The sequence below is a fragment of the Gracilibacillus sp. JCM 18966 genome, from assembly GCF_055392695.1.
Genome location: NZ_AP043883.1, coordinates 4,037,004 through 4,152,346 on the forward strand (window position 1 = coordinate 4,037,004; position 115,343 = coordinate 4,152,346).

Annotated in this window: 108 protein-coding genes and 1 tRNA gene (2 of these 109 cut by a window edge); 16 read left to right on the forward strand and 93 right to left on the reverse strand. The window is 37.3% G+C overall.

The genetic code is table 11. From position 1 onward, the window contains the following. The 7 genes from ACZ5N5_RS19605 to ACZ5N5_RS19635 all read right to left on the reverse strand — a co-directional run. Positions 1 to 224, reverse strand: the beginning of a protein-coding gene (locus ACZ5N5_RS19605) for a carbohydrate ABC transporter permease (protein WP_464367866.1). 658 nt of this gene lie to the left of the window's left edge; the window shows 224 of its 882 coding nt (coding positions 1-224); its start codon is at positions 222 to 224; its stop codon lies beyond the left edge, outside the window. A 78-nt stretch (positions 225 to 302) separates the two neighbouring features. Further along, positions 303 to 1,583: an ABC transporter substrate-binding protein gene (locus tag ACZ5N5_RS19610; RefSeq protein WP_464372965.1), complete on the reverse strand. Its 1,281-nt coding sequence runs from the start codon at positions 1,581 to 1,583 to the stop codon at positions 303 to 305. Positions 1,584 to 1,814: 231 nt separating this feature from the next. Beyond that, positions 1,815 to 2,606, reverse strand: coding sequence for a mechanosensitive ion channel family protein (locus tag ACZ5N5_RS19615; RefSeq protein WP_054787235.1), 792 nt, complete (start codon positions 2,604 to 2,606; stop codon positions 1,815 to 1,817). A gap of 188 nt (positions 2,607 to 2,794) precedes the next feature. Beyond that, positions 2,795 to 3,181, reverse strand: a complete 387-nt coding sequence (locus ACZ5N5_RS19620) for a hypothetical protein (protein WP_464372966.1) — start codon at positions 3,179 to 3,181, stop codon at positions 2,795 to 2,797. Between the two features lie 4 nt (positions 3,182 to 3,185). Continuing rightward, complete coding sequence (locus tag ACZ5N5_RS19625) at positions 3,186 to 3,701, reverse strand: acyl-CoA thioesterase (RefSeq protein WP_054859792.1); 516 nt, start codon at positions 3,699 to 3,701, stop codon at positions 3,186 to 3,188. A 165-nt stretch (positions 3,702 to 3,866) separates the two neighbouring features. Continuing rightward, positions 3,867 to 4,745, reverse strand: coding sequence for a LysR family transcriptional regulator (locus tag ACZ5N5_RS19630; protein WP_109983663.1), 879 nt, complete (start codon positions 4,743 to 4,745; stop codon positions 3,867 to 3,869). A 120-nt stretch (positions 4,746 to 4,865) separates the two neighbouring features. After that, the gene (locus tag ACZ5N5_RS19635; protein WP_109983664.1) at positions 4,866 to 6,209 is read right to left on the reverse strand and encodes a GH1 family beta-glucosidase; all 1,344 of its coding nucleotides are present in this window, start codon (positions 6,207 to 6,209) and stop codon (positions 4,866 to 4,868) included. Positions 6,210 to 6,234: 25 nt separating this feature from the next. Between ACZ5N5_RS19635 and ACZ5N5_RS19640 the strand changes: the two genes are divergently transcribed. Then, entirely contained in the window at positions 6,235 to 6,459 is a 225-nt protein-coding gene (locus ACZ5N5_RS19640) for a hypothetical protein (RefSeq protein ID WP_464372967.1), read from the forward strand. A 133-nt stretch (positions 6,460 to 6,592) separates the two neighbouring features. On the opposite strand, the gene ACZ5N5_RS19645 is transcribed toward ACZ5N5_RS19640, so the two are convergent. From ACZ5N5_RS19645 to ACZ5N5_RS19705, 13 genes are all read right to left on the reverse strand, one after another. Further along, positions 6,593 to 7,186: an SGNH/GDSL hydrolase family protein gene (locus ACZ5N5_RS19645; RefSeq protein ID WP_464372968.1), complete on the reverse strand. Its 594-nt coding sequence runs from the start codon at positions 7,184 to 7,186 to the stop codon at positions 6,593 to 6,595. A gap of 69 nt (positions 7,187 to 7,255) precedes the next feature. Further along, entirely contained in the window at positions 7,256 to 8,236 is a 981-nt protein-coding gene (locus ACZ5N5_RS19650; RefSeq protein WP_464372969.1) for a glycoside hydrolase family 113, read from the reverse strand. Positions 8,237 to 8,257: 21 nt separating this feature from the next. Then, a complete protein-coding gene (locus tag ACZ5N5_RS19655; RefSeq protein WP_464372970.1) occupies positions 8,258 to 10,717 on the reverse strand; it encodes a beta-mannosidase in 2,460 nt (819 codons plus the stop codon). An 86-nt stretch (positions 10,718 to 10,803) separates the two neighbouring features. Next, complete coding sequence (locus ACZ5N5_RS19660; protein ID WP_277678724.1) at positions 10,804 to 11,733, reverse strand: glycoside hydrolase family 113; 930 nt, start codon at positions 11,731 to 11,733, stop codon at positions 10,804 to 10,806. Positions 11,734 to 11,749: 16 nt separating this feature from the next. Next, the gene (locus tag ACZ5N5_RS19665; protein ID WP_277678725.1) at positions 11,750 to 12,580 is read right to left on the reverse strand and encodes a carbohydrate ABC transporter permease; all 831 of its coding nucleotides are present in this window, start codon (positions 12,578 to 12,580) and stop codon (positions 11,750 to 11,752) included. A gap of 1 nt (position 12,581) precedes the next feature. Beyond that, entirely contained in the window at positions 12,582 to 13,454 is an 873-nt protein-coding gene (locus ACZ5N5_RS19670; protein ID WP_464367862.1) for a carbohydrate ABC transporter permease, read from the reverse strand. Positions 13,455 to 13,620: 166 nt separating this feature from the next. Beyond that, positions 13,621 to 14,967, reverse strand: a complete 1,347-nt coding sequence (locus tag ACZ5N5_RS19675; protein WP_277678727.1) for an ABC transporter substrate-binding protein — start codon at positions 14,965 to 14,967, stop codon at positions 13,621 to 13,623. Positions 14,968 to 15,133: 166 nt separating this feature from the next. Further along, a complete protein-coding gene (locus tag ACZ5N5_RS19680) occupies positions 15,134 to 15,712 on the reverse strand; it encodes a hypothetical protein (protein ID WP_054859787.1) in 579 nt (192 codons plus the stop codon). Positions 15,713 to 15,959: 247 nt separating this feature from the next. Next, entirely contained in the window at positions 15,960 to 16,970 is a 1,011-nt protein-coding gene (locus ACZ5N5_RS19685; RefSeq protein ID WP_277678744.1) for a substrate-binding domain-containing protein, read from the reverse strand. Positions 16,971 to 17,243: 273 nt separating this feature from the next. Continuing rightward, positions 17,244 to 18,419, reverse strand: a complete 1,176-nt coding sequence (locus ACZ5N5_RS19690; protein WP_464372971.1) for a glycoside hydrolase family 130 protein — start codon at positions 18,417 to 18,419, stop codon at positions 17,244 to 17,246. Continuing rightward, entirely contained in the window at positions 18,409 to 19,590 is a 1,182-nt protein-coding gene (locus tag ACZ5N5_RS19695) for an AGE family epimerase/isomerase (RefSeq protein WP_464372972.1), read from the reverse strand. Before ACZ5N5_RS19695 ends, ACZ5N5_RS19690 begins: the two co-directional genes overlap by 11 nt. Before the next feature lie 505 nt (positions 19,591 to 20,095). Next, positions 20,096 to 21,868, reverse strand: a complete 1,773-nt coding sequence (locus ACZ5N5_RS19700) for a methyl-accepting chemotaxis protein (protein WP_277678731.1) — start codon at positions 21,866 to 21,868, stop codon at positions 20,096 to 20,098. A gap of 21 nt (positions 21,869 to 21,889) precedes the next feature. Further along, positions 21,890 to 23,692: an ABC transporter ATP-binding protein gene (locus tag ACZ5N5_RS19705; protein ID WP_464372973.1), complete on the reverse strand. Its 1,803-nt coding sequence runs from the start codon at positions 23,690 to 23,692 to the stop codon at positions 21,890 to 21,892. A gap of 173 nt (positions 23,693 to 23,865) precedes the next feature. Here ACZ5N5_RS19705 and ACZ5N5_RS19710 point away from each other — a divergent pair, with 173 nt between their 5' ends. The 4 genes from ACZ5N5_RS19710 (at position 23,866) to ACZ5N5_RS19725 (ending at position 28,686) form a co-directional block, all read left to right on the forward strand. Continuing rightward, positions 23,866 to 26,091, forward strand: a complete 2,226-nt coding sequence (locus tag ACZ5N5_RS19710; protein WP_464372974.1) for an alpha-galactosidase — start codon at positions 23,866 to 23,868, stop codon at positions 26,089 to 26,091. Between the two features lie 279 nt (positions 26,092 to 26,370). Next, positions 26,371 to 26,982, forward strand: coding sequence for a TetR family transcriptional regulator C-terminal domain-containing protein (locus ACZ5N5_RS19715; RefSeq protein ID WP_054859784.1), 612 nt, complete (start codon positions 26,371 to 26,373; stop codon positions 26,980 to 26,982). Next, positions 26,975 to 27,505: a hypothetical protein gene (locus ACZ5N5_RS19720; protein ID WP_054787263.1), complete on the forward strand. Its 531-nt coding sequence runs from the start codon at positions 26,975 to 26,977 to the stop codon at positions 27,503 to 27,505. Before ACZ5N5_RS19715 ends, ACZ5N5_RS19720 begins: the two co-directional genes overlap by 8 nt. A 26-nt stretch (positions 27,506 to 27,531) precedes the next feature. Continuing rightward, the gene (locus ACZ5N5_RS19725; RefSeq protein WP_277678735.1) at positions 27,532 to 28,686 is read left to right on the forward strand and encodes a DUF418 domain-containing protein; all 1,155 of its coding nucleotides are present in this window, start codon (positions 27,532 to 27,534) and stop codon (positions 28,684 to 28,686) included. Between the two features lie 64 nt (positions 28,687 to 28,750). Here ACZ5N5_RS19725 and ACZ5N5_RS19730 read toward each other — a convergent pair whose 3' ends face one another. Beyond that, entirely contained in the window at positions 28,751 to 28,978 is a 228-nt protein-coding gene (locus ACZ5N5_RS19730) for a hypothetical protein (protein ID WP_054787227.1), read from the reverse strand. A 24-nt stretch (positions 28,979 to 29,002) separates the two neighbouring features. Then, positions 29,003 to 29,800, reverse strand: a complete 798-nt coding sequence (gene blaOXA, locus ACZ5N5_RS19735; RefSeq protein WP_464372975.1) for a class D beta-lactamase — start codon at positions 29,798 to 29,800, stop codon at positions 29,003 to 29,005. Between the two features lie 133 nt (positions 29,801 to 29,933). Here blaOXA and ACZ5N5_RS19740 point away from each other — a divergent pair, with 133 nt between their 5' ends. Continuing rightward, complete coding sequence (locus ACZ5N5_RS19740) at positions 29,934 to 31,283, forward strand: aminotransferase-like domain-containing protein (protein WP_464372976.1); 1,350 nt, start codon at positions 29,934 to 29,936, stop codon at positions 31,281 to 31,283. A 177-nt stretch (positions 31,284 to 31,460) separates the two neighbouring features. Here ACZ5N5_RS19740 and ACZ5N5_RS19745 read toward each other — a convergent pair whose 3' ends face one another. From ACZ5N5_RS19745 to ACZ5N5_RS19860, 24 genes are all read right to left on the reverse strand, one after another. Beyond that, complete coding sequence (locus ACZ5N5_RS19745; RefSeq protein WP_464372977.1) at positions 31,461 to 37,382, reverse strand: Ig-like domain-containing protein; 5,922 nt, start codon at positions 37,380 to 37,382, stop codon at positions 31,461 to 31,463. Next, on the reverse strand, positions 37,379 to 37,873 hold the full coding sequence (locus ACZ5N5_RS19750) for a hypothetical protein (protein WP_464372978.1): 495 nt from the start codon (positions 37,871 to 37,873) through the stop codon (positions 37,379 to 37,381). Before ACZ5N5_RS19750 ends, ACZ5N5_RS19745 begins: the two co-directional genes overlap by 4 nt. 10 nt (positions 37,874 to 37,883) lie before the next feature. After that, complete coding sequence (locus ACZ5N5_RS19755; RefSeq protein WP_464372979.1) at positions 37,884 to 39,824, reverse strand: protein kinase domain-containing protein; 1,941 nt, start codon at positions 39,822 to 39,824, stop codon at positions 37,884 to 37,886. Between the two features lie 14 nt (positions 39,825 to 39,838). After that, positions 39,839 to 40,600 carry a PP2C family protein-serine/threonine phosphatase gene (locus ACZ5N5_RS19760; protein WP_277678741.1) on the reverse strand — a complete coding sequence of 254 codons (762 nt, stop codon included), beginning with the start codon at positions 40,598 to 40,600 and terminating at the stop codon, positions 39,839 to 39,841. Between the two features lie 20 nt (positions 40,601 to 40,620). Beyond that, positions 40,621 to 41,436 carry a PP2C family protein-serine/threonine phosphatase gene (locus ACZ5N5_RS19765; protein ID WP_181397438.1) on the reverse strand — a complete coding sequence of 272 codons (816 nt, stop codon included), beginning with the start codon at positions 41,434 to 41,436 and terminating at the stop codon, positions 40,621 to 40,623. A gap of 5 nt (positions 41,437 to 41,441) precedes the next feature. After that, positions 41,442 to 42,962, reverse strand: a complete 1,521-nt coding sequence (locus ACZ5N5_RS19770; RefSeq protein WP_109983684.1) for a DUF6382 domain-containing protein — start codon at positions 42,960 to 42,962, stop codon at positions 41,442 to 41,444. 124 nt (positions 42,963 to 43,086) lie between these two features. Further along, positions 43,087 to 43,605 (reverse strand): hypothetical protein, encoded by a 519-nt coding sequence (locus tag ACZ5N5_RS19775; RefSeq protein ID WP_464372980.1) that lies wholly within the window; start codon positions 43,603 to 43,605, stop codon positions 43,087 to 43,089. 42 nt (positions 43,606 to 43,647) lie between these two features. Then, positions 43,648 to 44,211 (reverse strand): prepilin peptidase, encoded by a 564-nt coding sequence (locus ACZ5N5_RS19780; RefSeq protein WP_464372981.1) that lies wholly within the window; start codon positions 44,209 to 44,211, stop codon positions 43,648 to 43,650. Beyond that, positions 44,180 to 44,776 carry a TadE/TadG family type IV pilus assembly protein gene (locus ACZ5N5_RS19785; protein ID WP_054787211.1) on the reverse strand — a complete coding sequence of 199 codons (597 nt, stop codon included), beginning with the start codon at positions 44,774 to 44,776 and terminating at the stop codon, positions 44,180 to 44,182. The genes ACZ5N5_RS19780 and ACZ5N5_RS19785 overlap by 32 nt, the downstream gene beginning before the upstream one ends. A gap of 193 nt (positions 44,777 to 44,969) precedes the next feature. Beyond that, complete coding sequence (locus ACZ5N5_RS19790) at positions 44,970 to 45,611, reverse strand: DUF4352 domain-containing protein (protein ID WP_054787210.1); 642 nt, start codon at positions 45,609 to 45,611, stop codon at positions 44,970 to 44,972. A gap of 162 nt (positions 45,612 to 45,773) precedes the next feature. Continuing rightward, a complete protein-coding gene (locus ACZ5N5_RS19795; protein WP_054787209.1) occupies positions 45,774 to 46,397 on the reverse strand; it encodes a DUF4352 domain-containing protein in 624 nt (207 codons plus the stop codon). Between the two features lie 80 nt (positions 46,398 to 46,477). Continuing rightward, entirely contained in the window at positions 46,478 to 48,859 is a 2,382-nt protein-coding gene (locus tag ACZ5N5_RS19800; RefSeq protein WP_464372982.1) for a DUF5702 domain-containing protein, read from the reverse strand. A gap of 27 nt (positions 48,860 to 48,886) precedes the next feature. Then, positions 48,887 to 49,459 (reverse strand): hypothetical protein, encoded by a 573-nt coding sequence (locus ACZ5N5_RS19805; protein WP_464367853.1) that lies wholly within the window; start codon positions 49,457 to 49,459, stop codon positions 48,887 to 48,889. A gap of 88 nt (positions 49,460 to 49,547) precedes the next feature. Continuing rightward, on the reverse strand, positions 49,548 to 49,730 hold the full coding sequence (locus tag ACZ5N5_RS19810; protein WP_054787202.1) for a Flp1 family type IVb pilin: 183 nt from the start codon (positions 49,728 to 49,730) through the stop codon (positions 49,548 to 49,550). A gap of 35 nt (positions 49,731 to 49,765) precedes the next feature. Next, positions 49,766 to 50,632 (reverse strand): type II secretion system F family protein, encoded by an 867-nt coding sequence (locus tag ACZ5N5_RS19815; RefSeq protein ID WP_109983691.1) that lies wholly within the window; start codon positions 50,630 to 50,632, stop codon positions 49,766 to 49,768. A 6-nt stretch (positions 50,633 to 50,638) separates the two neighbouring features. Continuing rightward, positions 50,639 to 51,565 carry a type II secretion system F family protein gene (locus ACZ5N5_RS19820; protein ID WP_464372983.1) on the reverse strand — a complete coding sequence of 309 codons (927 nt, stop codon included), beginning with the start codon at positions 51,563 to 51,565 and terminating at the stop codon, positions 50,639 to 50,641. Between the two features lie 7 nt (positions 51,566 to 51,572). Next, the gene (locus ACZ5N5_RS19825; RefSeq protein ID WP_464372984.1) at positions 51,573 to 52,799 is read right to left on the reverse strand and encodes a CpaF family protein; all 1,227 of its coding nucleotides are present in this window, start codon (positions 52,797 to 52,799) and stop codon (positions 51,573 to 51,575) included. 1 nt (position 52,800) lies between these two features. Continuing rightward, positions 52,801 to 53,895 (reverse strand): AAA family ATPase, encoded by a 1,095-nt coding sequence (locus tag ACZ5N5_RS19830; protein WP_054787200.1) that lies wholly within the window; start codon positions 53,893 to 53,895, stop codon positions 52,801 to 52,803. Positions 53,896 to 54,505: 610 nt separating this feature from the next. Beyond that, positions 54,506 to 54,997, reverse strand: a complete 492-nt coding sequence (locus ACZ5N5_RS19835) for a PTS sugar transporter subunit IIA (RefSeq protein ID WP_464372985.1) — start codon at positions 54,995 to 54,997, stop codon at positions 54,506 to 54,508. An 87-nt stretch (positions 54,998 to 55,084) separates the two neighbouring features. After that, a complete protein-coding gene (locus ACZ5N5_RS19840) occupies positions 55,085 to 55,855 on the reverse strand; it encodes a sugar phosphate isomerase/epimerase family protein (protein WP_277679881.1) in 771 nt (256 codons plus the stop codon). A 17-nt stretch (positions 55,856 to 55,872) separates the two neighbouring features. Then, the gene (locus ACZ5N5_RS19845) at positions 55,873 to 56,913 is read right to left on the reverse strand and encodes a Gfo/Idh/MocA family protein (protein ID WP_464372986.1); all 1,041 of its coding nucleotides are present in this window, start codon (positions 56,911 to 56,913) and stop codon (positions 55,873 to 55,875) included. Positions 56,914 to 56,929: 16 nt separating this feature from the next. Then, positions 56,930 to 57,898, reverse strand: coding sequence for a sugar phosphate isomerase/epimerase family protein (locus ACZ5N5_RS19850; RefSeq protein WP_109983695.1), 969 nt, complete (start codon positions 57,896 to 57,898; stop codon positions 56,930 to 56,932). A gap of 15 nt (positions 57,899 to 57,913) precedes the next feature. Beyond that, entirely contained in the window at positions 57,914 to 58,939 is a 1,026-nt protein-coding gene (locus ACZ5N5_RS19855; protein ID WP_109983696.1) for a Gfo/Idh/MocA family protein, read from the reverse strand. Between the two features lie 18 nt (positions 58,940 to 58,957). Next, on the reverse strand, positions 58,958 to 59,683 hold the full coding sequence (locus ACZ5N5_RS19860) for a ThuA domain-containing protein (protein WP_054787198.1): 726 nt from the start codon (positions 59,681 to 59,683) through the stop codon (positions 58,958 to 58,960). Between the two features lie 122 nt (positions 59,684 to 59,805). On the opposite strand from ACZ5N5_RS19860, the gene ACZ5N5_RS19865 reads away from it, so the two are divergent. Then, on the forward strand, positions 59,806 to 60,570 hold the full coding sequence (locus tag ACZ5N5_RS19865) for an AraC family transcriptional regulator (RefSeq protein WP_109983698.1): 765 nt from the start codon (positions 59,806 to 59,808) through the stop codon (positions 60,568 to 60,570). A 4-nt stretch (positions 60,571 to 60,574) separates the two neighbouring features. On the opposite strand, the gene ACZ5N5_RS19870 is transcribed toward ACZ5N5_RS19865, so the two are convergent. The 5 genes from ACZ5N5_RS19870 to ACZ5N5_RS19890 form a co-directional block, all read right to left on the reverse strand. Continuing rightward, positions 60,575 to 61,252 carry a response regulator gene (locus ACZ5N5_RS19870; RefSeq protein WP_054859759.1) on the reverse strand — a complete coding sequence of 226 codons (678 nt, stop codon included), beginning with the start codon at positions 61,250 to 61,252 and terminating at the stop codon, positions 60,575 to 60,577. 169 nt (positions 61,253 to 61,421) lie between these two features. After that, positions 61,422 to 62,453 carry a hypothetical protein gene (locus ACZ5N5_RS19875; protein WP_464372987.1) on the reverse strand — a complete coding sequence of 344 codons (1,032 nt, stop codon included), beginning with the start codon at positions 62,451 to 62,453 and terminating at the stop codon, positions 61,422 to 61,424. After that, entirely contained in the window at positions 62,428 to 62,799 is a 372-nt protein-coding gene (locus tag ACZ5N5_RS19880; protein WP_464372988.1) for a helix-turn-helix domain-containing protein, read from the reverse strand. Before ACZ5N5_RS19880 ends, ACZ5N5_RS19875 begins: the two co-directional genes overlap by 26 nt. 78 nt (positions 62,800 to 62,877) lie before the next feature. Further along, a complete protein-coding gene (locus tag ACZ5N5_RS19885) occupies positions 62,878 to 63,993 on the reverse strand; it encodes a glycosyltransferase (RefSeq protein ID WP_109983701.1) in 1,116 nt (371 codons plus the stop codon). Positions 63,994 to 64,209: 216 nt separating this feature from the next. After that, positions 64,210 to 64,653 (reverse strand): DUF5392 family protein, encoded by a 444-nt coding sequence (locus ACZ5N5_RS19890; RefSeq protein WP_054859756.1) that lies wholly within the window; start codon positions 64,651 to 64,653, stop codon positions 64,210 to 64,212. A gap of 172 nt (positions 64,654 to 64,825) precedes the next feature. On the opposite strand from ACZ5N5_RS19890, the gene ACZ5N5_RS19895 reads away from it, so the two are divergent. After that, positions 64,826 to 65,548: a metallophosphoesterase family protein gene (locus ACZ5N5_RS19895; protein WP_464372989.1), complete on the forward strand. Its 723-nt coding sequence runs from the start codon at positions 64,826 to 64,828 to the stop codon at positions 65,546 to 65,548. 106 nt (positions 65,549 to 65,654) lie between these two features. Here the strand turns inward: ACZ5N5_RS19895 and ACZ5N5_RS19900 are convergent, their stop codons facing one another. Continuing rightward, positions 65,655 to 66,128, reverse strand: a complete 474-nt coding sequence (locus tag ACZ5N5_RS19900; RefSeq protein ID WP_054787190.1) for a tRNA (cytidine(34)-2'-O)-methyltransferase — start codon at positions 66,126 to 66,128, stop codon at positions 65,655 to 65,657. A 65-nt stretch (positions 66,129 to 66,193) separates the two neighbouring features. Continuing rightward, complete coding sequence (locus ACZ5N5_RS19905) at positions 66,194 to 67,018, reverse strand: amidase domain-containing protein (RefSeq protein ID WP_464373802.1); 825 nt, start codon at positions 67,016 to 67,018, stop codon at positions 66,194 to 66,196. 217 nt (positions 67,019 to 67,235) lie between these two features. Between ACZ5N5_RS19905 and ACZ5N5_RS19910 the strand changes: the two genes are divergently transcribed. Then, entirely contained in the window at positions 67,236 to 67,580 is a 345-nt protein-coding gene (locus tag ACZ5N5_RS19910; protein ID WP_109983705.1) for a hypothetical protein, read from the forward strand. Between the two features lie 404 nt (positions 67,581 to 67,984). Further along, a complete protein-coding gene (locus ACZ5N5_RS19915) occupies positions 67,985 to 68,128 on the forward strand; it encodes a hypothetical protein (protein ID WP_181397440.1) in 144 nt (47 codons plus the stop codon). 32 nt (positions 68,129 to 68,160) lie between these two features. On the opposite strand, the gene ACZ5N5_RS19920 is transcribed toward ACZ5N5_RS19915, so the two are convergent. From ACZ5N5_RS19920 to ACZ5N5_RS19935, 4 genes are all read right to left on the reverse strand, one after another. Further along, complete coding sequence (locus ACZ5N5_RS19920) at positions 68,161 to 68,673, reverse strand: methylated-DNA--[protein]-cysteine S-methyltransferase (protein WP_109983706.1); 513 nt, start codon at positions 68,671 to 68,673, stop codon at positions 68,161 to 68,163. Continuing rightward, entirely contained in the window at positions 68,670 to 69,824 is a 1,155-nt protein-coding gene (gene queG, locus ACZ5N5_RS19925; protein WP_464372990.1) for a tRNA epoxyqueuosine(34) reductase QueG, read from the reverse strand. Before queG ends, ACZ5N5_RS19920 begins: the two co-directional genes overlap by 4 nt. Positions 69,825 to 69,838: 14 nt before the next feature. Further along, positions 69,839 to 71,545 (reverse strand): ABC-ATPase domain-containing protein, encoded by a 1,707-nt coding sequence (locus tag ACZ5N5_RS19930; protein WP_464372991.1) that lies wholly within the window; start codon positions 71,543 to 71,545, stop codon positions 69,839 to 69,841. Positions 71,546 to 71,821: 276 nt separating this feature from the next. Further along, positions 71,822 to 71,895 (reverse strand) — tRNA-Gly (locus tag ACZ5N5_RS19935). 646 nt (positions 71,896 to 72,541) lie between these two features. Here ACZ5N5_RS19935 and ACZ5N5_RS19940 point away from each other — a divergent pair. Beyond that, on the forward strand, positions 72,542 to 72,676 hold the full coding sequence (locus tag ACZ5N5_RS19940; RefSeq protein WP_109983709.1) for a lmo0937 family membrane protein: 135 nt from the start codon (positions 72,542 to 72,544) through the stop codon (positions 72,674 to 72,676). 45 nt (positions 72,677 to 72,721) lie between these two features. Here ACZ5N5_RS19940 and zupT read toward each other — a convergent pair whose 3' ends face one another. From zupT to ACZ5N5_RS20050, 22 genes are all read right to left on the reverse strand, one after another. Next, on the reverse strand, positions 72,722 to 73,537 hold the full coding sequence (zupT, locus tag ACZ5N5_RS19945) for a zinc transporter ZupT (RefSeq protein ID WP_464372992.1): 816 nt from the start codon (positions 73,535 to 73,537) through the stop codon (positions 72,722 to 72,724). 191 nt (positions 73,538 to 73,728) lie between these two features. Further along, on the reverse strand, positions 73,729 to 75,180 hold the full coding sequence (locus tag ACZ5N5_RS19950; RefSeq protein WP_464372993.1) for a PH domain-containing protein: 1,452 nt from the start codon (positions 75,178 to 75,180) through the stop codon (positions 73,729 to 73,731). Further along, the gene (locus tag ACZ5N5_RS19955; protein WP_054787185.1) at positions 75,173 to 75,655 is read right to left on the reverse strand and encodes a PH domain-containing protein; all 483 of its coding nucleotides are present in this window, start codon (positions 75,653 to 75,655) and stop codon (positions 75,173 to 75,175) included. The genes ACZ5N5_RS19950 and ACZ5N5_RS19955 overlap by 8 nt, the downstream gene beginning before the upstream one ends. Before the next feature lie 183 nt (positions 75,656 to 75,838). Next, positions 75,839 to 76,435 (reverse strand): ABC transporter ATP-binding protein, encoded by a 597-nt coding sequence (locus tag ACZ5N5_RS19960; protein WP_054787184.1) that lies wholly within the window; start codon positions 76,433 to 76,435, stop codon positions 75,839 to 75,841. Beyond that, on the reverse strand, positions 76,428 to 77,198 hold the full coding sequence (locus ACZ5N5_RS19965) for an ATP-binding cassette domain-containing protein (RefSeq protein ID WP_109983712.1): 771 nt from the start codon (positions 77,196 to 77,198) through the stop codon (positions 76,428 to 76,430). The genes ACZ5N5_RS19960 and ACZ5N5_RS19965 overlap by 8 nt, the downstream gene beginning before the upstream one ends. Then, the gene (locus tag ACZ5N5_RS19970) at positions 77,176 to 77,985 is read right to left on the reverse strand and encodes an ABC transporter permease (RefSeq protein ID WP_277679198.1); all 810 of its coding nucleotides are present in this window, start codon (positions 77,983 to 77,985) and stop codon (positions 77,176 to 77,178) included. The genes ACZ5N5_RS19965 and ACZ5N5_RS19970 overlap by 23 nt, the downstream gene beginning before the upstream one ends. Beyond that, complete coding sequence (locus ACZ5N5_RS19975) at positions 77,982 to 78,989, reverse strand: ABC transporter permease (protein WP_109983863.1); 1,008 nt, start codon at positions 78,987 to 78,989, stop codon at positions 77,982 to 77,984. The genes ACZ5N5_RS19970 and ACZ5N5_RS19975 overlap by 4 nt, the downstream gene beginning before the upstream one ends. Then, positions 78,977 to 80,566 carry an ABC transporter substrate-binding protein gene (locus tag ACZ5N5_RS19980; RefSeq protein ID WP_464372994.1) on the reverse strand — a complete coding sequence of 530 codons (1,590 nt, stop codon included), beginning with the start codon at positions 80,564 to 80,566 and terminating at the stop codon, positions 78,977 to 78,979. Before ACZ5N5_RS19980 ends, ACZ5N5_RS19975 begins: the two co-directional genes overlap by 13 nt. A gap of 33 nt (positions 80,567 to 80,599) precedes the next feature. Further along, positions 80,600 to 81,349 (reverse strand): nickel pincer cofactor biosynthesis protein LarB, encoded by a 750-nt coding sequence (larB, locus tag ACZ5N5_RS19985; RefSeq protein WP_054787180.1) that lies wholly within the window; start codon positions 81,347 to 81,349, stop codon positions 80,600 to 80,602. Between the two features lie 17 nt (positions 81,350 to 81,366). Next, positions 81,367 to 82,833 carry a gluconokinase gene (locus ACZ5N5_RS19990; RefSeq protein WP_464367843.1) on the reverse strand — a complete coding sequence of 489 codons (1,467 nt, stop codon included), beginning with the start codon at positions 82,831 to 82,833 and terminating at the stop codon, positions 81,367 to 81,369. Positions 82,834 to 82,905: 72 nt separating this feature from the next. Then, on the reverse strand, positions 82,906 to 83,724 hold the full coding sequence (larE, locus tag ACZ5N5_RS19995) for an ATP-dependent sacrificial sulfur transferase LarE (protein ID WP_464367842.1): 819 nt from the start codon (positions 83,722 to 83,724) through the stop codon (positions 82,906 to 82,908). Positions 83,725 to 83,745: 21 nt separating this feature from the next. After that, positions 83,746 to 84,516 carry a glucose 1-dehydrogenase gene (locus ACZ5N5_RS20000; RefSeq protein WP_109983717.1) on the reverse strand — a complete coding sequence of 257 codons (771 nt, stop codon included), beginning with the start codon at positions 84,514 to 84,516 and terminating at the stop codon, positions 83,746 to 83,748. Between the two features lie 12 nt (positions 84,517 to 84,528). Beyond that, entirely contained in the window at positions 84,529 to 85,797 is a 1,269-nt protein-coding gene (locus tag ACZ5N5_RS20005) for a nickel pincer cofactor-dependent isomerase, group 22 (RefSeq protein ID WP_109983718.1), read from the reverse strand. Between the two features lie 21 nt (positions 85,798 to 85,818). Further along, positions 85,819 to 86,742, reverse strand: a complete 924-nt coding sequence (locus tag ACZ5N5_RS20010; protein ID WP_277679611.1) for an AEC family transporter — start codon at positions 86,740 to 86,742, stop codon at positions 85,819 to 85,821. A gap of 260 nt (positions 86,743 to 87,002) precedes the next feature. After that, a complete protein-coding gene (locus ACZ5N5_RS20015) occupies positions 87,003 to 88,079 on the reverse strand; it encodes a Gfo/Idh/MocA family protein (protein ID WP_464372995.1) in 1,077 nt (358 codons plus the stop codon). 64 nt (positions 88,080 to 88,143) lie between these two features. Continuing rightward, a complete protein-coding gene (locus ACZ5N5_RS20020) occupies positions 88,144 to 88,989 on the reverse strand; it encodes a sugar phosphate isomerase/epimerase family protein (RefSeq protein ID WP_464372996.1) in 846 nt (281 codons plus the stop codon). Next, complete coding sequence (locus ACZ5N5_RS20025) at positions 88,986 to 89,996, reverse strand: Gfo/Idh/MocA family protein (protein ID WP_464372997.1); 1,011 nt, start codon at positions 89,994 to 89,996, stop codon at positions 88,986 to 88,988. Before ACZ5N5_RS20025 ends, ACZ5N5_RS20020 begins: the two co-directional genes overlap by 4 nt. 8 nt (positions 89,997 to 90,004) lie before the next feature. Then, entirely contained in the window at positions 90,005 to 91,150 is a 1,146-nt protein-coding gene (locus ACZ5N5_RS20030) for a Gfo/Idh/MocA family protein (RefSeq protein WP_109983723.1), read from the reverse strand. 5 nt (positions 91,151 to 91,155) lie between these two features. Next, positions 91,156 to 92,001 carry an AraC family transcriptional regulator gene (locus ACZ5N5_RS20035; RefSeq protein ID WP_109983724.1) on the reverse strand — a complete coding sequence of 282 codons (846 nt, stop codon included), beginning with the start codon at positions 91,999 to 92,001 and terminating at the stop codon, positions 91,156 to 91,158. Positions 92,002 to 92,330: 329 nt separating this feature from the next. After that, positions 92,331 to 93,611 (reverse strand): TRAP transporter large permease, encoded by a 1,281-nt coding sequence (locus tag ACZ5N5_RS20040; protein ID WP_109983725.1) that lies wholly within the window; start codon positions 93,609 to 93,611, stop codon positions 92,331 to 92,333. Between the two features lie 5 nt (positions 93,612 to 93,616). After that, positions 93,617 to 94,117: a TRAP transporter small permease gene (locus ACZ5N5_RS20045; RefSeq protein ID WP_054859744.1), complete on the reverse strand. Its 501-nt coding sequence runs from the start codon at positions 94,115 to 94,117 to the stop codon at positions 93,617 to 93,619. Positions 94,118 to 94,145: 28 nt separating this feature from the next. After that, positions 94,146 to 95,159, reverse strand: coding sequence for a TRAP transporter substrate-binding protein (locus ACZ5N5_RS20050; RefSeq protein ID WP_464372998.1), 1,014 nt, complete (start codon positions 95,157 to 95,159; stop codon positions 94,146 to 94,148). A 323-nt stretch (positions 95,160 to 95,482) separates the two neighbouring features. Here ACZ5N5_RS20050 and ACZ5N5_RS20055 point away from each other — a divergent pair, with 323 nt between their 5' ends. Then, positions 95,483 to 96,670 (forward strand): ROK family protein, encoded by a 1,188-nt coding sequence (locus ACZ5N5_RS20055; protein WP_245902268.1) that lies wholly within the window; start codon positions 95,483 to 95,485, stop codon positions 96,668 to 96,670. Between the two features lie 67 nt (positions 96,671 to 96,737). Beyond that, complete coding sequence (locus tag ACZ5N5_RS20060) at positions 96,738 to 97,466, forward strand: GTP pyrophosphokinase (RefSeq protein WP_054787175.1); 729 nt, start codon at positions 96,738 to 96,740, stop codon at positions 97,464 to 97,466. A 173-nt stretch (positions 97,467 to 97,639) separates the two neighbouring features. Here the strand turns inward: ACZ5N5_RS20060 and ACZ5N5_RS20065 are convergent, their stop codons facing one another. The 14 genes from ACZ5N5_RS20065 to ACZ5N5_RS20130 form a co-directional block, all read right to left on the reverse strand. After that, positions 97,640 to 98,557, reverse strand: coding sequence for an aldo/keto reductase (locus ACZ5N5_RS20065; protein ID WP_054859742.1), 918 nt, complete (start codon positions 98,555 to 98,557; stop codon positions 97,640 to 97,642). A 71-nt stretch (positions 98,558 to 98,628) separates the two neighbouring features. Continuing rightward, positions 98,629 to 99,717 carry an ABC transporter ATP-binding protein gene (locus tag ACZ5N5_RS20070; protein ID WP_277678331.1) on the reverse strand — a complete coding sequence of 363 codons (1,089 nt, stop codon included), beginning with the start codon at positions 99,715 to 99,717 and terminating at the stop codon, positions 98,629 to 98,631. After that, the gene (locus ACZ5N5_RS20075) at positions 99,714 to 101,417 is read right to left on the reverse strand and encodes an ABC transporter permease (RefSeq protein ID WP_464372999.1); all 1,704 of its coding nucleotides are present in this window, start codon (positions 101,415 to 101,417) and stop codon (positions 99,714 to 99,716) included. Before ACZ5N5_RS20075 ends, ACZ5N5_RS20070 begins: the two co-directional genes overlap by 4 nt. Positions 101,418 to 101,458: 41 nt before the next feature. Then, positions 101,459 to 102,466: an extracellular solute-binding protein gene (locus ACZ5N5_RS20080; protein ID WP_054787174.1), complete on the reverse strand. Its 1,008-nt coding sequence runs from the start codon at positions 102,464 to 102,466 to the stop codon at positions 101,459 to 101,461. Positions 102,467 to 102,503: 37 nt separating this feature from the next. Continuing rightward, on the reverse strand, positions 102,504 to 103,286 hold the full coding sequence (gene surE / locus ACZ5N5_RS20085) for a 5'/3'-nucleotidase SurE (RefSeq protein ID WP_277678329.1): 783 nt from the start codon (positions 103,284 to 103,286) through the stop codon (positions 102,504 to 102,506). Further along, the gene (locus ACZ5N5_RS20090) at positions 103,264 to 104,073 is read right to left on the reverse strand and encodes a sugar phosphate isomerase/epimerase family protein (RefSeq protein ID WP_464373000.1); all 810 of its coding nucleotides are present in this window, start codon (positions 104,071 to 104,073) and stop codon (positions 103,264 to 103,266) included. The genes surE and ACZ5N5_RS20090 overlap by 23 nt, the downstream gene beginning before the upstream one ends. A gap of 3 nt (positions 104,074 to 104,076) precedes the next feature. After that, positions 104,077 to 104,886: a PHP domain-containing protein gene (locus ACZ5N5_RS20095; protein ID WP_464373001.1), complete on the reverse strand. Its 810-nt coding sequence runs from the start codon at positions 104,884 to 104,886 to the stop codon at positions 104,077 to 104,079. A gap of 292 nt (positions 104,887 to 105,178) precedes the next feature. Then, positions 105,179 to 106,045 (reverse strand): ROK family protein, encoded by an 867-nt coding sequence (locus ACZ5N5_RS20100; RefSeq protein WP_109983736.1) that lies wholly within the window; start codon positions 106,043 to 106,045, stop codon positions 105,179 to 105,181. Between the two features lie 13 nt (positions 106,046 to 106,058). After that, positions 106,059 to 107,447 (reverse strand): glycoside hydrolase family 32 protein, encoded by a 1,389-nt coding sequence (locus ACZ5N5_RS20105; RefSeq protein ID WP_054787169.1) that lies wholly within the window; start codon positions 107,445 to 107,447, stop codon positions 106,059 to 106,061. 34 nt (positions 107,448 to 107,481) lie between these two features. Then, a complete protein-coding gene (locus tag ACZ5N5_RS20110) occupies positions 107,482 to 108,864 on the reverse strand; it encodes a sucrose-specific PTS transporter subunit IIBC (RefSeq protein ID WP_464373002.1) in 1,383 nt (460 codons plus the stop codon). A 154-nt stretch (positions 108,865 to 109,018) separates the two neighbouring features. Further along, positions 109,019 to 110,008: a LacI family DNA-binding transcriptional regulator gene (locus tag ACZ5N5_RS20115; RefSeq protein WP_277678325.1), complete on the reverse strand. Its 990-nt coding sequence runs from the start codon at positions 110,006 to 110,008 to the stop codon at positions 109,019 to 109,021. Between the two features lie 135 nt (positions 110,009 to 110,143). After that, positions 110,144 to 110,791, reverse strand: a complete 648-nt coding sequence (locus ACZ5N5_RS20120) for a uridine kinase family protein (RefSeq protein WP_054859733.1) — start codon at positions 110,789 to 110,791, stop codon at positions 110,144 to 110,146. Positions 110,792 to 110,836: 45 nt separating this feature from the next. Then, complete coding sequence (locus ACZ5N5_RS20125) at positions 110,837 to 111,280, reverse strand: VOC family protein (protein ID WP_109983740.1); 444 nt, start codon at positions 111,278 to 111,280, stop codon at positions 110,837 to 110,839. A 153-nt stretch (positions 111,281 to 111,433) separates the two neighbouring features. Continuing rightward, a complete protein-coding gene (locus ACZ5N5_RS20130) occupies positions 111,434 to 111,808 on the reverse strand; it encodes a hypothetical protein (RefSeq protein ID WP_054787168.1) in 375 nt (124 codons plus the stop codon). Positions 111,809 to 111,976: 168 nt separating this feature from the next. Here ACZ5N5_RS20130 and ACZ5N5_RS20135 point away from each other — a divergent pair, with 168 nt between their 5' ends. The 3 genes from ACZ5N5_RS20135 to ACZ5N5_RS20145 all read left to right on the forward strand — a co-directional run. Then, a complete protein-coding gene (locus ACZ5N5_RS20135; RefSeq protein ID WP_109983741.1) occupies positions 111,977 to 112,273 on the forward strand; it encodes a hypothetical protein in 297 nt (98 codons plus the stop codon). An 87-nt stretch (positions 112,274 to 112,360) separates the two neighbouring features. After that, the gene (locus tag ACZ5N5_RS20140; protein WP_109983742.1) at positions 112,361 to 114,085 is read left to right on the forward strand and encodes an ABC transporter ATP-binding protein; all 1,725 of its coding nucleotides are present in this window, start codon (positions 112,361 to 112,363) and stop codon (positions 114,083 to 114,085) included. Positions 114,086 to 114,197: 112 nt separating this feature from the next. Then, positions 114,198 to 115,343, forward strand: the 5' portion of a protein-coding gene (locus ACZ5N5_RS20145; protein ID WP_464373003.1) for an extracellular solute-binding protein. Its footprint extends 339 nt past the window's final position; only the first 1,146 of its 1,485 coding nucleotides appear in the window; the start codon lies at positions 114,198 to 114,200; its stop codon lies off the right edge, out of view.

Below are 115,343 nucleotides of genomic sequence, written 5' to 3' on the forward strand. Positions count from 1 at the left end.
CCTAAAATAGTGTAATAAATCGTATTCCACAATGAGCTCCAAAATCTGTCGTTTGAGACAAGCTCGATATAATTACTTATACCAATCCAAGTATGTGGTGATAAGATATCATATTCGGTGAAGCTTAAATAAAGTGATACGAGCATTGGACCTGCTGTAAAAACTAAAAAACCAAATATCCATGGCGAAACGTATAATAAGAACTGCTTTCGTTCATTTCTCACAGCCATTCCCCCTTCTAGCATGTCAAGATCAAACTTGGTTTAGGATCTTCCTTATCCTAAACCAAGTAGAACAATGGATTAATCCTTCAATTTTTGAAGAAGTGCTTCCACTTCGGATTTCACTCCTGGCATAACCTCTTCAATTGGCTGATCTAAATCAACCATTTTACTCATCCCTTCTTGAACGATTCGATTAATCTCTCCCCATTCTGACGTCACTTGAGGAGGATAAGCTCCTTCAAGGGAAGTGAGCATCATTTCAAAGTTTTCTGGTGCCTTACCACCTAAGTCTAAATATAGATCAGATTCGGCAATTTCTTTATTTGTTGGAGTATCACCATGCTCTTGTGCTAATATTTTTTGCGCCTCTTCCCCTGTCCAGAACTTGATTACCTCCCATGCTGCATCTTTCACCTTCGAGTCCTTCGCCATGTGAAATGCATTAGAAAAGATTGGGGTGGCATCTTGAGAACCGGCTGGGGCTGTCGTCATATCCCAATCGAACTCCTTAATATTTGCTTGGCTGCTTAATATGTGCCATGGTCCATCAATCATCATCGCTATTTTGCCACTCGTCCATAGGTCAATGCCTTCAGGAATCTGTGTGGAACTTGGTGCTATGTCTTTATCCCATGTAACTTCTTTCATGAATTCAATTGCTTTCCGTGATTCAGGGGAATCTAAATGAAAGGCATCTTTTTCCTCATTCAATACTCCTCCACCAAATGATTGTAACGTTTGCGATGTACTTGCCCACCAGCCTCCAATAGGATTCATACCGAAGATACCTTCTTCTGGATTTGCTATTTTCTCACCGGCCTTCACTACATCATCCCATGTCCAATTTTCATTTGGATATTCTAAATCATGTTGATCAAATAAGTCTTTATTATAGAGCATAATGACAGACCCTACGCGTAATGGTAAGCCATACACCTTTTCATCATGTGTATATGCATCAATTGCTACAGGATAAAATTGATCTAAATCCAAACCATCCTCTTCAATGTATGGTGTGAGATCCTCTAACACACCTCTTGAGGCAAATTGATAGGATTCCTCGGCAAATTGAATGACGTCATATGGTGTTTTCGCAGACATCATAACTGTTTGCTTCTGTGAGTATTCTTCACCATCTGGAAGGTTAACTAACTCTACCTCTATTTCTGGATGGACTTTTTTAAATTCCTCGTTTATTGCTTCCATCCTTTTTTTATCAAAATCCCCTCCCCAATAACTAAATGTTACCTTTGTAGTATCACTATCTGTTTCAGAAGAGGATGGATCAGCATTACCGTTACAACCAACCGCAATAAGCATGAGAAATATAAGCATGAACAACAAATAAAGACGTTTCATCGAAGCACCCCTTTTTGGATATAATTTCGCCAAGTCTTTTATAAACTTGTAGCAATTAAATGACTATACCTCCTCCCCTCAATTGATAACGCTTACATTATTTCATAGTTATTTAGCGGTTTTTACGCTTATATTGACTTTCTTTACTATTATTTTTACAAGTCCCACTTGCTAGCTGTTTAAAAACGGAAAAAGGACTGCCATATGAATGGCAGTCCTCCGTGTCTATAGTTATTCATTTGTTACATGTACATCCATTTGTGGATATGGGATCGAGATGTTTTCTTGATCAAACCTTGTTTTTACTTGTTCCAAAATGTCGAAATGTACGTCCCAATAATCTTCTGCATTTACCCAAACCCTTACTGTATATTCCACCGCACTATCACCATGTGCAGATAGACGAATAAATGGTTCTGGATCCTGTAATATCGCTTGGTGACTATGTACCACACTCTCTAATGTTTGAATAACATGCTTCGTATCTGCTTCATATCCAACTCCGAACTTAAAATCGACCCGACGCGTACTGTTTACTGAATAATTGACAATACCTGCGTTTGATAAATTACCATTTGGAATAAAGATCACTTTATTATCTGGTGTAATCAATTCTGTATATAAGATTTGAATCGCCTTTACTGTTCCATTATATCCTGCTCCCTCAATGTAATCACCTACTCGGAATGGGCGAACGGTAAGTAATAATACACCACCGGCCAAGTTAGCTAATGAGCCTTGGAACGCTAAACCAATTGCTAAACCTGCCGCACCAATCACTGCAACAAATGAAGCAGTCGGATATCCTAAGATATTAACGACAGATATAAGCAGTAAAATTTTTAAAATTGCACTAACTAATGATTGCAGAAATGGCTTTAAACTTTCATCTAATTTAGAGCGTTCTAATTGTTTTCCTACAATCCGAACAATGAATTTAATCACAATTAGTCCGACAATAAGTGTAATAAGTGCAAATAAAATAATCCTTCCATATTCAATGACTACGTTCATCCAATCCATTCTCTCCATCTCCTTTACTATTGGATTTCTTACCATTATTATATAGAATTCGGTTGATGTCCAATCTTTTTGGCTATTTTAACTCGAAAATTGTGAAAACATTGATACTTTTGACGAAATATAGCAATTCAATAAAAAATCCCCCATCCTTTTTAAGACAAAGGAATGAGGGATTTTGTCATTATTCATTATTTCACTACAACTGGTCCTACCAAAAACTCTGGACTACTACCAATTGCTAGTCTACAAACATTTTCATAGCTAATCGCTTGATGTTTCTTTAATAACTGTTTGACAACAGAAAAACTTGGATCTTGCTTCAGTTTATTGATTTCATCCTGATAAATGGAAAGCACATAGCTTTCCTCTGGTTCAGGGGTAAAATCCTGACAATCTTCATCCAATAGAAAACAACCAAAATATTGTAGTCCGTATTGCAATTGTCTTGTTAATTTAATTGCATTGATAAGTTGTTGATATTGTACTGGATAATTTTTTTGTAAATCGTTAATGGATCCTTTAGCATCCTTCAATTCTTGAAAACTAGAAGTAACAATCATGATTTCTTCCTCCATCCTATTAGTCCCAAGGTTTATCAATTAAGAGCTTCGCCACTAATGCATTGTTTTGTTCTCTTTTTAGGTTTCTAATTTTTACACGTTCACTGCCTGTTTCATATAGGTATTTCTCTTCTTCTGTTTCTGGTATTACTTGTGGAACTTTCACTGGCTTTCTATTTTCATCTAATGCAACAAACGTTAAAAAGGCAGTTGCTGCAAAGCGCCTATTACCTGTTTCTAAATCCTCTGCAATGACTTTACAAAATATTTCCATTGAGCTTTTACCAGTATAAGTGACAAATGATTCAATACAAACTGAATCTGATTGAAAAATCGGTGCGATAAAATTCACTGAATCGGTTGAAGCAGTAACACATTCCTTAATGCGAGAATGCCTTCTTGCCGATAAAGTGGCACAGGCATCCATTTTTTTCATCAGAACTCCGCCGAATAAGGAGTTATAATTATTTAAATCATTTATAAGAACTTGATCTGTTTGGACAACACGAGTATCTTTCATTTTCTTTGATTCCATTTTACTCATCCCCTATTTTTATCCTTCTATCCTCGCTCCATTTATGATTATAACGCCAACTATTTCGATAAGTACAATGCCGATCACTTATCATCTATATAACAAAATCGTATGGAAGCGAACACAAAAAAATCTGTTATTGAATCGAAGGATTCAATAACAGATTTATACGAGCTTATTTTTGGCAAAGCTGATGAATTTTTTATTTGTTTGCGAAAGGTAAGCATCTTTTTTCCAAACGAAGGCCAAATTCCATTCCATCAACGATTCTGTAATCGGAATGGTCTTCACATCACTTGTTAAATCATTACTTGTACTCTCTGGTAATAAGGTTATCCCAACTTTGGAGGCAACCATTTCTTCGATAAAATCGAGCTGTGAGGTTTCAGAAGTAATCCTCGGCTGAAAGCCTACTTGTTTACAAGCATTTAGTATAATATTTCTTAATTCAAAATCTTGGTTAAACATAATAAATGCCTCATCCTGCAACTCTGATAAGGTAATGTTATCTTTATTAGCTAGCGGGTGAGTAGAAGGAACTACTGCTCTTAATGATTCATTGACAAAGGTAAAGAAATCGAAGGACTGATGATGATCTGTCAGCACGACGACGCCACAATCTAATTCTCCATTAATAATTTTTTCTTCAATCATTTTCGATCCGTTTTCTTCAATTTCAAAAGTAATGGCGGGGTACTCTGTATGAAAAGCACCTATTAATTTTGAAAAAAAGAAGGAGTTCACGACGGTCGGAAGTCCGATGCGGATATGACCAGTATTTAAAGTATGAAGCTCTTCTAGGTCTCTCTCCAAATCCTCTATTTTTTGAGCTATTTCTTCTGCATGATGGAGTAAAACCTCTCCAGCATCCGTTAGTAAGAGTTTTTTCCGGGTACGGACGAAGAGGGAAGTATTTAGTTCGTCTTCTAAAGATTTAATAATTCGACTCAAGGCTGGTTGAGTTATGTAAAGATTATCGGCTGCCTGTGTAAAGCTTCTAGTCTTGGTTACCTCTAAAAAATACTGCAAATGTTTAATATCCATTCTTCATCCTCCTTCGTTTATTTTAAACGAAAGGAAAGAGCTTGAAAAGGGGAAGAAAACAGGCTATCTACTGAATTTATCCCTACCATAGAAAAAAAGCCACCAAATGGTAGCTTTCCCTCACTTCTCAAACCAGTTATTTGCGATTGTTTGCTTATACCAGTAATAGCTGTCTTTTTTCGTTCGCTCTAATGTACGATAATTAACATGGACAATTCCGAATCTCATCGTATAGCCTTCAGCCCATTCAAAGTTATCCATTAAGGACCACGTAATATAACCTTTAACATTCACACCTGATGCAATCGCACGACTTAATGCCGTTAAATGCTGCTGTAAATAATGAATTCGCCCACTATCTCTCACTCGACCGTTCTCAGGCTCATCATTGTAGCAGGAGCCGTTTTCTGTAATATAAATAGGAATGTCACCATAGCTGTCTTTAATTCGCATTAACACATTATAAAAGCCTTCAGGAAAAATCGGCCAACCAATATCTGTACGATCATAATTCATTTCAACCAATTCCCAGTCTAAAAGACCTTCATTTTCCTTATAACGAGCGATATGTCCTGTGTAATAATTGATCCCTAGGAAATCAACTGGCTGATGAATATCTTCCATATCACCATCTTGTATTTCTAGCTCCACTCCTTTTTTCTTAAACCAATCAAGCATGAACTTCGGATATGTTCCTTTGAACACAGGATCCATAAACCACTCAATATACCAGCCTATTTCTCGGTTACATGCATCAATATCCTCTTGGCGAGTACTATATGGCTCAAGCCAAGTCGTATTCGGTGCAAATCCAATCTGTCCTTCAATGCCGATCTCACGGAATTTTTTCACTGTACGTCCATGTGCGACAAGTAGATGATGAGATATTTGTGTAGCAAGCTGCAAATCTTCATTTCCTGGTGCATGTACTCCGATATAATTCGAAAGAAACGAAATACACCATGGTTCATTTAAAGTAAGCCAATGTTTGATTTTGCCATCGAATTCCTTAAACATCAGCTCTGCATAATTTACGAATGCATCAATGGTTTCTCGATTATTCCAACCACCATTGTCCTGTAATGCCTGTGGTAGATCCCAGTGATATAATGTACACATTGGTTCAATACCATTTTCCAACAATTTATCAACTAAACGATGGTAATAGTCCAGTCCTTTTTGATTCACTTCCCCTGTTCCATTTGGGAAAATTCGTGGCCAAGCTACTGAAAATCGGTAAACATCAATACCTAACTCTTTCATTAATTCCACATCTTCTTCATATCGATGATAGCTATCACATGCTATGTCTCCATTGTCCCCATTTACTACTCTTCCAGGAGTCTTTGAAAATGTATCCCAAATCGAAATTCCACGTCCATCCTCATTTGTTGCACCTTCGATCTGATAGGATGCTGTCGCTGTTCCCCATTTCATACCTTTTGGAAATTGAATAATTGCCATAATGCTATTCCTCCCTATTTATATAATGAACAAATTGCTAAAACATATCTTGCATGCTTTGGCAAATGCTCAGGATCCAACCGATAATATTAGTAGACTTCCTCCACTGATTATTGAAGAGGCTTATCAGATGTTAGTATCCGCTTGCTCTCAAAATCTCTTAAGGAAACCGATTTCCTATATAGGAAGGGAAAGTGACGTTTTAACCAATGCATCTACTAGAATCTGTCTAGAAAACTACACTTTATAGCCACTAAGCCCTTAAACATTATTAATAAAATGACTTGAATAGGATACCGGTTTCATTATATCATATTCACCTTAAAAAAGGCACAATATTTTAAATCGCTTTCAAAAACTTTCTTCATCTAAAGAAATAGTTTCTAATTTTCTACCGCTTTCATCCACTGTTGAGCGACTAAAAGGTTACCTGCACTATTTAAATGCACCCCATCTGTTGTTAGTCTATAATCACTGTTTGTATGTAGATATTTCATAAAAGCTTGATGTGTAGGCACTAATATGGCGTGATATTCTTCTGCTAATCTATTCACAATATCCACATATGGTTTTAGCATCTTATTCCCTTCGGATAATAGACTTTCTTCAATAATAGTTGGTTCCATTAAGATCAGTGATGCGTTTGTATGATTCTTTACTTGTTTTAATAGATGACGATAAATAGCTTCAAACCTGTCTGGATAAATCTGTTCTAATTCTGGATGATCGAGCTGACGCCAAACATCGTTAATTCCAATGGAGATGGATACAGTATCTGGATTCAGCTCCAATATATCCTGATCCCAACGACTCTTTAAATCATTGATTCGGTTTCCACCAACTCCCCGATTCACTATCTCTATCTTACTATCAGGCTTAGTTATTTTAAAATAATCATGGATCACACGAACATATCCCTTACCTATCCCCTCTGGATCCTCGTGCCTTCCCCACTCAGTAATACTATCCCCTATCAAAATGATTCTCCCACCTAGGTTCAATCAAAGCCCCTTCTTCATCAAGATAAGATTCCCACCAGTAATAAACTACTGATGGGTTGTTATATTGTGTTTACTATACCACTTTTTCACCATATTTTCTGCCTTTTTCCCATATATATCAAAATCGAGATCTTTTTTTGCCTCCTCTTTTGGGTAAAGCTTTGCTTTCCAATCCCACCAGAAGAAGCCTGCAAACCAAGGCTTATTCCAAAATACTTGAAAGACAGATTCATAGAAATTTGCCTGCTCCTCTTCGCTAAAGGGCAGATCCTTATGTTCAAAATCCCAAGGCATTGTAGCACAACCGAATGCACTTCGACAGCCTATTTCCATAAATAAAATTGGTTTATGAAAGGTTTGATGCAGCTTTTCTAATTTAATCGCTATCTTTTTCCATTCCTGGACCATATTTCCTACAGGATCACCAGGCGTTTTCGCAACGGGGTAATAGGCACTCGTTCCGATGATATCTACTGCATCAAACCACTCCACGCCATCTTCCTTCCCGTGGTTGGCGTTATAAATAATGGGGCCATGATAAATTGCACGAATTTGTTCAATCAGCTGCCGCCAAAAAGCTGTTTGTCCTTCTGTTTGAATCATCTCACAACCAATGCAGAACATCTCACATTCTAGCTCTGTTGCTAATTCGGCGTAGTGGATTAGAAAACTCTGATACGATCGGAACCATTTTTCCCATTTATCTGTCGCTTCCTCTGGAAATCCAATTCTTGCTCTCCAGATGCCATCACGACAATTGACTACTGGCTTCAGACAAACCTTCAATCCTAGTTTTTTGGCTTGCTCGACTGCAAATTGAATATCTCTGTCTGTCATCGTATGACTATAATCAAACTGAATATCCGTTGAACAGTACGTATCCTGTAATGCAAAGAAGGATAAAGCAATCCATTCACTACCTGTTTCTTTTAATTTTTGTAAAGAGTCGATAGCTTCCTTTGTCCTATAAGCGCCACGTGAGGTGTTCCAGCCATAGGTCATTCCCTTAACAAACAATTCTTTCATATTATTACCGCCATTCTACTACTAGTCTTGTGTGATATGGTAAATACTTCGAACTTTGAGACCTTTCGTGATCTGCTCAACTGTTGCAGGCGCTGACATTGAATGTTTATCAATGGTTACCGTTTTTGGCTCATTTGCGGATAAATCGAAATAATTGTCAGAAAGAGGGCCATCCTGCTCTAATAAAAGCTCGACATATTTGGTGTAAGCACTCGCATTTACTTCCATCACGAATTGTTCTTCATTTTCGGAAACCTTTACTTCAAGCTCTGGATTCAAAAACTCAAAATGCTTTGGCTTTGTAAAAATAACAGAAGCATCACTATAATAGGTATCATCTATATATAGAATGGCTTCCAGATAGCAATCTCGCTTTCGCTCCTCTGTCAATATTTCCGAAAAATCGAGTGATTGACACGATTTGGCTGTTAATGCGTCTATTCGTTCAGTCACACTTCCTTCTTGTAAAATCTGTGATTGATGATCACGAAGTCTCCAGCTAATACGGCAATGAATTGGCTGTAATTGATCATTCGTCACATAAATTTTTACATCCTCGCCGCCCTCTTCTAATGATAATAAAATCGGATCATAGAATTTTTTGGCGAAGTAATGGAGTGCCTTCCATCTTCCGTAATAATCCATACTAGACCATGAAGCAACTGGCCAGCAGTCATTTAACTGCCAATATAAAGATCCCATACATCGTCCTAGATTTCGGCGCCAATGCTCTACTCCATATTTAATGGCTTCTGCCTGTAACAGCTGGGAAGTATAAAGCAAAGCATCAAAATCTTTCGGATAAAGGAAATTTTCTGATAGATAAAATAAAATCTTCCCATTTGCCGCATCATTTTTTTGATGCTTTTCCATTACCCTTGAAAAAATATTACGATCTTCTGCCTCTGTAAATGCTTCCACTGTTTTTATTGAAGGGAATGATTGAAAACCAAATTCAGAGCAAAAACGGAAATGGTACTTGCGATACTCGGTAAATGGCTTCTCGCCATGCCAGACTTCCCAATAGTGTACATCTCCAACATCTGGATTCTTCGGATTGTCAAAGCCTCCACCAGATGATGGTGAAGAGGACCAATAAAAGGTTTGCGGGTCATGCTCTTTCACAATATCAGGTAAGATGATTTCAAATAGCTTAATATAATCTCTGCGCCAATCCGATCGTTTTGGCCAACCCCAAAATTCCATTGCTTCTTCAACCTCATTATTGCCACACCAAATTCCAAGAGAAGCATGATGACGAATTCGTTTTATTTGATCGATCGCTTCCTCGCGAATGTTTTGTTCAAATTCCTCTGTTAGTCGATAAACACTGCATGCATACATAAAATCCTGCCAAACAATCAGTCCATACTTGTCACATAAATCATAAAAATAATCTTCTGGATAGTGTCCCCCACCCCAAACACGTATCATATTAAAGTTCGCTGCAACGCTATCCTTTATTAGCTGTTCAGTTCTTTCTTTGGAGGTTCTTGGTAACAAATTATCCTCTGGTATGTAGTTTGCTCCCTTCATAAAAATTGGATAGCCGTTGACAACAAACTCAAAGGATTTACCCCATTGATCTTCTTCATGCCTTACGGTTATGGTTCTTAGACCAATGGAGTATTTTCTTCTATCTAATTGTTCACTTTGTTTTTTAAGAATGATTTCTACTTGATATAATGGCTGTTCTCCATATCCAGCAGGCCACCATAGCTGTGGATTTTCAAGCGTAAAAGAAAGTTTCTCTTTCCTTGTAAGATTGTGGACTACTTGCTCTGACTGATTACCATCTGGAGAAGTAATTTTAGCGATTAGGGACAGATCTGGATCGACTTTTTCTTGGATTTCAGTTACTACATCTACCTGCACATACTTTTCATGGTGCTCTTGTTCAATATATACATCCTCTATTCTGTTCTCATTCCACATAACCATTTCAACATCACGCCAAATTCCAAGGTCAGGAATCTTTGGTCCCCAGTCCCATCCGAACATACTATGTGCTTTTCTTAAGTGAGGATAGCCTTCTAGAGCATGGTCTACACCTACTAATGGATCTTCTTGCTGTTTCTTCTCAATATAATGAGTAGGTGAATAGAGCATAACTTCTATTGTATTGCGTCCTTTTTTTAGAAAATGTTTCACCTCTAATCGATAAATTCGATGCATGTTTTCAGTGTGAAGGAGCTTATGACCATTTAAGAAAATGTCTGCAACAGTATCTATTCCATGAAAATAGAGAGAGATATTTTCATAGTTTAACAGGTCTTCCTTTATTTCAAAATCCTTTTCGAATACATAATCTTTTTTAGCTATTTCGATTGCTTGTTCCTCATTATCTCGATAAAAAGGATCATCAATTACTCCTTTATCTAACAATGTGTTCATCACCGATGCTGGTAAGTCGATCGAGTACGAGCTTTTCTCTTCTAATCCCTTCATTCTCCAATTCTGATTGAAATTAATCGTTTTCATGGTTCACCTCTACCTATACATTTTTTATAATATATAAAAGGAAGTCCTACCATCTAACAGACAGTGAGAACCCCATTCTAATATTCTTATATCGATTGATAGAATTCCTTGATTATTTTTTCTGCTGACTTCCCAAAAACTGCATAATCCGAGTCCTTGCTTGCTTCTGATTCTGGATAAAGAATAGCTTTCCAATCCCATAATCCAAAACCTCTTACCCAATCTCTTTTTCGTGTTTTTTCAAACATATCCTGATAAAATAATTTTTGTTCCTCTTCATTTATCGCCCCATCTAATGACCAGTCATTAGGAACTTTAGCCGAACCTTTTCTACTAGGACAGCCAGCCTCTGCAAAAAAGAACGGTTTATTATATGGTTTGATTATTTGTTCAATCCTGTCAAGCTGATGTTCCCAATCTCCTAATGGATAATAGCCACTGGAAGAAATAACATCAACGGCATCCCACCATTCTACGTTACCTTCTTGATATTTATCCGTATTATAGGTGATAAGACCTGAATACTCTCTTCGCACATCCTGAATTAATTGACGCCACTCCTCGTCTCTACGCTCTGTCTGTACCATTTCACAACCAACAATCAACATTTCTGCTTTTTTCCTTTCGGCAATCCTAGCATAATGTAATTGATAGTCTGTATAACTTCTAAACCATTCACTCCATTTAGGCTCACAAGGCACATCGATATCAAAGAAATTAATGTGCGCGCGCCAGATACCATCCGCTGGATTGACAGTCGGTTTGAGCATTACTTTTAAATCAAGTGTTCGAGCATAGTCAATCATCTCCTCTAATTCTTGATCAGTTACCATATGCTGTCCCCGGTAAATGACTTTTGTTGAAAAAGCGGTCTCTTGAGTAGCTGCTAGCGCGAAGATTACATAATTGCTAGCAGTGCGCTCCTTCATTAGCTTTAAAGATTGCCTTGCCTCTTCCTTGTTAAAATCGCCACGCTTTGCCCCCCAGCCAAACGTAAAGCCTTTTATATATTCCATTATTTTTCTCTCTCCTTTATTTAACAGAACCTGATGTTAAGCCATTATAGATGTACTTTTGCAAAGAAATAAATGCAATAAAGGTTGGGATAATAGCTAACATAATACCAGCACAAATAACTTCCCATTCCGAACCATATGGTCCTTTAAATTTAAACAAAGCTGTAGAGATCACATGCAGCTCTGACTTTGGCATATAAAGAAATGGGGTATAAAAATCGTTGTATACATTAATCCCCTTTACAATAATGACAGTCACGATTGCTGGTGTTAAAAGTGGTAAAATAATTTTCCGGTAAATCGTAAAGTAAGACGCTCCATCAAGCATTGCTGATTCATCTAACGAAACCGATATCGAATTCATAAATTGCAAGAAAATATAAATGGCAATGATATCTGTCCCAAGATACAACACAATTGCTGCCCACATTGTATTAAATAAGCCTAATCCATTTACAATTTGAAAGGTAGCTACTTGTGTCGTAACACCTGGTATTAAAGTGGCAAGTAAAAATGCGCCTAAAATTAGCTTACTTCCTTTAAATTTAAATCGATTCAGAACAAAGGCCACCATTGATCCAATTAAAGTTGTCCCAACGATTGAAACAAGTAGGATAATGACCGTGTTTTTGAACCCTGTCAGCATATTACCTTCTGTAAAAGCTCGTGTGAAATTATCAAAATTCGTCCAATCTTTTGGAGGTGTTAAGGGCCCAGTACTTGTATATTCCGTGCCTGTTTTAAATGCGGCAAATAATACAATTAATATTGGTAATATCGCTACAATTGCCCCAATAATTAAAGACCCATATTTAAAAACACTTCCTGCAACACTTTTCGCTTTCATCTTAATCCTCCTCCGAGAAGAATTTTCGTTGTACTGCGGTTACGATAACGACAATAAAGAGTAAAATAACCGCCATCGCTGAAGCTAATCCAATTTTTCCATACTTAAAGGCAGTGTCCACTGTTTGGATAACAAATGTTGCACTTCCATTTGAGCCACCAGTCATTATATAAGGAATTTCAAATGCACTTAATGCTCCACTAATTGCCAAAATTAAGTTTAAAGAAACGATTATCTTAATACTTGGTAAAATAATATACCGAAATTGGTGCCAACGGTTTGCCCCATCAATCTCAGCTGCTTCGTAGATTTCGTTCGGGATAGACGAGATCGCGCCAAGAAAAATAATGAAGTTGAATCCCATATATCTCCATACAGAAGTACCTGCTAAGGAAATATTAATAATATCTGGATTCCCGAGCCAGTGTGCTGTAAGATCTCCTAATCCGATAAATGTAAGCACCGTATCTAATCCTCCATCTGGTTGGAAGAATAATAGAAACATAAAGCCAATCGCAACACCATTTAATAGATATGGGAAAAAGATAACCCCTTTAAAGAAATTTTTCATTCGTACTTTAAAGCTCAAAATCGTTGCAAAATATAAGGCTAATCCCATTTGCGCAAAAGTAGCAACAAAATAGTATAAACTAACGGTAAATACTTGGAAGTATTCTGGATCCGTAAAAACGGTAATATAATTTTCTAGCCCAATAAAATTCTTCTCACTAAATCCATTCCAATCTGTAAAACTATACCAAAACATGTTGGCAACAGGTAAAAAAGAAAAAGTACCTAATAGGGTTAATGGTACAATGAGGAATGTTACAATAATGACCATGCGTTGTTTTTTATAATTTAATTTAGAGAACATAATAAATTGTCGCACCTCCTAGTAAAAACTAAAGGAAATTGGAAGCAATATTTCCTCATTTCATTTAATTTTCACTTTTATGTCTTTCTAGGATTTTCATTCTTCTGTCTTTAGAGAAAGCACACCATTCACCACTACTGGTGAACAGTGCGCTTGATTTATTTTCTTACTCCCCTACTATTTTTTCATACGCCTTGGACCAGTCTTCATTCCAGCTCTTCATGACATCATCGTAGGATTCATCTCTGTTACCGATTGCTGCTTCAATAAGGATTTTTTTGTTTGGCTCTAACCACAAACCAACTTCTGATTCTTTATCTATTTCGTCTAGTAATCCTTCTTTACCCTCAGGTGCTGGAGTTAACATAGAGAATTGCGCTCCTGCTTCCTCTGCTTCTTTCAGTTCATCTGGTAAAGGTACATCCTTAGAGGCACTAATTCCACCAGCTTGTTCTACAGAGTATCCAGACTCATGAATAAACCAGTCTACCCATGCGAAAGCGGCTTCTTTATTTTCACTATGCTTGTTAATGGAAATGTTTAAATCTGCACCTAATGAGAAAATTGTATTTTCTGCATCTGTCGGAAATGGCATCATGGCAATATTATCACCATTGTCTCCTGCACCCTTGATTTGCTCAATAGCCCAAGAGCCTAATACCATTGTCGCGATCTCACCATTATTCATTCTAACCTTAGATGCTTCCCAATCCGTTGTAAGTGGATCCTCTTCAATTAAGCCTTTTTCTGCTACTTCATACATGAGATTATAATGCTCGTAGTGTGGATCTCCTTTATCAAACGGAGTAGGATCTTCAAGCATTTCCACATTATAATAATCTACATTTCCTGCTGTTGTTGTTACCGCTCCTTCCCATTGTGTTAACGGCCAACCTGCAGCATAATTTGTATACAATGGTATGGCATCTGTGTTCTCTTTTACCTTTTCTAACGCAGCAATAAATTCATCTTGGGTTTTTGGTAATTCTGTAACTCCTGCTTCTTCAAATACCGCTTTGTTATAAACGACTCCAGTATAAGTCAAGGCGATTGGTATACCATATACGGTTCCATCCACTTGACGTTCCTCAACACCTAAATATTTTTCATTCATTTCCTCTAACGTACCCATAGGCTCGAAGAATTTCGGAATATCTTCAATCGGAACCTGTACTGGTAAATATTGAACATCTCCGTAATCCTCTGTATTCATACGTGGCATTATTTCTCCACCGTAATCCGTTAGTGCTTCAAAGCTTACATTTACATTTGGATACTTTTCATTAAATTTCTTCGCATAATCTTGGTAAACGGTATCCACAATGTCCGTTCTATGTGTAATAACTGTTAAATCCCCTTCAATCTCTTCAGGATCTTTTTCTTTCCATGTCTCGTATAATGGATCACCTGAGGAGTTGTCACCAGAAGCTTCCTCTTCTTTATCTGAGGAACAGCCAGCAACGATAAGTACAACTAACAGTGTCGCAAAAAACATTACTAATTTCTTACTCATGTTTTTTGACCCCTTTCCCTTTTATTTAAGTTAACGTTTAAGTTAACAATAACTTAATAATAACGTGCAAACGGTTACTAGTCAATAGTTTTTAAAAAATTATTTACTTAATCTCTTACTTTATACATTATAAAAAACCCCGGTTAATGAAACCGAGGTTTTTAGGCTATAGCTTTTTCAATTGGAACAGAAGATGAATACTGATCCCAAATAGACTTGGTCCAAATGCCAAAAAGGCGATTAAATTCCACCATGCTAAAAGCGACAGACAGAGGAAAATAAGTAAAATACCTAAGGAACGGATTGGATGCTTTATTGCTGTCACAAAAGCAAGTGCTAAAGAGTATCGGATCGTTTGCTTTTCAAATATCAAATAATAGATTGTGTAAACAATATTTAAGTTAATTAGAACAAGCAAATAAACACAAATAATCACCATTGCCAAACTAAACATATGATGTGAACGATTAATAAAAAATAACGCAATACTAACTAAAATGTTCAGAAAAACCGCAATAAAAGAAATAAGAGGTGATTGACTGTAGTTCGCATAATTCTCTTTAAATAAATCCTTTATTTCCATCTCCTTATTTGTTATCATCTGTTGACTTGCCATCCACAAGGAGGCTGTTGCTGGAATAAAGCTATAGATAATTCCACCCTTTAGCAAGTAAATCCAATAATAAAAACTAATAAGTATCCATTTATAAATAAACTGAAAAAGTCGAATAATAGAATCTCCCACAATACTCCCCTCTCTTCTCTTCTTGTTGAATATAAAAGGCGCCGATATATTTATCGATAGCGATTCGATATGTTAGAAAAAACTCGCATTCGCTCGTCCTTTAGCGGGTGCGTTAGTTTTTCTTATACTTTGGACTTCAAAATTTTCGCTTCGTCGCATTACTTCTTGCAAAAATTTTATGTTTTTCCTAACGTGGAAAAAAGACCAAGGCTTCAACCTTGGTCCATTACCGGTAAATATACATTTTTTATTTGCCTAGTCTTTGGACAGAATCTCGATAAATAATTTTACCTTTTACTGCAACTCTTCCGAATGCTGCCGTTTCATCATCCATCTTCTCGCAAATAAATTTCACCGCATTTTTCGCCATTTCATCAATATCTACTTCCACTGTTGTTAAGTTAGGTGATGTTAATGTCGCATAAATATCATTATCAAATCCGACAACCGAACAATCCTCAGGAATTTTAAAGCCATTTTTTTGTAGTCTTTCCATTAACAAATGGGCAACCTGATCACAGTTACAAACGAACGCAGTTGGTAATGCTTCTGGTAAATCGAATTCAATAAAGCTTCCACGGTCATCACGATCACTTATTACATATTCTTGTTTCAAGTGAATTTTGTGTTCTAATAACGATTTATAATAACCGAGAAAACGATCTTGAATGCTGCTTGTGGAGAACAAATTACCGACATAAGCAATTTCGCGATGCCCTGCCTGAATCAAATAGTTCGTCAATTCATAGGCACCATAAAAGTTATCGGTAATTACGGCGTCTACGTCAGCATTTTCATCATAAAAATCTAAAAACACGAGTGGCATATCAACACTCTGCATCAACTCAATATATTCCTTAGAAGGTTGACCGAGTAGAATAAAACCATCCACTCTCCTTTCATGATATATCCTTGGAAGCTTTAAACCTTCTTCATCGTCAGATGGCAAAATATGAATAATGCCATAATAGCCTCTTTCTTCTAATATTTGTGCAATCGACTGATAAACTTTTAAGTAAAAGGATTGTGTCATACCAGTAAAACGTTCCGGAATGATCACACATACGTTATAGGATTTCCCGTCCTTCATTGATTTTGCCATTGTATTATAGCGATAACCCATTTTGTCTGCTAAGGCTTTAATCTTTTCTTTTAATTCATCACTTACCCCGTCTTTATCATTTAACGCCTTTGAAACGGTAACACTGCTTACATTTAGTTTTTCTGCAATATCCTTCATTGTCACATTTGTCTTCAATTTATCCACCCCAACCTTATCATTCAAACTGAACAATCCCCTTGTAAGAATTATCTTACCATTGATCCAGCCTCATTACTTAATTATTTTACTTAATTATTACTTATTTTGGTTTGACAGTAAAGTACCTGGACTTATTTCTATATAAATTATCTCCTCAAAGCGGCAATCTTCTTTATATTTGAATTTGAAAGTAGGGGCCTGTCAAATAAAACTGTGATAAAATGAGCTGGATTTGGATAGGCATCCAGACCCAGCTGTTAGGTTACATCATTACTTGTTCAGTAGCACTTCATTTTTTAAGATTAAGTCTTTTCTCTGCTGTGCATTCTCTAAAGAACGATAAGCATCCTCCGGTGTGTTAAACGTATAGTCTATTAATCGGTCCATTGTAGTAGTCGCTACATGAATTCTCGTATCACTAGAAGCATAATAAATAAATACTTCCTCGTTCTCATTCACGATTGCACCATTACAAAAAATAACGTTGGACACATCACCCGTTCGCTCATCATCATATGGGGCTACAAAGTGTCCACCAGGAAGGGCGATCACTTCAGTAGGATTCTTTAGACTAGTAGCAAAAGTATATAAAACATAGCGCAATCCTGCGGCAGTATTACGAACACCATGAGCAATATGAATCCAGCCTTTGTCTGTTTTAATAGGGGCAGGACCCTGACCATTTTTCACTTCATAGATAGTGTGATATTTTTTGCTATGAATAATTTTTTCCTTTTCAATTACTGGGTTGGTAATATCCTTCGTCAATCCAAAAGCAATCCCACCACCAGATCCTGTTGAAATAAAACCGTCCTGTGGTCTCGTATAAAACGCATATTGTCCATCGACGTATTCAGGGTGTAAGACGACATTACGTTGCTGAGGGGAAGGTGTTTGAACATTAGGTAGCCTTTCCCATTCCTTCAAATCTTTCGTTCGAACTAAGCCTGCTTGAGCAACAGCGCTTGATGTATCAAATTCATCAGCAGACGGATCTTTACTTTCAGAGCAATAAATACCATATATCCATCCATCTTCATGCTTTACCAATCGCATATCATAAATATTGGTTTCCTCTTTATCCACATCATCCCATACTAATGGTGTATCGATGAATTGGAATTGATCTATCCCGTTATCACTAACAGCAAGGGCGAAGATAGATTTACGATCGACACCTTCTAACCTCACCACCATATAATATTTTCCCTCGAAATAAATCGCACCAGGATTAAACGTCGCATTAACGCCGAGACGTTCGATAAAAAAAGGATTCGTATCTTTATCCAAATCAAATCGCCAATGTAATGGTACATGATGACGAGTCAGAACAGGATATTTATATCGGTTATAAACCCCATTGTAAAACTCCTGATCGATTTCATTTCTACTTTCCAGTAATTTCTTTTGTTTCGCTAATAGTTCATCATATTTTTCATGAATCATTCTCCGACATCCTTTCGATAAATTCTAAACAAAATCTTCCGTTATGATAAGAGGTTTTCCATGGTTCACCGATTGCCCTTTCCGTTGGAGTACCATGTTCATCGACTGACCAATACCATTCCCCTTTTTCACGCTGATCTACGATAAATTCCTTTGTGTATCCCCATAAGCCTCTAATCAGTTTTTCGAATGTTGGATCTTTCGTATGTTGATAAGCATTCAAAAATCCAACCATCGCTTCCGCTTGAACCCACCAAATTCTTGTTTTGTCATAGGTTTTTTCTATTTGTTCATTAATGAGAGAGCCATCTTCTTGCATGGCATAATTCGCTATATTATAAGCAATGTCTAGTACCATTTGCTTGTAATCTGAATTATCCAAATGCAAAACTTTTATCGCTTCATCCATTAACCAACTTGCTTCAATATCATGACCAAATGATTTTATCGAAAGTAATGCGTTCCATTTTTTATCAAAAAATACTTTGAGAAATTTAGAATCTTGATCATAGATTTTATCGTAATGTACCTCCAACAGATTCAGAAGACGTTGCTTTAACTCTTCTGTCGGTTTTGCCTTATATAGATTGGTATACGCCTCCAAGACATGAATATGTGTGTTCATCGTAATTTCCGCGATAACCCCATTCTCGCTGAGCATTTCGTTTTGAACTGGGTTCCAATAGCGATCAAATTCTTCCATATAAGCATTATGGATAGGATCAAAGCCCTTATCTTCGATTAGTTCATAGATTTCCAATGCAAGCTTTAAAGCTTCCTCTGATTTCGTTGCACGGTAATATTCACTTAAGGCATATATTGCAAAAGACTGTGCATACACATGCTTCCTCGTATCCTTCGGTTCTCCTTTATAATCTACTAACCAATAAATCCCCTTATTGGAATAATCGTATAACTTGTCACGTAAAAAAGCATAGAGATGATCCGCAATGTGGAGATATTTTTTGTTTTTTGTTACACGATAAGCACTTGAAAATGTCCATAAAAAACGAGCAGTAGCAATACCACCTTTATCCGCTTTTCTATCAACCATTAAGGAATAATCTATTACTCCATAAAAGCCCCCATGCTCTTCATCCTTTAAATTCATCCAAAAAGGGAGAATTTTACTTTCCAAGTGTTGTTGAATTTCGGCTTTGATTTGTTGCAAGTTGCAATACCTCTCTTTCCTTTATCGATAACCTAATAATTCAATAATAGTTAACTAATAATAACTTGTCAATTTATTATTCCATAATAGTTCCTATGGACTAGCATTGTTTTCTAAAAGCAAGAGATCATAATCGTTGGGTTTTACCACTCAATAAACAGCATCAAATCACAATCATAATAGTTAATCTCACAATGAATAAGGTTGACTACTTAATAATTGAGGTAAGATTGCATTTAATGTGATTGACCTCACAATAGATAGCATGAATTCACAACTATGAATGAATTGTACTCTCATTACTTCCCTTGTGAATTGGATAGATTTATTGCGTGCTTAACAGACAAGTTTGTGATCTTCAAGTTCATTATTGTGAGTTCAACCTTCCGAATTGTGACCTCAACTACTAACTCGATCCTTCTAGATATTCTTTTACAATGTTTAACTGAACATAAAAAACACCCGAAAAGTTAGCTTCATATTCTAACTTTTCAGGTCTTGTTTTTTATACTTTAAATTTAGAAAATGCTGCTTCTAACTCATTCGCCATAGCGGCAAGCTCCTGAGAAGATGCTGATAATTGTTGCATCGCAGCATTTTGTTGCTCTGACCCTGCAGCGATTTTTTCCATACTTTCGGCAGAGGCCTCTGAGATTTTTTGCACCTTTCTAGCAGCACTACTTACATTTCCTACCTTTTCATTTGTATTGGTAATGGTATCACTCACTTGTTGATTATGCGAGATAAGGGTGTGAATCGATTGGAGCATTCTACGAAATACAGATTCAAACCTTGTAACCTTCATTACTCCTTCATCCACTGATTTTATGCTGTCACCCATTACTTCTACTGCTTTATCTGTATCCACGGTTGAGTTCGTAATTAAATGCTGGATATTTTCTGTTGCACTGGCCGTTTGTTCCGCTAGTTTTCTTACCTCTTCTGCTACTACAGCAAAGCCTTTACCATGCTCGCCAGCACGAGCAGCCTCAATAGATGCATTTAATGCTAATAAATTGGTTTGCGAGGATATCGAATGAATCATTTCTACAATACTACTAATTTTCGCAGAATGTTCACTTAAAGATTGTATAATTTCTCCTATTTTATCAACTTGACCTTTTACTTGGTTCATCTGCTTGATCGTATCTTCCACATTTGCAGCGCCATTTTCTACTTCTTCCTTCGTTTCCTCACTTAAATCCATAGCATGATCCATTGAAACTGTCAGCTCTTGCCAAGACTGTTTCATATTGTCCGTGATCATAGTCGTCTCATTCATGGATTGCAACTGATCATCAGATCCATTTGCTACATCTACCATATTTGAAGTTATTTGTGTATTTACTTGAGCTGTCTCCTCAGCATTTTTGCGTAATGTATTCGACATCTGTGTTACTGTTTCGGTTGTTTGTAACAGACGTACGATAGAACCATGAAGATGATCAGCCATACGATATAGCGTATTCTGGATGGTAGCGATCTCATCTTTCCCCTCTACTGTTATTTGCTCTGCTGTTAGATCTCCATCTCCTAACCTTGTTGCAAATATCTCTAAATCTCGAAAACGTGAAGACATTCTTTTATTCACTATATGAAGAATGACAACGGAACTCAAAACGACCAGAACAACAATTAGCATGACTAGAATCATCGTAATAGTAGACTTACTCTCCATATCCTTTTGTAAATCACTTCGATTGTTTAACATTAATTCCTTTAATGTCATCAATTCTTGAATCGTATAGTTTCTTAGTGTAGTCGCTTTATTATGTAAATCTGTCTGAACAAAAATATCGACACGTTCCCCTTTATCACGGTACTCGGCTGTCTTTGGAATGATTTCCTCAAAGAAAAGTTCATCCATTTGTTGGTTATAATCACTTACTTTCACAAAGATTTCCTTTTCTTCGTCTGTCTCTAGCTCTTTTTCTGTTGAATCGATTAATGTAAGGAACGAATCATTTTCTTTTTGATAATCTTCCACCGTAGTAGTTGGATGCTGTTCTGTTAATATATCTGAAATAATAATAGATTTTTGCTTAAAAATAGATGCCATTTCGACAATATCTATCGATGCATCACTTTTCTCATTCACTTTGTCTGCTTCCTTTAAAACACTATTAACGGAAACAATCGTAATAACAGAAGAGAGGATAAATAATGCTAAGACTAAGCTAAAGAGAATCGTATATTTTTGTGAGATTTTTTTATCCTTCCATATTGTAGTGTTCCATTTCATTTTCGGTATGCGTAACCTATTTATTAGCTTTCTCATTTGGACCCCCTAATGATTTTACTAAGAGCTGCTAGCTTCCTCAGAGGCTGTTTTCATCATAAAAAACTCCCCTTTCTTTTGCAAAAGCTGCTCATAACTCCCCGTTTCCACACATTTTCCATTTTTCATAACAACAATTCGATCCGCATCCTGAATAGTTGAGAGACGATGAGCAACAATAAAAGTTGTTTTCCCTTTCGTTAATTCCTTCATCGCCTCCTGAACTAGTTTCTCAGATACATTGTCTAATGCTGAGGTTGCTTCATCTAGGATAATCATTTGAGGATTTCGAATAAATGCACGCGCTATTGCAATTCTTTGACGTTGGCCTCCAGATAACCTGTCACCATGTTCTCCTATTTTTGTTTCTAATCCTTCTGGTAATTCCTCAATAATATCACTTAAGTTGGCCATTTTTACCGCAAGATGAACTTCTTGTTCCGATACATCCGCTAGTCCATATGTTATATTTTCTCTGATCGTACCGGAGAAGAGAATCGTGTTTTGAGGCACAACGGCAATTTTTTTACGAAACCTCCTCATATGAATCTCATCCATCGGGATACCATCAATTTTTATTATCCCAGAGGTTGGCCGATAAAAACCTGTTACTAGATTTAAAATAGTAGATTTTCCTGCTCCTGACTCTCCAACGAAAGCGATCATTTCCCCTGGTTTTACGGATAATTGAAAATCATTTAATACATGTCGTTCAGAATCCCGGTACTTAAAGTAAACGTGATCAAATTGCACATTGCCTTCTAAAGATTTTAACTTAGTTTTTCCTTGATATTCTTGTGTTTCCTTAGCAAAAAGGATTTCAGAAATGGAATGCACTGATTCAAACCCTTTCGCTAGCTGTGGATAAATATTGATAACACCGGAAATGGACATCAATATTTGTGTAAAGTAGGTTTGATAAAGTACCACATCTCCAATTGGTATTCTCCCTTGATATGCTAGATAAACGGTGAATAATAGGGATAATACCTGAAATAACTGAAAAGCAACCCAGTTACTAGCACCAAAAATCGCTTCCGTTATATCAAGTTTATAGCCTTTACCTCTGACATGTTGAAGTAATGTATCCATTTTATTTATTTCGACTTTTTCCAATCCATGCGCTCTTGTCACTGGGATCATTTCTACCGTCTCAGCTACTTGGCCAGACATTTCTTCTACCTGTTCGCGGAATTCCCTGTTTCTTTTATTTAACTTCCCTCGAAAAAAGTAAACAATGACAATCGAAATTGGGATGGCAATAAGAAAGAACGATGTGACAGTCCAGCTTCTATTGGCAGTTACAATAATGGCAACGATAACATTCATAAATGCAGGTAAGACACCGAGCATGATCTGCTTGGACATGATTTCAATCATTTCGACATCTCTTAATACCTTCGCCTGCAGCTTTCCCGAACGCAAGTCACCATGAAAAGAAATAGACAGATGCTGTAATTTGCGAATCAATGTACTTCTAAGTCCTGCCTCTACATGGCGGATTGCTTTACTCATAAAACTAATATGAAGTATTTGGCTCGGTAGATTTTGCATAATAACGACCGTTAAAATAATAATATTAATCCAAAGTGTTCTTATGTTAGAGTCCTCGGGCGCTGCGGCAAAATTAATTAAATTTGCTGTAACAATAGGTAGAATCCAAACTGGTGAATGTTTTAGCAAAAAAAATAAAAAAGAGAGAAATAACTTTTTATAGTGACCTCTATATAACGCATGTAAAGTACGAAATAACTTCCCTTTTATATCTGCTTGTTCTTCAAATCTTTTTTCAAAATCCAAGGCAATCCCATTATCCTTTGACACACTATCCCTCCTAATCACTATTATCGACATATAACCTAATCCATTAAGTAATATATTAAAACTTTTTTTATTTATTTGTCTAATATAAAATGCTATTAATTCTTTAACCTTTGACATCACGGATTTTATCTAATATATTAATAAGTAAACGTTAACCTTTAAGGGGGATTAAATTGTCAATAACTATTAATGAAAGTCATTTAGAATTTCACCTTTACAATGATCAAATTAGTTATATTTTTCGCGTATTAGAAAAAAGCCATCAGCTGGAGCATTTATATTATGGTAAGCGAATTCATCATCGAGATTCTTTTGAGCATTTAATTGAGCGTGAAATACGTCCTTCCTGTAACATGTTTGAAGGTGATCATACTTCTTCCATGGAACATATTAAACAGGAATATCCTAGCTTTGGATCTACAGATTTTCGCTTTCCCGCTCATGTGATCATGAGAGAAGATGGAAGTCATATTACTAATTTTGTCTATCAGGATTATCGTGTTATAAAGGGTAAAAAAAGTATTGATCACCTACCTGCCACTTATGTGGAACAAGAGACAGAAGCAGATACCCTAGAGATCGATTTGTTTGATAAGGTATTACAATGCCAATTAACGCTAACCTATACGATCTATCAGGATCGAAATGTGATTAGTAGACATGCTAGATTTGTAAATATCGGCAAAGAGGACTACTTCCTCGATCAAGCGATGAGCATGAGTCTCGATCTACCAGATGATCAATTCGAAATGATTCATTTACAAGGGGCGTGGGCAAGAGAAGGCCATCTCGAAAAGAAAAGATTATCCAAAGGGATTCAATCCATTTATAGTAATCGTGGTGCAAGCAGCCATGTCTTTAATCCTTTTCTAGCACTTAAGAGATTCCAGACGGATGAACAGAAAGGGGAGGTATATGGCTTTAGTCTTGTATATAGTGGGAATTTTCTGGCACAGGTAGAGGTGGATACTTATAATGTCAGCAGAGTAACAATGGGGATTAATCCTTTTCAATTCAAATGGAAGCTAGCTGCAGGTGAGAGCTTTCAGACTCCTGAATGTATTATGGTCTACTCCGATCATGGTTTAAATGGGATGAGCCAGACCTTTCATAAGCTTTATCGCGATCGTTTAGCAAGAGGATACTGGCGTGACAAGACTCGCCCTATTTTAATCAATAACTGGGAGGCTACCTATTTTGATTTCAATGAAGACAAAGTATTACAAATTGCCAAAACAGCTAAGGATTTAGGGATAGAGCTATTCGTTCTAGATGATGGCTGGTTTGGTAAGCGTGATGATGATTCAAGCTCACTTGGGGATTGGTTTGAATATGAAGAAAAATTACCGAATGGTATCGAAGGACTAGCTGAAAAAGTAGAAGAGTTAGACATGCGCTTTGGTCTTTGGTTTGAACCAGAAATGGTATGTAAGGATACTAGACTATTTGAAGAACATCCTGATTGGATTATCGCAACACCTAACAGAAGGGTGTCCCATGGTAGAAATCAATTTGTGCTTGATTTTTCTCGGTGTGAGGTAGTGGATCATCTTTTTAATTTAATGGATCAAATCATTTCGAAATCGAAAATCTCTTATATTAAGTGGGATATGAATCGCCATATAACCGAAGCATTTTCTCAGGCACTTCCTACTGATCAACAAGGGGAAGTATACCATCGTTATATTCTAGGTGTGTATGATTTATATGAAAGATTAATAGAAAAATATCCTGAAATATTATTTGAATCTTGTGCTGGTGGTGGTGCACGTTTTGACCCTGGAATGCTGTACTATGCTCCACAAACATGGACAAGTGATGATACGGATGCAGTGGAACGGTTAAAGATTCAATACGGTACTTCGATGATTTATCCTTTAAGCTCCATAGGTAGCCATGTTTCGGACATCCCTAATCATCAAGTCGGAAGAATGACCCCAATCGATACTAGAGCAGCTGTTGCCTATTTTGGTACCTTTGGCTATGAATTAGATATTACCAAGCTATCCGATCAAGAAAAAGGTCAAGTACGAGAGCAAGTTGCCTTTTTTAAAGAGAATCGAAAGCTAATAAGAAATGGGGAATTCCATCGTTTACTGAGTCCATTTGATGATAACATTACGGCTTGGATGGTAGTGAGTGAGGATAAAACAGAAGCATTGGTCGGGTACTATAAAGTTTTAGCTAAGCCAAATGAGCCGTATCAGCGCATTAAGCTAACAGGGCTTGACCCGAACCAGCTTTATCAAGTAAATAACGAAAAAAGCTATTATGGTGATGAATTGATGAATATCGGGATTATTCTTGCTGGAAATTATATTGATCGAGCAAGTGATTACTGGAGTCGCGAACATCCAGGAGATTATCAGGCTAGGTTGTTTATGTTAAAGGCTTTATAAAATGGAAGGATCTAGCTTTTTTTGGCTAGATCCTTTGTTATTCTTACCTATTTATTAAACCCTCCCCAATTTCTCTATAATGTAGTCATAAAAATATTAATTAGAGCAGTATAAAAAATCTCCTGTAAATAACAGAGCTAATCCTTCTTTGTTCCATGCTCATTCTTACTCCCCTTTTAATATATGTCATGAAAAGTAACCAACTGTTTTTATAATATATTCATATTGTAAAAGAATAATTTTTATAATATAATCATATTGTAAAAAGGAGGTTTTCTTATGCCTAAAAAAGTGGATATAGTTGAGAGAAGAAATCAGATTGCGCAAGCTACTTGGCAAGTAATATTGAAAAAAGGGATAGATAAAGCTTCGATTCAGAATATTGCAGCTGAAGCAAACATGTCGGTTGGACTTATTCAGCATAATTTTTCATCCAAAGCTCAGCTAATTCATTATGCGATGAGATTAGTATTAGATCGAATGGAACAACGTGCAATGGACCGTTCAAATGCCTTTGCTGGAACAAAAGAAGATAAGCTAAGGAGATTAATGAAATTTCTTATACCGACCAGTCATGAGGAAATGATGGAAGCAAGGGTATGGATTGCCTTTTTAGGTAATTCCTTTAACGATCCTAAACTTCTTGAATTAAAGGAAAAAATGGACCGCTATTCTCGAAAATTAATAACGGTCATTTTAGAACTTATGACAGAGCTAGGATACCTTGATCATCAGCATAATCAAGACTTGGAACTTGAATTTCTCTACGCTTTTATAGATGGTCTTGTCATTCATGCCGTTCAGGCCCCTAAACAATATACAAATGAAAAAATTGATCAATTGATTGAGCATTATTTACAAGAAAAAATGGAGAATAATGCAAATGGATAAATTTTCTCTAATCATCCCATTGCTTATTGGTATCCTAATCTTCCGTCAGTTTATTCCAAAGGAAGTCAATCGTTTTGATTTTATTGGCTTGCCAATATTAGGATTGTATAAAACCTACTCCAGTTTACCCAGTACATTAAATGCTGAAATATTAGCAGAATTAATTTGTCTACTTATATGGGCGGCCATTATCGGAATCTATCAAGCAAAGAAAACAAAGGTTGTTTACCATTATGACAAATTAAGTACTGTTGGAGGAATCCATTATATTGTTCTTTGGATTGTCATGCTTATTGGAAGAATAATTATATTATTTGCCTTTCACTTTACTGATTTCATGAGTGCAATTCAATCGGGAGGAGAGCAGTTTAAAAACGATATATTTTATTTAGTATCCCAGTCAGGTGATTGGCTAATTTGGTCTACAATTGCTGCCTCTTCTATACTATATAGCTTAACCTTGTATAAGGACCATCCAGAAATAAAGGAATTTTTCCATACACAGATAAAACAGAAAGAATAACGTATGATTAGAGAGGAGCAAGTAGAATGAGTTATCATCACCAAAAGCGAATACGTCTATTAGATATTTTTCGAGGTATTGCCATATTAGGTACGTTGGGGACAAATATTTGGATTTTTGCCTATTTAGGCGATATAAGCTATATATTTACATTTGATCATTATGAATGGTGGAGTTCTATCGATCACTTTATTCGTATCTTGTCACTTTCTCTCGTCAATGGGAAGCTTCTGGGATTATTAGCCATCATGTTTGGCATTGGTCTAGAGTTAAAGTATCAGCAGTCATTACGAAAGGGGCGTCCGTGGCCAGGTGTATATTTATGGACCTCTTTATTCTTGTTGATCGAAGGCTTTCTTCATTTTACATTTGTGATGGAATACGATATTTTGATGGCCTATGCCATTGCAGCAATAATTGTCGCATTCATTGTTAAGGCTGGTATGAAATACATCAAGAGATCCATGATCCTTATCGGAGTTATTCATTTACTGTTCATTTTACTCCTCTTTTTAGCAGGGCTTACTCAACAAATATCAGGAAATTTCTTAGGGGATATGCAGGAGACTACCTATCTATATGAAAACAAATCATGGCTAGATCAGATTCAATACAGATTATCGAACTTTCTCTCTTTGAGAGGGGAGGCAATATTTACTATTCCATTAAATGTGTTTTTGTTTTTAACTGGGGTTCTTCTCATGAGGAAAGGAGCTTTCGCCAATGATGCAAAAGGTAGATATATCCGCAGGAAAATGCTCCAGATTGGCTTATGTGTCGGTTTACCTTTAAACTTGTTGCTTTTTGTACCTGGAGGATTATTTGATTTTCCTGTTCGCTATTTATTTGCACCGATCCTTTCCATTGGGTATATGGGTCTTATCGCATTTATGGTAGAAAAAAAGGAATCGCTACATGTATGGGGAATTCTCGAAAAGGTTGGAAAAGCTTCGCTAAGCTGTTATGTAATGCAGAACATTCTCTGTTCGATTATTTTTTATGGATGGGGCTTAGGCGTAGCTCCTTTAGAAGACTCATTCATCATACTACTCATTTTATGCCTAGTGAGTGTTGTTCAAGTATTATTTGTTATTCTTTGGCTCAAATTTTATAAGCATGGACCGATGGAGGCAGGGCGCAAATTTATGACACGTCTTGTTATGCCAATTAACTCAAAGTAACCAAAGAAGAGGCACAATCTCTCCTTTTCAAAACTGTGCCTTTTCTTAACCACTCTAGTTTTTTTTATACCGTAAATCTAAATAAGGCACCAAGAAAATTGGGAACGAGATAGGATAGGACTGCGATGATCATCCCTAATAAAACCAGTAGGATTTTCTTTTTATAGATTCCGATATGTAAGATCGTAACTCCCATTACATATCCTAAAAATACATAGACTCCCATGGCTCTTAAAATGGTAAACGCTCCTATCATGACAAATAAGACAAGACTTAGTATATATCTCTTCAACTTCATCTTCCTTCTCAAAAATTTTTATTCTCGAATGATGTCCTTCTGTTTCAGAACAGCTAAAATAACATTCTTAGCCTCTGATCCAGTTCCATCAATATTTGTGGCAAACACCCATTTCTCCTTAGTTGTTGTAATAAATCCAATATACCAGCCTAAACCTAAATCGGAAAGCCTTGTTCCTGTTTTGCCGTAAAGGGTATACTCATCTTGCTCATCCTCTATCATCATTCGTTTAACCGTCTTTTGATATTTTTCTGCAAAGGGAAGCTGTTCCTTAACTAATTTTTCGATAAAATCTATTTGCTCTCTTGCCGTAATCTCCAAACTACTGTCCAGCCAAAATGTATCGATTCCTCCAGAGATATCTTGATTTCCGTAGTCTAAGAGGTTCATATAATGTTGCATTTGTTTTTTACCGATATCGCGAGCCATATCTTGATAATACCAGATAACAGAATGTTTCATCCCTGAAGCAAGGGTATGATCGCGATTCCAATTCTCAAATTCTCTAATAGTTCCATCCCAGCGCTTTACCTCATATTCATCTCGGATGGTTGAAGTTTGAAGCCCAATTAAGGCGTTCGGTACTTTAAAGGTTGATTCTGGTGTGAATCTTTCTTTGCTTCTCTCTTGATTGTAAACGAAGGTTTTACCCTTTAGATTTCTCAAAATGATAGTCCCATCTTTTCCCTTTAGTAGCTTCTCAACATCGTGCAGTTCCTTCTCTTTGTGCTCTTTTGCCTCTGCTCCCGTTTGCCCCATCGTGAATACAAGCAGAAGTGCGAGTAAGACTATAAATCCAATACGAAACTTTCTCATGTTATTCCTCCTTTAAAAATTAATTTAATGATAGAAAAAGCATTGTTGCTAACTTATACTATAATCATCACATATGAGATTAGAAACCCATATTTTTTTCATCTGTACCCATACAATCGAGGAGGATAAAGAAGTGGAAAGGAAATATAAAGAGACGATTCATGAAATCGAGAAAAGAATGGAGGAAGGACTGCTCAAGCCTGGAGATCGTCTACCTTCCATCCGTCAATTATCCAAGGAGCTACAATGCAGCGTGAATACCGTTATAAAGGCCTATGATGAGTTGGAAAAGATGCACAGGATCTATTCCGTACCGAAAAGTGGTTATTTTATGGTGGGTAGCCAGCAATCCAAAAATTCCTTCTTCTCTGAAAGAATAGACTTTTCTGCTGCCGGTCCTGACCCGAGTCAAATGCCTTATCGAGATTTTCAACATTGCATGAACCAGGCAATTGAACGGTATAAAGAGGAGATGTTTCATTATTCAGAACCACTAGGACTTGCTTCCTTGCGTAAACAGCTTTCCAAACAACTACAGTATGCTCAGGTTTTTGCACCACCGGAACGTATTTGTGTCGTATCTGGCTCTCAGCAAGCATTAGATCTTCTGCTTTCTTTTCCTTTTCCAAATGGGAAAGAAGAGATTTGTACAGAGCAACCCACTCATCCCAGCTTTATCCAATCTCTCACCAATCGTAATCTTCAAGTCAATGGGATTGAAATGACGAATAATGGAATTGATTTGAATCATTTAGAGAGGATTTTCCATGAGAAGGAAATCAAGTTATTCTACACCGTGTCGAGATTCCAAAATCCTACCGGATATTCTTACACTAATCATGAAAAGAGAAAAATCGTGGAGCTAGCACAAAAATATGATGTCTACATTATCGAGGACGATTATATGGGAGATCTTGACACATCAAGAAAAGCTGATCCGATGTATGCCTATGATCCGTCTGGGAGAGTTATTTATACAAAAAGCTTTTCCAAAGTGCTATTGCCTGGATTAAGACTCGGTGTTGCTGTGTTATCCGAGGCACTACTCGATAGCTTTGCCAATGCTAAATTTGCAGCAGATGTACATACCCCTGTCATTACTCAAGGTGCGCTAGAAATATATTTACAAAGTGGGATGTACCAAGCACACATTGAAAAACTCAGACAACAATATAAACATAAAGGCACCCTCCTAAGAGATGCTTATGAAAAATACCTTCCTAATGAGACAAGCTTTACTAGCGGAGATTCAGGTTTTTATTCAACAATTGAGCTACCAAAACGTATAAAAGGCAAACAACTTGTTGACCACCTTTTTCATAAACATGTACTCGTCCAAGATGCCACAACTATGTATCTACCAAAATATCGTCAAGAAAACCGTATTCGACTAAGTGTATCACAGGTTAAAGACAAAGATATCCCAATTGGCATAGAAAAAATTAGTCAGGCAATACGGGAATTACTTGTGAAGAGATGGTAACTAGTAATTTTTAAAGTAATGCGTGTTTTGTATGTTGTTAGAATAGTGAGTCTTTTTCAAGATATATACCTTTATCTTGGTTATCTCGCTCGACTTGAGCAACTTTGCCTAGATATTTTCTAATTATACAAAAACAAAAGATTGTAGAGCATCAATACTCTACAATCTTTTTTCTCGTTATTCCTCTGCTGCTTTTTTTCCTTTTCTAGATCGAACCAGAGCAAATAGAATTGCTAATAATAATGCAGCGACTCCTGCGATACTAACAGAAAATAGTGGTTTATTTTCATAGAATTTTGTTAATACACTTTTTTCTGTTATTTCAAAAGGTAAGCTTCGCGTTACTTCATTACCTGCTTCGTCGTATGCAGTAACTTCTACATTATATTTATTAATTTCTGAGAAATGGTATTGGACGACTTCGTTACCATCTTGTTCACTAACATCTCCATCATATGCTTCACCATTTACGGTAATGGATTTTATTTTATCTTGTGGATTATCTAATTGAATAGATAAATCAACTGCTTCTACATATTCTTTGTTTTCTTCAGCTCCATCAAATATGACCTCAGGCTCTGTTTGATCAATGATAAATTCAATTGTTAATTGCTGAATATTACCAGCTTGATCTCTTACCTCGAAGTAGAGAACATGTTTTCCTTCGGATTCAATTGGATCACCTAATTCATAAGGCTCTCCGTTTAGAGTAAGAGCAATAATATCATATGCAGTCATATCATCAATCAGCAACTCAGGAATGACGACATCATTTAGATATTTACCAGAAATTTCTTCATTAAAAACGATCTTTGGTGCTGTCTTATCGATCGTAAATACGATCGTTCTTTCGGAAACATTATCCGCTAAATCGGTGATCACTGCTTTAAGCACATAATCTCTTTCTTCCGTTAGCTGTAAACCATTTTTAAAGGCAGCTCCGTTTAATGTGACAGAAGTTCTCTTCTCATCTAAATGCTTATCTGAGTATTCAACCTGTGGTCTAATATCTTTATTGAAAAAGCCTTCAATAATACCTGTAATACTTAATTTAGGCTTCGTCGTATCAAGAGTAAAGCCTACATTTAATGTTGTTTCATTTCCGGCTTTATCCTGTGCGATCACTTCATAACCGTATTTCATTTCTTTAGAAGCTAGTGGCACATTACCAGCAATATTACCTCCATTATTCAAACGAACAGATACAATCTTATCTTCCTCGTTATCCAGTTGGAAAATAGGCTGGAACACATGATTTATATAAGATCCATCGACCAATTCCTTATTGTCTCCACCCATCATTGGTGTGATGACTGGTTTTGTTTTATCAATAGTAAAGGAGAGTGTTGCCGTATCGCCATTATTTGCTTTATCTACTGATTCCACAAAAATCTCGTAATCTCCTTCTTGAGTGAAACGATGTGCAAAGCTAGCGATGGAATTTTGGTAACGATTATTTGTAATCGCAAAACCACCTACCGGATAGTTTTGTCCATTTCTTGTTACACGAATTGTGTTCAAGTCAAAGTTCACATCTTTTATCGTTACACCTACTGGTACATCTGTATTGTAATATTCGCCATCCTCTACCCCTGTAATATCAATCACTGGTTTTTTCGTATCAATAACAAAACCTTTTTGTGCGGTTCTTGCTTTATTACCAGCATCATCTGTTGCATTCATTCTCACATGATAGGCACCATCTTGGCTGAAGCTATAACGCAACTTCGATAAGAAATTACTAGTTCGCCATGATGCTCCTCTATTTCCTTCGACTGCATTAGTGATATCTTGTCCATCCTTCGTTACTTGGAACTGAACAGTATTTCTTGCAAAATTAGTTTCTTCAATTGTAAATTCAGCGCTTCTTCCATTGTTGTAATATTGGCCATCCTTCACATTATTAATCGCAAGGGCTGGTGCAGTTTTATCGACCGTGAAATCTTTCGTTTGGGTTTCTCCTTCGTTCCCCGCCATATCGGTTGATTTAATCTGAACTCGATACGTGCCTTCACTAGTAAAGTTATACTCCCAATCCATCGTACGTCTTGAGAAGATCGGTGCTTTTCCAGTGTTATAGGCTTCCATTTTTCCGGTTGAATGATTTAATTTATAGATTTTTAGCTCTGTCTTTTTTTGACTAACATTGGCATCATCAACATCTACTTTTACTTTTTTGCTAGTGCGATAATGCTGATTATCTGTAACACCGGTAATGGAAATCTGAGGCTTCACCGTATCAATTGTAAAGATATCGACTTTAGCATCTGCTTCGTTACCAGCTTTGTCTGTTGCTGATACCTCTACTTTGTATTTTCCATCTTTTTCAAAACGGAATGCTAACTTGCTAGTTTCACCATTATTCTTCCAATTATCAAATCCATCATTATATGGGACAAAATTACCTTGTGCATTTTCTCGGTAAATTTTGATAGTTACGTCATTGTTAAAATAATTATGTTCGTTAACTGTAACTACCTCTGTTTTGTGCTCTTTATTAAATGGTGCCAAATCCGTTAGTGTAATAACAGGTTTAGTATTGTCTACTGTGAAAGAAATACTTTCTTTTGTTTCTTGTTTTGCTTTATCTTTAGCTACAACTTCGATAGTGTAGTCACCATCGTCCTTAAATAAATCTTTCTTCAAAATATATTGGTAATGTCCTTCGGGTTTTTCTTTCCACGTACCAGACTCGTTATCATTGTAAGTTTTTTTCTTACCATTGTTGTCCACTACTGTAATCGTTATTGATTTATTCTTCACATTCTTCTCTGTTAATTTAATTGGTATTAGTTTTGTGATGTCTTTATCTTTAATATCACTCCATTTTACAAATGAAGGCATCGAATGATCGATAGAAATTACTGGACTTGTTTTGTCGATTGTGAAACTTTTTTCCATAACTGCCTCATTCTTTGCTTCATCACTAGCTATTAAGGTGATAACATAATCCCCTTCGTCACTAAAGGTAATGCTATCATTAAAGTTTTCTGATCCAGTTTTGCTGAGATCGTCTAAAGTCTTACTATCCTTTGTTATATTCAAGTCATATTCAGTGATATTCGTATCATTAACAGCAAGTGTAACTTCTTTATTGACCGTGTAATGTGTTCCATTGTCAATACCATTTATCGAAACACTAGGTAATGTCTCGTCAATGGTAAAGATCTTATGAATCTTTTTAGACTTATTACCTGCTTTATCAGTCGCACTAAACGTAACCTGATAATCACCATCTTGATCGAAATTATAAATTAGACTTGATTGCTTCCCTTTGTTTCGCCATTTAGAACCATTATCACCTTCTACTTGATCGGTGAAGTCTTTTCCATCTTTTAACACTTCAAATTCTACGCTATTTTCCTGATAGTTCAATTCATCCACACTGAAGGTTACCTTTTGTGCTTTGGAATAATACTCCTGATTCTTCAGGCTATCAACCGAAACAACTGGTGGTGTTTCATCAATCGTAAAAACAACCTCTTGAGTTTTCGCTTTACGTCCAGCTAAATCAGTTGCTTCTAAAATGATCTGATAAGTTCCTTCTTCTTCAAACTTATACTTCCATTCCGCTTCTTTCTTATCAAAAACTAACTCAGTATCAATTCCTAAAGCTTCAAATTGATCAGATTCTTCACTCCATTTATTCACTTCTAGATTGGTAAGATCTTCATCAATATTGTTGTCTTTAACGCTTACTGTAACTGGCATAGAATCGCTATAATGGTGATCATCTTCGATACCACTAATCATTGAGTATGGCTGCTCAGAGTCTAATGTAAAAATAGCTTCCACTTCTTTCGCTTTGTTACCCGCTTTATCAGTTGCAGATACTCTGAGTCGATAAGTTCCATCCTCTTCGATAGGGAATTTAGCATTTGATGTTACACCAGTATTTTCCCATTCATCAAATTTATCAGACTTATAAGGGTGATATTCACCTTCACTATCTTCTCTTTCCACCGTAATCTTAACATTGTTGTCTTGATAATTATGTTCCTCTACCGTGACTTCCTGGGTGAATGCTTCGTCATTGTAACGATCTACATCTGAAAGCTTGATTACAGGTGCAGTATCATCGATTGTAAAAGTACGACTCTTTTCAGTTGAGCGGCCAGCATCATCTGTTGCCCTTACAGAAATCGTATACTTTCCTTCTTTTTCAAACAGCTTATTCTCTAATGTAAAATGCTTTGCTTTTTCTTTAGTCTCCCAATCGCTAGGTTTATCATACACCCATGACTTTTCCTTACCGTTATTATCAGCAAATTGAACTTGTACGTGATAATCATCTAAGTATGCATCCGAAACACTTATAGGGAAAATATTTGCAATCCCATGCTTTGTCACAAATGATGATTTAACATGTTGATTTTCGCCAATCTTCATATCTTGATTTGATGTATTTAAAACTACTTTTGGATCCGTTTTATCGATAATAAACTTACGATTTATTATTTCCTTCGTTCCGTTAATATGTTGAGTTTCAATATTTAAATCATATTGACCTTCACCAAATTCCTCATTAATCCAGAAGAACCAACCAACGCCTTTTAAATCATCACTATTTAAATAGATTTCTTGTTCTCCCGTTAATGGGTCTGTTTTCGTGACAGTAAAAAACTCTCCGCCCAGTTTAAAATCCCAAAAATTTATGCCAAGAAGTATATCGTTTTGATAATAGGCTTGTAAACTCCCATGGTTGGTTTTATCGGTTATGTTTACTAGATTACTACTTGTTAATAGTGTAAACGTCTTGTTTATCTTAATTTCATTTCCTGCTTTATCAACAAGCGTTCCAGATAGTGTATATTCACCTTCATCCTCTACCTTATAGGTTGCTGTAGCTTTCCCGTTTTTGTAGGATAATGGCACATCAATACTTACCTCATTGTCAAAATAAACATGCTTAACTGTAATGGTACTTGCCGCCACATCCAAGTTTGGCTCTAGTACGGTAAGTAAAACAGAAAATGGTTGTTGATAGACTTTATCATCCTCTATATCTTGACCGTCATCATTTGTAATCGTTACTTCAGGATTCGCATCGTCCACTGTTACATTAAATGTCTGTAATGCATGCTCTTTACCACCAAGCTTGTCCGTTAATTTTGCTTCGATGGTGTAACGGCCATTTTCGGTAAAGGTGTGAATAACAGTTGCTGTTTTACCACTTACTGTCATATCCTTTTCGTCAATGGTAGTACCAGCTTTTTTAATCACTAAATTAGCAGAATCAATAGCTATACCATTTTTGACAGTAAAATTAAATTCTCTTGCATGAAGAACGGAGCCACTTTTCACCGTGTCACCACTTGAAGTTTTCACACTCCACTCTGGTTCTTCCTGATGAATATGAAAGGTAAGTGTTTCTTCGGCAGAGAGACCTGCTTTATCCTTTGCATTAATGATAAGGCTATAGTCTCCATCTTCCTTAAAGCTAACCTTTGCCTTATTCCCATCCCAATTGATAGATGGTTCCACTGCTTGTCCATTATGTTTCCATGTAATGCTTTTACTAGCTATGTTTTGCTCGACAATATTGACAGATAAAGTTTTTGAAGCATGGTATACTGCTTGATCATCAATACCAGAATAATGAATCACTGGTTCAGTCGTATCCTTTTTCACAGAAAATTCAATTGGATTTTTATCTGCTGGGATCTCCCAATTGTTTGTCCCATTAATATTCAATTGAAAATCAACTTCACCATCTGTCATGGCATTTGTATCAATAGACACGTTGTATATCCCGTTAAATACTCCTGAGTCATCTTCAGCTTTTTGAACAGTTATGGCTTCTTTTTTATAACTTGACTGTACATCAAACGGTTGTTCACCCGTCTCACCATCAGCTAGCTTACTATAATAGGAGCTTAAATCTACCTTAAAAGAAATACTGTCATTTGTTACCCATTCCTTATCAAAAGAACTTTCTTCACTTAAATCCCATGTTTCACTTCCAAAGACTATTTTCATATTCAATTCACTCGAAGAAAAGACACTAGAAGTAAAGATAAATGCAGTTAAGACAGATAGTGTTAAAATAGAAAATAAAAGATACCACTTACTATTACTCTTCCTTTTGCTACTTCTCACCTTTTTCCCTCCTTATGTTCGGATGCTTGATGGACAACGACTATGTCTTCATCCATCTCAAAAAATGGATCTTTCTCTTCATCCATTAGTTCTGTTTCATTTAATAACGCTGTTTCGTTTAATAACGCTGTTTCGTTTAATAGAGTCGTTTCCTCCAACAGAGCAGTTTCTTGATCAGCATCCTCTAATAATTCCGTTTGTGTGTGGGCATGTTGCTGCTGTTGTTGAGGCTCTACCTTCATTTCTTTACTACTTCCACTTGTATGATTAAGCTTTTTTAAGCGGATGCTACTAGAGGTATGGCCCTTTCCATCACCAATTTGAAAGGTTGCGTTATCGAGTTTTCGTTTTTTTCTACTAAAACGAACTCCTATTAAATCTTCTATTACATGTCGGATATCAAGCTTGATAAATAACCAAATTGCGATAGGAAGGGTGATGAGTGCACCAATAATTCCTCCATATAGCATGATTTGATACGTTAGTTCCATATCACCCCTCCTAAATGACTGAAATGTTTTGAAGTCTACGTTTTAGCTTTTCAAGACCCTTATCATCACGAACGTTTTCAATCTTCGTTAATTGCTGATAGTATTGTTTTACCTGCTTGAAATTTCTTTTTCCTTCTGACTTTCCTTGTTCTATATCTATCAATAAATTAATAAGCTTTAAATAGGCATGATCAGATTGTGGATATTCCTTAATCGTATCTTGATATTGCGTAATAGCGAGCGAGTCCTCACCCATATCATCATAAATATTCCCAATCGTTATCATGATATCTTCTTGATCTGGCACGCCTTCCAACAAGAGCTCTTCATACGCATCCATTGCTTTTGTAAAATCCTCGCGGGCATTCGCTGTATTGCTAGACAATAAACCTCTACTATAGAAGGCTTGAGCAAGTTTACGCTCAAAGTCTTGCGCGAATCTTGTTGTAATATCTGGATTGCCTAATATTTCGACAATTGATTGCGCCTTTTCTAATATGTCAATCGCTTTTGTATTGGCATCCTCAATCTGTCCTTTGTAGGAGAGATAAATATTGGCGAGCACATTATAATTTTCGATTTTTCTCGTATTATTAGCTTGGGAGTCATTATATTGTTCAAAGCTTTCCAATTCTTCGGCAAACACTCCATAATCAATATTGAGCTGCCCCATTGTTTTTGCTAATATCTCATAATACTTAGCATCTGGTAATTCTTCCTGATCAATTTTTGTAAAATATTGCTCCGCTTTCTTGTAATCTCTTAAATTATCAAAATATGTCATTCCGACCTGAAACAATACTTCATCATTTTTATCGATACCGCCATAGCCTTCTTCGATATAGCTTTCAATGTTCGCAAGTCCTGTCTCCGTATTATCACTATTAACATAAAAATTTAATAATCGAACATAGGCATCAGCCCTATTCTTATCTAAATCTATTGCATCTTTTAGTAGAGATTTAGCCTCTTCGTCTTCTTCGTTAATAATAGCTGTGTTCGCTTTATCTATTAAACTAATGTAATCCTGATACTGTTCTGTCTTCATGCCAGAGTAGCCAAAAACGGCAGTTCCTGTAAAAACAAAAAACAAAACAGCAGGTGCTAGAAAATAAGAGAGTCTTTTTACTAAAAGCTTTTTATAGCCTTGGGTAAGCTTGTCTATATTCATTAAGTCGGCATATAATTGCTCTACTTGCTGATATCTTTCTTCTGGCTCCACCTGAGTACATCGCTGTATAATGTATTCCAATCCTTCTGGCAGGGTGGAATCCCATGTTCGGATTGGTCTGATTTCAAAAGGAGGCTCGCTTAAACTCTTACCAGTCACTAAATGATAGAGGGTAACACCTAAACTGTAGATATCGGTGCGGTTATCTGTTTGCTTACCAGCAATTTGCTCGGGAGCAGCATATGCTTTTGTTCCCAAATTCGTCGTATCTGTGGAACTTTCTGACTTATACTCTCTGGCGATCCCGAAATCGATCAGTTTCACCTTTCCATCCGGGGTAAGCATAATATTGTCTGGCTTCATATCACGATAAATGATCGGATTGGGTTTTCGGTTATGTAAATAGGCTAATACATCACTTAATTGCTTCGCCCACTCCACCACTTCCTCGGCAGATACGCGATGTTCCCGCTCTATCTTTTCTTTTAAGGACTCGCCTTCGATGTAATCCATCACAACATAAATACCGTTTTTGGTCTCAATAATGTCATATATTCGCGGTAAGGCTGGATGCTCTAACTTTTTTAACATATTGGCCTCAATGACAAGACTGTTGATTAAAATTTCATGATTGCTGTTACTTCTCTTTCGGATATCCTTGACTACTAACGATTTCTTCAATCGACTATCCATTGCCAAATAGACGATACTCATTCCACCACGGCCAATTTCCTTTAATATCTCGTAACGTCCATCCACGATTGAGCCTATCTGTAACAAATTTCTCCCTCCTTTCACACAATTTTGACAAGAACTGCTGTTATATCATCTGTTTCTTCCCGATCTCTCAAATTTTGCACAAGAGACATGATGGCAGACTCCATATTTTCCTTCGAAAACGTAGAATAAGTAGTTATTCTATCCTTTATCTCTCGTTCTGTTAGTTTTTGATAGAAACCATCTGTACAGAGTAGCAGAAGCTCGCCACCTGTCAGCAGGCCACTCGTTTTAATAACTTCTATTGTTGATTGAATACCTATACACTGAAGTAGTACATGCTTCTTCGGATGTGACTTTGCCTCTTCCAAGGTAATCATGCCTCGTTCCACTTCTCGTGCAACTAACGTTTGATCCTTTGTAAGCTGATAAATATCATCACTTAATAAATAGGCCCTACTGTCACCAACTTGAAAGGTATAATAGCTTTGATTAATAATGAAAATTGCCGTTAACGTGGAGCCCATTTTTAGCTGGTGCTGTTCGCCATATTGTATTAACTGCTGATTGAGGTGTTCAATTTTATTCGTTAGGTGAAGCGGAATGTCCTCCTGATCGGATTGCAGTAAAATGGGAAGGGTTTGTTCGAACCAGTTCGCTAATCCCTCGACTAGCATTTTACTTGCTATTTCCCCTTCACTAAGTCCGCCCATACCATCACAAACGACAAATAAACCAACCTGACCATTTTTTGTTCTTGCTGTTTTTATCATTAAGGCATCTTGATTTGCCTGTTTCGCTAAACCTTGTTCCGTTTTGTATGCTGTAATAAAAGGCACCAATTCGCCATCCTTTCCTTTTAATATTTTGGCGTTACAATGGATACCGTGATATTATCTGTAGCCCCTCTTTGATCCGCATCCTTAACCAGACAATCAGCAAATGACTGAAAGGTTTGATCAGATCCTTGCAAAGCCCTAAAGCCTTCTAATAATGCCTGTTTCGGATAAATATTATAAAAGCCATCACTACATAAAAAGAATGTATCCTGTTTGGAAAAACTTCCTTCCGTCATAAAAGGAGAAAAATCCTCTGTTATTCCCAAACATTGGAGTAATAGGTTTTTCTTAGGATGCTTTTCTGCTTCTTCTTCTGTTAAGAGATTCTTTTTAACCTGATCCATTACCCAAGAATGATCCTCTGTTAATTGGACTAATTGATAGTTTTCTTCCTGCTCTTGCTCAGGGTTTTCTGAGATTTGATAAATTCTGCTATCCCCAATATGGGTGATAAAGTATTGATTCTTATACAAGAACAGGATAGATGCGGTTGTTCCCATTTTGTTGCCTAGCTTCTCACCTTCAGAAATAAGCGTCGCATTCGCTTTCTGCAACAATTTGTCTATTTCGCTTGCTATTTTCGTAAAAGGATAAGGCAATGCTAGCATTGGAGGTACTTTTTTTCGAAACCATTTATCAATCATTGTCACAATGGTTTCACTAGCGACATCACCCGCGTCATATCCGCCCATACCATCTGCTACAACGGTAACTAGCATTTCATTTCCTTTACGATCCCTAATGGTGTTGATATAGACATTATCTTCATTTGATTGTCGGACTGAACCTGTATGTGTGGAGATACCATAAAACCAATTTTGTTTCCTTTTTCTCATAAGCATTATCCTTTGTGGAAGGTGTACGAGATTTTTGCAAGTTTAATTGTATCTCCATCATTTAAGGAATAAGGTTTATAGGCTACTAGTTTCTCCCCATTTAACTTTGTTCCATTTTTCGATCCAAGGTCCTTTACTGCAAATGAAGTACCATCTGTGTTGATTTCAATATGTGTTCTGGAAACGCCAACCGTATCTTCAAAATAGCTCACGGAGGATTGATTTCTACCGATGATAAATGAATCTCCTGTGATGTTAATTCTTTCCGTTTGCCCATTACGAGAGATCTCCAAATAGGCTAAAGTGCTTACTTGCTCATCTTGATCTTCTAGCATTGCTGTTGCCTCTGGTTGTGACAATAGCGTAGTTTCTTGATGTAAATTTTGAAAATAATTTTCACTATTTACCGCTCTTGCCATTGGCTGTTCCATCGGCTTCGGTGCTTCTAGTTCCTGTTCGTCGATTTTTCTTGGACTAAAACCTTGCTTACGTTTTGATTGTTTGGGCTTTGTATCCATTTCTTCTTCTATATCTTCAGCTTCATTACTCCCTTTTCCATATACCGCCAAGAAATAATATCCAGCTGCAACTACCGCAATGGATAAACCAGAACAAATATATAGCATTCCCTCACTAGGTATACTTGTATAAAGCTTCCATATAATAGCGAAAGCAAGGAATCCAAGACAGAGAATAACAATGAGACTTGGTCCTTCTTTCTCTTCCTGTTGATTTTTTACTGGTTTCTTTTCCTTTTGTTTGGCTGCCGCTTTTTTCACCGGCGTTTTCTTGGTTGGTTTTTTCTGAATAGGCTCTTCTTTCGGTTCAGGTTTTTTCTCTATTTTCTCTTGGCGAGGTGTTTGTGGAGAAGAATATTGAATTTTCTTTATTTCACTTGGTTGAGCTGCGACAGGTGTCGGAGCTGGTGTTACTAGTTGTTTACTGTTTTTTCTCAATATATTCAATTTATTCAAGAGATCCTTTAATTGGAAATCGGATCCATTAAAATAGCTCGTAAGTTGTTGAACCCCATCCCCAGACAATGATTTCACATATCCGACCAATTGGAAAAATAATTCTCTAAATTCTGCATGTAAATCAGGCTTCTGATCTAGTTGCTTTAAAGGAATATAGGCTAAGTAAACTTCTTTTACATCATTCTCCACAAAAATAAAGCTATCTTTTAATACAAAATGCTGTTCGTTGAGCATAAACTCTTTACTGGCTTCTATAGTGGAGCCAATTCGATAAAGCAACTCATATAGTTCACTCATCGTTAACGATCTTTCTCTTACATATTGGGAGAGCATTTTTTTCGAGGAAATATCATAATAAAACTTCACATTAAAGTCTATCTCCTGCACCTCAAGTGGCAACACATGATCTATCGTATTAGAACTCATCATGTTCACTTGAATTTTGGCTAGCTCATCACTTTGTATCGAAGGATCTTCTCGATGGATTGTCATAAAATGGCCATTTTGTTGTTCAAAGTCACATGTTAAGCCATATATCGTTTCATTCATTTATTATCTCCTCTCTCTTACTTGTAGAAAGTTTCTTTTTCTCTTGCCTATTAATTTGCCTCGTCAGGGGTGAATTCCCACGTTACGGAAGTAGCCAAATTGTCTAATGCACCGTAGTTAAGGACTAACCGATAAAATTCTGATTCACTTGTATATCAAATACGAATTCTCCTTCAGCTGTGTCTCCAGGAGCAATCTCATCAGGTAATTGTTTTACAGAATCGAAAAATTCATTGCCTTGCAAAAGGTCTTGGTCATCAAAAAGATCGGCCCAATAAACATCTTCACCTCTTAAAGGTTCCTCTCCTACGTTTTTGACACTAAAATCAACGACTATAAAAACATCATTCATTAATTTTTCTCCATGAAAATCCTCTAGTAACTTAAAGGAATGTAAGGGCATCTCATAATCGCCAAAATTACTTTCTACTTTTCCCGTCTCCCCTATTTTGAGAATATCTTCATTACTAGTAGATAAGGAATCCTCTTGATCAGTTGAAGATGTACTTGAATCTTCGTTATTCTTTTTTTCTGATGATACTTCTTTTGTATTATCTACATTGGCCCCCTCGTCATCCGAACTACACCCTACTAATAATCCTGCTACTATGATTGCTGTAATAATCCACTTTAACTTTGACATTCAAATTCCTCCATTTCTAGTTTAGCCAATTTGTATACTTTTTTAAAAATAATACATTGTCAACAATATCCCTGGTACAACAGCATACATAAAGGGATATTGTTTAATTTTCAGCTCTAGAAAAGCTTCCATGGAAAGCTTTGGTTCCTTCTTAAATGTTGTTAACACCCATCGATAAATATAGAAAATAAACTTCTTTATTACTCTAAACTTGAATAAAATGATAATAATTAGACTTATTAGCCCGGCAAAAATGATAGAATAAAGAATTCCATATAAAGAAAATTCCATTCCCATAATTGCTCCAACACCAGCAAATAGTTTGACATCACCTGCGGCTAATGCCTTAAAGAGGTATAATAATAATAAGACTAAGACGCTTACCACTAAGCCAAGTAATGAGAAAAGCAAACCACCAATTAATCCTGTAATAACATGATAAGCCAACCCGACAATTACCCCTGAAACGGTTAACCAATTAGGAATTTTATTGAAGCGAACATCCATAATGAAAGCAATCAAAATATAAAGAATTAATAGATAAAACTGTAATGACATATAGATAATTTCCTTTCTATGATCCGATCCATGCTTTTTCTTTCGCATGTTTTTCTATAATGAATGTTTTCTCAATAAAGGGAATTGGTAAATCTAACTCATATTGAGTGGTTAATTCGACATATTTGTCTCCACCACTCGCAAACACATTTGGTAGCTTTGCTGTAGTAACCTTGACATTATCTGCTTCTACAATGTTCATCTCATCCTCGGTCTGGAGATAGTGCTTAACAATCGGATTAAGTACAGCTGCACTTGCTGAATCGAGAGTTTGTCCTACTTTTTCTTTGATGCTATTATAGGTGCCTTCGCCAAGACTATCTTTTACGGACTGCTCAATCAAATCTAAGTTCTCTGAAACACCAGCTTCAAGTTCCCTATATATTTCATTTCCTTGTGCCAGTGTATGCACCTCATCTACTAGAACCTGTGCAGGATACAATTGTGTAGCGATTTGTTTTGCTGTTTCCGATGTTGCTCGATTAATTGCAATGTCTACTAAAGCGAATTTGATCATATAAATAAGAAATACTAAGAAAAGGATAAAGAATGGCATCACAATTGCTGCTTCCAATGTTATACTTCCATCCTCTTTTCGTAAAAATCGCTTCATTCTGTCACCTCCCGGCTGAGTATAGGATATCCTTATACTAATAAGCTTGATTAAATCATGATAAAATAAAGGTTTCTATATTAGACTTCCTTTTATTTTTACGTTAAGTCACTAGTGATAAGAGGAAGTCATTTAACGTGAAAATAAAAGGATCAGAGTGATGATAAATCGTTAGTCATCACTCCCTCCAATATTACTCAGCGCTCGATTGTTCATCTTTAAAGAGTAGGAAATAGTCATCAAAGAAATGAACTCTATAGTAATCAGATTCGTTTACATCATAAACAATATCTCCTGTACTTATTCCACCTTCTTTTGGTGTTAATTCTAACTCTAGTTCTTCCCTTTCGTTTTGGACGGAATCACCTTCACTATCCTCAAGGTGTGATTGTATAAACATTGCTTCATAATTATATTCATCTATTAAATTTTCAATAGTAATATTGACTAATAGGAATCTATCGTTTTCTGGTTTAACTCCATTTAGTTCTTCTACAAATTCAAATGAATTCACAGTTAGTTTTACGTGATCATGTGTTATATCATTTCTTTCAAATTCTGTAGTATCGCCTACTCCTAAATCATCGGGATAACGCTCCAATACGCCATCTTTTGACTCTTGAGAAAACTCTTCATCACTCTCTTCTTTTTCCGAATTTTCTTCCATATCACCTGTATTCTCGTTTTCCTCTGGCTCTTCATTCACTTCTTCAACAGGCTCATTATTTTCTTGCTCATTCTCATTAGCTGTTTGTTCTGTTCCTTCATCAGAGTTGCATCCAACTAATACTACAGCTATTAGTAAAGCTATCATGATTAATCTTAAGTTCTTCATCTTCACTTCTCTCCTTCTCTATTAATTTTAAAAAGGTGTAAAAGATACTATCTTTTATTTTCAGTTTTAATTACTTCATATCGAAATAATCAAAAATAAAAATAAAAATAAAATATGGATATTGGAGTGATGGAATTTGATTCATCCACCACTCCATTAAAATTAATTTGATGCTTCGTCTGCACTGAATTCCCAAGTTAAAACGGTAGCTAATGCTCCTAAAGAGTTATTGTAAACTAACTCATAGGTATCTGACGCCGAAGAAATAAATAAAAATTGACCTTCCATAGAGGCACCTGGTTCAATAGTACCCTCAAACAAATTTATAGATTCATAATAAAAAGTGTTTTCAGCACTTAATCCATCATCACTAAATATTGATGCTGTATATAAATCTTTTCCATTTAGCGAATCTTCTCCAGTATTTGTTACTTTCGCATCTACTAATACGAATACTTCATCACTTTCAGCACTCTCTCCTTCTATCTCATCTAATAACTGAAAGGAGTTGAAAGTAATCTCATAGTCTCCTATTGTACTTTCAACTGTTCCTGTTTCCCCTAAACTCAATACACCACTACTATTGTCTGAGGAAGTCTCCTTACTATCAGAATCTGATTCCTCATTCTCTTCACCATTGCCATTTTCTTCTTCAGAAACGTCATTATTCGCCTCTGTAGTAGGCTGCTCATCTTCTTGAGGCTGCTGTTCATTATTATCTGAATTACAGCCAATTAATAGAATACCTAGCAATAATGCAATGGTAATTAATTTAAATTTTGACATAACAATTCTCCTTTTTAATCTAATTATTGTGTTTTATATTTCAAAATTTGCTTTACAATTAATCAGTAAAACAAATTTTATTAATATGAGAAATGTGCTTCACTTTTAAATACAAATCTTCCATCTTCTGACTGCCCATCAAGTGCACCTACTATATTCAGCGTATCTGCAATTTGTGGTACAAATATTAAATTTGCAGAGGTCTCTGCCGTTCCTTTAACATAAGTTTGACGCTCCACTAGGTTTACCCCAGTGTTTTTCTCGATTACGGCCATTATCCTTCTTAAACGTGTATCTCCACTTGGATTCATAAAAAGAAATAATCGTAAATAATCATGATATATTATAGGTAATGCCTTAACGCTCGTTAATTTTTCACTTAAAAGAGGTTTCTCTTTTCCTGAAGCTAAGGAATTAGTGTCAGAAACAGCTTCTTTCATTGCATATGATAAAGCAGCAATGAAAACAGCTAATGGATGACCAGCAGCACGTACAAGTGGTTCAGCAAAGGCTGCAATAAATCGTAATGCGAATCTAATAGCAAATAATTGACCTAAGGCCAAAGAATAATTGGCTCCTGAAGCGTGTTGCCCATATAAAATGTACTCTACTTCCCTATTCTCAAATAAGTAATCAGCCTTATTCTGAATACCTGTTGGCACCGCACTTTCAAAATGCAATAATATATATTCATTAACATACACTCTATCTCTTGCGTTTTTTAAAATACTTCCAATTCCCGAAAATATACTATCGACAATATCCATGGCATTACCCGCACTATCTCCTGCATTATCACCAATTTCAATTTCTTGAATCTCGCCTTCGGATCCTTGGGCATAGGCATTATATTGGTTAACAAATTGCTTTAATTCTTCATAAATTTGCTGATCGTCTGCTATTGATGCAAGATCATTCAGCATATCTTCTGCTTGATTATTACTATCCTCCGCCTGTTGTTCTTGTTGATCTGTTACGGCCTCGTCTGTTTCTTTAAATTCTTTTCGATCATCTTCTAATGTTCCAGAGCCTGAATCAATGTCCTCAATACTTGGATTAAGTGCAGCTAAAGCATCTTTTTTTATTTGCTGCAAGGCAGATTTACTCGATAAATCTATATCTGTTTCAATTGCTTCAAATAAACCTGGAACGTCCTTCATTCGTGTAATAGCTTTATCAATCGGTTCTTTTATAGAATTAAAAAACGCAGAATCGTAAGGATATTCCTCTAATTTTGCACTATTTTCTCTAATAGCTTCTTCTAAATTATCTACAGAGCTCGCTCCATCTGGAGGTCCTTCAGCAATATCCTCTGCATTTCCATAGTCATTAGACGCATCTGCATTTGCTTCATCAATAGTATTTTGAATATCCTCATTAAGATCTTTTGCTTTTTGTATTCGACTACTAATATCCTCTAGATTACTTATGATTCGAGTTGCAAGTGTATGCATTTCTGATGCTTTGTTTTCTGCTTGCTCTTTAAATGTCTTGCTGTCTTTTTCTTCTTCTTTTATTTTTTCTTTATTATCAGTAACTGTTTCTCCGCTAGATTTAATACTCTTCTCCATATCTTCAATTTCTTTTTCCAGTTCTTCGATTTCTTCCTCTAACTCCTTTTTCGTTTTAGGAGGATCAAGCTTTTTACCATCTTCTAGCTTCTCTAGATCGTCTTCTAGCTCTATTAATTCTTTTTTCTTATTTTTCAATTTGGTTTCCAATGTACTTTTATTCGTATTACTATTATCTATTTCAGTTTGTAAATCTGCTATTCTATCAGCAGAACCACTATATGTATTATAATGATGAATCACATCCGTGAAATAGTTTACGTTAGGATATGTACTGAACTGAGTATGAGTCAAATTCTTTTTGAAGGTTGCTACATCTGATTTCAATTTCTCAAAAATGCTTTCAACCTTATCTAAATGCTCTTCTCTTTCTTCAAAATCCTCTTGAATTTTCTCAGCTGTATCGATAAAAGCTGACGTTTCCTTCATCGCTTTTGTAACAAAGGTAAACTTTTCAATTAATTTTTTTACTACCTCAACTGGTGCTTTATATTTCATTTCTTCTAAGATCTGATGCTCTAATATATCAGGATCTGCCAGAGGTCTGGAGAATTCTACACTAGCACTCTCTAGCTTAGGATCAATAAAGGTAAAAGCCTCATCATTGGAAGTTGGTTCTAGATTTGTTTTTACAATATCCTCAAATTCAGACTCATAGGCTGCCCCATCGATACCGAATAATCCGTATTCTCGAAGGTCATTATCATAACCAGCTAATGCTGATCGAGCTGCACTTTGTACAGCATATTCTGATTGTTGTTCAGCTGCTAGGATGCGAGCATAATCAATCAGTACTGCATGAAAGAAGAATACAGCTGCTACGATTAATACAAAAAAGATTGTTACAGCACCCTTTGTATCATGTTTTAATTTGTACAAAAATCTTCTCATCTCTCCACCTCCTAGCAAGCTAACCAATCATCGACTTCCAATATACCCCATAATTTCTTTTCCATAATAAATGACAAAATCTGTTGTCCGGATTAGTTCTACTGGATCTTTCACTGATGCTGTAACCGTAACAGCAAAATCCTCATCTGCAATAAAGTCAACAAAATCCGGCAGCTTTAGATTACCAGATACTGTAACTCTGATTCTTCGGTCAAAGCCTACACTACTAGGCTCCTCTATTTCAACATCCCCACTGGCAAACATAGCGCTACCGTTTGTTCGTGCTCGTTCCATTTTGGCACCAGCCGCTCCACCTAAACCACCAGTTTTCAGGAATTTCTGAATTATTTGCTGCCCAATGTAGTTAGTTCGCCAATATAATCCATCTCCACCTGACATGGTTGTATATTGATTCTCAGCAAATTCTCCTGTTTCAAAATCTTTTTTACTGTTATCCCATGTAAAAGAGGTCCTCTCTGCAATTAAATGGGCTTTTTCATAAACAACTACCTTTTCATACACGACTAAACTAAATAGTATTAATGCAAGTGTTACGATAAAGATCGTTGGGAAGATGAGGGATGCCTCAATTGTAAACATCCCTTTTTCGCTTTTCTTAAAACTCTTCCAATGTTTGTGAAAGGAAAGGAACATAAATAGTACCCCTTCTTCATAAAAAATTTAAATATTAAGATCCACTTGGTACAGAAGGTGGTGTTGGGTTAATGCCTTCGATAATATCTTGTACCCACTCAACAATCGTGTTACCAAACAAAATAGCAACTCCTACAAGTACAGCAACAATTAATAATAACTCCAAAGTTCCTAAACCTTCTTCTTCAGTCCATAATTTCATTAGAAGTTTATTCATCGAATCTCACCTCCTTTAAAGGGATGGTTTGTCTATTAAAATATCCGCAAAGCCGGATATGCGACAATAATAAGTACAGCGATAAAAATCAATACCATCGGGAAGATAAGCTTAGAGGAAGCTTCCTCACCACGTTTTCTAGAGATGGCTTTTCGCTTTTCCCATAGATCACGAGATAATTCTCTTAGAGACAATGCAAGTTGATTCCCACCACGCTTGTAATTTAATAACACAGTAGTAGTGAAAACAGATACTTCCTGCACACCACATCGCTTACTGAAATCCTCCATTACTCCATTAAACGAGTCACCATTTTTTATTTTCGTCACAGCATCTGTCAATTCCGTATATAGAGGGTGTTTGACGTCTGCTTTCATCATCGTACAGCGAACAATTGCCTGTTGGACGGTTTCGCCAGCATTGACAAGTAATGCAATTTTGCTCGCAAACTCAGGTAGTTCCATAATGATATCTTGCTTACGTTTATCCATCTTTTCTTCAAGCTTTTTAATCGAGACAATAGGGATAAGGATCGCTAATACAATAGCGAAGACGACAAAGCGCTTGTCACCACCGTTTAATACAGCAAAAATACTTCCACCTGCTAGGCACAACATAATGACGGAGACAATTTGGGCAATGAACATCTTTGTATATTGTGGTACTTTCTTGCCTGCCGAATAAAGAATCGCTACCCTTTGTTGTACATTGGCAATCTTCGATGACAGTCGTTCCATTAATTTGAACCGATCGATCAAGCATAAGGAAGCAGGGGCTAGAAATAAAAATTGGAAATCTGCTTTATTTTCTTCGATAAACAATTTATATTGACTACCTGCTAGGATAAAAAATATTAATACAAGACCGACAGATAGGCAGCAAAATATAGCACTTATTACCATTCTTTATTACACCTCGATATCCATTATTCGTTGGCAAATCCAGAAAGAGAATACTAGAATGCCTAAACAAATCGTCATAATGATAGGTCCGAATTCTGACCATTGATACATCGGCTCCATGTAATCTTTTGAGGAGTAGGTTAATAGTGCAACGATTCCGATAGGTGCTACCGCTAATGCATTGGACTCAAATCGCTTTTGGGCAACCATTACGGAAATTTCTTGTTGAATTTCAAACTTCTCATTAATCATATTGGCCGTTCTTCGAATTACCTCGACAAGATCGCCACCCGTTCTTTTACACGTAACGAAAACATCAGTAAAATTCGAAATATCCTCTACACCTGCTCTTCTACTAAAATCCTCTAGAGCACTTTCAATTGTTTCTCTGTTTTCCAGTAGTTTATTAATCTGTTCAAATTCCCTTATGATTAGCGTTTCCTTACCAGGGTAAAGTAAATATAAATCGTTTGTAACCTCTCGAAAGGCATTCTCAATCGATCTACCAGCTACTAAAGAAGAGGATAAGGAAAAAAGCGCTTGTTGGAATTGACGGCTTAATTCAGCCTTACGTTTTTTAATTAATTTCTTCTTTCTTATTTTTGGATAATAGAAACCAATGAAAGAGAATAATAATGCTAAAATGACATTTTGATAGAATATAAATCCAATCACAAATAGTACGGCACCAGCTGTAAGGGCAATGAGCAGATATTCATGCCATTTAAAGGTATACACATTGTAATCCAACATACCGTTTTCTGTAGTTGGTTCTTCTTTCACTGCTTTTGCGAAAGTGAAGGATTTTTTCTTTTTTTCTTTCTTTGACTCAGCACTTTTACTACCACGTTTTTTCTTATCGAGTATAAATAAGATAACGACAGTAACAATACACGCTATGATGGCTATAATAAAAATTTCGATTGGAATCACCCCTTTATTAAACTTTCATACCAGCCATTTCTAGCTTCAGTTTATTTTGTAATGTTTCTCCAGTCGGCTGAAGTGCACCAATAATTTTGCCATGGGCACCTTCGCCTTCTTCTTTAAATTCATATAAAGGTGTAAGTTGAATTTGTCCATCTCCAATACCTGTTATTTCACTGATAGCTACAACTTTTCTTGAATGATCACGTAATCTCGATAAATGAACCATCACATCAATAGCAGAGCCTATTTGTTGTCTTATAACAGGAATTGGAAAATGAGCACCACTTAACACCATTGTCTCTAGACGACTTAACATATCAATCGTTGAATTGGCGTGTCCTGTTGATAGGGAGCCATCATGACCTGTATTCATCGCTTGTAGCATGTCTAATGCCTCCACACCACGAACCTCACCAACTACAATACGGTCAGGCCGCATTCTCAGTGAGGATTTGATTAGATCTCGGATGGTAATTTCACCTTTACCTTCTGTATTCGCATTTCTTGTTTCAAGACTTACGAGGTTTGGCACACTCTTGATTTGTAGTTCGGCAGAATCCTCTATCGTTATAATTCTCTCATCCTTCGGAATGAAATTAGACAATACATTCAAAAAGGTTGTTTTCCCTGAGCCGGTTCCTCCACTAATAAAAATATTGTATCTTGCTTGAACTAGCTGTTTTAGAAACTCCGCAACATCTTCTGTGATCGAGTTTTTCTGAATTAAGTCTTCAATGGTGAGTGGTCTTTCAGGGAATTTACGGATCGTCATCGTTGGTCCTTTTAGTGCAATTGGTGGTAGGACCACATTGACACGAGAACCATCCTGGAGTCGAGCATCTACAATAGGAGAAGAAGCATTAACGGTACGATTCACTTTACCAACAATCATCTGAATAATATCCTCTAGCTTTTCCGAACTTTCAAATTGCACCTTACTCTCATATATTTCCCCGTTTTTTTCAATAAAAATTTCATCATGGTTATTGATCATAATCTCCGTTATTGCAGGATCATCAATCAATGGCTGCAACACATCTAATCCACGAAAAGCATTGTATGTGCGTTCGATTAACCATTTCATTTGCTTCGAGGTTAATCGATTCTCATCTGCCTTCACAAAGACGTAAGATTCAATATATTCTTGTAGCTCTTCGTCCTTCATGGATTGCCTTTCATTTAAGACATCGCGGACATGCTCAATCGTTGAATTCACTAACTTTTCATCTAGATCCACCTTACACACCTACCCTTGAGAAGGAGCGAATCAATTTGTCCACATATTCACTAAATACAGGATTTTCTAATTGTTCTTTAGTAATTAATTGTTTCCATTCCGGAATATATGGAAGATAGCCATCAATCTCGATACCTGAATCGGCTAATTTAGGATCAATCATTCCTGTATATCGATTTAACACAAGCTGCACTCGATCACTAAATGCACCATCATTTAAAAGCCCGTGTAATTCCTCTAATAGATAGCTAGTTTTGTGAAAGCTATACATATCATTGGAGAGTAACCATAATACTTGATCACTTTTCTTTAATGCAGCAAGTTCAATTGGATCAAGGGCGCTTTCCAAATCGATCACAATATAATGATAGGTTTCGAGCTGTGTTAATGTATCTAGTAAAAGATTAATTTCCTGCTCACTCAAATCAAGCATTTCTTCCGCACTAGGGTGAAAATAAAAGAAAGGAACGGATGTATCTCTATCCACTACAATCAAATCTTTAAGCTTGGATTGTAATTGATCAGCATTTGTCTTCAAATAATATAAAAGTGGTGATGAGGATGGTTTGTCCTCCACATCAAAAAGCAATGCAATACTATTCACTAATTCTAGATTCAAATAGAATACCTCTAACCCTTCTTCTTTCATCTGTTTTGCTAAGTGAAAGGCAGTGGTGGTTTTTCCAGTACCTCCTGTTGCCGAGAAGACGGAAATAATTTTCGTTTCACCATCTGTCTTTTGGATCTTTTTCTTCTCGCGCTTTCCATTTCGTTCATAATGATAGGTAAGTACATTGGAAAGCAGCTGACTTAATGGTTGATATTTAAAAAGCTGCCCTACGTCACTTTCGTCCACCATATCTTCCACCAAATATAGAATAGACTCAATTTGAGGATACTCTTGAATGGATTGATCGTTTGATACGAGCAATATATCAGTTGGTTCCCCATTGTTTATGTATTGTTGAAAATGCTCTTCTTGTGAAAATAATTTCACATCAAACCGTTGCGCATAATCAGAACTTCTTATATAGTTTGCAAACAATTCTATGTATTCTATTTCTTGATCAAATAGGACCAATCGCAGCTTCTTCATGGTGACACCCCCCTCTGATTACATCATTAGTTTTAACAATCCACCACTTATAAAGACTAGCGATAGAACCCCTAGTATAATAATTATTTTCATATGAAGATTCACAGCAATGATTCCCCCGTTAATTAATAAAACTTACATGCAAAAAAATGAACTTCGACTATCTACCTAAAAATGATCATGATATAAAACTTCATCCAAAAAACGCTAAAATACCTTGAATTCAAACATTTCCAGACATTTATAGGTAAAGTTAACTATATCCAATTAAACCATAATTATTGAAAAATGATATAGGAAATCTCGCCTGTTTTATCAACGTAAATAAGTCCTAGTTTTATCATGAAAACGAAACATCAAATGGTCAAAAATGATCACCCGAATGATTGAGTAATTTTTGTTACTGCTTACATTCTATACATACCAATGAATGTAAAAATGGTATAAATGTTTCATTTGAAAAAAGTATGCTGTTTTTGAATTTATTGGAAAATAAGGACTATTAAAACAAACATTACTATTTTTTCGGAATGGAAACTTTTTTGAGGTTAAGAAAGAAAGAGCAGGGATAGCTATCACTCTTTCTTTTTAATAGAGGAGAGTCTATTTTTTAGTTCTTCTTTAGTTCGAATAATATGGTTTCTCCAGCCTTCGCATCTTCGTCCGAAATTTTTTGATCCGCTGTATACTCATCACCATTTAACAGAATAATTGGTGTAACTGTTTGGTAATTTTTTCCCGCGATAATGTCTGTATGGAATACAGCAATTGGATCACCTTTCTCGACTTTATCACCATTGCTCACTTTTACTTCAAACCCTTCACCATCTAGCTCCACCGTCTCTAAGCCCATATGTATTAAAATCTCAGCACCATTATTTGCTTTCAAACTAATGGCATGCTTTGTTTTAAACACATCTACTATTTCACCGTCGATTGGTGATACTACTTCATTACTAGATGGTTCTATAGCCACTCCATCCCCCATCATTTTCTGAGAAAAGACTTGGTCAGGCACCTGCTCTAAAGCAATCACCTTCCCTGTTATTGGTGCAACCAATTCTGTATTCTCTGCTTTTTTCTTGAACAAGTTTTTCAACATTTAAAACACCCCCGGCAATTTACCATTATAATTACTTATACCCTAATTTAGAATAATAAAACATTAACTAGTAAAAATACTCGATCATTAAGATCGAGTATTAGCGATGACTTCTTTTAATTTACTTACATTGACTCTAGCACTATCCAATGGGTCGCCATCAAATTTTTCTTGCTCAATAACGTACCAATTGACTCCTGCTTTTTCCCCTGTTTGCCATAATGTAGCAATATCTAATGATCCTTTCCCAATTTCGATGCTTCGTTTTTCACCATTCTCCACCGTCATATCCTTAATATGCAGGGAGACGATCTGTCCTTTATATGCATCGATTACTTGTAGTGGATCATTTCCTGCATGTGTTGCCCAGTAACAATCCAGCTCTACCTTCACATTTTCTTGGTTTGTTTCTTCAAAAATGATATCAAAGCCTCGCTTACCATTTCCTAGATCAAAGAATTCCATATTATGATTATGATAAGCAAACGTAAAGCCTGCTTCTCTACATTTACGACCAATTTCATCCAATTCCTCAGCAGCTCGATAATAAGCAGCCTCATCACTACGATACTCATCTGGTAAAATCGGACATATAATTAGCTCATTACCAATCGTACGGTTATACTCAAGCGATGCCTCTAACTGATCTCCGACTAAGGAATCAAATGGCATGTGACTGCCAGCAGCTACAAGCCCTGCTTCATCCATTACTTGTTTTAACTTTTCTGCAGGTGTATCGAAAAATCCAGCAAATTGGACCGCTTCATATCCCATCTCTCCCAGTTTTCTTAACGTACCTAAAAAATCATTACTTGTATGTTCTCGAACAGAATATAATTGAATAGCAATTTTCCCCATGTGTTGATCTCTCCTTTTTATAGATTGACAGCCTTACCTGTTTCTGCTGATTGATAAAGTCCGTCAATGATTTTTTGGATATTCGTCCCTTGCTTCGCATACTCGCCTGTGACATTTCCAGCTAGACAGTCCGCTACAAAAACATGAATTTCTGTTTCATGAGCATTTACCTTTGGCAAATAAGCTGGTGTAATATCAAGTAGCGTCTCATGCTTCTCCTGGTACATCTTTAATGGAAAGATATCGGCACCACCCTGATTACCCATTAAGGAAACTTGCATCAGATCATTTTTTTCCACATTCGCAGCAAAGGCTGATTCTAACACGAGTGACGCACCGTTTTTAAAAGTGATCATTCCGATCGCCATGTCTTCTACTGTGAAATTCTCGTAATCCCATGCTCCTAATAATCCGACACCTTTCTTCGTACCTAACTGTTGATGGGTTTGGCCTAAGACAACGGAAGGTTCAGGATACCCCATTAAGTATAATGCTGTATCAAGCATATGGACACCAATATCGATTAGTGGGCCACCACCTTGTAATTCCTTATTTGTAAACACTCCCCATCCAGGGATTCCACGTCGTCTAATGGCATGAACACGTCCTGCATAAATTTCACCAAGTTCACCTGCATCAATAAAACGTTTCGCTGCTTGTGTTTCCGCTTGATAACGATAATGGAAGCCGTACATTAATAATTTTCCTGAAGCAGCTTGAGCATCCTCCATTTCTTTTGCTTCTTGCTGGTTCATAGCAGGAGGCTTTTCACATAGAACATGGCAATCAGCCTGAAGGGCTGCGATGGTCGCATCCTTGTGAAATTTGTTAGGAACACATACACTCACCGCGTCTAGCTCTACTTCCTTTAACATTTTTTCATATTGATCAAAGGCATGTGGGATACCTTTCTCTTCAGCAACTTGCTTCGCTCTCTCATAAGCCACATCAGCAATCGCTACAACCTCTACTTGATCCGATACACTATGATAAGCTGGAAGATGTACACTTGTTGCAATTCCACCTGCTCCGATTAAGCCTACTCGTAATTTTCCCATTCTCTTCATCCCTTTCTTATGCCCACCACATATCTGTGGGGCTTTCGGTAATATTGACTGCCTTTAAGTTTTGGACAGCTCGAGTGAATCCTTCATCAACGGACATAATTGGATCTTCATGTTCGATACTAATCACATAATCATAGCCAAATGTTCTTAGGGCACTTATCATATTAGACCAGTCTTGGAGACTGTGCCCACACCCCACAGAGCGGAAATTCCAAGCTCTTGTTTGGATATTACCATATGGCTGCATATCTGTTAAACCATACATGTTTACATTGTCTTGATCAATATACGTATCCTTTGCATGGAAATGATGAATCGCATTTTCCTTCGCCAAAATTTTGATAGCAGCAACTGGATCAATTCCTTGCCACCATAAGTGACTCGGGTCAAGGTTTGCACCAATTGCAGGGCTTGTTTTTTCCCTTAGTTTCAACATTGTATAAGGGGTATGTACTAAGAATCCTGCGTGTAATTCAATCCCAATTTTGACCTGGTGCTTTTCTGCTAATTCCCCAATTTCTTTCCAATAAGGGATGAGTTTTTCCTCCCATTGCCATTCCAAAACATCTGCATACTCTGTTGGCCATGGGGCTACTGGCCAGTTTGGTGCTTTCGCATTTTCGTGATCTCCAGGAGTACCAGAAAACGTATTGACAACAGGCACCCCCATCAAACCAGCTAGCTCAATGGTTTTTCTTAAAACTATATCACTTTCCTTAGCAAATGCTTGATCTGGTGTTAACGGATTTCCGTGACAGCTAAAGGCACTTATCGTTAAGCCGCGATCCTTCACTGCTTCGGAGTAAGCTGCTCGTTTCTTTTCATCTGCTAAAAGCTCATCTATTTTGCAATGAGCATCTCCTGGATATCCACCTGTTCCAATTTCCACAGCGTCCAACCCATTTGCCTTCACATGATCTAGCATTTCTTCAAAGCTTTTTTCTGCAAAAAGCACGGTAAACACACCTAATTTCATCAGAATGCTCCTTTCTTATAATGAGATATTCTTCTTCGATTCATTTGCCTCTAATGCTGCTAAAATGATTTTCAATGATTTGTAGCCTTCTTCTCCATCGATAAGTGGTTTTGTATCATTTAATACACTATGAACAAAATGATCTACCACACCTGATGATGTTTGCCCACCACTATCATTTGTTTGGATTTGACCTAGATCATAATTTACCTTTGTACCATCTGTAAAACGTGCGATAAGGCTATATGTTGGATCATCTTCCAATCGAAGATTTCCTTTTTCCCCATAAATCACTGTGGAGTTATCCTCCCCATCTTTATAAGCCCAGCTTGCCGTCAATGTTCCGATAATGCCTTTTTCACTACGCAAAATCGTAACAGCCTGATCGTCTACATCGCTATTTTCCTTTGCCGATGATTCAATCATGGATGCTACTTCCACAAACTCTGTATCAAGGATGTAACGAATAACATCTGCTTTATGAACACCTAGATCCCCTAGCGCACCAATAAACGCTTCCTCTTTACGGAAGAACCAGCTATCTGCTCCGTCAATACTCCATCCTTCTGGTCCACCATGGCCAAATGTCGTGCGGAAGCTATAAATTTTACCTAGGTCGCCATTCGCGATGATTTCTCGTGCTTTTTGATGACTAGCTACAAAACGCTGATTATGGGCAATCATTAGTTTTTTGCCAGCTTTCTCACTTGCAGCAATCATTTGCTTTGCCTCTTCATCAGATGTCGCCATTGGCTTTTCGCAAAGCACATGTTTACCATTTTCAGCAGCAAAAATGGAAACAGGGGCATGTAGGTAATTTGGTAAACAAACACTGACTAAATCGGCATCACTTTCTGTAATTGCCTGCTTATAATCCGTGTACGCCTTTGCTTGGTATTTTTCCGCTGCTTCCTGCGCTCTTTCCTCAATCACATCACAAACCGCAACAATCTCAACATTTGGATTCGCATTGTATTCTGGTAAATGACGATGAATGGCAATACTTCCACATCCAATAACAGCAACCTTTAATAAACTCATATTTATCCTCTCCTCAACTTATGATTTTGGTTCGATTTTTTCTAATGGTTTTGCATTACCGTATGTTGGATACTCTCTACCAACAGGCTTTGCCCATCTAACCGCATTTTGAATTACTTTTTGCACATCTTTATGGTAATAAGTAGGATAAGTTTCATGACCTGGTCGAAAATAAAATATACGGCCATTCCCTCTGCGATACGTACATCCTGAGCGGAATACCTCTCCACCTTCAAACCAACTCACCAATACTAGCTCATCTGGGGCAGGGATGTCGAAATGCTCGCCATACATTTCTTCCTTATCGATTTCAATAAATTCACCAATTCCGTCCACAATTGGGTGAGTCGGATCTACTACCCACATACGCTCCTTGTCATCTGCTTCGCGCCATTTTAGATCACAGCTTGTTCCCATAAGCTTTTTGAAGATTTTCGAAAAGTGACCAGAGTGTAATACGACAAGTCCCATTCCATTTAATACGTGTTCATGGATTTTGTTAACGATTTCATCTTTCACCTCATGATGAGCCATATGTCCCCACCATACTAAAACATCTGTTTCTGACAGCTTTTCTTCTGTTATGCCATGATCTGGTTCATCTAAAGTTGCCGTATTTACCTCCACATCATCTGCTTCGAGAAACTGCTTAATCGCACCATGAATACCTTCAGGGTAGATTTTGGCAACCTCTTCGTTTTGTTTTTCGTGTCGATTTTCGTTCCATACTAATACTTTCACTATTCTTCCTCCTCACCTTTCTTATTTGATTATATACTAGTAGATTATTGTCGCCTTGAACATAAATGATATAATGAATACATGAACTATTTTGCTAAAATCAATGGTTGAAAAGGATGAAAAAAATGAAAATAGGTTTTTGTGGATATTCTTATCACAATTATGCGTACAATACTTCTCATCAATCTCGGTATGTATCCTATTTATTTCGATTACAGATTGATGGTACCGCACAAGTGAAGGTTGGAGGAAAAGAACACCCAATCGAAAAAGGGGATCTATTGATCGTAAAACCAAATGAAACATATGAGCTTTATGTTGGAGAACAACAAAAAAGTGGAGATTTTCACTTATATTGTGAGGGGGAATGGATCGATCAACGTTTCAGGCATGCACCAACCCTCTCAAAGATACACTTAGATGATACACTGCTGGATTTATGGCACCATCTAATTATTGAGGAAAGAAGACCTCTTAAAGAAAGAAACAGTGAACTTAACCAGTATTTGCTAAGTGCATTGTGTGTTTCCTTAGAAAGGTCTATTGATCGAAAAGTTAGTGATATTCATCGCCCATATATCATCACAAGAATGATGAGATATATCGAAGAGCATGCAACAAAACAAGGATTTAAGGTGCAAGATGTAGCTGACCATTGTCATCTAAGTGTATCGAGGTGTGTTCACTTATTTAAAGAACATCTGCAAACGACAATTATTGAATATGCTCAATCTATTCGAATATCTACTGCCATTAACCAAATGAAATACACGACGATGACACTAGAAAATATTGCGCTAAACTGTGGATTTGGTTCCTATTCCTACTTCCATCGAGTATTTAAGAAGCAATATAACATCTCACCTAGAGCCTATCGAGAAAAAATGTAGGCATCTATCCGGTCATTTCAGATAATATTTTTAAAAGCTCTACGCGACTTTTGATATTTAATTTTTTGTAAATAATCGATAAATAGTTCTTTACGGTACCTTCACTTATTCCTAAATGCTCCGCAATCATTCGGTTTGTCCAGCCTTTTTTCATTAATTGAATGATTTGCCATTCTCTCTTATTAAAGTCTTTTCGATGATTAAAATGCTCTTTTATATAGTGAAGTGAGCTTTCACGTTCCATCTTTAATAAGCTATCTAACCTTTTGGCAAAATGATGGACCATTTTTTGTGGAGCAACAAATTTTCCATCGATAATAAATCGTAACGTTTCTTTAAATTCGTCTAAACTAGAGCTCTTTAAAATATACCCATCCGCACAAACTGACAAAACCCGCTCAATCGATTCTTCATCTTCATAGGCAGATAATAGGACAATTTTAATGTTTGGATAAATTTCCTTTAACTTTTTTGCACATTCCATACCATCCATGATAGGCATATGTATATCCAACAAGCAAAGAAATGGGCGTACTTCCTTTTGCTTAATAAAGTCTATCACCTCTTGGCCATTAGTTAACTTTCCAATGACGCTAAATTCCTCCATATCCTCAACAAAGCTTGTTATCATATCTCTGAATAGCGTTTGTGCTTCTGCAACTACTACTGTATGTTTTACCATCTTGACTTCCTCCAGTTTTTCATTTACTCATTTCATACTATTATTATTCCTTTTTACATTAGTATGATTCACATTCCCTCATGTATGACTATTTTTCCTAATGTTTTTATATTATAAAGCATTTTCGTTCTTTTAAAAGAACATTAAGTCAAACTTTTTGTTTTTTTGTCTATTTTTGTATATGTTGTCGAAACATAGTGACTACTTGTAATAATTCATATGAGAGTACTTTTTCTTCTAAATAACGAACGCACGGATTAACTAAACCCAAGGATAATACTGGTTTATCGAGAAGAATGGCTTCTGACAACAGGGAATGTTGTCCCTCTTCCCATTCCATATAAAAATCTGCTTGCTTTAAATATTGATAAAGATTATGCTTTTCCCCTAACAAGACGATTTGATTCTGTAATTGATATTTATGGATCTCCTCTATGATCTGATAGATGAACGGGGTGTTGCCATATAAATACCATCTAACAGATAACTTTTTCTTCTTGATTACCCGACAAATGTGAATAAATTCATCCAGCTGTTGTGGAGTGGACCAGTTACCAGGTGAAAGAATTCTCATCCCACCTCTATCTGAAAAACCTTCGCCAATTTTTGCTGCCGCTAGCACCATTTCCAGCTGATGGTTATCTCTCTGATACAATACATTGACACCCGAAGTCTTTTGCCAATGATAGAAAGAAAATGAATTGGTGATATATCGCCAATTTGGCAACTCTTCTCTCAGGTCTATCAATGGAGATATCACATGAAGATAATAAGTAACTTTCGCTGTTTCTATTTTTTCTTTTACATAAAAAACGGATACTCCTTGTGAAAAAACCAGGACATGATCATACACTCTTCTATCCAGCTGAATCAACGGACTTAAATGATTCCAAAAAACAGCTGTAATACTCGGGTAATTGTAGCTTGCGATACGAATGTTCCTTGGAATTGTCAATGGGACAAAGCTAAACTGCCAATAATGCTGGTTATTAGATTCATCCTTTTTATTACTTTTTCTTAAGTTAAGAGGAGGTAAGACACTCGCATAATCTTTTAAATATTCGTAAAGACCACGATGGTATTCCATCATTTGAACATATACTTGATCTTTTTCCTTATAATGATAATGAAACATGGACTTTATCTGTTGGATAGAGAGAATAGGATCATACGGATCAATCACCATTAAAATTTTTTTCATCGTTTGACTCCATTCCTTGTATTTGATTGGCAATGCCATCATAATCGCCAACATCTTGACAGGATTGCTTATTTTTCCAACGAATAAACTCAAATAGGACTTTATATTCTTCCAATTTCGGTCGATCAATTCCAAGCTTTTTCAATTCATAAACAAAATCATTCCATTCCTTTTCCGCAACGAGAGATTCTTTTTCTTCCCCTAGTAATGTAGAAACATCGACATGTAATACTTCTGCTATTTTTTCAACAATATGTATCGACGGGTTACCATTTGAACTTCTTTCTAGATTACTTAAATAAGATTTTGATATATTCGCTCTTTCGGCTAATTCTGATAATGTCATGTTCTTTTTCTTGCGAATGTCACTTATATTCCTACCAATCTTCATTTTTAGTACCTCTGTTCTAATGATCTTTTCACCTTATATTCGTTCATCACGTAGCTCTAAATATCTTTGTTCAGTTTCATGTGCAAGATTTTTAAGCTCAAATCCACTTTCTAATAATGTTGCTTGGTTTACCTGGATTCGCTTTCTTTCGCTGTATATCCTTTCGATTTTCTCTAGCCATAATAATTTTTCCTCAATGGAAATATAATCAATTAATTGATAGCCCATATCTACTTCTTTTGTAACCGTATCAGACGCTAGAATCGGAACTCCAGTACCTTGTGCTTCTATCAGTGATGTTGAAAAACCATCGTAGAGGGAAGGATAAACAAACACATCAAATGCTTGAATCCATTGCCATTGATTTTCTTCGTTGTTTAAAATATGGACATATTCTTTTATTTTATATTGATCTATCTTTTCTTCGATCTCTCTTTGTAATGGACCATCTCCGACAAGCACTAATCTTGCTTGTGGAATTCTTCTTCTGAATGCAATGAATAAATCCAATAGATAAGAATGGTTTTTTTGCTTTGTCATCTCACCAACATGACCAATTACAAACTCTCGTTCTGTTAACAATAGGTGCTCGCGCATTTCCTCTCTCGTTGATTTCGAATAACAGAACCTTTCTAGATCGATCGCATTTCTCATCAGCACAGCCTTTTCAGCTTTCCATTTAAACAACCATTTAGCAGCATCTGTCGAACATGCAAAGTAATCGGTCGCCAGAAATAAAATAAATAAACCGACAATATTCTTCCGCATTTTTAGACTCCAAGAGCCATCATTTGCATTCTGATAGCTGTGTGCTACTCTAACCGGAATACCTACACGTCTTGCTTCTCTTAGAGCAAAGGTACTCCATTGATCTAAATGACTATGTACAACTATGTAGAACCGATGCTTCTTAAAGAACTGTCTCAATGATCGTTTATGGGCTAAATATCCTTCCGATAGACTTGGTATTCGGTAAATGTGTCCACCTAATTGTCTAATCTCGTTATCAAATTCCCCATCCCCAGTTGTCAAAAAGTCAAACTGAATTTTCTTTCTGTTTATTTTTCGATACACATTCATTAGGAAAGCTTCTTTTTCTCCATTTTTCATTTCCTCAACAACATGTAATATTCTTAATGCACTCTCCACTAAAATCCCCCTCTCCGCAAAAGACTTTCTCTTAGTCCATTGTGCTTCTCTGTTTTTTGTTAATTATTATAATGAACACTTCATTCTTTATAAAGAACGCATGTATATATTCTCATGATTTACCTTTTATGTCAACCTAAACTTGTACAAAATAGGAAATTCACCCTATTAAAACCTTTCATCAAGCAAATAAAAAAGCCACTTCGAAAGTGACTTTTATTCTTGCATCATTTTTCTTCTTTCATGTTCCTCTGTTAAGAAGTTCATAAATGTCTGGATACCAATCTTTGGTTGGTTTTTTATAAGCGAAATATAATCCTTCTTCTTATAATCATTCATTACTTCGCTTTTTTCAATTCTTGTAACAATATGTTCTACCTCTAGTGCAAGGATTTTTTTCTTGATATACTTAGTTTCTTTATATAGTGCCATTCCTACTGCTGCCATTAATGCATACACTAATATAATGGCCGTCATACCACTTTCGAATCCACCGAAAAATAGAAAGAAAATCAAATTAAACACAGAAATAAATAATAAAGGCATTGCAAACATCATGTATTTCGTATTTTTCTTCATTAGAGGACTTAATTTATGGAATAATTTTTCTAATTCGATTTTAATAAAAGATGGTATTTCACTTGTCATAAATGAGAACATTTCCATACCTCCCTCTCATCTATAAAATTATACCCTTTTTATCAGATTGTAAAACCTAAATTCATAGTTTTCCTATTCTCATTATAATTCTTTTTTCGAATTCTAGTCAAAATCGTTGCTTATACTTGGAACTACGTTTGCTTTGAATTATGATGGAGTTGAGGTGATACTTATGAAAATAGCATTTATCTCCGATATTCACGGGAATGCGGTTGCACTCGAAGCAGTTTTAGAGAATATTCACCAACAAAAGGTTGACGAAATTATTGTACTTGGTGACATTGCTTATCGTGGTCCTGAGCCAAAGCGCGCACTAGAAATGATCCGCTCTCTAGATACAAAAGTAATAAAAGGAAATGCCGATGAATGGATCCTTAGAGGTGTAGAAAAAGGAGAGGTACCAGACCAAGCGCTTTCTATCATGCAAGAGGAGCAAAAATGGACGGTAGGACAGTTAGATGAAGAGGATATGGATTATTTAAGACACCTACCTACAGATTTATTCCTTGAGGTGGAGCTTGTTACTATACACGCCTTTCATGCAACACCAACAAGTTTATTTGAAGTGGTATTACCTGAGGCCACTGATCAGCAGTTAGTTGAAAAACTAACTAAAATAAAACCAGCCGATCTTTACTTATACGGGCATATTCATAAAGCATATAAGCGAGTGGCTGATGGAAAAACCATCCTTAATTTGGGAAGTGTTGGCCTGCCTTTTGATGGAATATCACAGGCTTCATATGCCATCGTAGAGCTTCATCAAGGTGCATTCTCCACTAGTCATGTCCGGGTCCCATATGATACAGAGAGGGTATGCCAGCAATACGAAAAAGTACAGTATCCTAATAAAGAGATGATGAAAAACATTATTATAACAGGACGTAATGATTAGAAATGGTGCTACTAATGAAACTCTCATTAGTAGTTTTTCTTTTGTAAAAAGGAAAAATCCGAAGATTTTCGGATTCTCACCTTCCTATTTCGATATATTTCAGCCTTTAGGTTAATCCTGGAAATCCTTGCTGCTTCATAACATCATACACAATAATTGCTGCCGTATTGGATAAATTCAAGGAACGCACCTTATCTGTCATATGAATTCGTAGACAGTAGTCCTCTTTTCCGACTAGTAGCTCCTTCGGAATCCCATTTGTTTCTCTACCAAATACGAAAAATAAGTCCTTAGATGAATCACTAAAGTCAAAATCTGAATAATATTTGGAGCCAAAATTTTCGATATAATAAAATTCGCCGTCAGGATAAGCTTCATATAGTTCCTGTAATGCATCATAATAATGAATCGTAACATCATGCCAATAATCTAGGCCTGCACGTCTTAGCATTTTATCATCTGTTGAAAATCCTAATGGACGTATTAAATGTAATTGTACATTTGTCGCGAGACATGTTCTCGCAATATTACCGGTATTTGCCGGAATCTCTGGTTGAAATAATACTACATGGACTGCCAATTTATTTTCACCTCTAAACATGCTTCATGCTTAGTTATTATACCATAATTTCTTCATATTGCACTTTATTCTGAGCCAATCTTAAAAAACCGATACTGACAATTAGGTGTCCATGCAGCAGAATCCTCATATGTCCAATAACGATGTCTACTGTTATTCGTATGTGCATTAACAAGAGGCATATTTTGGCTGTCCTTTGCTACGACAATCGTATTATGATCCCACCTTCCATCACCTTGGAAATCATAACAGATCACATCACCTGGTAAGAGCTCGACAGGTTCAGCTAGCGTTTTTGTATTACTTGAACCACTCAAATACCATCTTAAAGCATTAGCAACCGACCAGCTATAGCTCCAATTTTCTCCTGTATACCACCAGCCTTTTGAGCGATTTGGCATTCCATGCATAGGCATGCCCCCAGCCCTCAAGCACTGAGAGATATAATTCGTACAATCATTACTTTCAAAGTAACGATATTGAGGATTGGCACTATTCCACCAACGTTCAGCATATTGAACTGCAGCTCTTCTGTCATATGAAAACCTTATGTCCTGATCATTGGCATAACGTGAAGATTGAACAACAGTTATGCTAGGACCATTTTCCATACGTTGATCCTCCAATAATTCATTATCTTTAAGCAATGCCACACGGCGATCACTTTCTTCCTCATGATATAAATTATCGTGATCCTCGATAAGATATTTGGTGTGGAGCTCATATACTACTTTCTCCTTTTGTTGATCAGCGTAATGGATCATTTGCTTTCCAGAAACGGTAATTTGTTTTACTTTTTTATTATATTTCTGATGAATCCTCATTTTTTGGCGTAGTGGATAGGCTCCATTTCGGTAATTATCCATCCAGTATTGTTTAATCACATTCATCTCATTCAACTTCTCCACCCCCTGTTTATGTATATTCAACAGATGATTGAAAAAGAAGAAAATGACAAAGTGAACACATTATATCTAAAACATTGCAAAACTTTTACTATTATTTAAAGAATGTTAAAGATATATAAAATGTTAGCATTTTAGGATTAATCTATTTTTTAGCTGGGTATGCATGAAGTGATTGATATTTTAAGGAGGTAGTTTGAAAATGAAAACAAAAAAATTATTATCGTTATTAGGAGTATCTGTACTATCTGTAGGAATGTTAGCAGCATGTGGTAGTGATGAGGAAGCACCAGCAGACGAAAACGATACCCCAACAGAAGAGGCACCAGCGACTGAAGACGAGGCTCCAACAACAGGTGAGGATGCACCAGCAACAGGAGATGATCCTGCCGTTGGGGAAGAAGATCCTGCAACAGGAGAAGATGCTCCAGCTGGGGAAGAGGATCCCGCAGCAGAAGATGGAATGATGGAAGAAAATGGAGCAGCAGAAGACGGTAGCGATGCGGAAGGGAATTTAGGTACTGGTGAAACAGAAGAAAGTCAATAATGCGAGTAACGGTTAACGCCGTGACAATATACATCTAAAGGATAAGCGGGTATCGCTTATCCTTTTCTTTGTACGTTAGGAAAGTATAAAATTTCTACACAGTAGCGTTTCGACGTAGCTGAAATTTTAAGGAACCAAGTATAAGTAAAACTAGGCATTCGCCAAAGAACGAGCGAATGCCTAGTTTTTCTAATATGTTAGCAGGAAGTAATGTGACGAAGCGAAAATGTTGAAGTCCAAAGGATAAGAAAAGCTAACGCGCCCGCTAAAGGACGAGGGAATGCGAGTTTACTGCACAGGAATATTAATCAGATGTAAAAAATAGGTAAAGATTGTAAAAAACCGCATTTTTTATTTGAATTTATGGTATTAATAGTTAGAAGAGATAGAAAGGGGGGATAAGGATGAAAAAGAAATGGTTATCTATTTTCGCTGCAGCTATCTTTTCAGTAGGTGTACTTACAGCTTGTGCTGAAGATGATGGGGAAACAGAAGATCAAACAGAAGAAACAACGGAAGAAACAACAGAAGAAGAATCAGCAGAATAAATAAATATAGCGGGTAAGGTTAACCTCTAACCTTACCCTTTTAATTCTTCTAGCTTTAGTAGATATTCTTTTTTATCTAACCCACCACCATAGCCGACCATTTTACCATTTTTGCCGATGACTCGGTGACATGGGATGATGATAGATATTGGATTTTTATTATTCGCTCCCCCTACCGCTCTTACTGCTTTTTCTGTGCCTATTTTCCTTGCGATATCTTGGTATGAGCAAGTTTTACCATATGGAATTTCCGACAATGCATGCCAGACTTTTTTCTGGAAAGAGGTTCCATGCAAGACATAATCAACAGAAAATTGCTTTCTTTCTCCATTAAAATACTCGGTTAGTTGTTTAATAGCTTCATCAATAACAGGAGATTGATGGATAAAAGAGGTTGGCAATTGGTATTTTTTACACCATTGAATAAGCTCTGTTTCGTTTTGCTTAAAGCTTCCATATTGAAAGGAATAGAGCTTTTCATTGTCTGCTACTATCGTAATCATACCGATTGGTGACTGCCACTCCTCATATGCCAGCATGCTCATTTGCTAATCCCCCTTTTCTTTTCATCTCGAAAGTTAAGACCTTTTTTCATTTCGATTAACACTTCTTGATCGTTTTCTTCTTCCATAGCCTTTTCAATGGCTTGATAACCTTCTAATGTTCCAATTTTCCCAATTGCCCAAGCTGCTGTTCCTCGAATAACAGGACGAGGGTCCTCATTCATTAATTGGATTAGTTTCTCTATCGCGTCCTTTTTCTGATAATGGGCAAGGGCCAAAATTGCATTTCGTTGTAATGGCTTCTTTCCTCTCCAAGAACCTGCCATTTTACCGAATTTCTTCTTGAAATCACGGTTAGAAATGGATAATAAATCTACTAGTTTTGGTTTAACAAGATCGGGATCGGGCTCAAATTCTGGGTGATGATGAAAATCAACGCGATAGTTATAAGGACAAACGACCTGACATGTCTCGAAGCCATAGATGAAGTTGCCAAGCTTGTCTCTATGCTCCTCTGGCATATATCCTTTTGTTTGAGTGAGAAAAGCGAGACATTGCTGTGCATTTAGCCTTCCTGGTTCAACTAAAGCACCGGTTGGACATGCATCAAGACATTTTGTACATGTGCCGCAGCCGTCAGATAAAGGCTGATCAGGTGTAAATGGAATATTTGTAATCATTTCACCGAGATAAATATAGGAGCCTAGCTCTGGTGAAATTAATAAAGTATTTTTCCCACTAAAACCAATACCCGCGCGTTCGGCGACAGCCCGATCAGACAGTTCTCCTGTATCCACCATCGAACTATATTGGAAATTAGCGATTCTTTCTCCTAAAAAGTCTGCAAGCTTTTGAAGCTTTTCCTGAAGGACAATATGATAATCCGTTCCCCAAGATGCTCGACAGAACATTCCTCTACGTTCACCCTTCTTGCTTCTAGGTGCATTCGGAATTTTTGTCGGATAGGCTAGTGCAATGGCAATGATCGATTCTGCGCCTTGCATCAGCTTTTGTGGTTCTGTTCTTTCCTCTATCGTACCTTTTTCAAAACCTGAAGCATAGCCAAGATCTTGTTGTTCCTTCAAACGAGATTTCAATTCCGAAAAAGGTGATGCACTCGTAAATCCGATTTTATCGATACCTATCTCTTTACTATATTCGATTAACTGTTGTTTCAATTGGTTATATGCCATTACACTCACCTCCTCTATTTATTGACGACCTTCACGCCACGCATTCGATTGAATGCTGCTGCCAATTCAAAGCGTCTTGGTCTCGCTAAGTCACCAGGGTGTTGGTTTTTATATGGAGCAAAAGCTTGTAATCCTTCCTCCTCTATCATTTTTTCTACTAAATATAAAAAGTGAGATAGCGTTAATTCCTGCGTCATCATATCCTGTTCTTCCGCATGACGAATGATTTCCGCAATCGCTCTGGTTTGGGATGGATCCACTAGCTGTTCGACATGATCCAAAACAATGGTTCCATTTCCGACTAGTATGTTTTGTCGCCCTTTTGCCTGTATCTTCTTTTTCTTTCCTTTCTTCACCTGCAAGCTTTTGGAAAGAAAAGCTCGTTGATTCGATTGCGTGCTAAGCACTTCGCTCTCTTTTTGTCTTTCTATCGGATAATCTTTTGCAATATCATGGGCTTGTTTCGTAACATTGTATGGCAAATATTGATCCATCATAATCACTTCATCTGCCACATCAAAATAATCGCCTGAACCTCCCATTACCATTATAGTCGATACGCTTAAATCATCTCGAAGCTGTTGAATTCGATCAATAAACGGGGTAATAGGTTCCTTTTTTGTATGAACTAATGCCTTCATTCGTCTATCTCTTATCATAAAATTCGTTGCACTAGTATCTTCATCAATCAATAGCGTGCTTGCTCCTATCTCCATTGCTTCGACAACATTCGTTGCTTGTGAGGTGCTCCCACTTGCATTTTCTGTAGTAAATTGCTTCGTGTCTTGTCCTTGAGGCAGGTCATTGATAAACATGGAAATATTAACGGAATTGACTTGTCTACCATCTTCTGCTCTAATCTTGACGGCATCAGGGTCTGTTAAGACATATTCTCTGCCATCTCCTTTCATATGATGATATACCCCTCTCTCTAATGCTTCGAGTAGTGTACTTTTCCCGTGATATCCGCCACCAACAATTAAATTAATTCCTTTTCTTAAAGCCATCCCAGTGAGTGGTTCTACTCGGTGAGGCACTTCAATTTCTACACGGTTCTCTTCAGGACTCTGGAAGGTTACAGCTTTTTTTAGAGGTTTATTACTAATCCCGCTTGCACGTGGCAAAACTGCTCCATCTGCAACAAAAGCAATCCAACCATTTTCCTTCATTTTCTCACGAATAACCTTGTGTTGGTCTGCCAATTGTACACTTGCATCTATTTTTTCATCCTTTATGGCTAGGATCGAGTTATTGATAATGGAAGGAAGAATGGTCAAAAACAACTTTTTTGCCTCTCTCCCATTAATTCTTCTTCCGTTTGCTGGAAGACCAAGCGATAGACATATGATGGTGCTATTTTGGTTCAATTGAACAGCGGTTCTCTCTAATATTTCTTGTCCAGGTTGATCAATGTAAATAAGTCCACTTTTACCTGAACCTCTTGATTGATTACTTTCTTTATTTATAGCTTCACCAACAGCTCGCGCAATACAATCCTCGGTATATACTTTGCGTTGTTTAGACTCTTTCCACTGTTGTTTTATACTACGGATATGATTGGGTACAATGATGCGAATCTTAGATGGTGAGGCAAATGGATCTCCCTGTACATAGTCTATCGATAGCTGGTATTTCGAAAATTCATATTTTCCTTGTATCGATTTATATGCTTTATAGCCTTTCCCATCGATATGATGAAGTAATGATTGTAATTGTTTCATAAATTCCGAAACTCCTTTATGATACTTTCTTTCTAAGGATACATTCATCAAGACAATTAGAGCAAATGATACGGCTATTTGAATAAGAGTTTCCTATTAGAGAAAAACTCGCATTCGCTCGTCCTTTGGCGAATGCCTAGTTTTGCTTATACTTGGTACCTTAAAATTTCAGCTACGTCGAAACTCTACTATGTAGAAATTTTATCTTTTCCTAACGTATAAAATAAAAAACGTAATGCTTCATTTAAAACGAAACACTACGTTCACACCTATGTATGGAGCGGGTGAAGGGAATCGAACCCTCGACATCAGCTTGGAAGGCTGAGGTTTTACCACTAAACTACACCCGCATTTTATAAAAATAATATCAATTTATGTATTACGCCCACCATGCTCCTGCATCTTCTAGCTTATTCGATGAGGATGGATGCTTCGGAGCAACTCGCAGCGTACTCGGTGGATGCATCTGCTCGTGGCTGAGGTTTTACCACTAAACTACACCCGCATTTAATAAAAATAATATCAATTTATGTATTACGCACACCATGCTCCTGCATCTTCTAGCTTATTCGGTGAGGATGGATGCTTCGGAGCAACTCGTAGCGTACTCGGTGGATGCATTTGCTCGTGGCTGAGGTTTTACCACTAAACTACACCCGCATTTTATAAAAATAATATCAATTTATGTATTACGCACACCATGCTCCTGCATCTTCTAGCTTATTCGGTGAGGATGGATGCTTCGGAGCAACTCGTAGCGTACTCGGTGGATGCTTTTGCTCGTGGCTGAGGTTTTACCACTAAACTACACCCGCATTATTTACAAAAACTACAAGATTTACGTTAATTTCAACAAATTTTTACGTTTTCTTAACAAAACCACGCTTATTATTATAGCAATCAGTCTATTAGATTGCAATATTTTTTTAGAAAAAGTTTAAATCACCTGATGTAGGGTAACATATTGTTAACAAATAAACCAAAGGAGTGAACACCATGATTTGGACAATTATTGGTATTCTATTACTTGTGTGGCTACTTGGTTTTCTCTTTGAATTTGCTGGTGGTCTCATTCATATACTACTGGTCATAGCATTAATCGTATTCATTGTTAAAATGATTAGAAAATAATCCGATGGTTAGTGCGATAAACGGGGAAAACTCCCCGTTTATTTCTTATATAAATAATAATAGGCTTAATGCCATAACGGCCATCCCTGAGATTAAACCATAAATGGATTTATGAGCTTCATCATATTTTTTGGCAGCAGGAAGCAATTCATCTAACGAAATAAACACCATTATCCCAGCAACACCAGCGAATATTAAACCAAACATCATATCATTTAAGAATGGCATAAGGAATAGAAATGCCACTATTGCTCCGATTGGTTCTGCAAGTCCTGATAAAAAAGATAATTTAAAAGCTTTCTTCCTATCACCTGTTGAAAAATAGATCGGTACAGCGACAGCGATCCCTTCTGGTATATTATGAATCGCAATGGCGATAGCGATCGCTATCCCCAAGCCCGGGTCTTGTAAAGCTGCAGTAAATGTGGCAATTCCCTCTGGAAAGTTATGAATGGCAATGGCTAAAGCTGTGAAAGTCCCCATTTTTAATAAGGCTCCATCCCCATTAGCCGAACTTTTTTTATCCATCTCCTCTACTTTTTTAATATTATGAGGATTTCCATGGGAAGGAATAAATTTATCAATTAACGCAATAAGAATCATTCCACCGAAAAAACCGATAACGGTTAGCCAATGGCCCATTACATCACCACTTGCATTAATCAAGGCATCCTGTGCTTTAAAGAAGATTTCTATCATGGAAACATAAATCATGACACCTGCTGAAAATCCTAACGCCCACGACAAAAATTTGGTATTCGTATTAGATGTGAAAAAAGCTAATAAACTACCAACACCTGTTGCCAAACCAGCAAATAATGTTAGACCAAACGCAAACATAAAACCATCCACTTCACCCATGACAGCTAAACACCCTTTCAACATAAAATGTAGTCAACTAATCCTAATATATGCCTAAATCACAAAATGTTTCTCGCACGAAACATGTTACTCTTAATCTAAAAAACAGTCAATATTTAAATACTCCTCATTATATTTTACAAGCTACATAAAGGAATATTACTGTCATCCTTAACATGAAAAAAATCGCTCTAGAGGTTAGAGCGATTTTTTTGGTAAGAATACCAATCTGATATTTTGTCGACATCTTCTTGTTCTAGATCTCGGACAATAAAATGCCTACCTAAAAATTTGTTTAGAATGGCTGTATCTAGTGATGCAAGGTTTTGCTTTTTTTGAATAAAATGTTGTTTTTTCTTCATTGCTTGTAATCTTCTATGTTTGACTATGATCGTATCCTTACTTAGGTCTCGATTTCGAATAAATAAGTGCTCTCCCTTAATCTCGTAACCAATTGTTTTATATTGAAAATAGGCAAGCAAACATGCCAATATCGTCACAATCAATGGAATATAAGCCCAGTCCGTTAAAGTAAAATAAAAGACAATCGTTACAATGAGTGGAAGGATAGCCAAACGGAATAAATAATACGGGAATGCACGCTTAGGTAAAGAAATCCATTGTTCGATATTGTACTCATATTCTGGTAAGAGCTCTCGTAAAAAGTTCTGCACTTCACTTTTTCTTATAAGTGGAAATAACACAGTATGCATCTCTGAGTCTGAACCCATCTCTCCACTTGCTATATCTACATATATTTTTGCAAGGCCAAGTGGTTGATGAATGATCGTTTCAACTACACCCACTGCTTGAATTCTTTTCAATGGGATGGTTGATTGTTTCTTTTCGAGAAGTCCTCTTGTTATAAACAGTTCTTTTTCATAGCGAGTAATCGTAAAATCCCAGTATTGGATCAATGTTACTAAAATTCCCAGTAACCATAAAATAATCAATGCCACAATAGCTAACAAAATCAATATTTGGATCGCTTGTGAGAACACCCAGTCTGTCGCATGATTATAATAACGATCTGGAATAATGCTTTCAATCTCTGAAAATCCTAAACCTATTAACCCTAAAATCACTCCAAAGCTACCAGATGTAGAGCCTGCAATAATCAGTGCCTTTGGCGTTATTTTTCGAGATGGATGCTTTTTTTCATCCTCTGGATGTTCGTTCGTGTCTACCTCTATGTCCTTCGGTACCTGATTATACTTCAACTGGTCGTGAACCATTTTCCCTTCATCCATTGTTACGGCATGAAGTGTTGCATCGATCTTATGATCATTACCAGCTGTTTCGATTTGCACCTTCGTTAGTCCAAATATACGATGAATAATATTTTGTGATAAATCAATCGATTGAATTCGATGCTTGGATATCGTACGTTTTTTTCTTATTAGGACACCTTGTTCGATTCTAATTTGATCTTCTTCTAATTGATAAGTATAGCGCAACCAAGACAAAATACTAGAAATAATAATGATAGTTACAAGTGCGCCTGCTGCAATGACAACATAAATCCATTTCGCTTCCCCAATTGCCAAAATGACAATAGGTAACAAACTAAAAATAGATGTTTTGATGGAATGAATAACAGAAAAGATCATGGCAGCAGGATGAAGACGCTTCGGATTAGACATCATCTTGTTCCACCCTTGCTAATTCAGAAATTTGATCTCTCAGATCAGACGCTTCTTCTTCAAGAAGTGCCGGAATTTCATGTGTCGTAGCAGCTGTCGAAATTTGCAAGGTAGACAACCCATATTTCTTTAAAATGGGGCCCTGCTTTGTATCCACATGCTGAACACGAAGCATTGGAACTATCGTTCTAGTTACAATTAAAATACCATGTTGAATATAAATCTCTTGATCAAAGATTTCATAACGCCATCTTCTCCATCTCAATTTCGGAATAATCCATGCCGAAACAACCCACAAAATAATCGAAGCAACAAGCAATATGATTCCAATCCAATAAGGAATAAACTCAACATAATAAGCTATTACAAGTGCTGCAATGGCAAATAATATGGCAATCACTGTAACAAGGTGTGCTGTTATTTTCCATGCTTTCATCGCATCTAGCGCAATACGTTCTTTTGGTTCATTTCTCATTAAAGTACTCCCTCCTACACAACTTCCCCGCTATCTTGTTTTACAATATAGCTATTTTCATTATAGCTGGATATAGAAAATAATCAAGGTAAAATGGTAGTTGATTCCACCAATTAATAGTTATTTACGAATAAAACACAAAAATAGTTTCAAGTTATTTGAAAATATCCTACTTTATTTCTATTAACCTTGTAATTCCTCTATATCTAGAATGTGATCTGTTATTCGTTCGAGAAGCTTTCTTTCATGACTAATAACGAGCAATCCTGTATTGTTCGCTTCCACAATATGCATGAATTGTTTCCAAATTTCTGCTTGTGAAACCGGGTCAAGCATGGATGTCATTTCATCCGCGATAATATAGGAAGGATTAACCATTAAACATCGCACAATACATATTCGTTGGAGCTCTCCACCCGATAATTGTTGTGGAAATCTTTGTAGCCATTCGCTTGGAATGTTAAACTGCTGGAGTAATCCTTGATCGATCTCTCCTGCTTCCTCTAATATTTTTCTCACACGCCACTTCGGATTAACGGCTTGCTCTGGATGTTGCCAAATTAATTGGATGGAAGCTACTCCATCCCTTTCCTTTGGAGGAATCACTTCACCACTAGATGGTAGAAGAAAACCAGCTAAAATTTTTGCAAGGGTTGTTTTTCCTGCACCGCTTTTCCCCATTAAACCAATCTTTTGGCCATACTTCCATTCCCAATTTGTATGATCAAGTATCCGTGTTCCAGCTTTTGTTTGATAGGAGACATTCTTCGTTCTAATCATGAGAATACCCCCAAAAACTATTTTCAGGTAATGCATTCCATAATTGACGTGAATAGGAATGATTTAGTTTCTCTCCTTTACCACAGAAGGCGTGAATTGGAGCTATTTCAACCATTTGTCCCTCACGTAAAATCGCTATTTTATCGGCGATCTTCAATGCAGCATCGAAGTCATGTGTAATGATTAGCATGCCATTATTTTTCGTTTTTAAGGATTGTAACAAGCTTAGCATATCCTCACGAGCGTCTACATCTAATCCTGGTGTTGGCTCATCTGCCACCAATAGAGGAGCACTTTTTATTAGAGCTATGGCGATTAGCACTCTCCTTCTTTGACCACCAGATATTTCAAATGGGTATCGATTTAATACGGTATGGTTCAGATTTAAATATTCTAATATTGTATCCAGCTTTTGAGCATTTTTTTCTTTATTCATTAATGTGGTTAGTTGTTTCCCTATCTTCATTAATGGATCCAAAGCATCAATCGATTGAGGGATCAACATCATTTTATTCCCTCTCATTTTTCTAACCGTTTGGTCGGTAATCGCTAGACCATCTAGAAAAATTTCCCCGTTTTGCTTCAGGTTTTCTGGTAGTAAACGAAAAATACTTTGAGCGATCAAGCTTTTTCCAGATCCGCTTGCACCTACTAGTGCAATCGACTCCCCCTTATGTACCGTCAAATGAAGAGGGTGTAATAAGCTTGTACTAGATGGTTTGTGTAATATCGATAATTGCCTAATTTCTAGTAATTTGTCCATAGCTATAATCCTTTTCCAGTGAATTTCTTAAACCTTTAGCTGTTAATTGAAACAACACGATAACTATTAATAATACGAATCCAGGGAAAAAGGCGAGCCACCACATCCCAGAGGATAAGTATTGCATCGATTCTGAAAGGATAATGCCAATAGCTGGTTGTTCTGCTGATAGTCCAAATCCAAGAAACGTAATAGAAGCTTCGTGCAATATCGCATGAGGAAAAATCACCGTAATTCCTACAAGCATTTGAGGTAATATATGTGGAACAAAATGATGCCATGCTCTCCACCAGAAGCCTTTTCCTAGTTTTTTTGACATTTGAACATAGGTGGTTTGCTGAAGCTGTAACATTTCCGCGCGAAGGATCCTTGTAAGGCTCGGCCAATGGGTAAGAACTAACCCTATCACTACTCCTTTCATCCCCCCACCAAGTGTAAAGGAGATGAGAAGCAATGTAACGAGATGTGGTAGACTCAAAAACAAGTCTACTAACCAGCTAATTATTCGATCCATTGGTTGATTAAGCATGGCGAGAGTACTCATAAAAAAACTACAAATTGTTGACAGTATTGCCGTTAAAAGCCCTATGCCAATACTTAATTGTAATGCCTTCCATGTACGAAAAAACATATCACGCCCAAGCCAGTCAGTTCCAAACAAATGGGAAAAGCTTGGCGCTTGGTTTTTCTCCATTAAATGAATCGACAACCTCTCCCCCGAGATCAAAAAAGGGAAAAGGAAAAATAGGAGTAATATGATAGCAGGTACCCAAAATTTCCTAGTCATAATCCAGCTTCCCCCTTTTCGCGACGAATTCTAGGGTCAACCAGAGAATAAAACATATCCGCCAAAAAATTCCCTAAAAAGACAAAACAAGCACTTATCACAACTATTCCTAGCAATAATGGAACATCCCCATTTAATCCAGCATCCACGATCGCTTTCCCTAAACCTGGATAACTAAAAACCTGCTCTAGTAACACAGCTCCCCCAAATAGCTCGCCAAATGAAGCAAAATGGACTGAAATCGCTGGTAGGATCATATTGCGTAAACCATGTCGCTTGAACAAAGCTAGTCCACTAAGGCCATTTGCTCGTGCTTGAAGTATGTAAGGTTGCTTTAACACATCGATCATTTTTTCCCTTGTATGTAAGCAAACATTTGCAATACCGATAATACTTAAGGTGATCGCTGGTAATATAGCATGATAGAGTCTATCCATTATAGTTATTTCACTTGTCGTTATACCAACTGGGGCACTTAGCCCAATCGGGAACCAGTCAAGCCATACGGAAAAGATCATCAGCAATAGTAGCCCGAGCCAGAAACTAGGAGTTGAGAGAAGTAAATAACAATAACCCCTTATGAAGTGATCCGTTTTACTTCCTTGCTTCATAGCCGCAACAGCCCCTAGCAATAATCCTATCACCCCTGACAAAAGCCAAGCAACTGCCAGGAGTAGGATAGAGGAAATAAAACGGTCAGCAATCACATCAAGGACAGGAGTACGATAAATGAAAGATGTCCCAAAATCTCCAGTTATCACGCTAGCTAACCAATGCACATATTGGCTAATAAACGATTCATTTAATCCCCAGTATTCCTCAATAGCAGCTCTTTGTTCTGGACTAACCTTCATCATATCTGCCCCAATATATGCTTGGACTGGATCGATAGGCGATAGACGAATGAGTAGATAGGTGATAAAACTAACAGCTAGAAGTAGCAATAGTAATCTAATTATTTTTTTTACGACAAAAATTGATAGATTTCTAGTCAATTCTTCCATTTCCATTCTGTAATAAAATCTGTGATTGGCCAGCCGTGTCCATGTGGTTGTACCTTTTGATCTCCAATATCCAATCCTTCCTTCACATAATAGATGTGATGAATATTGACGAGCCATACCCATGGTGCATCACCTTTAGCACTTACCCCCGTTTTTCCATCCCATTGTATTTTTTTCCAATATTCATTAGCCTTTTCTTGGGAGGTTTCCTGAATCGCTTTTTGAAAATATTGATCAATCGTTTGATTAGCATAATAATTGCTATTATAATATTCGACTCCTTGCATTTTTGAGCTAAATAAATAATACAATTCAACAGGATCATGACTTCCCCAGCCCATCATAACTGGATTGGCATGCATCACCTTTTCTAAATCATTCCAGCTCTTTCCTTCGGTCTTAACCTCGATACCGAATTCGTTCATCATTTCTGCAAATACTAATGAAAGAGACTGTCTGAGTTGATCACCTGTTGGATAGTATAAGGTAAACGATGCTTTTATTTCGTCTTTCTGATAGATTCCGTCTGTACCCTTTTTCCAGCCACCTTCTTGCATGAGCTGTTTTGCTTTTTCTACATCATACTCCACTACTGCATCCTCATTACCCCAAGGCAGTCCATCCACACTGGAAAAGGATTTTGTTCCTTCTCCATTTAAAACACCGTCAACGATTGCTTGTCGATCGACTGCATAGTTCATCGCTTGACGAATATAGAGATCACTCGTCACCTCGTTTCCTACTCTTTCGCCTGCCTCGTTCTCATACGGCTCTGGTATAGGTAGCATCACACCTCGATTATCCACACTTTTAAAGGAAAGGCGGTTCATTCCTGATATATTTTGTTCAGCTAAAGTTGCAGGGACGGATAATACATCAACTATACCTGTTTTTGCTGCAGCAAGCGCTTGATCTTCTTCTATAAATAAAAAGGTTAGCCTCTTAAACTCTGGTTCTTCCCCATAATAGTTTGGATTTTTTTCAACAATAAGTTGTTCGCCTTTGCGCCATTCCACCATTTGGTAAGGTCCTGTACCGATAGGGTTTTCAGCATAGTCATTCCCATATGCATGCTTTGGGACAATCCCGAGTGTTAGTAATGTTGTGATAAAAGTAGATTGAGGTTTTTCTAGATGAAAAACGACTTCATCTTCGCTTTTTACTTCAATCTTCTTTAGATTGCTCAAGTCAACCACAGATTGTGCCTGCATTGCTGTTTCATATGTAAAGGATACATCCTCTGCTGTAAGCTCTTCTCCATCAGAGAATACGACATCCTCTCTTAACTGCACCGTCCAATGCAAGCCATCCCCTGATACTTGATAATCTTTAGCTAGGTCTGTTGTGATTTCAAGGTCTTGATCTCGCTTTAAGAGCGTGCTTTGGAACAATGGTGATCCATATCGTCCCCAGCCAGTTGTTGGATCAAATCCTGCCTCAGGTTCTCCGCCAATGGCTAATGTTAAAGTCTCTGGATTATGTTGTTCCTCCTTAGACTGGGCCGTTTCTTTTTGACTGCAAGCTGCTAGCATACAAATGATCACTAAAAAAATTGAAATGAAACGAAAGCTTCTCATATAATCCCCACTCTATCTGTCATTATGATGAATCTAAATGTTATTTTGATTCGCTATCCGATGAATCATCACCGCATTATAAGCTCCGCCAAATCCATTATCAATGTTGACAACACTTATTCCTGATGCACAAGAATTTAGCATCGTTAAGAGAGCGGAAAGCCCATTAAAGCTTGCCCCATATCCAATACTAGTTGGAACTGCTATAACTGGATGGGAAACAAGTCCACCTACAACACTAGGTAGAGCTCCTTCCATGCCTGCTATTACAACCGTAACAGTTGCCTTCCTTATCTCATCAATATGTGCAAGTAATCGATGAATACCAGCGACACCAACATCATAGAAGCGTCTTACTTCTACTCCATATGCTTCAGCTGTTTTAGCAGCCTCTTCTGCAACGGGAAGATCGGATGTTCCTGCACAGACTATCGAGATATATCCCTGATAATGAACACTTTCCTCATGATTTTTCATCAACAATATCCGAGCTGTTGGATCATAGCTAAAATTCGGTAAATGCTCCAAAATAATCTGTGCTTTTTCTAATTCGACTCTAGTAACTAATATATTCTCATTTTTCGCCATCATTGCCCGGGAAATATCGATAATATGTGCAGGCTCTTTTCCTTCCCCAAAAATCACTTCAGGAAATCCTTGGCGCTTTGTTCGATGATGGTCTACTTTTGCAAAGCCTAAATTTTCAAAGGTAGCGAGCCTTTTCTTTGCTTCTTCTGCTGTTAATAAGCCTTTTTCTACCTGTTTTAAAATATCCTCTAACATTATTTCACAACCTATTTTTATTCGAAGTATTTTTGTATATCCTTTGCTAACAGCTGATAACGGATAAAGACCTTCTGATATTGCTGATGATTACTCTTATTCGGCTGTACAACTTGGTTAATGGGGATGTTTTGTTTAATCGCTTCAAACGAATCTACTTTTCCAATAGCAACAAGCGCTGTCCACCCTGCTCCCCATGCTGCACCATGATGAGTATCTGCTAGCTGAATTTCTTTTCCAAAGACATCTGCTAGAATTTGCACCCACAATGGAGACTTGGAAAGCCCACCATTTACAGAGATGCTAGTTGGTGATCCTGCAATTTCTTCTAATGATTGACTAATTTGATATAGATTAAAGACAATACCTTCTAAAACTGCTCTCACTAGGTGTGGTCTTTTATGTGTTACACTAAGCCCAAAAAAGTTACCACGCGCATTTTGATTCCAGACTGGTGCACGCTCCCCATTTATATATGGAATAAATAATAGTCCATCGGCACCAATGCCGATATTGTCCGCATCTTTTAAAAATTCTTCATGGGTTCCTTTATATTCTAGCATATCTTTTAACCATTGAAGGGCAATTCCACCATTATTTGTTGGTCCACCGATAATAGACGTATTCTCTGTAAAAGCATAGCTAAAGGTTTCTTGATTGTCATTTACATGCTGACCTGAAATAAGCTGACGAATAGCTCCACTTGTTCCAACAGAAATCGCAACCTCCCCAGGTTTTATTGCACCATTTCCAAGGTTGGCTAATTGGCCATCAGCAGCCCCAATCACAAGCTTTACATCTATTGGCCAGTCTAATTCCTGTGCAATACTTTCCTTTATACTACTAATTATTTCAGTAGGAGGAACAATTTCTGATAACTGGTCACGTTCTACTCCGGCAATTTTTAGCGCTTCTTCGTCCCAATCTAATGATTGTATATTCATTAATCCGGTTGCAGATGCCATCGAATAATCCGTTATTCTTTTGCCAAACCATTTGAAAAGAATGTATTCTTTCATGGACATAAAATAACTTGCTTGTTTGTATGGGGAGTAATCCGTTTCCTTCATCCACATTAACTTCAGTAATGGTGACATAGGATGGATAGGTGTTCCTGTTTTTGTGTATACACGCTTCTTCGTCGCTGGATCCATTCTTTGCACAAGCTCACTGCTGCGGCCATCTGACCAGATCAGCATATTGGACAGTGCCATTCCTTTTTCATCGACACAAATCAAGGAATGCATAGCACAAGAGATCCCAATCGTTATAACACGATTCTTTTTGGTTAAGGAGAAGATTTCTGCTAGAACATTTTTGGTGCTTTTTTCTATTTGATCAGGGTTTTGCTCCACATAAGCTATTTCCGGGTAAATTGTTTCAATAAACTGTTCCGACTCCGCCAATACCTTCCCTTCTAGATCAAAAGCAATGGCTTTAACACTAGTTGTACCTATATCTAAACCAATGACAACTTCCTGCATAAGACTCTCCTCCGTTATTTTTAGTGAAACCAAAAGCTTTGGACATACTTCCAAAGCTTTCCCCAATTTCTATTATGAACGATTAACATGGGATAAGGTGGTATTCATACTACCACTTTTATAACCTACTAGGTCCATTGTTACAAATTTATAACCATAGCTTTGCAGTTTTTCAGTAACACGCTGATGATTTGCTAGTAGTTTTTGCATATCTTGGGGTTCAACCTCAATCCGAGCGATATCATTATGTGTACGAACACGAACCTGTCGCAAACCGAGTGTTTTTAAAAAGGCTTCTGATTTATCCACCTTCGTTAATTTCGCCTGGGTGATTTTTTCTCCATAAGCGATTCTCGATGAAAGACAAGCAAACGATGGCTTATCCCACGTTGGTAGCCCCATTTCCTTTGATAGCTGACGAATTTCTTCCTTAAAAAGATTGGCCTCTTGTAAGGGACCACGAACCCCTTGTTCCTTCGCTGCACGCATTCCTGGACGATACTCACTTACATCATCTGCAATCACACCATAAATTATATTTTGGTATTTTTTTTGTTGCATAATAGGAACTAGATGATCAAATAAGCTATTTTTGCAAAAATAACATCTATTTTTATCATTTTCTGTATAGCCTGGTATCGCCAATTCACTTGTTTGGATAATTTGATGATTAGCTCCTATTAAAGCTGCAAGACTTTTTGCTTCTTCTAGTTCACTAGTTGGATATGTCTCTGAATCCGCAGTAACTGCTAAGACATTGTCCACACCAAGTGTATCGACAGCAGTCTTTAATAAAAAGGTACTGTCCACACCTCCTGAAAATGCGACTACTACTCTTTTCATTTCTTGGAGAATAGATGTCAACGCTTGGTATTTTGATTCGATTTCCATACTATCTCTCCTCCCCAAAAATTAAATAGTCATACTGCCAAATCCACCATCCACTCGTAAAAAGGTCCCTGTCACAAATCCACTTGCTTTATCAGATGCTAAATATACAGCAGCTCCTTGAAGCTCTTCAGGTTCGCCAAAACGATTCATCGGGGTATGGTTCATAATGGATTGAACTCTTTCTTCACTTAATATTTTACGGTTTTGTTCTGCTGGAAAGAACCCAGGAATAATAGCATTCACTCGAATATCGTGTGGTGCAAATTCGCGTGCTAAAAATTGTGTCACACTATTCATCGCAGCCTTCGAAGCAGAATAAGTAAACACTTTGGATAATGGTGTAGTGGAGGATACAGAAGAAATATTAATAATACTACCCCCACGTTTTTGTTCCATCATTTTTTTAGCAAAAATTTGAGTTGCAAATACGACTCCTCTTAAATTGACATCCATAATCTTATCCCATTCTTCTGTTGCTAGATCTAGAAATGGTGTTGTACTATTCATACCAGGTGCGTTGAGGAGAATGTCCCAGCCACCTGTCCATGCCTCAATTTCTGTGGCAACATTTTCTACGGTTGCTAAATCACTTACATCCGCTTGAAAGGCCTTTGCCTCCCCACCATTAGCATTTATTTTTTGGGCGACCTCCTCTGAAGTCTCCCTATTTCGACCGACTATTGCGAGCTTTGCTCCATGCTCAGCCAGCCCTTCGGCAATCGAGCTACCTAGTGTACTATTTCCCCCAAGTGCTACAGCAACTTTCCCTGTTAAATCGAATAATCTACTCATGCTCCTACTCCTTTATAAGAAATTTCCGTCTTTATCAAAAGCTAATTCATAAAGATCCGTTATTTTTTCTAGGTTCTCATGTGCTTCCACATCTGATAGCATATTTTCTGATACTTCAATTTCACCAATCTCCAGCGTATTCTTAATTCGAACTACCCTGGCTTTTGTAAAATTCAGAATATTACATGTTTTGATCGCTGCTTGGATAGCAGTTTTATCAGATGGCATGGCCGTTGAGATATGAGTTGGACCAACTACTGTTGATGTTAGGCCATTAGCATAGGTAGTTTCCCGATCCATCTTATCGACAAGCTTTTGGGTGGTGAAGTCTGCTGTACCAACCCCATTGGCATTTCCTTCTGTCTGTTTCGTTAAATCTAGCACAACCATTTTGGTCACCTCTGGCCCGCCATAAGCATAAGGAGTCGGATAACGCCCTGTAATATTTGGGTCCATGCCATCCCCACTAATGTTCTTACCGATTTCATCAATGACTAACACATCGATTTGATCGAAGAAAAGCTTTGGTAAGGACGCCTTAGCAAGCCTCTGTAAATCTGGTTCCTTTTCTTCGATTTCTTCAGGTAATAAAACCTCTAGTTTTGCTACCTTATCAAATGCATTTTCGACTGTGGCCACTGCAAATAGGATCGGCATTTTATCGATAATAATTTTAGCCATAGCTGGCACATGCTCAGCCATATGCTTAAAGCCTAATTGGTGACAAGCCTCTGCACCCTTTTGTTTGCCGAGCCCTATACTGATCATTTTCATAATTCCACTTTCAACAGGACCACGAAATGCCGTATGCGGTTTCACTCGATTAATGACGACAATACCATCAGCTTCTGAAGCGATTTTATCGACATAGATTGGTAGACCATTTTCTAGTTCATCAATTTTGATCACTTCCATGGAGGAACGAATCTCAGCACCTACTATTTCTTCTTTTACACCTAAATGCTCTAAAACCGCTTTTTGCCCAGGTCCGGTAGCGCCGCCATGACTCCCCATGCATGGAACGATAAATGGCTTTGCGCCATGCTTTTTTAAAAAGTCGATCGTAGTTTTGGTCATTTCTACTAGACGATCTAAACCACGACTACCTACTGCAACCGCAATTTCCATTCCTGGCTTGACCTGTTGTGCTAATTGCTTTTGATCAAATTGTTCTAATAAGACATTGCTCAGGTTATCAATCTTTTTATCATCAAAGGACTGTTTTACCTTGACCATTTTAGGAATCGGAATATCTTGTACAAGCTCATGTAATATACTCAACCTAATCACTCCTTATCAATTTTAAAATAGAACACGAGAAAGGTATATAATCACTGTAACAGTAAGCATACTGGCAACCGTTGAGAATAAAACCGTCTGTGCGGCAAAATCTGGATGACTTTTGTATTCCTCTGCAATCACAGCACTATTAACAGATGTAGGCATTGCGGATGCAATAAATAATGCTTGTGCCATCACTCCTTCTAAGCGGAATACAGTGATAATCATAAGAGCAACGATAGGTCCACCTATTAATCTAATAAAAACACTAACATAGACAGAGATTAATCCTTTTTTAAATTCCATCTTGGCTACCTGTGCCCCTAACGTAAGTAAAGCGATTGCAATCATAGCATCTGCTATGTAATTGGCAGATACCCAGATCGGTTCGGGAATAGCTACATTCCATGCATTTAATAGTACACCTGAAAGCATTGCATAAAGGACGGGCATTTTAAAATAACCAAGTGCTGCTTTTAATTTTCCTTCTTTTGCTGCCCTTAACGAAAAGATCCCATAGGAAAAAAGAAAGATATTTTGTAATGTCAGCATAATCACTTGGATCGACATCGCGAATGGATCACTACGAAAAACAAGATCATTAACAGGTACTCCGTAGTTACCAGAATTAAAGAACATAACACTATTAGCAAATGTCGTCTTCTTTCCACCTGTTATATTCATCACCTTAGCTACAATGAGAGCAACAAAGTTTAGTAATACAACGAGCAGGATAAAAAACAAGAGAACCTTGATAAACAATGCTAATCCAAATGTTGCACTATACAGCTTCACAAATATAAATCCAGGTACAAGAAAATAAATGTTAAGCTTCGCCAATGTGGAAAGATCTAATTTGAATTTCAAATGCAAATAAAAGCCTATCGCCATTAGGATAAAAACAGGGAGAATGATGTCTTTAAAAATCACGAAAAATTGCTCCATGTAATTCCTCCCCTTCTTCTAGCTAACAAAATAACAACGTTGTTATACTTATATTATCACATATTCTTATAAATGGAAACTCAAACTTTCGCTTAAGGTTTTCCGATAATTCCGCCACTATCTATAGTGTTTCCGCCACTTCTAAGAGTTTTCTCGCCACTTTTTCTTTTTTCCCGCCATTTATCCTTGTTATTCTACGATGGACCTTCACAACAAAAGCTGTTTTCCAGACTTTCTCTGAAAAACAGCTTTTGTATCTATTATTTTGTCACATCGATCGCTTTCTCTTGTGCTTGTAGACATAGTTCCGCTGCTTTGAAGGCATGCTTTTGCGTCATTGCATTTTCGGTACGATTGATACAATCCTTAATTAGCTCACCAAAGAATGGATAGCCCACTTTTCCAGTTACATCGAAATGCTGCTCACCATCCTTATTAACAAGGTACACCTGATTACCGCCAGTGTCACGAGCCAAATCTACGTATTTCCGTACCTCGATCGTTCCTTCCGTCCCAACGATAAATGTTCGACCATCTCCCCAAGTGCTTAATCCATCCGAAGTGAACCAATCGACACGGAAGAATTGAGTTGCCCCATTATTTCCTCTTAATGTGGCATCACCATAATCCTCAAGCCCTGGATACTCAGGATGGTCGTAATTGCCAATTTTACTATGTAACACCTCCCCATCCTCACAGCCTGCATAAAATAGGAATTGCTCTATTTGGTGACTACCAATATCACAAAGGATCCCACCATATTTTGCTTTCTCAAAAAACCAATCAGGTCTGCTCGGTGCATTTAAACGATGTGGGCCAAAGCCTGTTACTTGAATAACCTTACCGATAGCCCCTTGTTTGACAAGCTCTCCTGCAAAGACGGCACTTTCCACATGAATACGTTCACTATAATACACCATATATTTCTGTCCTGTTTCTTCCACAACTTTCTTCGTTTCTTCCAATTGAGCTAGTGTCGTAAAAGGACCTTTATCTGTAAAATAATCCTTTCCTGCACGCATGACACGATTTCCTAATGTGCTTCGTTCTGATGGAATTGCAGCAGCAGTAACTAGCTTTACTTCTTCATCTTCTAAGATTTGATCAAGAGAATCTGCTTTTTTTGCCTGTGGGAATTTTTCTATAAAATGAGCTACCTTATCGTCATCAGGATCATATACCCATTTTAATGTTGCGCCTGCTTCTACTAGACCATTGCATTGACCAAAAATATGGCCATGGTCTAAGGCAACAGCGGCAAAAACAAATTCTCCCTCCTTGACCACTGGATTTGGTTTCCCCTTCGGAGCATAGTTCATCCCATCCGCTTTACTCATTTGTACACTCTCCTTCTACTGATTCTTTATCTACCATTGTAAGTGTTTTCACTGAATTTTACTATTAAAACCAATCGGCATAACCCATTTTTCGTAGATTCTCTGCTGAATCATGTAAACAATCAAACGGGTCCCGTCCATAGGTATCATCTTGTTCAATAAGAAAATGCTCTGCACCCGCTTCTAGACTTGCTTCGATAATGGCTGGCATGTTCAGATTTCCTTCACCAACCTCTGCGAATTCTATTAGATTGATAAATTTATTATGAAATTTGCTTCGGTCCTGTAAATCTTCTGCTGTCAAACCTAAATTTCCGATCCGATAATCCTTTAAATGAATAAGAGCAACACGTCCTTTATACTCCCGTATAAGCTGAACAGGATCTACGCCAGCTCGATGAATCCAATGAACATCCAACTCAAAACCTAATAAAGACGTATTTTCCTTCATGATATCGAGCAAAAACTTTCCGTCATAGCGCTCAAACTCGATATGATGGGTATGATAATAGAGAGAGATTCCCTCTGAATGAAGCCTCTGTGCCATTTTCTCAGCACGAGAGATATAATCCATTATTTTATCCTTATCTCCCATAATCGTTACAGGAAGCATTCCAATACGAATAAACTGACAATCTAGTTTTTTACAATCGGCAACAATCTTTTCAAAATTATCTTCTAGGTTTTCGTTATCTCCATCAAGAGGGGCTGTTATAGACGTAATGGTTATCGAAAAATCCTTACTTGCTCTTCTCATTTCCTCTACATTTTCTGGTGTCATCGGTATTTGAGATACCTCTACAGAATGAAAGCCAAGCTCGTGGAGCTTTTTCATTGTTTGATAGGCTCCGTTCTCAGCCACCTTGCCTTTTAACATCATCATTTGAACACCGATTTTCCCTTTTTTCATTGGAATACCTCCATTGTAATAGGTTTTTTCGCTTCTGATGAATTACGAATTAATTGAATCATTTCCATCGAAACGAAAGCATCTCTAACATGTATGTAATCACATGTACCGCCAAGAATTTCCTGATAAAAATGGGCAATTAATTTGGCATGACTAGCTCCATAATAAAACTTAGAGCCAGGTAGCTTTGTGTCTTCTGTCACCCTTTTTTTCTGCCCATCTTCTGTCGTGATGGTTAGTATACTATCTTTTATCGTTAATATAGCCTTTTCTAACATTACTTGAAATTCAATCGATGAATTTTGTGCATTGGAAACAGTGGCAAAGAATAACCCTGTAGCACCATTGTTAAATTTTATATAGGCAGTAGCTGTGTCTTCAATATCATATTCATAATCTAATAGTTGATCAATGGAACCGCGAATGGATTCGATCTCCCCGCCAACTAACTGTATTAAATCTAACGTATGGATCGCTTGATTAATCATTACACCACCACCAGCTGTTTTAAGAAAACCGCGCCATGGTTTGGCATCATAATAAGCCTTAGGCCGATGCCATGTCACCAGTCCTTTTAATCCAATGATTTGCCCATATTTTTTACTCGAAACCATTTGTTGTAATGCTTTTACCGTTTCGTTTAAACGATTTTGTAGACAGACACCAATTTTGATATTTGGATGATTTTCTTCCAGTTCAACGATAGCTCTGGCATCCTGGATGGAGTGGGCTAATGGCTTTTCTAACAAAACATGCACACCAGCTTCTACAGCTGTTTTTGTAGCCAAATAATGAAGGTGATGTGGTAAGCAAATGTGAACACAGTCTAATGGTTGTTCTGTTAGCATTTTAGCGAAATCCGAATAAAACGGTATTCCATCAAACCTTTCCTTCTGTGATAGATCTAAATCACAAACGGCAGCTAACCGAGCATCCTCCATTGCTTGGATAGACTTTAAATGAATAGAAGAGATATCCCCAAGTCCGATTATCCCTACATTAAGCATAGGTGCACCTACTTTCTCTCTGCTTCGCGTCGTTTCGTTAATTCCTCTAAGTATAGATCCTCATCAATTGGTATACTTACTTCCTGATTTAACCAGCTTGACAAGTGCATGGCGTTTGCTAGCTCTACACCATGAATTCCATCACTACCAGGAGCGATTAGTGGCGTTCCATCTAAAATGTTTGCGGCAAAGTTTTCTAATACAGCTTGGTGCTGTCCACCCCACATACTGTCAAACTCGATCATTTCTTCCTCATAAATTGCTCCAGGGCCGTCTCCACGTAATATCTCGGAAACCTCATGCATCGACATCGTAGCACTCATTTCACTTTCTGGTTTCAAAAGTCGCTTAATGTTTACTTTTTTACTATTATCTACGACGATTTTCCCCTTGTCCCCAAGGATTTCTAATCGATCAGTGCCCATGACATCATGTGTACATGTAATAAATACACCGGTTGCGCCATTACCATAATCAAAAATGGTCGTCACATCATCCTCCACTGGTATATCACGCTGGAATCCATACTGAGCTTTTGTATACACTTTTTTTGGCATGCCACAAATCCACTGGATTAAGTCAATTTGGTGTGGGGCTTGATTAACGAGAACTCCGCCACCTTCGCCATCCCATGTTGCTCGCCAAGTTCCTTGATCATAATAGCCCTGTGGACGCCACCATGTGGTAATGATCCAATTTGTCCGTCGAATCTTGCCAATCTCTCCATTATCGATAATTTCTTTTACTTTTTGATACAATTTGTTTGTTCGCTGGTTAAACATGATTGCATAGGTTAAATGTGGCTTCTGCTTCGCAAATTCATTGATTTCTCTTACCTGTTTTGTATACACACCTGCTGGTTTTTCTAATAATGCATGGATATCACGCTTTAATGCTTCTATCCCCATCTCTGGGTGTAAATAGTGTGGGACACAGGTTACGATAGCATTGACATTTTTACTTTCTAACATGTCCAAATAATTTTCATAAAATGGGGTTTCAGGGTAGCGCTCCTCTGCCAGCTTCCTCTTCTGTGGATCATGGTCACAAATAGCCCCAAGCTCCATATTGGAGATTTTACCTTCTTGAAGAAAGTTTGCGTACGCATTACCTTGCTGTCCTAGACCGATAACACCTAATTTTACCTTTGCCATTTGACTCACTCCTTAAAGATTTTTAATCGTTCCATTCGATACGTTTTTGCAGTGATGCCCATCTGTTTCTTAAAAAATCGACTTAGATGTGAAACGCTTTCAAATCCACTCTCATCAGCAATTTGCTGTAATGTCTTTCTTTCTTCTACTTCTAATAGGTATTGAACTTGCTTCAGTCGACATGCCATCACATATTCCATCACGGTAAAACCCGTCATTTCCTTAAATACGTGCGAGACATATGATTTACTAAGGTTTAGCTGTGTGGCGATTTTATCAATCGAGAGCTTTTCGTGAAAATGCTGTTGGATATATGTTGCAATCCTTTCTGCCTGCCATGTTTTATCCAATTTCTTTGATATCACTTTAATGGACGATGTATTCCCAAGCCGATTGACGATGATCAGCACCTGTACAAGCAATGCCTTCAGTTCCCACTCTTGCTCTTGTTTAGACATAGGCTCATGATTAATTTCACTCATTTGTTTAATCAGTCCAGCTAATTTATTCACTTCTTGCTTGTTTGTTGTCCTTATTAAGCAATGCCCAAGCTTGTGAAAAACGTCTAATAAACTAGAAGCATTTAAGGATGAAAGTAATGTTTCGATGGAATGTGGTGCAAAATGAACATGGCTTCGTATGTACTCACTGTTTATCGGTACATTCGGTTTATGTAGTGCCAATCCGTCCATTAATAAAATATCGCCTGGCTGTAAATCGTATATCTGATTATGGATCAAATAACGACAGGTTCCTTTATGAAATAAATATATTTCATATTCAATATGGGAATGGGCCTTAATTTTGCCAGCTTCTCCTTCTAATCGATAGTTCACTTTAAAGTTTTTCAATGAACATCACCTAACCTATTATACTTTTGATTCTATTGTATACGATTAGATAAAAAAATAACTACTATTGCTTTATTTTTCCGTTTTTTTGACTGAGAGTGCTCTTATGATGAACATGGCTACAAAAAAGTAATTAAAGTAAGCAAAAAAACGAACGATCCTTTAAAATCGTTCGTTTTATTTGCCTTTTAAAACGAGTTTCCATCACCGCTTTGTCAAAATACTTCACTTTCCCGCAGGAGTCTGCGTATTTTGACAACAATATCTTTATCATTCGTCTTTCTAGTATGTTTTTTTCTTTATGATCTATCGATAAAGTTTTTCTTGTATTAAGGTTCAAAGATCGATGGCAAGTATAGTGAAATCTCAGGTACATAAGCGACAAGTAAGACCACGACAATCATTGCCGCATAAAATGGGATCATTCCCTTGGATGCTTTTTCGATAGGAATTTTTCCGATTGCCGATCCTACAAACAGCACAGAGCCAACTGGAGGTGTCACTAAACCTACTGCTAAACAGATGATAAGCAGAACTCCGAAATGGATAGGATCAATACCTACAGTTGTTGCCACTGGAAGTAGGATAGGTGTTGTAATTAAAATCAATGGTGCCATATCCATTACCATACCTAATAAAAGTAAGATAATCACTATAAACAGAACGGTGATGGCATCATTTGGAGAGATACCGATTAAGAAATCAGATACCATTGCTGGCACCTGAAGTAATGCTAATAACCAGCCAAATGCAGAAGAGGCAGCAATAAGAAACATAACCATTGAAAGTGTTTTAAACGTTCGGTATAGGATAACCCCCATTCTTGCTAACGGTATTTCCCGATAGACAAAGAATGTAATAATGAATGCGTATAATACTCCGATAGCGGAAGATTCCGTAGCAGTGAAGAACCCACTAAGAATTCCTCCCATAATAATAACAACCGTTAATAAGCCTAGTAAACCTTCCCACATAATACGAGGGATCTCCTTACGATCAATGACTTCTCCTTTTGGATAGTTTCGTTTAACTGCGATGACATAAGTTAAAACCATCAAGGCAATCCCAAGAAGTAATCCTGGACCAAGTCCTCCCATAAATAGGGCTCCGACAGAAACACCACCTGCTGCCGTTGAATAGATAATCATATTATGACTTGGTGGGATTAATACACCTTGTGCAGCACTAGAAATCGTGACAGATACCGAATAATCAGAATCATAACCATTTTTCTTCATCATCGGTATTAAAACAGAACCGAGAGAGGAGGTATCTGCTAATGCTGATCCAGAAATACCACCAAAGAAAGTACTTGCCAATACATTCACCATAGCAAGACCGCCTCTAATTTTTCCAATGATAACATTCGCAAAATTGATCAATCGACGAGAAATTCCTCCTTCATTCATAATCTCACCAGCTAATATAAAAAATGGAATAGCTAATAAAGAAAAGGAATTCACGCCACTTACCATACGTTGTAAAATAGCGGCTAAATCTATATCCATATACATTCCTGTTATTAAGGAAGACAAGATCAGCGTAAGTGCTATTGGGACTCTACATAATAATAAAATAATAAAGCTTCCTATTAATATAGCGACTTCCATCCTTCTTACACCTCACTTATCTCTTCTGTTAAATCTTGGTGTAGCCCTTTAGTAAATAACAATTCCACGCCATATAATGTAAGGAAAAAGCCGGACACAGGTATACTTGCATATAGGAAACTACTCGGTAATCCTGTACCAGGCATCGTGGACGCTCCCATTAGAACAACAAACTGATAGCCATAATAGATCATCATGATCCCAAAGCCAATAATTAATATCTTCGAAAAATAATCAAATAGATGCTGAATCGACTTAGGTAGCTTATTGATAACAAGACCTAGGGCTATATGCAATCTTGCCTTTACACCATAAGCAATTCCTAAAAAGCTAATCCATACTAACAGTAATCGAGAAAGTTCCTCAGACCAAGATGGAGTGTAATCGAAAAATTGCCGAGAAAAGACTTGAATAATAATGACAATCGCCATAGATCCAAGCATTGTTAGAACAATTCCAATTAGCATCTTGTTTAGTAGAGAAACGATTTTTTTAAAAAGATTCATAAAATCTTCCTCCTTCTAGCTAACAAAACTATTTCGTTAGCTTCTCAATCCAATCTCCATATTGCGATTCATATTCATCGTAAACTGGCTGAACTGCCTCTCTCCATACTGCGATATCTTCTATTTCTGTTAATTCACTTCCTGCTTCCTCTACAGCTTGCTTGGACTCTTCCACTAATTCAGTCCACGCCTCTCGTTGGACAGCTACCGATTCTTTTGCAGCTTCCTTGAAGGCTTGTTTATCCTCTTCACTTAAGCTATCCCACAACTTTTGAGAGCCAATAACAATCTCTGGTGTTCCAGAATAACCATTAACCGTATAATATTTAGCTACCTCATAGTGGTTACTCGTGTAATAGCTTGGGAAGTTATTTTCCGCTCCATCAATGACTCCTGTTTGTAATGAAGAGTAAACTTCCTCATAGGCCATTGGTGTGGCAGATGCTCCTAATGCCTCTACAACAGAAATTGCTAAATCAGATTGTTGAACACGTAATTTTAATCCTTCTAGATCCTCTGGCTTCTCAATCGGACGTTTCGAGTTATAAAAAGCTCGTTCACCAGAGTCATAGTAAGCTAACCCAACTAAGCTCGTACCTTCAAATGTTTGAAGTAGTTCTTCTCCAATGTCTCCATTTAATTTCTCCCATTTCTCCTCTTCACTCTCAAATAGAAATGGCATGGATAGAACACCAATCTTATCATTAAACTGTGTTAGGGGTGTGGCATTTACCCGAGCGAGATCGATGGAACCTAATTGTACCTGCTCGATAACACTCACTTCATCCCCTAGCTGTCCACCAGCGTATACGTCAATTTTATAACGACCATCTGTTTTTTCCTCTACTAATCTTGCAAATTCTTTATCTCCAACAGTTGTTGGGTAATCCTCTGGTTGATTTTCAGCAAGCTTTAATGTAATAGTTTCCCCACTACTATCGCCACTACTTCCTTCCTTGTTATCAGATGAATTACTACAGGATGCTAATAACATGATAGCGCTTACCATAACAATAAACATAAGAAATATCTTTCTCTTCATGTTGTCCTCTCCAATCTGTTAAAATTAACTAACTCCCACATTAGTTTATTGGGTAAATTAATTAGTTGAGATCATTATAAATGAAAACGTTTTATATTTCAATATTTTTTTAAGATTACCTTATTTCCTTTGTTTTTTCTATATTAACGAATCGGTTAAGCTCATCATTTTAATTCTATTAAATCTATCTAGTAAACAAATTATCATCTTTCTTGTGAATTTATAGCCAGTTTTACATTGATTTGTTATAATTCCATTTAATATAAGTTTACATCTATAATTTATCCGTTAAACAAATAACTATTTGAAAAAGGGGGAGAATCGTGATAGGAGATGGAACCTATATAAAAAAAATGAATCGTGATCTGATCCTGCAGGAAATATTTACTCAGAAAAAAATCTCAAGAGCGAATCTATCAAAGAAGACAGGCTTAAATAAAGCAACTATATCTAGTCAGGTTGGAGATTTAATCAAGGACCATTTTATCTTTGAGACACAGGAAAAACATAGTGGTTTAGGTAGAAGACCTATTTTACTATCTATCAATGAAGAAAGTGCGTATTTTTTAGGGATCGATTTAGATTATGAAAACATTCTATTTAATGTGATGAATCTTAAAGGAGATACAGTCCTTTTTGAGAAAGTCGATTTATTTTCCGATATTTATGAGGAGATAGTTGAGCTTTTAGCAAATAAAATTTCCCAATATAAAACAATTTTCGCTGATTCAACCTATGGTTTAGCACAAGTAACGATTGGTATTCATGGAACTGTTTCTACAGATGAAACGATTTATTTTATTCCAAAATATCAATGGCGAGAGAAGGATTTAAAGAAGGATCTGATGGCTAGAGGTATAAAAAACGTCTATATAGAAAATAATGCAAACCTTTCTGCTTATGCTGAAAAAGTTTTTTACTACCATCAAAGCAATCATTTATTAAATATTACATTATCTACAGGAATTGGTGCTGGAATTATTATTAATGGAAATTTACAAAAGGGATACAATGGACATGCCGGCGAAATCGGGCATATGATTGTTTATCCGAAAGGAAGGCCTTGTCGTTGCGGCAATGAGGGCTGCTGGGAGCGATATGCCTCTGAACCAGCACTGTTGAACCGTGCAAAGCATGTCCTTCCAGTGAACATTTCATCCCATGCAGATTTGGAGAAATTAGTCGATAATCGAGATAAAGACGCGATAAAAGTAATCAACGATTGGTTAGCAGATGTAAGTATTGGTTTAAATAATATTATTAATATTTATAATCCTGAAATGATTGTCTTAAACAGTCCTATTTTAAATTTCTATCCACATGCGTTAGAAGAACTAGATAAACATTTGGTTTCTTCTGTATCGAATTACCATAAGATAGCCGTTTCTGAGCTTGGTGGAAAAGCTGGTGTTGTAGGTGCATGTGCCATAGGTATTCAGCGATTTATGGGACTACCTCAGCTCTCTTTATTAGGAACCAACAATATAACCGTAAATGAAGCTAACCTTTGACTTTCATTCACATGCTAGTAATAATAGTAATAGATACCAGTCATTTGAGAGGAGTTCTACTAACTAAATGGATACACCCCTAGATTACAGCAATATCAAAAAGCTAAAAGTTGAATTAACTCGTTTTATGATGGCATATAAATTTGCACTAGAAGAGGTTAATACGAAAATTAATATACTTCAGCAGGAATTTCAGTATATGCATGATTACAATCCAATTGAACATGTCAAATCACGGGTGAAATCACCCGAAAGTATTATGAAAAAGGTACAAAAGAAAGACCTACCATTTGATCTTGCTACGATTAGAGAACATATTCATGACATTGCAGGAATTCGTATTAATTGCTCTTTTGTATCCGACATATATCGTATTGCTGATATGCTTGAACAGCAAAAGGATATTACCGTTATTCAGAAGAAGGATTATATTAAAAATCCTAAGCCTAATGGCTATAAAAGCCTGCACTTAATTATCCAAATACCTATTTTTATGTCAGATAGAGTGGAAAATGTGTTTACAGAAATTCAAATTAGAACGATTGCGATGGATTTTTGGGCAAGTCTAGAACACAAAATTTATTATAAATATAATAAGGTCATTCCAGAACCCTTACAGAAGGAATTGAAGGATGCAGCTCTATCTGCTAATGAGTTAGACGAGAAGATGGAGCGAATTCATAAGGAAGTCAACAAAATAAAAGCAGCTGACACTCTTGACCAACATAGGGATGACGATCAGGTCGTATTTCCACCTGAGATACTATCCATTATTGCAGAAACAAAAGATCATTAAAAACATTAGAAAAACTCGCATTCGCTCCTCCTTAATCGAATGTGTTAGCTTTTCTTATCCTTTGAATTTTCGCTTCGTCGCATTATTTCTGCAGAAATTTTATACTTTCCAAAGGTATAAAGAAAAACCTATGATTACTTCCATAACATAGGTTTTTCTCATTTAGACTGCTTTTATGGTAGACGATTGCCTGCTGTTCGATACAACTCATACCATTCTTCTCGCGTTAACGAGACATCGGAGGCTTTCGCAATTTCCTTCAATCTTTCTGTGTTCATAGTACCGACGATTGGTTGCATATGAGCAGGATGTCGCAATATCCATGCAATAGCAATCGTTGTTTTCGATACACCTTTTGCTTCACCTATTTCTGCTAACTTTTTGTTTAATTCGGGAAATTGATCATTGTCCACGAAAACTCCACCAAAGAAACCATGCTGGAATGGTGACCATGGCTGTATCGTCATATCATGAAGACGGCTGTAATCTAAAATAGCACCATCACGAACAATGGCTGGATCATCTTCCATATTAACGTTAAGTCCTGCATCTATCATTGGTGTAAACATTAAGCTTAATTGGAGCTGATTCGCAATTAAGTCCTGTTCTACATATTTTTTCAACAATTCAATTTGCATGGGATTATGGTTACTCACACCGAAATGGCGCACCTTCCCGCTTTGCTTCAATTCATGAAATGCCTCTGCAACCTCTTCTGGTTCTACTAATGCATCTGGGCGATGGAGTAATAAAACATCTATGTAATCTGTTTTTAATCTTTTTAAGCTACCATCGACAGAGCTTATAATATGTTCCTTAGAAAAATCAAAAAATCCTTTTCGAATGCCACATTTTGTTTGAATAACGATTTTTTCACGCGTTTGTGGATTCATTTGAATCGCATCTGCAAATATTTCCTCCGACTTTCCACCACCATATATATCTGCATGATCAAAGAAATCAATACCTAGATCCAGTGCATTCTCAATAACACGACTTGCTTCCTGTATCGAAAGCTGATCGATCCGCATACAGCCTAATGAGATTTCACTAGCATGCAAACCACTTTTTCCTAATTCTATTTTTTTCATCTCTGATCCTCTCCTCTCCACAAGGTAGCATTAGTTTATCATACCCTAACTTTGAAAGCGATTAATTAGCTCTAATAGACGTAATGCATATGTGTTGGAGTACTACTTAATAAAACCTCCTGCTTTATCTCTAGAAAAACCTGCTCACCTAAATCGAATGGATCCCCTAGACCTGTTTGAATCTGCCACTCCTCCCCTAAAACCTGCACATTGTAATGCATTTCTTTTCCTTGAAATTGTATCGATGTAATCACTGCTGGAACAGCTTGATTGGAGGACTGCTCCTTAGTTAGGATCAGCTGTTCTGGACGAATCGGATAGTAACCTAATTGCTTCATATCTGGCTCTATTCCAATATCTGGCCACTGAATACTTGGGATCAAATCTGGTGTAAAACGATCCTTCGTCCACTTCCCTTTCATTAAGTTTGCCTTCCCTACGAATTTCGCAACAAATGGCGTCCTAGGATGATGATAAATCTCTGTAGGTGTATCAATTTGTTCTATTTGTCCATTATTCATAACGATGATTCGATCTGCCATTGCTAATGCCTCACTCTGGTCATGCGTAACGTATAGAATGGTTGCATTCGTCAATCGATGCAATGATTGAATTTCACTTCTCATCTCCATTCTGAGCTCTGCATCTAAATTACTTAAGGGCTCATCCATTAGTAGCAGTTCAGGCTTTGGAGCAATGGCTCTTGCTAAAGCGACACGCTGTTTCTGACCACCAGATAATTCACTTGGCATCCTGGTACGGAAGGATTCTAATTCCACTATTTTCAGCACGTCCTCCATGCGTTTCTTCTGATTTTGCTTTATTTCCTCTGATACAAATCGATGATGCTGTAAAGGAAATCGAATATGTTCTGCCACATTTAAATGTGGCCATAGAGCAAAGGACTGAAAAACCATTCCAATATTCCTTTTTTCAGGTGGTAAGGTTTTCGTTGGATTGCCAACCTCCTGATCCCCAATGGTAATCGTTCCTTCTGTTGGTGATAAAAATCCTGCCAATAGCCGTAGTAGCGTTGTTTTTCCACAGCCAGATGGTCCAAGAATTGCAATGAATTCACCCTTCTCTATAGAAAAATCTATGTGACGTAATGCTTCAAAGCTAGAAAATCTTTTACTTAGCCTTTGCACCTTTATAGTCATCTTGCTCGAGCCACCTTTCGATTCCATAAGAATTGTGTGATATACAATAGAAAAAAGCCGAGTAATATGAAAATAATGATCAGACTAGAAAATGCCGTCGAATAAGTAGTATAGCCAGCCTGTTCAAATCCAAAAATGACAACACCTATTGTTTCTGAATTACTAGACCAAAGAAGAGAGGAAACCGTTAATTCAGTTAAAGCTGTCAAAAAAACTAGAAAAGCACCACTTAATATACTTGGTAACAATAATGGTAATAAGATCTTCCTCCATTTCACCCAACTGTTAGAACCACTAACAATCGCTGCCTCTTCCATCGTATAATCAACCTGTAACACTGCCGTAATGCTCCCTCTTACTTGTAAAATGAGGAATCTTGTAAAATAGGCAATAAATAAGATAAGCACAGATCCATAGATTCCAGGATTCCAGCCAGGGATTGGCTCCATCCAAGCAAAAATCATGGATAATGCCATTACCGTTCCAGGCAATGCATATGGTAGGCTTATCGCGATTTCCGATAATTGATTCCACCTATTTGGTTTACGCACACGGAAATAGGCAAACATTGTTCCAATCATTACACCGATAATCGTGATGACGACAGCTAGCTGAACACTATTGCCAATCGCTCTTTTCGCTTTTGGACTCGTTTCTAGTACAAATTGATAGTTTTTCAGGCTGATATGATCCCAAGTAAAATCTACCCCATAAGCAGGAAGTAAAGAGGTCATCCCCATCGCCAAAAGTGGAACTAAGCTAGTCAGTAGTAAAAAACTCCATAATATGATTTCAACGATGACCTTTGATTTTCTTAAAAAAAATCTAGCCTTCTCATCCTCTACCGTTGTTTCGATTCGCTTTGATTTTCTGAGTAAAAGCCATTGCAGGAACGTCCCCATTAAGGCAATTACACCTAACAAAACGGATAGTGTGGAAGCACGTTCAAAAGCAGTGGGACCAAAACCGACAACCTGTTGATAAATATAGGTGCTGAGCACATCAATTTTTGCTGGAATTCCTAGAAAAGCTGGAATTCCGAAATTATCTAAATTGGCTAGAAACGCTAGAAAACCACCACTTGCTATCCCAGGTAATGCTAGTGGTAAGGTCACTCGTCGAAAGGTTTGCCAGCTACTGGCACCCGACACGCGCGATGCATGTTCTACTTCACGTGGTATTTTTCGAAAAACACTAATGGAAAGTAAATAAACGAGTGGATAATGAGAAAATCCAAGTACAAAAATGATGCCACCCATACTATATAAATTAACCGATCCTAATGAAAAGGGAAAAAGTTCTGCTAACTTTTCGTATAAACCATTTGCTCCGAAAAATTGTGTCCATGCCAATGTCGTAATATAAGAGGGTATAACAAAGGGCAAAATGATAAATAGTTGCATTAGTCGCTTTCCCCGAATATCGGTATATGCTACAAGCCAAGCAAAAACAATGCCTAGCGTTACAGAAATAGTAGTAGATCCGAGCACAATGAGAATCGTATCTCCCATAACTGACCATGTCTTACTATCCTGTAAAATCGTCGTATAATTCGCAAGGCTAAAGGATCCATCAACCTGAATGCTTAAGGCTATTAATCGATAAATTGGAAGTAAGAAAATAATTGCAATCATAACTAAAGCTAGACCCATTAAAATTTTTTGCCAGGTAAAGAGAGAAGATAATGCACGTTTTGGCATTATCCCCCTGTTTTCTTTTGTGGAAATTTGCATGTTTTCACCTATTCTCCAAAGAGTTGATTAAATCTTTGCTTGTCTTCCTCTCGTGCTTTAAATAATTCTTTAGTATCCGCTTCTAAGACTTTCATTTCCTCAATCGTTTTTAGACCTTTAGGTGCTTCTACACCTTCCCGAATCGGCGTGTAGCCTATTTCTGATGCAAGCTCTTGTCCTTCTTCTGATAAAACAAAATCGACAAATGCCTTAGCGGCAGCTTCATTTTGTGTATCTTTCATAATTCCAATCGGCTCCGTGATGACTGGTACTCCTTCTTCCGGATAGACGAGTGTCACGGGAGAACCTTCTGCTTCAGCACGTGCCACGACAAAATCGACAACCATACCATAGTCCACCTCTCCTGCAGCAACAGCTTTTAAAACGGCGCCATTACCTTGGGTGATTGTCGGATTACCTGCTTGTATAGCTTCGTAAAATTCCCATCCAAATCCATCAGTGCGTGTGAAAACTCCTAGATTGTAAGCAGCTGCTCCGGAATATAATGGGCTTGGCATCGCTACATTACCACTTTGTTCTGTTAAAACATTCCATGATGCTGGGGGCTCCTTTACATTATCGGTATTCACTACCATTGCCGTCGACATAACCTTCGTGCCTGCATACATATGATCTGGATCGACGAATGGCTCCGGAATGGATTCCATTTCAGGGGATTCATATGCTTTTAGCATCTTTTGTTCCTTTAAGCTTTCAAATGTTACCGAATCTGCAACTAAGAGAACGTCTGCTTGCACTTCTCCCGCTTGTTTTTCAGCTTGCACCTTACTCATCACTTCTTCTGTTCCAGATCGATAGATAGAGACATTTACATCCGGATATTTTTCGTTAAATGCTTGAACTAATTGTTCTGCATCCACATCTGGTTGAGAGGTATAAAAGGATAATTCTCCTGAAACATCTGAGCTTCCCTTCCCAGAAGTTTCGGAGGTAGAACATGCTGCTAAAACGGTGATAAGACCAATGAATAAAATCATATTTTTCCAACGAAACATAACATAATTCCTCCTTAAATTAAAATTCTACGGAAGCTTACGGACGGTTAACGCTGTGGGAAAACCATCGATTCAGTTGTTCTTTTTTTCTTTTATTACTTGCTCTTAGCTCAACAGGCGAAATCGTAATATATCCTTCTCGCAGGCTACTAAAATCTTTATTTTCCCTCAGTTTATCTAGCTGCTGGTATTCGTCCTTTAACCAATAATAGATTTGACCATGTGGATCGTTCAGTCCAACATAGCGATAACGTTGTACCTGCATATCTACATCCACCACTTTAACACCACGGCACAATTCCTTTGAGGTGTATGGTAAGTTCACATTTAGCAGTATTTCCTTAGGTAATGTATATTGAAAAATCACCTCCGCCAATCGATAAAATAAAATTTTGACCTGCTCGTAATTCACATATTGACTGTCAAACGATGCTAACGAAACAGCAACAGCAGGGATGTTATGTAACGTAGCTTCCATTGCTCCTGCGATCGTACCCGAATAAAAAATATCTCTTCCTAAATTAGGCCCAATATTAATCCCTGAAAAAACGATATCTGGGGGTTCTTTCATTAATACATTGATCCCCATGTTCACACAATCTGCTGGTGTGCCATTCACCATCCATGATTGGATTGCTGTCGTAAAAAGCTTATTTTCGATCGCTTTAATTGGATGGCGTAATGTTATGGAATGACTGATAGCACTTCTTTCCTTATCTGGACTTACGACATATACCTCTCCAAAGTGGCCAAGAACATTCACCATTGCTTCTATACCTGGATGAAAGATGCCATCATCATTTGTAACTAAAATTCTCAAGCGCTTCCCTCCCTAAGACTGCCTTTTGCTCTACATACTGAAGATGCTTTTTTAATAAGGGGAATGATGGATTTTGATCGAATCCTTCCAAAACAATAGGTAAATGACTATCCTTTAATTCGGTAATGATTCTATCTAATTTGCTATCCCCATCACCTAATGCAATATGGTAGGCTTCCTTTGAAGTATCACTAAGATGGATCTTATTAATGCGATTCAGTTTTTCATAGTAATTGTTCGGCTCTACATCTAATGGAACATGTGCCACATCAAAGGTTACCCGAATGCGATCAGGTAGCCCCTCCAATAGCTCGTTCATATCATTCGGAGTGGTGATAAGCTCCTTTTGCTTCTCCTCCATTAACTCTACGGATAGGTGGACATTGTATTGATTTGCTTTTTCAGCTAGTCTGAGCAAATTCTGTCTTAAGACCTTTATATAATGCTTTCGATCCACATGCTCGATCGTCATTTTCCCTGGATGAATTGTTATATTCCTTGCATCCAGCCTATCTCCTACTTCCATCGCATACTCGATTTCCTTTAATGAACTTCTTTGTACTTCCGGGTTTAATGCACAAGGATTTAGATCCCAGCTTGATGCATGAATTGTTAAGGATTGATTCGTATACTTTTTAGCTTCTATGATCTCTTCAAGAGTGGATTGATGAAAATGTATCTGGTCTATCCAAACCTCTACTCCATCTAAATGAAATGCTTCTGCTATTTGCAGCACATCAGGTATTGGGTAGTTCCAACAAAGGGTTGAAGACAGATATAAGTACATCAGCTACACCTCCTGTTTCCATTGGTCGATACAGTCCGATTCAACCAAAACACTTCCAATCGGATAAGGATTTCGGGAGCTTGGTCCATGATGATCACTTCCTCCAGATTGACGGCAGCTATATTTTATGGCGATTCCCTTCCAATATTGCGTGTCACTTACAGAATGCTTTGGATGATAGACCTCTATTCCATCAAGGCCATTCTCCATCAATTTTTTTATAGGAGGGATTTCAGGATAAATACCTGGATGTGCTAAAAAAGCTTGTCCACAAGCTTCATGAATCAAGTCAATTGCTTGTATTGCTGTGAACGGAGCTCTCGGCACAAATGCATCTGCGCCTTTTTTTAACAGTTTTTCATGGGCTTGCTTACTTGTGTGAAAATAGCTTTTTTCGACTAAAACATCTGCTATATGTGTCCGTACGATAATATCTCCAGTTGCTTTCTGAAGACATTCCTTTAAGGAAACAGCATAGCCTAACTGATTTAATTTTTCGATAATATCTTGAGCCCATTGCTTCCGTTCCTCTTTACGCCAAGCAATATGTCTTATTAATGCCTCACAGTCAGGGTTTATATAATAGCCGAGTATATGTAATTCGCCATCTTCCCCGTCTGTATTAAGCTCTATTCCGGGAATCACATGTAAATTAGCTGGCGCATTTTTTCTTGCCTTAACATAACCAGCCATTTCATCATGATCTGTGATCGATATTATCGTGATCTCTTTTCTCACTGCTGTGGCCACAATTTGCTCAGGGGTTAGCTCTCCATCGGAAAAAGTGGAATGTATATGCAAATCGATTATCATCACTCACCTCACTTCTAGTTGTCTGTATCTATCATTCTACTAGGCAAGTTTTAATTACGATTAAACAGAATGTCTAAAGTTTGTGAAGGAAATGTAAAGGGAAGGAAAACAGAATTCCTTGGAAAAGTATGATTTTATAGGTATTGGAAAGGAAAGGATGTAAATTAATTTACGTTTGGTTCATATGTTTGGGGTAGCTTACATCTAATTATCGAATCCATTTTTTAGAGGAGCTCGCGTTAGCTTTTCTTATACTACTAAAAAATCCCCGAGAATTGTCTCGGAGATCTATTTATTGCATTGCTAAGTATAGTGCACCTTTTACGCCAGCCTCGTCGGTTAGACCTGGTGGCACGATGTATTGATCAATTTCTTTTTCTGTAAGATAAGGAGAACTCACATAACCATTTAGCATTTCTAGTACATTTTTGCGAATGAGTGGGAAAAGCTGTTCTTGCTTCATTACACCACCACCCATAATAATTCGTTCAGGAGACAGAATATAAATATAGCTTGTTAATGCTTGGGCTAAATAATATGCTTCCATTTTCCAAACCTTCTGGTCATCTGCTAGCTCATGGCCCTTCTTACCCCAACGTCTTTCCAAGGATGGACCTGCGGCGATTCCTTCCAGACAATCACCATGGTATGGGCATGTGCCACTATACGTGTCATCTGGATGTCTTCTTACCTTAATATGACCCATTTCTGAATGAGACAGTCCCTTCAATGTTTGACCATGGAAGTAGGCACCTGCACCAATGCCTGTCCCAACCGTAATATATAAGCAGCTATCCACATCTGTCGCATTGCCCCATTTCGCCTCAGACATTGCTGCTACGTTTACATCTGTATCGATAATGACTGGTACGCCTAATGCTTCCTTTAATTTAGCTCCTAATGGATAGTTCACCCAGTCCGTTTTTGGTGTTCGCTGGAGTTGACCATATGTTGGACTCGTTTCATTGATATCGATTGGACCAAAGCCTCCTAAACCGAGACGTTCTATTCCTTTATCTTGAAAAAACTCGATGACTTTAGGAACGGTTATGTCTGGATGCTCCGTTGGAATGATGATTTTTTCTAAAATTTCCCCTTGCTCATTGCCAATTCCTAGTACAAATTTGGTTCCTCCTGCTTCAATTGCGCCTAACTGCAACCTTACGACCTCCCTATTGTAATGACCAAACCTTTAGATTACCTTCTCCTGTAATGGAGAGGCTTCTATTCTGTTTTTGTGGAAAAATTCTTGCTGTAAACACCAATTCTCCATGGTTCACAAAAATTTCTAGAGACGAGCGATCAAGATAGCACCGGATCTCCAATAAATGATCGGCCACAACAGCCACTCGTTCCTCTCGTTGATGACTACTCAGTTTTGGTCTTGTTAATTTGACTTGTTTTGTTGTTGGATCAAAATCTATTGTAGCATAACCAAACAAGTCTATGTGAAGGTTTTCTCTATTTTCTGGCGTGATAATAAATTCACTAACAGCAGGAACATCACCTGTCCAATTTATCTTTACCTGTGTATCTACTAGTTGATGTTTGCGCAATGCTTGCAATTCTTTGACAGGCTTTTGATAGATTCGATCCTGATGCATAACTAATTCTCTTGGGAGCGTAAGCTGGTGAATCCAATCATTTTCGATCGTTGGATGAAATGGCTCATTTTCATCTGCCATCCCCATCCAAGCAATTAAAATGCGTCTGCCTTTCTTATCTAAGGTTGTCTGTGGAGCATAAAAATCAAAGCCATGATCAAGCTCAAAGAAAGGTCCATGCGTAAAGTCAGTGGTACCCTGCTGCCAATTTCCAATCATATAGCCTGATTGAAAAGTATTCTGATAATGAATGCCATCTGCTTCGATTCCTTGTGGGGAAAATAGCAAGACATCCTTTTCGCCTAATCGAAAGAAATCGGGACATTCCCACATATAGCCAAAGCCCCCTGCAAGCTGTCCATGAAATTGCCATTCTTCTAAATCTTTGGAAGAATATAAAACTACACAGCCTTCTTCCTCTATTGTCTGTGCACCTAGCACCATATAGTAGTGCTCCGCTTCTTTCCAAACTTTTGGATCACGGTAATGGGCTGTATATCCTTCTGGGACATCGAGCACGACCCCTTTCTTGTCAAATTTCCTTCCATCCGTAGAAACTGCTAGGCATTGGTACGATTGACGCTGCCCATTAATTTTCACATTCCCAGTATAATAAAGCTGTAATTTATTTTCGATTGCAATTGCACTCCCTGAATAACAGCCATCCTTGTCATACCATGAACTCGGGGCTAAGGCAATTGGTTCATCCTTCCAATCAATCAAATTACTTGAGCTAACATGTCCCCAATATTTTGCACCATGTCCTGTCTCAAATGGCATCCATTGATAAAACAGATGGTAAGTGCCTTTCCACTCGATCCAGCCATTTGGATCATTTATTAGTCCTGTTGGTGGTGCGATATGATAGCTAGGAAAATAAGGATCCTGCTTTGCTTTTCCTTGAAATTGTTCTATTCGTTTGTATGCAAGTTCTTTCAGTTGTTTATCTTGATTCATGTTTAACATCCCTTAATAGATTTTATTTCTTTTTTTATTCATCCTTGTAACCGAACAGATACGTAAGTACAAAGGCAACAGCAATACCAACAATATTTACGATTAAATAGAGGAAGATTTGCTCATTTAGATATAATAACGTTCCTGGAATGACAGTAATCGCCATACCAGTTGCTTGTAAACGTAAAATATCTGCAAGAAATCCTCCAATCGCCCCACCAATTAACCCCATGATGAATGGTTTCCCGTAGCGTAGGTTCACACCAAATATTGCTGGCTCTGTAATACCTAGAAATGCCGACAGGGAGGATGGATAAGCTAGTGCTTTTAATTTTTTTGATTTTGTTTTCACGGCAACCGCTAATGCAGCCCCACCTTGTGCGGCAATGGCAGCAGTAACAATTGGATTAAATGGGTTAAACCCTAGATTCTCTAATAATTGGATCTCCAAGAAATTAAAAATATGATGAACACCCGTTATTACAATAATTTGATTGAAAAAGCCTATAATTAATCCAGCCAATCCAAACGGTAGATCTAATACGGCTATCACTCCATCGAAAATGCCATTTTCTACTAGGTGGAGAATTGGCCCTAACACGAATAGAGACAAAGTAATCATAATAAGCAATACAATAAATGGTGTAACGATTAGATCCAATGCCTCTGGCACCCGTTTACGGAAAAACCTTTCTACTTTAGCACCAATCAGACCTGCAAAGAATGCCGGTAAGACAGAGCCCTGATAACCAATAACTGGGATAAAGCCAAGAAAATATAATGGATCTGCATTGCCTTCTGCTACTGCCCAAGCATTCGGAAGTGCTGGGGAAACCAACATTAACCCAAGTACGAATCCAATGATAGGAGTTCCACCAAATACTCTAAAGGTCGACCATGCTACAAGTGCTGGTAAAAACACAAAGGCTGTATCTGTTAGCACCTCAGTAAATAATAGAAAGTTATCGGATATACTATCGGGTGTCAGTCCAAAAAGAGATAAGACCTGTTCCTGTGTCAATAATCCGCGGAGTCCCATAAACAAACCTGTGGCAACAAGAACAGGTATAATAGGAACAAAAACGTCACCAAATGTACGAATCGCTCGTTGAAAGGCTGTTCCTTGTTTTGCCGCTTCCTGTTTCATTTCGGACTTTGTCGTTCCTGAAACTCCTAGATTGTTGACTTCTTCATAAATACGGTTGACTGTCCCTGTACCAAAAATAATTTGATATTGTCCTGAGTTAAAGAAGGCCCCTTTCACCTTATCAATCTCTTCTACTTTTTTTTCATTAATTTTGTCTTTGTCATGAACCATAATTCTAAGTCTTGTCGCACAATGCGCCACAGATTGAACGTTTTCCGGTCCACCTATTGCTTCTACGACTTGTTTGGCAATGTCCTGATTGCTACTCATAAATATCCTCCTCCATACATGGTATCGATTCCACAACGAGCTAAAAAAATTTTAAAATAGGATTGCTTCTACTTCACACCTAACAAGGAATCGTTCCCATATTCTTTATTAAAAAGAACAATATGGTATCGATCTCATATTGTTCACGTTTTCATCATACACTATCTCGTTTTAAAAGTCTATAGCTGTGAATAACCTTTTTTTCTACTTCATCTTCTCCCTCTAATGCTTTCATCATTAATTGTGCCGCTAACGTACCCGCTTCCTCATTTTGAAAATCAATGGTTGTTAGACTCGGCTCTAAATATTTCGATAAAGTCGACGCACCCGTTGCTCCAATCGCGACATTCTCTGGTATACGGTACTGATGATCCTTCAAATATTGAATAGCACCAATTGCCATTCGATCTGTGACGACAAACACAGCATCAGGTCTAGATGACGAGGTTTCCATCAATCGCCTCATCGCTTGATATCCTGATTCAATACTAAAATCCCCTAGCTGAATCCATTGCTCTCTGACGGTAAGATGATATTTTTTCAATGTATCGACATATGCTCTTTTTCTCTCTATTCCGATAGCCGGATCTTCCTCCCCAACACCGATATAAGCAATTTGGCGATACTTTCTTTCTAGCATATATTCGATCATTTCAACGGTAGCTAGATAATCTGGATAGATAACCGAAGTAGTCTCAGGCATATCTTGTCCAATGACGACAATCGGAACGCGACTTTCCTGAATGGCCCTCATTAATTCTGTTGAAATATGTGTACCTAATAAGATAATTCCATCGACATTACGCGATTGAAGTAAGCGGATAAACTCAATTTCTTTTTCATGATTTAGGGACGTATCGGCTAACAGCACCTGATAGTGATTCTTTTGCAAGAACTGATTAATCCCGCTGACTACTCGACTGGCGGTTTCTGTGCTGATCTTTGGTAAAATCACACCAATCACACCTGACTTTTTCGTTCGTAATGATTGAGCAGACTGGCTCGGCATATAGCCGGTATCATGGATGACGTCTTGGATTCTTTTGGCAGCCTCCTCACTCACATAACCATTTTTGTTTAAAAATCGAGAGACGGTAGATCGAGAAACTCCTGCCATCTTCGCGATATCGTTAATTGTTGTCATTACTTATCTCCTTACACAACCTATTTCCCCTTATTCTATCGCATTCTATCTTCTAGGAAAAGTCATTCTTAGAAAGAAGGCATCAGAAAGTCTAAGTTGGGAGATGCTGTTCACTCTTTTCTTCGCGAATGGATGTCAATAGATAAGTTCATATTTTTCCACGATGAACCCCTGATTATTGTTTTTTATCACTACATCAAAATGCTGATGATATGGATGCATGAATAATTCATATTGTATTCTGCGCTCTTGATGAGAATCTCTTAGGTATTGAATATCTGTCCCTCTTTCAGATATATCTCGAATTTCTCTTCTCTTGAACTCCGTTTCTCCGTCCGTATATAAATAGACCGTCAAATCAAATAATTGTTGACTCAAAAAAGCCATACTCATTCCCTCTATAATAGTTACTTTTTTTGCGGAAGAAATAAACGTGCTTTCTTTAAAATGTGTGCCAATTGTATAAAAATCTAAACCTTTTCTAATCATGTGAATATCTCTTTCTAATGCGGACAAATGATGGGCTGTAGGATGACATGCGGTCATTTTATAATGATGTTCTTCATGGTTATATTCATAATTCAATACGGTGTACTTACGCAGATCCGAGCCGATAATATATGGGTCTGTATTCATGAAATTTAGCGCTTTATCTCCTAGATAATGGATAAGTTTATTGGCAAAGGTGGTTTTCCCAGAAGCACCATGACCGGAGATTCCTATGATTACTTGTTGATCTTTACTATTTATAAAATTAGCTATGTCATCTATTATTTTATCCATTATTCTCTCCTTTTTATATTGCATAAGGATTTATGCTGAATGCCTTTAATTTTTAATGATCAACATGTTAGAGTCATCGAATTCCCAGACTGAGCCATAGGCTACCTCCCAGTAATAACCATCAGGGTCAATGAAATACCCTCCGTATCCACCCCATGATAAATTTTGCGGCTCTTTGACTACTTGGGCACCGACTTTTTTGACTAATTGAAAAATATGATTCACCTCGATTTCAGATTTTGCATTATAAGCAAGCGTGATACCCGAGAATCCCCCTTTTGACAATTCTGGAGGATGATTTTCGTTGATATCCTTTGCCAATTCCTCGATTGGAAATAACTCTAACTTTGATCCCTCATTTTTAAAGAACACAATAACAGGCTTTTCCTCGTCACCCGTCACAGATGCTTCAAAACCTATGTCTCGGTAAAACTTCAGCGATTCCCCAATATCCTTTACACCTAAAGTAATAAGATTAATTCTGTTCATATTAGGCATCAACTCCTAGATAAGATATGACTACTACCATTAGTAGGTCTTACGATGTTCTTCTAGTTAGATTCGACAAATGATTAAATTTTCCTCTTTTAGGGTGCTAACCTTTGTCTATTTCAAAAGGACGTACTTATTGATAGGCGCGTCCTACAAAGAATTTTTCTTTTGTGGGTTAACTCTAAGAATCGTTCCACAGGGATCTGAAATCCAATAGCCCTCTGAATTCTCGTGAACCTCTACTTCGTCTCTTCTATTAATATGATTCTCACGCAAATAGTCTGCCGCTACCTTCACATTGTCTGTCTGGAGCTCCAGCCATACATCCTGTTTAGAATAATTGTCCATACAATCCAACCATAGTGTGACATCACCAAATTGAAAGGCATGTGATCCGGCCATATTGCCCAAATAGGGTAGCTTGATGACTTCTTTATAAAAATGGACTGTCTCGCTGTATTGATATTTAGGAATTTTTAGTGCAATGTTATTTCCACCTTTGAATTCTCCCTTTGGTTTGTTCAAACAGACAACCTCCTTTTATCTTTACTCTACCATCTGTTGTTATTCTTCGTTTCTTCTATATTGCTGTATTGCTACTCCATCACGTAAGAATCATTGTAAAAAACGGGATCTCTATGCAAAATAAAAGCTATTTTGGGGATAGTAAGCATAAAAGGTGGTGAAAAGAGAATGGATATGGAGATGTTTATGATTATCGGGATTTTAACTGGTAGTATGATTGTTTTATTAAAGCATTGGCCATTGCTTTTACTTCAGGTTATATATCTGATTATGGCTGGATTTACGGATGGTCTCCTTTTTGTCATTTTGTTCATTGGGCAAATACTGTTTGGTTTCTGGATACTTTATCGATTGTTCATGGCGGTTGACTATGATTATACCCTTCAGATGGATCAGATTGAAGTCATTCCACAAAAATACACAAAAGGCGGAAAGCTTGGACGGAAAAGAAATTTTCTTTTTTAGATTACATCGAACCCTTTTCCCATCATATTTCGGTATTTTCTGCTATAATATGTGAAGCCAAATATCTATAAAGGAGTACACATTCACATGTTAAAGCAATTTTTTTCTTACTATAAACCACATAAACGGCTATTTATGATTGATTTTACGAGTGCAATCATTGTAGCTATTCTAGAGCTTGCATTCCCGCTTGCTGTACAATGGCTGATCGATGATTTGTTGTTAGAGGGTAGCTGGAACGTCATTCTGACTGTCTGTATTCTCCTGTTTGCTGTTTATTTATTGAGTACCTTCCTTCAATTTATTGTGAGCTATCTTGGACATAAGCTTGGAATAAATATTGAAACAGATATGCGTGAGGAATTATTTGTTCATGTACAACGTCAGTCCTTTCGTTTTTTTGATAATACAAAAACAGGACATATTATGAGTCGGATCACGAATGATTTATTCGATATCGGCGAGCTTGCGCATCATGGACCAGAGGATGCCTTTATTGCAGTAATGACATTCGCTGGGGCTTTTGGAATTATGTTTACGATTAATCCGACACTTGCTGTCATCGCACTAGTCATTGTTCCACTGCTTGTTGTATTAGTTACCTATTGTAATATGGCAATGAATAAGGCATGGCATCAAATGTATGGCAAAATCGCGGATGTTAATGGACGAGTGGAGGATGCCGTTTCTGGTGTTCGTGTCGTTCAATCCTTTACTAACGAGGAGTTTGAAATTAATCGTTTCAAAAAAGACAATGGCCTGTTCCGTAAAGCAAAGATTAAAGCATACAAGGTAATGGCAGGAACGCATTCCAGCATTTATATGATGACAAGATTTCTTACTTTAATCGTCCTAGTTGTTGGTGCATGGTTAAGTCTTCATAACAAGCTCTCCTATGGCGAGTTAGTTAGCTTTGTGCTTTACACTAATGTTTTGATTAAACCAGTTGATAAAATCAGTGCATTGTTAGAGCTCTATCCAAAGGGCATGGCAGGGTTCCGTCGTTTCCGTGAGCTTCTTGCCAAGGATCCGGAAATTGTCGACGCTCCTGATGCCGTTGATGTAGCTAGTTTATCTGGTAATATTCAATTCCAACATGTCGATTTTTCCTATGATCAGTATCAGCGTGTCTTAAAGGATATTAGCTTAAAGGTTAACCCTGGTGAGACCGTTGCATTTGTGGGGCCATCTGGTGCAGGAAAAACGACGATTTGTTCCCTTATTCCTAGATTTTATGATGTGGATAGTGGATCAATCACCATTGATGGAATCGACATTCGGAAGATGACTAAAAAGTCATTGCGTGATCAAATTGGAATTGTTCAACAGGATGTCTTTCTATTTACCGGTACTGTACGGGAAAACATCGCGTATGGCAAGAAAGAGGCGACAGAGGAAGAAATTATTGAAGCCGCTAAAAAGGCACACTTAGATGAGGTTATTGCCAGTCTACCTGAAGGATATGATACTCAAATTGGTGAGCGCGGCTTGAAGCTTTCTGGTGGTCAGAAGCAGCGTTTAGCCATTGCGCGAACATTTCTTAAAAACCCACCGATTCTCATTTTAGATGAGGCGACTTCTGCCCTAGATACGGAGACAGAAAGATTAATTCAACAATCCTTAGATCAACTGGCAGAAAACCGTACAACACTTGTCATTGCTCATAGACTTGCTACCATTCGGGATGCCGATCGTGTAGTTGTTGTAACGAAGGACGGCATTGCAGAAGAAGGCACGTATCAAGAATTATTAGCTCGAGATGGTGTTTTTGCAAGACTACATGCGATTCAGTATGAACAGAAAGAGGACTAGATTTGTCTTCTTTCTTTTTTTTGCCATCGAGGGGGCTGTGTGCTAGCAAGGATAAAAAGATTCTACCAAACATATATATTTAGGGAGTATTTTTTTAAAAGGGGCTGTTTTGATGAAATGTAAGGTGAGGATTTTTATTTATTTTATTCTTCTCGGAATGATGTTAATTGGGTGTAACCAAAATGATCGCACTACACAGGAGGAGTCAAAAGAAGACTCAGAAATTACAATATTAACACCACTCCATACAGCCGAAACACCCGATCCCAAAATCGAAGAAAAAATAGAAGAATTAACAAGCGTTCAATTAGACCTTCAGTATGTGCCTGCTAGTAATTATCAAGATCGTATGAGTACAGCCTTTGCAACCGGCAATATGCCAGAGGTTGCGAACATACCTATCGAAGGGAACTTTAAAGAAGCAATAAGGGATGGACAGTTTTGGGAGATTGAGCCCTACCTTGATGAATTTGAAAATTTAAAGAAGCTAAAGAAGGAAATTTTAGATAATACAAGAGTGGATGGAAAGCTGTATGCTCTCTATCAAGGGCGCCCATTGTCTCGACAAGGCATTATCTACCGAAAGGATTGGGCAGATAATCTAGGGTTATCCACACCACAAACTACCGAAGAATTTTTTAATATGCTGAAGCAATTTACCGAGAATGACCCTGATGGCAACGGCAAAGATGATACAATCGGTTTGGCTGATCGCGGTGATCTAGCATATGGTTCCTTTAACACGATCGCCTCTTGGTTTAATACACCGAATGAATGGGGAGAAAAAGATGGGGAGCTACTTCCCGCATTTATGTTCCCAGCATATAAGGAAACACTACAATTTATGAGGCAATTACATGAGAAAGGCTATATTAATCAAGACTTCCCGGTTACGAGTAAACCGGATCAGCAGGATATGATTAAATCGGGGAAAGCTGGAGCTTATATCGGCTGTATGTGTGATGTTAGTGCTTTATACAGTGACGGTGTAGCGATAAATCCGGAAATGGAGCTGGATGTCCATAACCAAATAAAAGGACCTCATGGAGAATATCAAATATGGAGTATTCCAGGATACAATCATCCCTATTTCTTTCCAAAGTCTTCTGTCGAAACAGAGGAGGAATTAAAAACAATTTTGGCCTTTTTTGACAAGATGATGGAGCCTGAGGTTGCGAATATCGTTTATTGGGGAATAGAGGGGGAGCATTACACGTTAGAGAACGGGAGAGCACTTGCTATCGAGGATAGCGGGAAG

Bases quoted from the DNA above. Each gene is read 5' to 3' on its own strand.
- ACZ5N5_RS19610 (WP_464372965.1), bottom strand. From the start codon at position 1,583: ATGAAACGTCTTTATTTGTTGTTCATGCTTATATTTCTCATGCTTATT.
- ACZ5N5_RS19615 (WP_054787235.1), bottom strand. From the start codon at position 2,606: ATGGATTGGATGAACGTAGTCATTGAATATGGAAGGATTATTTTATTT.
- ACZ5N5_RS19620 (WP_464372966.1), bottom strand. From the start codon at position 3,181: ATGGAGGAAGAAATCATGATTGTTACTTCTAGTTTTCAAGAATTGAAG.
- ACZ5N5_RS19625 (WP_054859792.1), bottom strand. From the start codon at position 3,701: ATGGAATCAAAGAAAATGAAAGATACTCGTGTTGTCCAAACAGATCAA.
- ACZ5N5_RS19630 (WP_109983663.1), bottom strand. From the start codon at position 4,745: ATGGATATTAAACATTTGCAGTATTTTTTAGAGGTAACCAAGACTAGA.
- ACZ5N5_RS19635 (WP_109983664.1), bottom strand. From the start codon at position 6,209: ATGGCAATTATTCAATTTCCAAAAGGTATGAAATGGGGAACAGCGACA.
- ACZ5N5_RS19640 (WP_464372967.1), top strand. From the start codon at position 6,235: ATGAACAAATTGCTAAAACATATCTTGCATGCTTTGGCAAATGCTCAG.
- ACZ5N5_RS19650 (WP_464372969.1), bottom strand. From the start codon at position 8,236: ATGAAAGAATTGTTTGTTAAGGGAATGACCTATGGCTGGAACACCTCA.
- ACZ5N5_RS19655 (WP_464372970.1), bottom strand. From the start codon at position 10,717: ATGAAAACGATTAATTTCAATCAGAATTGGAGAATGAAGGGATTAGAA.
- ACZ5N5_RS19660 (WP_277678724.1), bottom strand. From the start codon at position 11,733: ATGGAATATATAAAAGGCTTTACGTTTGGCTGGGGGGCAAAGCGTGGC.
- ACZ5N5_RS19665 (WP_277678725.1), bottom strand. From the start codon at position 12,580: ATGAAAGCGAAAAGTGTTGCAGGAAGTGTTTTTAAATATGGGTCTTTA.
- ACZ5N5_RS19670 (WP_464367862.1), bottom strand. From the start codon at position 13,454: ATGTTCTCTAAATTAAATTATAAAAAACAACGCATGGTCATTATTGTA.
- ACZ5N5_RS19675 (WP_277678727.1), bottom strand. From the start codon at position 14,967: ATGAGTAAGAAATTAGTAATGTTTTTTGCGACACTGTTAGTTGTACTT.
- ACZ5N5_RS19690 (WP_464372971.1), bottom strand. From the start codon at position 18,419: ATGATTCATGAAAAATATGATGAACTATTAGCGAAACAAAAGAAATTA.
- ACZ5N5_RS19700 (WP_277678731.1), bottom strand. From the start codon at position 21,868: ATGAGAAAGCTAATAAATAGGTTACGCATACCGAAAATGAAATGGAAC.
- ACZ5N5_RS19715 (WP_054859784.1), top strand. From the start codon at position 26,371: ATGCCTAAAAAAGTGGATATAGTTGAGAGAAGAAATCAGATTGCGCAA.
- ACZ5N5_RS19720 (WP_054787263.1), top strand. From the start codon at position 26,975: ATGGATAAATTTTCTCTAATCATCCCATTGCTTATTGGTATCCTAATC.
- ACZ5N5_RS19725 (WP_277678735.1), top strand. From the start codon at position 27,532: ATGAGTTATCATCACCAAAAGCGAATACGTCTATTAGATATTTTTCGA.
- blaOXA (WP_464372975.1), bottom strand. From the start codon at position 29,800: ATGAGAAAGTTTCGTATTGGATTTATAGTCTTACTCGCACTTCTGCTT.
- ACZ5N5_RS19750 (WP_464372978.1), bottom strand. From the start codon at position 37,873: ATGGAACTAACGTATCAAATCATGCTATATGGAGGAATTATTGGTGCA.
- ACZ5N5_RS19765 (WP_181397438.1), bottom strand. From the start codon at position 41,436: ATGAGAAAAAGGAAACAAAATTGGTTTTATGGTATCTCCACACATACA.
- ACZ5N5_RS19770 (WP_109983684.1), bottom strand. From the start codon at position 42,962: ATGAATGAAACGATATATGGCTTAACATGTGACTTTGAACAACAAAAT.
- ACZ5N5_RS19775 (WP_464372980.1), bottom strand. From the start codon at position 43,605: ATGTCAAAGTTAAAGTGGATTATTACAGCAATCATAGTAGCAGGATTA.
- ACZ5N5_RS19780 (WP_464372981.1), bottom strand. From the start codon at position 44,211: ATGCGAAAGAAAAAGCATGGATCGGATCATAGAAAGGAAATTATCTAT.
- ACZ5N5_RS19785 (WP_054787211.1), bottom strand. From the start codon at position 44,776: ATGAAGCGATTTTTACGAAAAGAGGATGGAAGTATAACATTGGAAGCA.
- ACZ5N5_RS19790 (WP_054787210.1), bottom strand. From the start codon at position 45,611: ATGAAGAACTTAAGATTAATCATGATAGCTTTACTAATAGCTGTAGTA.
- ACZ5N5_RS19795 (WP_054787209.1), bottom strand. From the start codon at position 46,397: ATGTCAAAATTTAAATTAATTACCATTGCATTATTGCTAGGTATTCTA.
- ACZ5N5_RS19800 (WP_464372982.1), bottom strand. From the start codon at position 48,859: ATGAGAAGATTTTTGTACAAATTAAAACATGATACAAAGGGTGCTGTA.
- ACZ5N5_RS19805 (WP_464367853.1), bottom strand. From the start codon at position 49,459: ATGTTTACAATTGAGGCATCCCTCATCTTCCCAACGATCTTTATCGTA.
- ACZ5N5_RS19810 (WP_054787202.1), bottom strand. From the start codon at position 49,730: ATGAATAAACTTCTAATGAAATTATGGACTGAAGAAGAAGGTTTAGGA.
- ACZ5N5_RS19815 (WP_109983691.1), bottom strand. From the start codon at position 50,632: ATGGTAATAAGTGCTATATTTTGCTGCCTATCTGTCGGTCTTGTATTA.
- ACZ5N5_RS19830 (WP_054787200.1), bottom strand. From the start codon at position 53,895: ATGAAGAAGCTGCGATTGGTCCTATTTGATCAAGAAATAGAATACATA.
- ACZ5N5_RS19835 (WP_464372985.1), bottom strand. From the start codon at position 54,997: ATGTTGAAAAACTTGTTCAAGAAAAAAGCAGAGAATACAGAATTGGTT.
- ACZ5N5_RS19840 (WP_277679881.1), bottom strand. From the start codon at position 55,855: ATGGGGAAAATTGCTATTCAATTATATTCTGTTCGAGAACATACAAGT.
- ACZ5N5_RS19845 (WP_464372986.1), bottom strand. From the start codon at position 56,913: ATGGGAAAATTACGAGTAGGCTTAATCGGAGCAGGTGGAATTGCAACA.
- ACZ5N5_RS19850 (WP_109983695.1), bottom strand. From the start codon at position 57,898: ATGAAATTAGGTGTGTTTACCGTGCTTTTTGCAGAAAAAAGCTTTGAA.
- ACZ5N5_RS19855 (WP_109983696.1), bottom strand. From the start codon at position 58,939: ATGAGTTTATTAAAGGTTGCTGTTATTGGATGTGGAAGTATTGCCATT.
- ACZ5N5_RS19865 (WP_109983698.1), top strand. From the start codon at position 59,806: ATGAAAATAGGTTTTTGTGGATATTCTTATCACAATTATGCGTACAAT.
- ACZ5N5_RS19870 (WP_054859759.1), bottom strand. From the start codon at position 61,252: ATGGTAAAACATACAGTAGTAGTTGCAGAAGCACAAACGCTATTCAGA.
- ACZ5N5_RS19875 (WP_464372987.1), bottom strand. From the start codon at position 62,453: ATGAAAAAAATTTTAATGGTGATTGATCCGTATGATCCTATTCTCTCT.
- ACZ5N5_RS19880 (WP_464372988.1), bottom strand. From the start codon at position 62,799: ATGACATTATCAGAATTAGCCGAAAGAGCGAATATATCAAAATCTTAT.
- ACZ5N5_RS19890 (WP_054859756.1), bottom strand. From the start codon at position 64,653: ATGTTCTCATTTATGACAAGTGAAATACCATCTTTTATTAAAATCGAA.
- ACZ5N5_RS19895 (WP_464372989.1), top strand. From the start codon at position 64,826: ATGAAAATAGCATTTATCTCCGATATTCACGGGAATGCGGTTGCACTC.
- ACZ5N5_RS19905 (WP_464373802.1), bottom strand. From the start codon at position 67,018: ATGAATGTGATTAAACAATACTGGATGGATAATTACCGAAATGGAGCC.
- ACZ5N5_RS19910 (WP_109983705.1), top strand. From the start codon at position 67,236: ATGAAAACAAAAAAATTATTATCGTTATTAGGAGTATCTGTACTATCT.
- ACZ5N5_RS19915 (WP_181397440.1), top strand. From the start codon at position 67,985: ATGAAAAAGAAATGGTTATCTATTTTCGCTGCAGCTATCTTTTCAGTA.
- ACZ5N5_RS19920 (WP_109983706.1), bottom strand. From the start codon at position 68,673: ATGAGCATGCTGGCATATGAGGAGTGGCAGTCACCAATCGGTATGATT.
- queG (WP_464372990.1), bottom strand. From the start codon at position 69,824: ATGGCATATAACCAATTGAAACAACAGTTAATCGAATATAGTAAAGAG.
- ACZ5N5_RS19930 (WP_464372991.1), bottom strand. From the start codon at position 71,545: ATGAAACAATTACAATCATTACTTCATCATATCGATGGGAAAGGCTAT.
- ACZ5N5_RS19940 (WP_109983709.1), top strand. From the start codon at position 72,542: ATGATTTGGACAATTATTGGTATTCTATTACTTGTGTGGCTACTTGGT.
- zupT (WP_464372992.1), bottom strand. From the start codon at position 73,537: ATGGGTGAAGTGGATGGTTTTATGTTTGCGTTTGGTCTAACATTATTT.
- ACZ5N5_RS19950 (WP_464372993.1), bottom strand. From the start codon at position 75,180: ATGTCTAATCCGAAGCGTCTTCATCCTGCTGCCATGATCTTTTCTGTT.
- ACZ5N5_RS19955 (WP_054787185.1), bottom strand. From the start codon at position 75,655: ATGAGAAATGAACCAAAAGAACGTATTGCGCTAGATGCGATGAAAGCA.
- ACZ5N5_RS19960 (WP_054787184.1), bottom strand. From the start codon at position 76,435: ATGATTAGAACGAAGAATGTCTCCTATCAAACAAAAGCTGGAACACGG.
- ACZ5N5_RS19965 (WP_109983712.1), bottom strand. From the start codon at position 77,198: ATGGACAAATTACTAGAAATTAGGCAATTATCGATATTACACAAACCA.
- ACZ5N5_RS19970 (WP_277679198.1), bottom strand. From the start codon at position 77,985: ATGACTAGGAAATTTTGGGTACCTGCTATCATATTACTCCTATTTTTC.
- ACZ5N5_RS19975 (WP_109983863.1), bottom strand. From the start codon at position 78,989: ATGGAAGAATTGACTAGAAATCTATCAATTTTTGTCGTAAAAAAAATA.
- ACZ5N5_RS19980 (WP_464372994.1), bottom strand. From the start codon at position 80,566: ATGAGAAGCTTTCGTTTCATTTCAATTTTTTTAGTGATCATTTGTATG.
- larB (WP_054787180.1), bottom strand. From the start codon at position 81,349: ATGTTAGAGGATATTTTAAAACAGGTAGAAAAAGGCTTATTAACAGCA.
- ACZ5N5_RS19990 (WP_464367843.1), bottom strand. From the start codon at position 82,833: ATGCAGGAAGTTGTCATTGGTTTAGATATAGGTACAACTAGTGTTAAA.
- larE (WP_464367842.1), bottom strand. From the start codon at position 83,724: ATGGAAATCGAATCAAAATACCAAGCGTTGACATCTATTCTCCAAGAA.
- ACZ5N5_RS20000 (WP_109983717.1), bottom strand. From the start codon at position 84,516: ATGAGTAGATTATTCGATTTAACAGGGAAAGTTGCTGTAGCACTTGGG.
- ACZ5N5_RS20010 (WP_277679611.1), bottom strand. From the start codon at position 86,742: ATGGAGCAATTTTTCGTGATTTTTAAAGACATCATTCTCCCTGTTTTT.
- ACZ5N5_RS20015 (WP_464372995.1), bottom strand. From the start codon at position 88,079: ATGAGTAAAGCGGATGGGATGAACTATGCTCCGAAGGGGAAACCAAAT.
- ACZ5N5_RS20020 (WP_464372996.1), bottom strand. From the start codon at position 88,989: ATGAAAAAAGGGAAAATCGGTGTTCAAATGATGATGTTAAAAGGCAAG.
- ACZ5N5_RS20025 (WP_464372997.1), bottom strand. From the start codon at position 89,996: ATGCTTAATGTAGGGATAATCGGACTTGGGGATATCTCTTCTATTCAT.
- ACZ5N5_RS20030 (WP_109983723.1), bottom strand. From the start codon at position 91,150: ATGGCAAAGGTAAAATTAGGTGTTATCGGTCTAGGACAGCAAGGTAAT.
- ACZ5N5_RS20040 (WP_109983725.1), bottom strand. From the start codon at position 93,611: ATGGAAGTCGCTATATTAATAGGAAGCTTTATTATTTTATTATTATGT.
- ACZ5N5_RS20045 (WP_054859744.1), bottom strand. From the start codon at position 94,117: ATGAATCTTTTTAAAAAAATCGTTTCTCTACTAAACAAGATGCTAATT.
- ACZ5N5_RS20050 (WP_464372998.1), bottom strand. From the start codon at position 95,159: ATGAAGAGAAAGATATTTCTTATGTTTATTGTTATGGTAAGCGCTATC.
- ACZ5N5_RS20060 (WP_054787175.1), top strand. From the start codon at position 96,738: ATGGATACACCCCTAGATTACAGCAATATCAAAAAGCTAAAAGTTGAA.
- ACZ5N5_RS20065 (WP_054859742.1), bottom strand. From the start codon at position 98,557: ATGAAAAAAATAGAATTAGGAAAAAGTGGTTTGCATGCTAGTGAAATC.
- ACZ5N5_RS20070 (WP_277678331.1), bottom strand. From the start codon at position 99,717: ATGACTATAAAGGTGCAAAGGCTAAGTAAAAGATTTTCTAGCTTTGAA.
- ACZ5N5_RS20075 (WP_464372999.1), bottom strand. From the start codon at position 101,417: ATGCCAAAACGTGCATTATCTTCTCTCTTTACCTGGCAAAAAATTTTA.
- ACZ5N5_RS20080 (WP_054787174.1), bottom strand. From the start codon at position 102,466: ATGTTTCGTTGGAAAAATATGATTTTATTCATTGGTCTTATCACCGTT.
- ACZ5N5_RS20090 (WP_464373000.1), bottom strand. From the start codon at position 104,073: ATGTACTTATATCTGTCTTCAACCCTTTGTTGGAACTACCCAATACCT.
- ACZ5N5_RS20095 (WP_464373001.1), bottom strand. From the start codon at position 104,886: ATGATAATCGATTTGCATATACATTCCACTTTTTCCGATGGAGAGCTA.
- ACZ5N5_RS20105 (WP_054787169.1), bottom strand. From the start codon at position 107,447: ATGAATCAAGATAAACAACTGAAAGAACTTGCATACAAACGAATAGAA.
- ACZ5N5_RS20110 (WP_464373002.1), bottom strand. From the start codon at position 108,864: ATGAGTAGCAATCAGGACATTGCCAAACAAGTCGTAGAAGCAATAGGT.
- ACZ5N5_RS20115 (WP_277678325.1), bottom strand. From the start codon at position 110,008: ATGACAACAATTAACGATATCGCGAAGATGGCAGGAGTTTCTCGATCT.
- ACZ5N5_RS20120 (WP_054859733.1), bottom strand. From the start codon at position 110,791: ATGGATAAAATAATAGATGACATAGCTAATTTTATAAATAGTAAAGAT.
- ACZ5N5_RS20125 (WP_109983740.1), bottom strand. From the start codon at position 111,280: ATGAACAGAATTAATCTTATTACTTTAGGTGTAAAGGATATTGGGGAA.
- ACZ5N5_RS20135 (WP_109983741.1), top strand. From the start codon at position 111,977: ATGGATATGGAGATGTTTATGATTATCGGGATTTTAACTGGTAGTATG.
- ACZ5N5_RS20140 (WP_109983742.1), top strand. From the start codon at position 112,361: ATGTTAAAGCAATTTTTTTCTTACTATAAACCACATAAACGGCTATTT.